The 115,343-nt window shown below is 47.5% G+C and carries 99 protein-coding genes, 5 tRNA genes and 1 riboswitch (1 of these 105 running past the window's edge); of the genes, 13 read left to right on the plus strand and 91 right to left on the minus strand.

The window, feature by feature from the left end:
- Position 1 precedes the first annotated feature (1 nt).
- The 8 genes from NFR28_RS08015 to gap form a co-directional block, all read right to left on the minus strand.
- A tRNA-Gly gene (locus NFR28_RS08015) sits at positions 2–77 on the minus strand.
- Positions 78–145: 68 nt separating this feature from the next.
- Positions 146–1,048: a cation diffusion facilitator family transporter gene (locus NFR28_RS08020; protein ID WP_251179291.1), complete on the minus strand. Its 903-nt coding sequence runs from the start codon at positions 1,046–1,048 to the stop codon at positions 146–148.
- Positions 1,049–1,184: 136 nt separating this feature from the next.
- Positions 1,185–1,273 (minus strand) — tRNA-Leu (locus tag NFR28_RS08025).
- Between the two features lie 82 nt (positions 1,274–1,355).
- A complete protein-coding gene (secG, locus tag NFR28_RS08030; RefSeq protein ID WP_251179292.1) occupies positions 1,356–1,613 on the minus strand; it encodes a preprotein translocase subunit SecG in 258 nt (85 codons plus the stop codon).
- A gap of 77 nt (positions 1,614–1,690) precedes the next feature.
- The gene (gpmI, locus tag NFR28_RS08035; protein ID WP_251179293.1) at positions 1,691–3,250 is read right to left on the minus strand and encodes a 2,3-bisphosphoglycerate-independent phosphoglycerate mutase; all 1,560 of its coding nucleotides are present in this window, start codon (positions 3,248–3,250) and stop codon (positions 1,691–1,693) included.
- Positions 3,250–4,020 carry a triose-phosphate isomerase gene (gene tpiA / locus NFR28_RS08040; protein ID WP_251179294.1) on the minus strand — a complete coding sequence of 257 codons (771 nt, stop codon included), beginning with the start codon at positions 4,018–4,020 and terminating at the stop codon, positions 3,250–3,252. The genes gpmI and tpiA overlap by 1 nt, the downstream gene beginning before the upstream one ends.
- Positions 4,021–4,041: 21 nt before the next feature.
- Positions 4,042–5,229: a phosphoglycerate kinase gene (locus NFR28_RS08045; protein WP_251179295.1), complete on the minus strand. Its 1,188-nt coding sequence runs from the start codon at positions 5,227–5,229 to the stop codon at positions 4,042–4,044.
- A gap of 137 nt (positions 5,230–5,366) precedes the next feature.
- Complete coding sequence (gap, locus tag NFR28_RS08050) at positions 5,367–6,368, minus strand: type I glyceraldehyde-3-phosphate dehydrogenase (RefSeq protein WP_251179296.1); 1,002 nt, start codon at positions 6,366–6,368, stop codon at positions 5,367–5,369.
- 354 nt (positions 6,369–6,722) lie between these two features.
- On the opposite strand from gap, the gene NFR28_RS08055 reads away from it, so the two are divergent.
- A complete protein-coding gene (locus NFR28_RS08055; protein ID WP_251179297.1) occupies positions 6,723–7,274 on the plus strand; it encodes a hypothetical protein in 552 nt (183 codons plus the stop codon).
- Positions 7,275–7,534: 260 nt separating this feature from the next.
- Entirely contained in the window at positions 7,535–9,868 is a 2,334-nt protein-coding gene (locus tag NFR28_RS08060; RefSeq protein ID WP_251179298.1) for a hypothetical protein, read from the plus strand.
- A gap of 83 nt (positions 9,869–9,951) precedes the next feature.
- Here the strand turns inward: NFR28_RS08060 and whiA are convergent, their stop codons facing one another.
- Genes whiA through NFR28_RS08085 form a run of 5 tightly spaced genes read right to left on the minus strand, consistent with a single transcriptional unit; the run spans position 9,952 to position 16,588 of the window.
- Positions 9,952–10,890 carry a DNA-binding protein WhiA gene (whiA, locus tag NFR28_RS08065; RefSeq protein ID WP_251179299.1) on the minus strand — a complete coding sequence of 313 codons (939 nt, stop codon included), beginning with the start codon at positions 10,888–10,890 and terminating at the stop codon, positions 9,952–9,954.
- Entirely contained in the window at positions 10,869–11,996 is a 1,128-nt protein-coding gene (locus tag NFR28_RS08070) for a gluconeogenesis factor YvcK family protein (RefSeq protein ID WP_251179300.1), read from the minus strand. The genes whiA and NFR28_RS08070 overlap by 22 nt, the downstream gene beginning before the upstream one ends.
- Positions 11,997–12,001: 5 nt before the next feature.
- Positions 12,002–13,021: an RNase adapter RapZ gene (gene rapZ / locus NFR28_RS08075; protein WP_251179301.1), complete on the minus strand. Its 1,020-nt coding sequence runs from the start codon at positions 13,019–13,021 to the stop codon at positions 12,002–12,004.
- Positions 13,022–13,024: 3 nt separating this feature from the next.
- Positions 13,025–15,115 (minus strand): excinuclease ABC subunit UvrC, encoded by a 2,091-nt coding sequence (gene uvrC, locus NFR28_RS08080; RefSeq protein WP_251179302.1) that lies wholly within the window; start codon positions 15,113–15,115, stop codon positions 13,025–13,027.
- Between the two features lie 24 nt (positions 15,116–15,139).
- Positions 15,140–16,588, minus strand: a complete 1,449-nt coding sequence (locus tag NFR28_RS08085; protein ID WP_251179303.1) for a DUF2130 domain-containing protein — start codon at positions 16,586–16,588, stop codon at positions 15,140–15,142.
- A gap of 183 nt (positions 16,589–16,771) precedes the next feature.
- Between NFR28_RS08085 and gdhA the strand changes: the two genes are divergently transcribed.
- Positions 16,772–18,103 carry an NADP-specific glutamate dehydrogenase gene (gene gdhA, locus NFR28_RS08090; RefSeq protein ID WP_338025910.1) on the plus strand — a complete coding sequence of 444 codons (1,332 nt, stop codon included), beginning with the start codon at positions 16,772–16,774 and terminating at the stop codon, positions 18,101–18,103.
- Between the two features lie 161 nt (positions 18,104–18,264).
- On the opposite strand, the gene NFR28_RS08095 is transcribed toward gdhA, so the two are convergent.
- The 9 genes from NFR28_RS08095 to NFR28_RS08135 all read right to left on the minus strand — a co-directional run bounded on the left by NFR28_RS08095 (position 18,265) and on the right by NFR28_RS08135 (position 28,930).
- Positions 18,265–20,394: a sodium-translocating pyrophosphatase gene (locus NFR28_RS08095; RefSeq protein ID WP_251179305.1), complete on the minus strand. Its 2,130-nt coding sequence runs from the start codon at positions 20,392–20,394 to the stop codon at positions 18,265–18,267.
- 156 nt (positions 20,395–20,550) lie between these two features.
- Positions 20,551–21,474, minus strand: a complete 924-nt coding sequence (gene ribF / locus NFR28_RS08100; RefSeq protein ID WP_251179306.1) for a riboflavin biosynthesis protein RibF — start codon at positions 21,472–21,474, stop codon at positions 20,551–20,553.
- Positions 21,458–22,501 (minus strand): tRNA pseudouridine(55) synthase TruB, encoded by a 1,044-nt coding sequence (gene truB, locus NFR28_RS08105; protein WP_251179307.1) that lies wholly within the window; start codon positions 22,499–22,501, stop codon positions 21,458–21,460. Before truB ends, ribF begins: the two co-directional genes overlap by 17 nt.
- Positions 22,502–22,503: 2 nt before the next feature.
- On the minus strand, positions 22,504–23,490 hold the full coding sequence (locus tag NFR28_RS08110) for a DHH family phosphoesterase (protein ID WP_251179308.1): 987 nt from the start codon (positions 23,488–23,490) through the stop codon (positions 22,504–22,506).
- A gap of 29 nt (positions 23,491–23,519) precedes the next feature.
- Positions 23,520–23,942, minus strand: coding sequence for a 30S ribosome-binding factor RbfA (rbfA, locus tag NFR28_RS08115; RefSeq protein ID WP_251179309.1), 423 nt, complete (start codon positions 23,940–23,942; stop codon positions 23,520–23,522).
- Between the two features lie 184 nt (positions 23,943–24,126).
- Positions 24,127–26,883, minus strand: a complete 2,757-nt coding sequence (gene infB / locus NFR28_RS08120; protein ID WP_251179310.1) for a translation initiation factor IF-2 — start codon at positions 26,881–26,883, stop codon at positions 24,127–24,129.
- An 11-nt stretch (positions 26,884–26,894) separates the two neighbouring features.
- On the minus strand, positions 26,895–27,188 hold the full coding sequence (rnpM, locus tag NFR28_RS08125; protein ID WP_251179311.1) for an RNase P modulator RnpM: 294 nt from the start codon (positions 27,186–27,188) through the stop codon (positions 26,895–26,897).
- A gap of 14 nt (positions 27,189–27,202) precedes the next feature.
- Positions 27,203–28,414, minus strand: coding sequence for a transcription termination factor NusA (gene nusA / locus NFR28_RS08130; protein WP_251179312.1), 1,212 nt, complete (start codon positions 28,412–28,414; stop codon positions 27,203–27,205).
- 42 nt (positions 28,415–28,456) lie between these two features.
- Complete coding sequence (locus tag NFR28_RS08135) at positions 28,457–28,930, minus strand: ribosome maturation factor RimP (RefSeq protein ID WP_251179313.1); 474 nt, start codon at positions 28,928–28,930, stop codon at positions 28,457–28,459.
- A 352-nt stretch (positions 28,931–29,282) separates the two neighbouring features.
- Here NFR28_RS08135 and NFR28_RS08140 point away from each other — a divergent pair, with 352 nt between their 5' ends.
- Positions 29,283–29,603 carry a rhodanese-like domain-containing protein gene (locus NFR28_RS08140; RefSeq protein WP_251179314.1) on the plus strand — a complete coding sequence of 107 codons (321 nt, stop codon included), beginning with the start codon at positions 29,283–29,285 and terminating at the stop codon, positions 29,601–29,603.
- On the opposite strand, the gene dprA is transcribed toward NFR28_RS08140, so the two are convergent.
- From dprA to NFR28_RS08310, 34 genes are all read right to left on the minus strand, one after another.
- The gene (gene dprA / locus NFR28_RS08145) at positions 29,604–30,602 is read right to left on the minus strand and encodes a DNA-processing protein DprA (RefSeq protein WP_251179315.1); all 999 of its coding nucleotides are present in this window, start codon (positions 30,600–30,602) and stop codon (positions 29,604–29,606) included. It lies immediately after the preceding gene.
- Positions 30,599–32,092, minus strand: a complete 1,494-nt coding sequence (locus NFR28_RS08150) for a YifB family Mg chelatase-like AAA ATPase (RefSeq protein WP_251179316.1) — start codon at positions 32,090–32,092, stop codon at positions 30,599–30,601. The genes dprA and NFR28_RS08150 overlap by 4 nt, the downstream gene beginning before the upstream one ends.
- On the minus strand, positions 32,093–32,500 hold the full coding sequence (locus tag NFR28_RS08155; protein ID WP_251179317.1) for a YraN family protein: 408 nt from the start codon (positions 32,498–32,500) through the stop codon (positions 32,093–32,095).
- Positions 32,501–32,665: 165 nt separating this feature from the next.
- Complete coding sequence (locus NFR28_RS08160) at positions 32,666–33,454, minus strand: ribonuclease HII (RefSeq protein WP_251179318.1); 789 nt, start codon at positions 33,452–33,454, stop codon at positions 32,666–32,668.
- A 117-nt stretch (positions 33,455–33,571) separates the two neighbouring features.
- A complete protein-coding gene (gene rplS, locus NFR28_RS08165; RefSeq protein ID WP_251179319.1) occupies positions 33,572–33,919 on the minus strand; it encodes a 50S ribosomal protein L19 in 348 nt (115 codons plus the stop codon).
- A gap of 129 nt (positions 33,920–34,048) precedes the next feature.
- The gene (locus tag NFR28_RS08170) at positions 34,049–34,381 is read right to left on the minus strand and encodes an AzlD domain-containing protein (RefSeq protein WP_251179320.1); all 333 of its coding nucleotides are present in this window, start codon (positions 34,379–34,381) and stop codon (positions 34,049–34,051) included.
- On the minus strand, positions 34,382–35,068 hold the full coding sequence (locus tag NFR28_RS08175) for an AzlC family ABC transporter permease (protein WP_251179321.1): 687 nt from the start codon (positions 35,066–35,068) through the stop codon (positions 34,382–34,384).
- 50 nt (positions 35,069–35,118) lie between these two features.
- On the minus strand, positions 35,119–36,165 hold the full coding sequence (locus tag NFR28_RS08180; protein ID WP_251179322.1) for a deoxyguanosinetriphosphate triphosphohydrolase: 1,047 nt from the start codon (positions 36,163–36,165) through the stop codon (positions 35,119–35,121).
- Positions 36,166–36,205: 40 nt separating this feature from the next.
- Positions 36,206–37,315, minus strand: a complete 1,110-nt coding sequence (gene mtnA, locus NFR28_RS08185; RefSeq protein WP_251179323.1) for an S-methyl-5-thioribose-1-phosphate isomerase — start codon at positions 37,313–37,315, stop codon at positions 36,206–36,208.
- 3 nt (positions 37,316–37,318) lie between these two features.
- Positions 37,319–39,787 (minus strand): cation:proton antiporter domain-containing protein, encoded by a 2,469-nt coding sequence (locus tag NFR28_RS08190; RefSeq protein ID WP_251179324.1) that lies wholly within the window; start codon positions 39,785–39,787, stop codon positions 37,319–37,321.
- 178 nt (positions 39,788–39,965) lie between these two features.
- A complete protein-coding gene (ppdK, locus tag NFR28_RS08195; RefSeq protein ID WP_251179325.1) occupies positions 39,966–42,683 on the minus strand; it encodes a pyruvate, phosphate dikinase in 2,718 nt (905 codons plus the stop codon).
- A 49-nt stretch (positions 42,684–42,732) separates the two neighbouring features.
- Entirely contained in the window at positions 42,733–43,617 is an 885-nt protein-coding gene (locus tag NFR28_RS08200; protein ID WP_251179326.1) for a pyruvate, water dikinase regulatory protein, read from the minus strand.
- Between the two features lie 61 nt (positions 43,618–43,678).
- Positions 43,679–45,769: a glycine--tRNA ligase subunit beta gene (gene glyS, locus NFR28_RS08205; RefSeq protein ID WP_251179327.1), complete on the minus strand. Its 2,091-nt coding sequence runs from the start codon at positions 45,767–45,769 to the stop codon at positions 43,679–43,681.
- Positions 45,762–46,712 (minus strand): glycine--tRNA ligase subunit alpha, encoded by a 951-nt coding sequence (locus tag NFR28_RS08210; RefSeq protein ID WP_251179328.1) that lies wholly within the window; start codon positions 46,710–46,712, stop codon positions 45,762–45,764. The genes glyS and NFR28_RS08210 overlap by 8 nt, the downstream gene beginning before the upstream one ends.
- Positions 46,713–46,744: 32 nt before the next feature.
- Complete coding sequence (lepB, locus tag NFR28_RS08215) at positions 46,745–47,314, minus strand: signal peptidase I (protein WP_251179329.1); 570 nt, start codon at positions 47,312–47,314, stop codon at positions 46,745–46,747.
- Positions 47,315–47,387: 73 nt separating this feature from the next.
- On the minus strand, positions 47,388–48,128 hold the full coding sequence (trmD, locus tag NFR28_RS08220; RefSeq protein WP_251179330.1) for a tRNA (guanosine(37)-N1)-methyltransferase TrmD: 741 nt from the start codon (positions 48,126–48,128) through the stop codon (positions 47,388–47,390).
- A 55-nt stretch (positions 48,129–48,183) separates the two neighbouring features.
- The gene (locus NFR28_RS08225) at positions 48,184–48,705 is read right to left on the minus strand and encodes a ribosome maturation factor RimM (protein WP_251179331.1); all 522 of its coding nucleotides are present in this window, start codon (positions 48,703–48,705) and stop codon (positions 48,184–48,186) included.
- Positions 48,706–48,957, minus strand: a complete 252-nt coding sequence (locus NFR28_RS08230) for a KH domain-containing protein (protein WP_251179332.1) — start codon at positions 48,955–48,957, stop codon at positions 48,706–48,708. It abuts the gene before it with no gap.
- Positions 48,958–48,962: 5 nt separating this feature from the next.
- Positions 48,963–49,208 (minus strand): 30S ribosomal protein S16, encoded by a 246-nt coding sequence (gene rpsP, locus NFR28_RS08235; RefSeq protein ID WP_251179333.1) that lies wholly within the window; start codon positions 49,206–49,208, stop codon positions 48,963–48,965.
- Positions 49,209–49,410: 202 nt separating this feature from the next.
- Entirely contained in the window at positions 49,411–50,076 is a 666-nt protein-coding gene (locus NFR28_RS08240) for a GNAT family N-acetyltransferase (protein WP_251179334.1), read from the minus strand.
- A 29-nt stretch (positions 50,077–50,105) separates the two neighbouring features.
- A complete protein-coding gene (ffh, locus tag NFR28_RS08245) occupies positions 50,106–51,521 on the minus strand; it encodes a signal recognition particle protein (RefSeq protein WP_251179335.1) in 1,416 nt (471 codons plus the stop codon).
- A gap of 40 nt (positions 51,522–51,561) precedes the next feature.
- A complete protein-coding gene (gene ftsY / locus NFR28_RS08250; RefSeq protein ID WP_251179336.1) occupies positions 51,562–52,953 on the minus strand; it encodes a signal recognition particle-docking protein FtsY in 1,392 nt (463 codons plus the stop codon).
- Between the two features lie 105 nt (positions 52,954–53,058).
- Positions 53,059–56,613: a chromosome segregation protein SMC gene (gene smc / locus NFR28_RS08255; RefSeq protein WP_251179337.1), complete on the minus strand. Its 3,555-nt coding sequence runs from the start codon at positions 56,611–56,613 to the stop codon at positions 53,059–53,061.
- A gap of 11 nt (positions 56,614–56,624) precedes the next feature.
- The gene (rnc, locus tag NFR28_RS08260) at positions 56,625–57,518 is read right to left on the minus strand and encodes a ribonuclease III (RefSeq protein ID WP_251179391.1); all 894 of its coding nucleotides are present in this window, start codon (positions 57,516–57,518) and stop codon (positions 56,625–56,627) included.
- A 121-nt stretch (positions 57,519–57,639) separates the two neighbouring features.
- Entirely contained in the window at positions 57,640–58,647 is a 1,008-nt protein-coding gene (plsX, locus tag NFR28_RS08265; protein WP_251179338.1) for a phosphate acyltransferase PlsX, read from the minus strand.
- A 139-nt stretch (positions 58,648–58,786) separates the two neighbouring features.
- Entirely contained in the window at positions 58,787–58,966 is a 180-nt protein-coding gene (rpmF, locus tag NFR28_RS08270; protein WP_120361460.1) for a 50S ribosomal protein L32, read from the minus strand.
- A gap of 113 nt (positions 58,967–59,079) precedes the next feature.
- The gene (locus NFR28_RS08275; RefSeq protein WP_251179339.1) at positions 59,080–60,357 is read right to left on the minus strand and encodes a chloride channel protein; all 1,278 of its coding nucleotides are present in this window, start codon (positions 60,355–60,357) and stop codon (positions 59,080–59,082) included.
- A 6-nt stretch (positions 60,358–60,363) separates the two neighbouring features.
- Positions 60,364–60,909, minus strand: a complete 546-nt coding sequence (locus NFR28_RS08280) for a YceD family protein (RefSeq protein WP_251179340.1) — start codon at positions 60,907–60,909, stop codon at positions 60,364–60,366.
- 6 nt (positions 60,910–60,915) lie between these two features.
- Positions 60,916–61,389: an ATP synthase subunit B family protein gene (locus NFR28_RS08285; RefSeq protein WP_120361463.1), complete on the minus strand. Its 474-nt coding sequence runs from the start codon at positions 61,387–61,389 to the stop codon at positions 60,916–60,918.
- 102 nt (positions 61,390–61,491) lie between these two features.
- Positions 61,492–61,980: a pantetheine-phosphate adenylyltransferase gene (gene coaD, locus NFR28_RS08290; protein ID WP_251179341.1), complete on the minus strand. Its 489-nt coding sequence runs from the start codon at positions 61,978–61,980 to the stop codon at positions 61,492–61,494.
- 6 nt (positions 61,981–61,986) lie between these two features.
- Positions 61,987–62,586, minus strand: a complete 600-nt coding sequence (rsmD, locus tag NFR28_RS08295) for a 16S rRNA (guanine(966)-N(2))-methyltransferase RsmD (protein ID WP_338025911.1) — start codon at positions 62,584–62,586, stop codon at positions 61,987–61,989.
- Positions 62,586–64,775, minus strand: a complete 2,190-nt coding sequence (gene recG, locus NFR28_RS08300) for an ATP-dependent DNA helicase RecG (RefSeq protein WP_251179342.1) — start codon at positions 64,773–64,775, stop codon at positions 62,586–62,588. The genes rsmD and recG overlap by 1 nt, the downstream gene beginning before the upstream one ends.
- Entirely contained in the window at positions 64,768–66,402 is a 1,635-nt protein-coding gene (locus NFR28_RS08305) for a DAK2 domain-containing protein (protein ID WP_251179343.1), read from the minus strand. The genes recG and NFR28_RS08305 overlap by 8 nt, the downstream gene beginning before the upstream one ends.
- Positions 66,403–66,466: 64 nt before the next feature.
- Entirely contained in the window at positions 66,467–66,814 is a 348-nt protein-coding gene (locus NFR28_RS08310; protein WP_251179344.1) for an Asp23/Gls24 family envelope stress response protein, read from the minus strand.
- Between the two features lie 291 nt (positions 66,815–67,105).
- On the opposite strand from NFR28_RS08310, the gene rpmB reads away from it, so the two are divergent.
- On the plus strand, positions 67,106–67,297 hold the full coding sequence (gene rpmB, locus NFR28_RS08315) for a 50S ribosomal protein L28 (protein ID WP_251179345.1): 192 nt from the start codon (positions 67,106–67,108) through the stop codon (positions 67,295–67,297).
- 100 nt (positions 67,298–67,397) lie between these two features.
- On the opposite strand, the gene NFR28_RS08320 is transcribed toward rpmB, so the two are convergent.
- The 5 genes from NFR28_RS08320 to rpe are packed head-to-tail and all read right to left on the minus strand — an operon-like array spanning position 67,398 to position 71,824.
- On the minus strand, positions 67,398–68,117 hold the full coding sequence (locus tag NFR28_RS08320; protein ID WP_251179346.1) for a zinc ribbon domain-containing protein: 720 nt from the start codon (positions 68,115–68,117) through the stop codon (positions 67,398–67,400).
- A gap of 9 nt (positions 68,118–68,126) precedes the next feature.
- On the minus strand, positions 68,127–69,035 hold the full coding sequence (locus tag NFR28_RS08325) for a Nif3-like dinuclear metal center hexameric protein (RefSeq protein WP_251179347.1): 909 nt from the start codon (positions 69,033–69,035) through the stop codon (positions 68,127–68,129).
- Positions 69,036–69,079: 44 nt separating this feature from the next.
- The gene (locus NFR28_RS08330) at positions 69,080–69,889 is read right to left on the minus strand and encodes a histidinol-phosphatase HisJ family protein (RefSeq protein WP_251179348.1); all 810 of its coding nucleotides are present in this window, start codon (positions 69,887–69,889) and stop codon (positions 69,080–69,082) included.
- A gap of 5 nt (positions 69,890–69,894) precedes the next feature.
- On the minus strand, positions 69,895–71,103 hold the full coding sequence (locus NFR28_RS08335; RefSeq protein WP_251179349.1) for a cysteine desulfurase family protein: 1,209 nt from the start codon (positions 71,101–71,103) through the stop codon (positions 69,895–69,897).
- 28 nt (positions 71,104–71,131) lie between these two features.
- On the minus strand, positions 71,132–71,824 hold the full coding sequence (gene rpe, locus NFR28_RS08340) for a ribulose-phosphate 3-epimerase (RefSeq protein WP_251179350.1): 693 nt from the start codon (positions 71,822–71,824) through the stop codon (positions 71,132–71,134).
- Positions 71,825–71,923: 99 nt separating this feature from the next.
- On the opposite strand from rpe, the gene NFR28_RS08345 reads away from it, so the two are divergent.
- Complete coding sequence (locus NFR28_RS08345) at positions 71,924–72,406, plus strand: methylated-DNA--[protein]-cysteine S-methyltransferase (RefSeq protein WP_251179351.1); 483 nt, start codon at positions 71,924–71,926, stop codon at positions 72,404–72,406.
- 50 nt (positions 72,407–72,456) lie between these two features.
- Positions 72,457–74,472: an NAD(P)H-hydrate epimerase gene (locus NFR28_RS08350; protein ID WP_251179352.1), complete on the plus strand. Its 2,016-nt coding sequence runs from the start codon at positions 72,457–72,459 to the stop codon at positions 74,470–74,472.
- On the opposite strand, the gene NFR28_RS08355 is transcribed toward NFR28_RS08350, so the two are convergent.
- The 19 genes from NFR28_RS08355 to trpS all read right to left on the minus strand — a co-directional run bounded on the left by NFR28_RS08355 (position 74,469) and on the right by trpS (position 93,146).
- A complete protein-coding gene (locus NFR28_RS08355) occupies positions 74,469–74,939 on the minus strand; it encodes a DUF3887 domain-containing protein (RefSeq protein ID WP_251179353.1) in 471 nt (156 codons plus the stop codon). The two genes, NFR28_RS08350 and NFR28_RS08355, sit on opposite strands and share 4 nt — an antisense overlap.
- Positions 74,940–75,423: 484 nt before the next feature.
- Positions 75,424–76,425, minus strand: coding sequence for an NAD(P)H-dependent glycerol-3-phosphate dehydrogenase (locus tag NFR28_RS08360; RefSeq protein WP_251179354.1), 1,002 nt, complete (start codon positions 76,423–76,425; stop codon positions 75,424–75,426).
- Between the two features lie 48 nt (positions 76,426–76,473).
- Positions 76,474–77,151 carry a glycerol-3-phosphate 1-O-acyltransferase PlsY gene (gene plsY / locus NFR28_RS08365; protein ID WP_251179355.1) on the minus strand — a complete coding sequence of 226 codons (678 nt, stop codon included), beginning with the start codon at positions 77,149–77,151 and terminating at the stop codon, positions 76,474–76,476.
- A gap of 1 nt (position 77,152) precedes the next feature.
- Positions 77,153–78,469, minus strand: coding sequence for a ribosome biogenesis GTPase Der (gene der / locus NFR28_RS08370; RefSeq protein ID WP_251179356.1), 1,317 nt, complete (start codon positions 78,467–78,469; stop codon positions 77,153–77,155).
- 45 nt (positions 78,470–78,514) lie between these two features.
- Complete coding sequence (locus NFR28_RS08375; protein ID WP_251179357.1) at positions 78,515–79,903, minus strand: DUF512 domain-containing protein; 1,389 nt, start codon at positions 79,901–79,903, stop codon at positions 78,515–78,517.
- Between the two features lie 12 nt (positions 79,904–79,915).
- A complete protein-coding gene (gene ispH, locus NFR28_RS08380; RefSeq protein WP_251179358.1) occupies positions 79,916–80,773 on the minus strand; it encodes a 4-hydroxy-3-methylbut-2-enyl diphosphate reductase in 858 nt (285 codons plus the stop codon).
- A gap of 6 nt (positions 80,774–80,779) precedes the next feature.
- Positions 80,780–81,640 (minus strand): lysophospholipid acyltransferase family protein, encoded by an 861-nt coding sequence (locus tag NFR28_RS08385; protein ID WP_251179359.1) that lies wholly within the window; start codon positions 81,638–81,640, stop codon positions 80,780–80,782.
- A 25-nt stretch (positions 81,641–81,665) separates the two neighbouring features.
- The gene (gene cmk / locus NFR28_RS08390) at positions 81,666–82,337 is read right to left on the minus strand and encodes a (d)CMP kinase (RefSeq protein WP_251179360.1); all 672 of its coding nucleotides are present in this window, start codon (positions 82,335–82,337) and stop codon (positions 81,666–81,668) included.
- A complete protein-coding gene (gene aroA, locus NFR28_RS08395) occupies positions 82,334–83,659 on the minus strand; it encodes a 3-phosphoshikimate 1-carboxyvinyltransferase (RefSeq protein WP_251179361.1) in 1,326 nt (441 codons plus the stop codon). Before aroA ends, cmk begins: the two co-directional genes overlap by 4 nt.
- Positions 83,649–84,824 (minus strand): prephenate dehydrogenase/arogenate dehydrogenase family protein, encoded by a 1,176-nt coding sequence (locus NFR28_RS08400; protein WP_251179362.1) that lies wholly within the window; start codon positions 84,822–84,824, stop codon positions 83,649–83,651. The genes aroA and NFR28_RS08400 overlap by 11 nt, the downstream gene beginning before the upstream one ends.
- Positions 84,825–84,937: 113 nt before the next feature.
- Positions 84,938–85,750: a pseudouridine synthase gene (locus tag NFR28_RS08405; RefSeq protein WP_338025912.1), complete on the minus strand. Its 813-nt coding sequence runs from the start codon at positions 85,748–85,750 to the stop codon at positions 84,938–84,940.
- Between the two features lie 16 nt (positions 85,751–85,766).
- Positions 85,767–86,588, minus strand: a complete 822-nt coding sequence (scpB, locus tag NFR28_RS08410; RefSeq protein ID WP_251179364.1) for an SMC-Scp complex subunit ScpB — start codon at positions 86,586–86,588, stop codon at positions 85,767–85,769.
- A 3-nt stretch (positions 86,589–86,591) separates the two neighbouring features.
- Positions 86,592–87,383 carry a segregation and condensation protein A gene (locus NFR28_RS08415; protein ID WP_251179365.1) on the minus strand — a complete coding sequence of 264 codons (792 nt, stop codon included), beginning with the start codon at positions 87,381–87,383 and terminating at the stop codon, positions 86,592–86,594.
- Between the two features lie 24 nt (positions 87,384–87,407).
- Positions 87,408–88,088 carry a site-2 protease family protein gene (locus NFR28_RS08420; RefSeq protein WP_251179366.1) on the minus strand — a complete coding sequence of 227 codons (681 nt, stop codon included), beginning with the start codon at positions 88,086–88,088 and terminating at the stop codon, positions 87,408–87,410.
- The gene (gene serC, locus NFR28_RS08425; RefSeq protein ID WP_251179367.1) at positions 88,088–89,173 is read right to left on the minus strand and encodes a 3-phosphoserine/phosphohydroxythreonine transaminase; all 1,086 of its coding nucleotides are present in this window, start codon (positions 89,171–89,173) and stop codon (positions 88,088–88,090) included. The genes NFR28_RS08420 and serC overlap by 1 nt, the downstream gene beginning before the upstream one ends.
- Positions 89,174–89,267: 94 nt before the next feature.
- Positions 89,268–89,744 (minus strand): tRNA (cytidine(34)-2'-O)-methyltransferase, encoded by a 477-nt coding sequence (locus NFR28_RS08430; protein WP_251179368.1) that lies wholly within the window; start codon positions 89,742–89,744, stop codon positions 89,268–89,270.
- 35 nt (positions 89,745–89,779) lie between these two features.
- Positions 89,780–91,843, minus strand: coding sequence for a ribosomal protection-like ABC-F family protein (gene abc-f, locus NFR28_RS08435; RefSeq protein WP_251179369.1), 2,064 nt, complete (start codon positions 91,841–91,843; stop codon positions 89,780–89,782).
- 94 nt (positions 91,844–91,937) lie between these two features.
- Positions 91,938–92,012 (minus strand) — tRNA-Asn (locus tag NFR28_RS08440).
- Positions 92,013–92,099: 87 nt separating this feature from the next.
- Entirely contained in the window at positions 92,100–93,146 is a 1,047-nt protein-coding gene (gene trpS, locus NFR28_RS08445) for a tryptophan--tRNA ligase (RefSeq protein WP_251179370.1), read from the minus strand.
- Between the two features lie 239 nt (positions 93,147–93,385).
- Between trpS and NFR28_RS08450 the strand changes: the two genes are divergently transcribed.
- From NFR28_RS08450 to NFR28_RS08460, 3 genes are all read left to right on the plus strand, one after another.
- Positions 93,386–93,460, plus strand: a tRNA-Val gene (locus NFR28_RS08450).
- 383 nt (positions 93,461–93,843) lie between these two features.
- Positions 93,844–93,918: transfer RNA gene (locus tag NFR28_RS08455), tRNA-Ile, on the plus strand.
- A 39-nt stretch (positions 93,919–93,957) separates the two neighbouring features.
- The gene (locus NFR28_RS08460; protein ID WP_251179371.1) at positions 93,958–94,719 is read left to right on the plus strand and encodes a YczE/YyaS/YitT family protein; all 762 of its coding nucleotides are present in this window, start codon (positions 93,958–93,960) and stop codon (positions 94,717–94,719) included.
- On the opposite strand, the gene rlmKL is transcribed toward NFR28_RS08460, so the two are convergent.
- From rlmKL to NFR28_RS08890, 5 genes are all read right to left on the minus strand, one after another.
- Entirely contained in the window at positions 94,640–96,928 is a 2,289-nt protein-coding gene (gene rlmKL / locus NFR28_RS08465; protein WP_251179372.1) for a bifunctional 23S rRNA (guanine(2069)-N(7))-methyltransferase RlmK/23S rRNA (guanine(2445)-N(2))-methyltransferase RlmL, read from the minus strand. The two genes, NFR28_RS08460 and rlmKL, sit on opposite strands and share 80 nt — an antisense overlap.
- 15 nt (positions 96,929–96,943) lie before the next feature.
- A complete protein-coding gene (gene rpoD / locus NFR28_RS08470) occupies positions 96,944–98,170 on the minus strand; it encodes an RNA polymerase sigma factor RpoD (protein ID WP_251179373.1) in 1,227 nt (408 codons plus the stop codon).
- Between the two features lie 133 nt (positions 98,171–98,303).
- Positions 98,304–100,634: a replication restart helicase PriA gene (gene priA, locus NFR28_RS08475; RefSeq protein WP_251179374.1), complete on the minus strand. Its 2,331-nt coding sequence runs from the start codon at positions 100,632–100,634 to the stop codon at positions 98,304–98,306.
- Positions 100,635–100,640: 6 nt separating this feature from the next.
- On the minus strand, positions 100,641–101,906 hold the full coding sequence (gene metK / locus NFR28_RS08480) for a methionine adenosyltransferase (RefSeq protein ID WP_251179375.1): 1,266 nt from the start codon (positions 101,904–101,906) through the stop codon (positions 100,641–100,643).
- An 8-nt stretch (positions 101,907–101,914) separates the two neighbouring features.
- Positions 101,915–102,009: riboswitch (SAM riboswitch) on the minus strand.
- Positions 102,010–102,204: 195 nt separating this feature from the next.
- Positions 102,205–105,501, minus strand: coding sequence for a hypothetical protein (locus NFR28_RS08890; RefSeq protein ID WP_275556982.1), 3,297 nt, complete (start codon positions 105,499–105,501; stop codon positions 102,205–102,207).
- 228 nt (positions 105,502–105,729) lie between these two features.
- On the opposite strand from NFR28_RS08890, the gene NFR28_RS08490 reads away from it, so the two are divergent.
- From NFR28_RS08490 to NFR28_RS08500, 3 genes are read left to right on the plus strand one after another with little or no spacing between them, the layout of a single operon-like run.
- Positions 105,730–106,509, plus strand: coding sequence for an ABC transporter permease (locus NFR28_RS08490; protein ID WP_251179376.1), 780 nt, complete (start codon positions 105,730–105,732; stop codon positions 106,507–106,509).
- A 9-nt stretch (positions 106,510–106,518) separates the two neighbouring features.
- Positions 106,519–108,324 (plus strand): ABC transporter ATP-binding protein, encoded by a 1,806-nt coding sequence (locus NFR28_RS08495; RefSeq protein ID WP_251179377.1) that lies wholly within the window; start codon positions 106,519–106,521, stop codon positions 108,322–108,324.
- 6 nt (positions 108,325–108,330) lie between these two features.
- On the plus strand, positions 108,331–109,509 hold the full coding sequence (locus tag NFR28_RS08500) for a LicD family protein (protein ID WP_251179378.1): 1,179 nt from the start codon (positions 108,331–108,333) through the stop codon (positions 109,507–109,509).
- Between the two features lie 58 nt (positions 109,510–109,567).
- Here the strand turns inward: NFR28_RS08500 and NFR28_RS08505 are convergent, their stop codons facing one another.
- From NFR28_RS08505 to NFR28_RS08530, 6 genes are all read right to left on the minus strand, one after another.
- Positions 109,568–110,752 carry a glycosyltransferase gene (locus tag NFR28_RS08505; RefSeq protein ID WP_251179379.1) on the minus strand — a complete coding sequence of 395 codons (1,185 nt, stop codon included), beginning with the start codon at positions 110,750–110,752 and terminating at the stop codon, positions 109,568–109,570.
- 4 nt (positions 110,753–110,756) lie between these two features.
- Entirely contained in the window at positions 110,757–111,845 is a 1,089-nt protein-coding gene (locus NFR28_RS08510) for a glycosyltransferase family 2 protein (protein ID WP_251179380.1), read from the minus strand.
- Between the two features lie 18 nt (positions 111,846–111,863).
- Positions 111,864–112,193 carry a DUF2304 domain-containing protein gene (locus NFR28_RS08515; RefSeq protein WP_251179381.1) on the minus strand — a complete coding sequence of 110 codons (330 nt, stop codon included), beginning with the start codon at positions 112,191–112,193 and terminating at the stop codon, positions 111,864–111,866.
- 4 nt (positions 112,194–112,197) lie between these two features.
- Complete coding sequence (locus NFR28_RS08520) at positions 112,198–112,878, minus strand: glycosyltransferase family 2 protein (protein WP_251179382.1); 681 nt, start codon at positions 112,876–112,878, stop codon at positions 112,198–112,200.
- A 79-nt stretch (positions 112,879–112,957) separates the two neighbouring features.
- A complete protein-coding gene (locus NFR28_RS08525) occupies positions 112,958–113,752 on the minus strand; it encodes a sugar phosphate nucleotidyltransferase (RefSeq protein WP_251179383.1) in 795 nt (264 codons plus the stop codon).
- Positions 113,753–113,796: 44 nt separating this feature from the next.
- Positions 113,797–115,343 carry the 3' portion of a phosphotransferase gene (locus NFR28_RS08530; protein WP_251179384.1) on the minus strand. Its footprint extends 70 nt past the window's final position, so only the last 1,547 of its 1,617 coding nucleotides appear in the window; its start codon lies beyond the right edge, outside the window; the stop codon is at positions 113,797–113,799.

Raw genomic sequence — 115,343 nt, forward strand, 5'->3', positions numbered from 1 at the left:
ATGGAGCGGACAACGGGATTCGAACCCGCGACCCTCACCTTGGCAAGGTGATGCTCTACCAGCTGAGCCATGTCCGCGTCGCGAAAAAATATAATAGCGGAACCGACGCAGGCATGCAAGCATTATTTTGACAAGTTTCCAAAATCTACTCCACATGCCCATCATCTGGCTCGATATGAACTACAACATCGCGCACTGAATCAAACGCCTCCTGGAGAGCACATTCCACCTCATCAGCAACTGCATGCGCTTGTAATACCGTCATAGCTGGGTCAACTAATACGTGGAGATCAACATACACCTCGTCCTCGGTTCCACGCGTACGTATCTTGTGCGCATTTGATACTCCCCCCACGCGTTTTACTACCGTTAAAACCTCTTGTTCAGGAATACGGGCATGATCACTCAGCGTTGTAAGCCCTCGCTTAAAGACGTCAATCGCAGTAGCTAAAATAGCAATCATAACTACGAGTGCCATAATGGGATCAGCAACAGGAAACCCAAGCGCAACACACACCAAACCGACTATAACTCCTACTGACACCAACGCGTCTGAGAGCGTATGTGATGCATCAGCAAGCAAAATCTCGCTTTTGAGTAGGCGACCCTGTTTACGTTCATAACGTGTCACACCTATATTGATTCCAAGTGTCGCAATCATAACCACAAACGAAAGCATGGTTACATCAGCAGTATAGTTTTGCGAAATGAGCTTTTGGACTGCAGATACGCCCACTTCAACTGCAGCTGCCAATAACAATACGCCAATAATTAAACTTGCATATGTTTCAAACTTTGCATGACCATACGGATGACCTACGTCAGCCGGTCGCGCAGCAAGCGCAATACCAATAAGCCCTACCACATTTCCAGCTGAATCAAAGACCGAATGAATGCCGTCGGCCTGCATTGAAGCTGAGCCCGAAATGACACCATACGTAAACTTCGCCCCTGCCACTACAAGATTCAGCAGAAGAACAATCCAAAGTACACGTCGTACCGCATGCACACGACTACTTGGTTCAGATCGGACAAGCGTCTGGCTCATGCTATCCACTTCCCTTTGCTGCTGCGCTGAGCAAGCTTGGCTCAAAAGCATACAGTCCCGTATTACCTCTTCTTGTATTCAAGAAGCATGAGAGCGAACTATAAAAAACGTCGCCCGAAGGCGACGTATTAAAATCTGGTGTCGGAGGCGGGATTTGAACCCGCACACCCGAGTTGTGGGCACTAGCACCTCAAGCTAGCGTGTCTGCCGTTCCACCACTCCGACATTTGTATGCCCGTTTGAGCAACGTATGATATATTAGCTGATCTTGCGGGCGTTGTGAAGCACTATTTTTAAAGATATTAGATTAACCTACTGAAATGCTTCCCTGCGGATAGATGATCATGAGCACTAAGAGACACACGATAAACGTAATAGCCAAACCAATAGTGATACGATCAAGATTCTTTTCCACAATTGAGGTGCCGGTCTGCGTTGAGTAGACCGAGCTTGCAATAGCATCAGAGATACCCGTACCTTTGCCAGAATGCAGCAAAATAAAGATAATCAGACCAACGCCTGAGAGCACCAATAAAATCAGTACAATAATCAGAAGCGGATTCAAAGTTAACTCTTTCTCCCGTAGTAGGTAATTGTTTGCAACTTGCCTAGTATAACGAACCTCACCAAACGCGACAACACTTAATCACAAAGAAGCGACGAACCGGTCATAACAGATGGCGCTTCAATACCAACTGCCTCCAAAAGTGTTGGCGCTATATCACACAACGCCCCTATTCGCTGATCCAAACTTTTTGCCGTATTGGCATAATCAACGAGTATAAAAGGTACTAATGCAGTTGTGTGAGCGGTAAAGGGCGAACCATCTTCAGCAATCATCTTGTCAGCATTGCCGTGATCAGCAGTAACAAAAGCAATGCCACCCTTTTTCTGCAGTGCAGCAAGCACTTGCCCAACACCTTCATCAACCGCCTCTACCGCTTTTATTGCAGCAGGAATTACGCCGGTATGGCCAACCATATCAGGGTTTGCAAAGTTTACGATATAGACATCAGCTTCGTCATTTTCAATAGCTGTTACAAGTGATTTCGCTACATCAGGCTCAGACATCTCAGGTTGCAAATCATACGTGGCAACTTTTGGCGAAGCAATCAGCATGCGTTCTTCGCCATCTTTTGCTTCTTCGCGGCCGCCATTTAAAAAGAAGGTAACATGAGCATATTTTTCTGTCTCTGCAATGTGATACTGACGAAGTCCTGTAGAAGCAAGAACATCGGCAAGCACATCTTCTGGAAACTCTTTAGCAAATGCCACCGGTGCTGCAATGTCGGGGTCATACTCGGTCAAGCAAACAAAAAAGACATTTGGAACGATACCGCGGTCAAATCCCTCAAAGTTCTCATCCACAAACGCACGCGTTAACTCGCGCGCGCGATCCGGTCTAAAATTGAAAAAGACCACAGCATCATTTGCCGCAACCCCGCGTGCCTGCAATGATACAGGCACCACAAACTCGTCAGTCACGTCGTGAGCATAGGATTGCTGCATAACTTCAACACCATCAAGATCAACTTGCGGAGTTGCATTCACGATAGCTTCCCAAGCTTTCTCCACGCGATCCCAACGACGATCCCTGTCCATGGCATAATAGCGTCCAGAAATGCTTGCAATCTCAGCCTCAAATCCGTCATCTGAAAGCTCAGAACACTTCTCTTGGAGCTCCGCAACAAAATCTTTTCCGCTTTTAGGGGGTACGTCGCGCCCGTCCATAAAGCAATGCACAAACACGCGTCTTACCCCTGCATCTTTAGCTGCTTGCATAAGAGCATAAAGATGTTCGTTTGACGAATGAACGCCACCATCAGAGAGCAAACCCATAAAGTGCAAGACACGATCTTCGCTTTGCGCTTGCATAAACGCTTGACGAAGAATATCGTTTTGTGCCAATTCGCCTGATCTACACGCATTATTAATACGCGTCAGTTCTTGATATACCACGCGACCTGCACCGATATTAAGATGCCCTACCTCAGAGTTACCCATCTGACCTTCAGGAAGACCTACTGCCTCGCCGGAAGCTTCCAACTTGGTCCACGGCGCATGCGCAAAAAGGGCGTCCAGATTTGGCGTATTTGCCAAAGAAATGGCGTTAGCACAGCTTGGCTCCGCCAAACCAAAGCCATCCATAATAATAAGGCATGCTGGCAGCGTAAGCTGGCTTTTGTCTACTGATACACTCATTAGATACACGCTTCAATCAGCGAAATAAACGAACCAGCCTCAAGGCTTGCTCCACCAATGAGTCCTCCGTCAATGTTGGGCATTTCAAGCAATGATGCAACATTTCCAGGGTTCATTGAGCCACCATACAAAACGCGCATACCTTCAGCTGTTTCTTCGTCATACAAATCAGCGATGGTAGCACGTATTGCAGCGCATACTTCTTCAGCTTGTTCGGGGGTAGCCGTACGACCAGTGCCAATAGCCCAAATTGGCTCATAAGCAACTACGCAGTCTTTTGCTTTAAAGACATCAATGCCCGCAAAAGCAGCGCGAACTTGTGCACAAACATAATCAAGTGTCGTACCTTCATCGCGGATAGTCAGCGATTCACCAACACACACAATAGCGAACATATCTGCATCAGTTAATGCCTTTACCTTGCGATTAACATCTTCATTTGTCTCACCAAACAACTCGCGGCGCTCCGAATGACCAACAATTGAAGCCACACAGCCAGCCTCTTTAATCATCGGCACAGAGACTTCACCTGTATAGGCACCTTTTGGCTCCCAAAACACGTTTTGAGCCGCAACGCTAATACCTGTTTTGTCGAAGTCCAACACCGTCCATACAGGCTTTAAATCAACAAAGGGAGGACAGACAATGACATCAACTGTTTCATCCCAATCACGCTCAAAATGATTTGAGATCTCTTGCGTTAACACCACAGCTTCGCTAATGGTGTTGTTCATTTTCCAGTTACCTGCCATTAAGGGTTTACGTGCCATGATCGTATCCTTTCGCACTTATTAAGCCATCAACACTTCCACGCCAGGAAGTTTTTCACCCTGAACGAGCTCCATTGATGCGCCACCACCAGTTGAAATAAAGGTCATTTGATCAGCCAGATCAAATTGATTTACTGCAGCTACACTGTCGCCACCGCCAATAATGCTATCGGCTTCAGTATTATCTGCAACCGCACAAGCAACCGCCTTTGTACCTGCTTCAAATGCTGGCATTTCAAATACACCCATGGGCCCGTTCCAGAAAATGGTCTGAGCACACGCAAGCGCATCGGCATACAGCTCGGCAGTCTTTGGACCAATATCAAGTCCCATCATATCATCAGGTATTTCATCAACAGAAACCGTTTGCGTATTGGCATCGTTTGAGAAAGCGTCTGCAACAACGACGTCAACAGGCAACAAAAGCTGTACCCCTTTATCTTCAGCTTTCTTCAACATTTCAGCTGCTCGCTCAACCCAATCTTCTTCTTTGAGCGAAGTGCCAACACTTTTACCTTGTGCCAGCAAAAACGTAAAGCACATACCGCCACCGATAATGAGGGTGTCGCAAGTGTCCATCAATGCATCAATAACTTTGATTTTGTCGGAAACTTTTGAACCACCCAGGATAGCTGCGAAAGGACGGCGGGGATTCTCAAGCATACCCGAAAGCGTAGAAACTTCGCGCTCCATAAGTTTTCCTGCATATGCAGGCAAAAGATCGGCTACACCTGCAGTTGAAGCATGGGCACGATGAGCTGTACCAAAAGCATCATTTACGTACACATCACCAAACTTCGCCAACTCTGCGGCAAACTCTGCATCATTTTTCTTCTCACGCTTATCAAAACGCAAATTCTCAAGCAAAACAATATCACCAGGACGTAGTGCTGCAACTTTTGCTTGTGCATCCTCACCGATAGTATCCGTGGCAAACATAACAGGCTTTTGCAGCAACTCAGCTAATCGAAGCGCGGCAGGACGAAGACTAAACTCTTCCTCTATTCCCTCCCCACTTGGACGACCGCGATGCGACATTAATACAATTGATGCACCCTGATCAAGCAAATACTCAAGCGTGGGAAGCGACGCGCGAATACGGGTGTCATCGGTCACTTCACCATCCTTGATCGGAACGTTGTAATCTACGCGAACTAACACACGTTTGTTGTTGGCGTCCAAATCTTCAATGGTTCTCATCTCTGCCATAGCTGGATCCTTTTCTCGTTGAAACAAAAGCTCAAAACACCTCACTGCATGCAACGGACGACCGACATACGTCGATCGTCCGCCGTAAAGGTAATTTTAAGATTTAAAAAGACTCATGGTATTAGTGTACTAGAGCACTAGAGCAGGATCTTAACAAGATCCTTTACGCGGTTTGAATAACCCCACTCGTTGTCATACCAAGATACACATTTTACGAAATTGCCTTCGCCACCCAATACCATAGTGAGCTTTGAGTCAAAGATTGAAGATGCAGGATCGTCAACAATGTCAATAGAAACAATCGGATCTTCAGTGTACTCAAGAACACCAGCCAAAGGACCTTCAGCAGCAGCCTTCATGGCAGCATTAATCTCTTCAATAGTTGCTTCTTTTTCAAGCTCTACCGTGAGGTCAACCATAGATCCATCAGGGGTAGGAACGCGCGTTGCAAAACCATCAAGCTTGCCCTTGAGTTCCGGCAAAACCAAAGACACTGCACGAGCGGCACCGGTTGTGGTGGGAATCATAGACATTGCAGCAGCGCGAGCACGACGAAGGTCTTTGTGCGGAAGGTCAAGAATCTTCTGGTCATTGGTGTAAGCATGAATGGTGTTCATATAACCGCGCTTAATACCAAAATTGTCCAAGAGCACCTTAGCAACAGGAGCTAGGCAGTTTGTGGTGCAAGAAGCATTTGAAATGATGTTGTGCTTCTCTTTGTCGTACTGATCATCGTTTACGCCCATAACGATGGTGATGTCTTCATTTTTGGCTGGAGCTGAAATGATAACCTTCTTTGCGCCAGCATCCAGATGAGCTTTTGCTTTGTTAGCGTCAGTGAAAAAGCCAGTTGACTCAACAACTACATCAACGCCCAACTCACCCCACGGTAAATTTGCTGGCTCGCGCTCAGAAAGCACCTTTACGTGATGACCGTCAGCAATAAAGCCATCCTCTACTACCTCAACGGTGTCAAAAGCGCGACCATGCACAGAGTCATATTTCAACAAATGTGCCATGGTAGGAATGTCACCCAAGTCATTTACTGCTACAACCTCAATATCAGGGTCGTTAACCATTGCACGATATGCAAGACGTCCGATGCGGCCAAAGCCATTGATACCAACTTTTGTTGTCATTGTGGTATCTCCTTTCAAAAGATACGCGAAAAATAACTGTTTGAAATCATACACAAAGATTGCGCATATGGGGGCTTATTCGTCAATTCAGCAGATAAATGGAGTTTGCACAAATAGTTTTGCAGCCAGATACGACTCACACATCTCAAAGGTTTTAAATGTAATGATTTTTCCTCTGATATGTGACACGTTTCCCCACGAAAACGCCCGAAAAGACAATTGTAGCTAGTAAGACTTCACATACCGTTTTATACTTGTAAAGATAACGTTTTTGCAACGTTCTGCTAACGCGAAGGTGTCAGATTTTCAGGGTATCTTACCTTTGCGCGCAGAGATGAGGAAAAGGAGCATGACATGAAGAAGTCCTCTACTGCTTCTACGCTCTTTCGCTCAGGCTTAGCAGTTATCTTGGCATGCGGACTTATGTTGCCAAGTGCTGGCTTTCAAGCTTATGGCGATGAAGAGCAAGCAGCGGATCTATCTTCGCCAGAACCTGAGGTAATCACAGAAAACATACCTCATACTGACAAGATTGATTCACTCTTTGAAGCTCTTGATGGTGCTACTCGTCTTCCGCTTGACGAACAAGCCGCAAGCACCCCTCTTGAAGCTTCACTAGAAGAACCAACCACCCAAGAAATAAAAGAAGCTTCTGATGATGTCTCTCATAGTGAGACATCAGAGATAAATGCAGAAGTTTCACCCCAGGCTGACACACGTGCATCTGATTACACAAAAAGCGGTCTCACGGTATCAGGCGGCACTTTAAATGTCGATTTTAAAGATACCGGAAGCGCTCTTGAGGTTCTGACTTCAACGCCCCTGACTTTGATCCGGACAACCCATCGGATGATTTCGGTTTTGGCGCTACAGCAACCGTTCACGCTGCAGGTCGTACAACAATAACGGCTACTATTGAATCCACTGGCGCGTTCAAAGAAGGCACTTACACCTTTGATGTATACATCTACCCTGACCCTTCAGCAAAACCGGTCATTGACGTAGTTGAGCGTGCTTTCAATCTCTCACGCAACGATGGCACAATTCGCCCCTACGACACACTGCGCTATACCGCTACTTATACCAACACAACGCCTAACTCATCATTCCAAAACCCAGTACTAACCATCTCAGTACCGCGCGATACCTCCTTTGAATCACTTTCTGTGATTACTCCGGAAGGCGAAACGCGTCAATTGGTTGAGGGTGTTGACTACACGCGTGCAAGCGTAATGAGTCGTGTCTTTACTCAGCTTCTCTCGGCTGCAGGTCCCATTCCTGCACTTCAACCAAGCACTGAAAAGATTACCGTAGACACCCTCACGGCTCTTTTTGGCAATCAGTCCTACCAGCTCGTCATGGAAACAACCGTTAATCCTAACGTTGTGACCAAGACCGCTAATGAAGATGATTTCTACAGTCAAGCTGACGCGCATGGCGTATATGGTATCGACCCTGTTCATGACGCAACATATCCCTGGGATACACGCTTCCCAGCCGAAGGCACGCCAGTTGATGAAGCATGGAATTTCGCAGACCCCACCTCTGTTGAACCTGAAGATGAGAAACAACCAACTATTGAAGAGATTATCGGCGGCGGCTTAATTGAACCCGACCCCGTAGATCCTGATGATCCTGACAATCCGGTTGATCCTGGTGAGCCTGGTGATCCAGATAATCCTGGCACCACTCCCCGTCCTGGCGTTGAGGTAGGTACCGTTGTCCCCGGCGGTCCACTTGATACTGCCGAAAAGCCTGATCCAGACAATCCAAATGATCCCGACAAACGCACACCATCCCCTATTACACCAGGTGATCGTATTGTTTCTGTTGGTGATTTAGAGGACCCCAAGACTCCTGATGAGGTTAATCAAGAGATCAAAGATCAAATCAAGAAGAAGCTCGAAGAAGATCCGGATGCAACCGAAGTTGAGATACCTGTTATCATCGAGCGCGAAAACCCCGATCCTGATCCAGATGATCCTTCAACGAATGTAATTCGCGAAGAAGTTATCATTACCATCCCGATTCCTGAGGGCTATGATCCCACTGATCCAGATCCCGATGATCGCAATGACCACGAGCTTATCATCATCCCAGCAGATCCAACGATAAACCCGGATCCTGAAACTGGCGAAGATCCTGACATTGTGCTTGATAAGTCAGCAGAAAACATCACTGAAGGTAAGGACAAGCGTGGCAATCAGTCAATCACCCAAGTTGGTGACACCATTCGCTACACTATTACCATCAGCAACACTAAACCAGGTACTTCTTGGTATGACGTGGTAATTCGCGACCTTATCCCCAAGGGAATGTCCTACATAAAAGGCACAGCGGTTATCACGGATGCAACGGACGATGTTTATAAGGACTTTGATTCAGACTTTGCTGATGGTTGTGCCGATGTTGCTTTCGCCATTGGTGATCTACCTGGTGGCACAAGCGCAACAATTGTGTTTGACTGCAAAGTTACCCCTGAGCTTCTTGGAGCCGAGCGCCCTGTCAATATCGCAAGCGCTAAAGGTACCAACCCAACCGACACAATTAAGCCTGTAGATCCGAACAATCCCGACGGTCCGGTCATTCAAGATCGCGACCCGCTTCCTCCCGGACCAGTTGATCCAAGCGATCCTGATATTTGGCCAGAAGACATTGAGACGCCCAAGACGCCTGAAACGCCTATTGATGACGTTGTTCCAGCCAACCCCAATCATGAACTCTTAGACACCGATAAGGTAGCTGAGAATATTGATCCGCGTGAAGATGGTGAAGTTTATGTAGGCGACATACTGCGCTACACCATTACTTTCACTAATACCGACGAACCGTGGACCGCTTGGTATGACGTGGTTTTGCAAGATAAACTTCCTGCTGGCATTGAACCAATGGCTGGCACTATTAAACTCATCTTGCCTGATGGTACACAAATTGACTGCGCTGATGATGTCTATGACACCGAAACGCGCGAGATTGCTTTGTTTGTTGGCGTAGTCTTTGGCGGCGAAAAAGCTCAACTGGTATTTGATTCAAAGGTTACCGAAGACGCTATTGATTCAGATATTGGCAACATTGCTTACTCATATGGCACCGATCCTTCTGAAACTGATAACACTGTTTTAGGTGGCAAGCCATCAGGAACTCCTGGCTCTCGCTATCCCAATATCTCTGAGCTTGAAGAAGCTGCAAAAAATAATCCAAACCGCATTTCTTCATCAGCGGTTGCCTACCCTGAAGGCTTTGATGGTACTGTTCGTTTCATTACTGATAACAACGAAACAAATAACCCTGGCTCTCAGATTACCGACAACAATCAAACCATCAGCGGCAACAATGCAAACTCAGATGATCAAGACGAAGGCGAGCTTAAAATGCTTACCCGTCTTGCAAAGACTGGCGACATGCCTATTCCATTCATAGGAAGCTTTGCTTTTGTTGCTTTGAGTGCATTGATCTTGTTACTCGTAAGCCGCCGTCGTTTCCAGAAGCGTAACTTCTAAACGCAAATATGCTTGCACGATGAGCATATAGCCAAGGAGCAAAAGAGAAAGCCCACCTCTCAGGTGGGCTTTCTTATGAGATCCTACGAACGCTTAAGTACTTCTTGAGCCATCTGCTCTATTCGCCGAACGCGATGGTAGACCGCAGATTTTGACAAAGGCGGGTTGGCATATTCGCCTAATTCTTTAAGGGTCGCATCAGGATGCGCTACACGAAGCCGAATAAACTCTTGCAGTGCGGGCGGGATTTCATCTCTGCCGTAGTTCTCTAAAACCGTTCTTATGGCATATATTTGATCCATTGAGGCATTTACCGCTTTTGCCTGATTTGCCATTTCAGCGTTCGTCTGACGATTCACTTCGTTTCTAACGCTTTTTATCACTCGAGCGTTTTCCATAGCAAGCGCGCTTTGGTGTGCTCCAGTAAATGCCAAAAACTCAAGAATAGTGCTGCCGCTTTTGAGGTAAACCATGTAAGAACTGCGTCGTTGCATAACGCGCGCCGAAATGCCTTTGCGCTGCATCAACAAAACCAGCGCATCAGCCAAATCTTTGTTTTCAACAGTAACTTCAAAGTGAAAATCGCCACGAGGATCAGAGACAAATCCGCTCCCCAAAAACGCACCACGCAGATATGCGGCAGTACAACAATCCTTCGCAACAATATCCTCTTTGATACCGGCAACCAACTGACGGTTTTCGTCCAATATACCCATATCACAAAGCGCTTCTAAAAGACCTGGTTGATTGGGTATCTCAATCAGATAATTTGGGGTTTTATGCAACACTGATCTACGTACCGTCAAATCAGTTTTGAGTTGATATATCTCATGCAGAAGCTTAATAATGAGGCGCGCAACCGAAGGTAAATCAGTTGCAATTTCTACACGATAGCGCCCCTGACCGCTGAGGTAGAGCGTACCCTCAATGCGAACAAGCGCAGCTAATGTTGCTTTTTGGCAATGCGAGCAAACAGGAACAACACGTGCCAACTCATCTTTTACTTCTGCCGTAAACGACACAATCTCACCACCCCAGAAAATGCCGCGCGTAAAGCCTGAGGGTCATGCCACGTAGGTCGAAGCGGATCAACTAAGTCTCTCACAATGACAACAGGACCGGATTCTTGAATGCTTTTGACATCGTGATAGGTTACACGCACAGGTCGTACGCGACCAGAAAGCTCCAGATCACCCATTGTAGCTACTGAGGTTGCAGCGGGATCATCACCAGTTGCTGCATTGAAGAGTCCATTCGCAAGGTCATCAGGACGCAAAGCCACTTTTGAGTGCACGAGAACATAATCAAGCAGACCAGCCATTCCGTGATCCATCAGTGCATCAACATGCTCTTTTGCTGTCAAACCCCACGTCTCCCCTTGCATATCAGCAAGCGAGCAAACAAACAATGTTGTCCCCTTAGATTCAGCAATAGCCTCAACAACTCCTGGCACCAAGAGATTTGGAATAATGGAGGTAAAAAGTGACCCCGGGCCCAACACAATTAAATCAGCATTTCGAATTGCTTTAAGTGCAGGCTCGTAAGGCACAATGGGATTTTTTGCGCGAAGCTGCACCAAGTCTAGCGCTGTGCGCGAATGACAAGCAACCGCTTGACCTTCCAAATATCGACCATCACGCGTACGTGCAACTAAAGAGACTCGATCAAGTGTTGAGGGGTATACTTTCCCACGCGCATTGAGCAATCGTTCGCAGATTTCAATAGCTTCAGGAAACGATCCAGCAGCATCCTCAAGGGCAGATAGCATTAAGTTGCCAAGTGTATGATTTCGCGCAAACGCAAAACGGTATTTAAAGGCTTTCGTGAGAGGATCTGACGGATCTGCCGCCATAGCTGCAATGCATTTGCGCACATCGCCGGGTGGAGTCACATCTGCTTCTTCACGCAGTATTCCCGTAGAGCCGCCATCGTCTGCCATTGCAACTACAGCGCTTGTCTCAAATCCCATAGAAAGTAGTGTTCTGATTGATACTGGTGCACCCGTTCCGCCACCAATAACCACCGCACGCAATGACTGAACGGGCTCGATAACCGGTTCAGCGCTTTGGAGGGGCATGAACTGCGCCGTAAGTGAGGGATCATGTGAAAAGGGAGGTTGATGAGTCATGGCAATTACCCCTCAGAGGTTCCCAGAGCAACATCAGCATGCAATAATCCCTCGTGTGGCTCAGATGCCTTTGCATCAGCTATCAATCCGCCATCTTTTCCTTCAGCAAGTTTTAAATCTCGGTGCGCAATACTGACGCGATAACCTTTTGATTTGAGATGATCTCCCGTTGCCTCAGCAAGAGCTACGCTTCGATGCTGACCACCTGTGCACCCTACACCAATGGCAAGTTGTTGTTTACCCTCAGCCACATATCCTGGCATTACACAATCTAAAAGCGCATACCAACGCTTGAGAAACTCTTCGGTTTCACTGCGACACAGCACATAATCTCGAACCGCTTCATCTAGTCCTGTCTGCGGGCGAAGCGATGGTACATAAAACGGGTTCGGCAAGAAACGCACATCCATAACCAAATCAGCATCAATGGGCGCTCCATGCTTAAAACCAAAGGAATAGACCGTAATTGAAAGCCCCGTGCGCTCCTCACCCGGCGCGAACAGGGAACGAATCTGAGAGCGAAGCTGAGGAGGAAGCATTGAAGTTGTATCAATGACGTCATGAGCGTTTTCTCTCAGGTCGTACAACAAATTGCGTTCGCGCTCAATTCCTTGTGCAATAGATGCGCCATCCGCGCAGAGAGGATGACGCCTGCGCGATGATTTATAGCGCGAAATAAGCTTCTCTTCGTCTGCATCCAAAAAGAGCAATCGGTAGGCAACTCCTTGAGCCTTCAACTTCATAAGCTCAGTTTTTAGATCGGCGAAAAAATCACGATTGCGCGCATCACACACGACCGCAAGTCGCCTGCTCCCATCAGGAAGTCCCGGGATACCGTCAAGCGCTAACAAATTCCCAATAAGACTTGATGGTAAGTTATCTACGCAAAAATACCCGAGGTCTTCAAAGGTATGCATTGCTTCTGTTCGACCAGCGCCACTCATACCAGTAATAATGACAAGCTCTGGCATCTCCTCAAGCTGAGGATCGTTGTGTTTTGTAGACTCCGCATGCTCAATACTCATGTATTACTCCCCTTGCTTAGAAGGATTGAATTTTTCTTGCTCGTTATTATACTGCTGCAACACACGATACAGTTCTTCTGCAACCTCTTCGGGAACTACTCGTGCAGCTTTTATCTCTTCAAGAGACGCTGCTTTCAAATTGCGAAACGACTTGAAAGCTTTTAGCAGCGCCTTTTTGCGAACAGGGCCAAGCCCGACAACTTCATCAAGAATTGATGCCGTCATCCCTTTTCCACGCAGTTCACGGTGAAAGGTGATGGCAAAACGGTGTGCCTCATCACGTACTTGTTTAACGAGATACAGTGATGCCGATCCGCTTGGTAAGACTACAGGTCCGCTTTCTTGCCAGGGCACAAATAACTCTTCGTCCCGCTTAGCCAAACCCGCAAGAGCAATATCGTCAATACCAAGTTCTTCAAACATCTTAAGCGCAGCACTCAACTGCGGCTTTCCTCCGTCCAAGATAATCAAATCAGGCTTTTTACCAAAGCGCTCATCAGCCATACGCTCGGGACTATATCTGCGTCCTAAGACCTCTTGCATGGACAGAAAATCATTCGCTTCATCAAGCGGCGTCTTAATCTTAAACCGACGATACTGGTTCTTATCAGGCTTTCCATTAGTAAAAACCACCATTGAAGCTACCGTATAGGAGCCGTGGATAGTGGAAATATCAAAGCATTCTATGCGCAGTGGCGGCTCATCTAAAGCAAGAGCGCTTTCAAGTTGCAAGAGCGCTTGATTGATGCGTTTATCGTCATAGTTCGTACGTACTTTATATCGCATGAGGGTATGCTTAGCATTTGTCTGCGCCATATGAACCAGATCAGCTTTTTCGCCTTTTTGCGGCGCAGTAAAATGCACTTTTGCACCATAAGGGCTCGCAAGACGTTCCGTGAGCCACTCTTCCATTGCCTCTTCGTCTTCAGGCAGTGTCTCCACGATCACTTCGTGCGGAATTGAAGTAGTGGTATCGTAATAGCGGAGCAAAAACATATGCAGTAAGTCTTCATCGGGAATATCTTTACCACGATTAAGTACAAACTCATTTGAGTTGATAATGCGACCTTCGCGTACCATAAAGACCTGCACGCCCGTTACAGTCTCTTCACGATACATTCCAATAACATCGGCATTGAGGTTTCGTGTTGATACCGCGTGCTGTTTATCAGTAAGCGAGTTGATAGTGTCTATACGACTCTTTATGCGACCCGCACGCTCGAAATCCAGCTCAGAGGCCGCCTCTTGCATATCAAGCTGCAATTCTTCAACAAACTCACGGTGCTGACCTGACAAGAAACGCTCAATACGTTTGACGCTTTCTGCGTATTCGCTTGGCGTGATGCGCGCACAACACGCCCCCGGCCCCAAACCGACATGCGCGTCAAAACAAGGGCGAAGCGCGTCGTTATCTTGCACAATAGAAGCCTCAACAAAATCGTCGAACGCTTTCGCGTCTGCTTTCAAAGCCGCTCGCGCACGACGCTGCGCTTCTGTTTTTGTAAGCGTTTTATCCTGAGCGAGCAGCTCGTTGGCAAGCTCATCAATCCGTGTTTGACATACCCGATCAAGTTTGCGATTCATACCCCGCCATTCGGCGCATGCACTCGCGCACAAGGGCACCACGCGACGCGCAATATCTACCATCTCGCGCGCTGCACGTGAGTCAGTATATGGACCAAAATAACGTGTTCCTTCGACATGCTTTTCACGCGTGTATTTGATTGCAGGAAAGACATCACCTTTTGTAAGTGCAATAAAAGGATAGGACTTGTCATCCTTGAAGTCAGCATTAAACCAAGGTGAATACTGGTTAATGAGATTCTTCTCAAGCACCAATGACTCGTGCTCGTTTTCAACCACAATGTAGTCAAACGAATCAATCTGATCTACGAGAAGTGGAATTTTTGCACGTTCGTCTTGGTAGTTGACATACTGACGCATGCGCGCACGCAGCTGTTTTGCCTTGCCAACATAAATGACGTTTCCCGCGGCGTCTTTCCACAGATATACACCTGGAAGAGTGGGTACTGACTCAAGCTCCTTTTTGATTCTTTGCAGCTTGGCTTCATGTGTACTGAGTGAGGTATTCATGTTCAAAGTATAACAAACGCTGAATTATTGCTCGTCGTCCTCAATGAGATCTACGTTCAATATATCATCATCAAGAACGTCCTGATCAAAAGTCTGTTCCGAAGCGGTTGTATCTTCCGACTTTTCCGAAAGAGCCCGAACTTGCGCTGCCCTATCAAAAGCCGCTTTCATAGTGGGGTTTTTGCGCGTAAGTTTTTTGACCGTCAAGCCTTCAAGCTTATTATTCGCAATTCGTAAATTGTTGTCCGAACTGGTCAGTTCCTCTTTGATCTTCTCCAGCTTTTTGATAGTTGCATCAATATCTTTAATGGCGTCATCAAACTTTCGATGCGCAATATCGTAATTGCGCCCAAAGCTTGATTTAAAGGTATTGAGCTGATCCTCAAAGGTAGTAACGTCAACATTTTGCTGGCGAACCTCAGCAAGTTGCTTGCGATATTCGCCCGATTTTAACGCGGCATTTCTCAGAAGCGTAATGATAGGAATAAAGAATTGCGGACGAATAACATACATTTTGTCATAACGATATGACACATCAACAATACCTTGATTGTAAAGCTCATTTTCCGGCTCTAACATACTTACCAATATGGCATATTCGCACTGTTTTTTTGTACGATCCGCATCAAGCTTTTTGAAGAAGTCCTCGTTCTTATGACGAGATTGGGATTCCTCTGATTCGTTTTTCATCTCAAACATAATAGAGATGATTTCAGTTCCATCCTCATCTTGTTCGCGAAAAATAAAGTCACCCTTGGTGCCATCTGAAGCATCGTTGTCTTTCTCAAAATAAGCATGAGGAAAGGCAGTTGGTCGGATCTTGTTAAACTCAATCTCACAATGCTGCTCAAGCGACTCTCCTACCATCTTGGTTGAGAGTCGAGCCTTCATATCTCGATACCGCTCTATTTCGCCATCCTTAAACGCAATGATTTCGTCTTTAGCCTTAAGCTCAAGCGCCATCTTCTCTTTCAATGCGCTCTCTTCAGACTTATGCTTGGCTTCCGCTAACTCAACTTGAGCCTTGAGCTGATCACACTCGCGTTCAATAGTGCTACGAGCTTGCTGAACAGCAAGTTGCGTTTTAGCCTCAAAGGCATCTTTTTGAGAAGCTAGTTGCTCACGCAATTGCACAATCAGTGTCTCACGTTCAGCAATTGCCTGGTCTAGACGCTGCTCAAGTTGCACTTTAAGCGTTTGCTCGGTTGCTTTATGGTTTTGCTGCAAAGCGGCAAGCTGTGCACTCAATTCTGCAATCTTGGCATCACGATCTGCAAGCTGTGCTCTTTCTTCTTCCCGTGTTTGCGCCTGCACTAAAGCTACCGCTTGATCACGCTCGGCATCAAGCAAAGCTTTATTTCGCTTGATCTCCTTCTCGAATTCGGCGTCTCGAACCTGCTTAACAATTGCAGCGAACCCGGTTTCATCAACTTGAAATACTTTTCCGCAGTGGGGACATTTAATCTCGTTCACAAGCCTCAGCTCCTCTTTAGTTATTTCAAAACATTATCTCAAACCGTTCGCGAATGTCTTCGCACGCATTGTTAAATCTTCATTTCTACGCGCACTCAAGCAAAAGCATCTTCTTATAATGACCTCATTAGTTATCATGCGTCATAGATACTGATGCATCCCGTCTCTCTCAAGGAGGTTGCTTTGAGTTACGTACAACGAGTCATTGATCAGGTAAAAGAAAAGAATGCTGAGCAGCCGGAATTCATCCAGGCTGTCACCGAGGTTCTCACCTCACTGGAGCCGGTTATCAACGCTCATCCTGAGTATGAAGCAGCCAGCCTCCTTGAGCGCCTTGTTGAGCCTGAGCGAATTATCATGTTCCGCGTTCCGTGGGTTGACGATAACGGCAAGGTGCAAGTCAACCGCGGTTTCCGTGTTCAGTTCAACAGCTGCATTGGACCTTACAAAGGTGGCCTTCGCCTTCATCCCTCAGTTAATTTAGGCATCATCAAATTCTTAGGTTTTGAACAGATCTTCAAAAACAGCCTCACCACTCTGCCTATGGGCGGCGGTAAAGGTGGCTGCGACTTTGACCCGAAAGGTAAGTCAGATGGCGAAGTTATGCGCTTCTGCCAATCTTTCATGACTGAGCTTTATCGCCACATTGGCGCTGACACCGACGTTCCTGCTGGTGACATTGGAACAGGTGCACGTGAAATTGGCTTCATGTTTGGTCAGTACAAGCGCTTGAAAAATGTTTGGGAAGGCGTTTTGACTGGTAAGGGTCTGTCATATGGTGGATCACTTGCTCGTACCGAAGCAACCGGTTATGGCCTAGTTTATTTCGTCCAGGAATATCTCAACTGCCACGATGATTCATTTGAAGGCAAAACCGTTGCCGTTTCTGGTTCTGGTAACGTTGCAATTTATGCAACTGAAAAAGCTCAGCAGTTAGGCGCTAAGGTTGTAACCCTCTCTGACTCAACTGGTTGGATTTACGATCCAGCAGGTATTGATGTTGCTCTCGTCAAGCAGATCAAAGAGGTTGAACGCGGTCGCATCTCTGAGTACGCAAAGCGTCGTGAAGGTGTTGAGTATCATGACGGACGCGGTGTCTGGAGCGTCAAGGTTGATATTGCATTGCCCTGCGCTACTCAAAATGAGCTTCTCATTGATGACGCTAAGCAACTGGTTGCAAACGGAGCCAAGATTGTTGCTGAGGGCGCTAACATGCCTACCACCATGGATGCCACCGATTATCTTATGGAAAACGGTGTGGTCTTTATGCCCGGCAAAGCAGCAAATGCAGGTGGCGTAGCTACATCAGGTCTGGAAATGAGCCAAAACTCCGAGCGCCTTTCTTGGACGTTTGAAGAGGTTGATGAGAAACTTCATGGCATCATGAAAAACATCTACCATGCTGCTGATGACGCCGCTAAGGAATATGGCGTAGAGGGCAATTATGTCATGGGTGCAAATATCGCAGGCTTTAAGAAGCTTGCAGATGCCATGATGGCACAGGGTATTGTCTAAGCAAAACTCTTTGAGCAAGTGCTTTTAGAGATGATTCTTAAAGCTGCTTAAACAATAGGCTTTCATATAAAAGAGGCGCTGACTAAAGTCAGCGCCTCTTCTTTTTTCTCATCGCACAACTTCTCTTGAGAAAAAGACCTTTTAGGAAAGGAAAGACCTTTTTAGAGAAGGGTTTGGATCATGATAAACAGCGGAGAGAAAGTCAAAGCAACAATGGTCATAAGATTAATAAGAATGTTCATTGATGGACCAGAGGTATCTTTGAACGGGTCGCCAACGGTATCACCAACAACCGCTGCCTTATGAGCCTCAGAGCCTTTGCCGCCGAAATAGCCTTGCTCAATATATTTCTTAGCATTGTCCCAAGCACCACCAGCATTAGACATAAAGATTGCCATAAGCATGCCAGTTGCAACAGCACCTGCCAAGAAGCCACCAAGCATTGCCGGATCAACGCAACCAACCAGAATAGGCACAACAACGGCCAAACAACCAGGCAGCATCATTTCGCGCAATGCAGATGATGTAGAGATAGCAACACATTTGTCATACTCGGGCTCTGCCTTGTATTCCATAATGCCTTTGATCTCACGGAATTGGCGACGAACCTCTTCAACCATTGCATGAGCTGCACGAGATACAGCACCCATGGTAAGAGCAGCAAACATAAATGGCATCATAGCACCCAAGAAGATACCAGCTACAATAAGCGGATCAGTGAGCGAAAGCTCGAAATTCGGAATGTAGTGATGCATGGTTGCTTGATATGACACAAACAATGAAATTGCAGACAGGCCAGCAGATGCAATAGCAAAGCCCTTAGCAATAGCAGCGGTGGTGTTACCCACAGCATCTAAAGCGTCAGTACGATCACGAACCTCTTCAGGAAGACCTGCCATCTCAGCAATGCCACCAGCGTTGTCAGCTACCGGGCCATATGCATCAACACCAATGGTGATAGCTGTGTTTGAGAGCATGCCTGTTGCGGCCAAACCAACACCAAACAAACCAACCATAATGCCATTCTCAACACCTGCCAGAGCAGCTGCCGGGAATGCAAGGTTTCCGAAGAAGAATGCACCAATAATTGCTGCAGCTACCAAAACGATAGGAGCAATCGTAGAGAGCATACCCGTACCAATGCCTTCAATAATTACAGTAGCAGCACCCGTTTCGGCTGCTTCGGCAATTTTGTGAACAGGCTTGTGGTGATCCGAGCAGAAGTACTCGGTAATCTTGCCAATAGCAAGACCAGCAATCAAACCGCACAAAACTGAACCAAACAGGAAGATCGGCTGAGCCTCTACGCTTTGAGATTGCCAGATGCAGAACAGCACCAAGATAACCAAAATCTCAATGCCTGCTGCTACATAGGTACCACGATTGAGTGCCTTGTGTAAATCTGCGCCCTCTTTTGTGCGAACGGCAAACAGACCAATAATTGAAGTGATGATGCCACATGCAGCAATTACTACAGGAGCAACAATTGCCCACACAAAGTCTGATGTAGCGAAATAACCACCAAGCGAGCCAAACGTAACCGCCAAGATGGTGGGAGCCAAAATTGAGCCGGTGTAAGACTCAAACAAGTCTGCACCCATACCGGCAACGTCACCGACATTGTCACCAACATTGTCAGCAATGGTTGCAGGGTTGCGCGGGTCATCCTCTGGAATGCCAGCCTCAACCTTACCTACCAGGTCAGCACCAACGTCAGCAGCCTTGGTGTAAATACCGCCACCAACACGAGCAAACAAAGCAACAGCAGATGCACCCGTTGCAAAGCCTTCAACCATACCAATGTTGTGATGCATCAGCTCTGGATCCAAAACGTTAACGCCAAATACCAACAGAATTAACCACAGCGACAAGCCCATCAATGCAAATGATGCAACGCACAGACCCATGGTTAAACCAGATTTGAAGCTTACGTTAAGTGCGCGAGCTACCGACTCTTCGGCAGCATATGCGGTACGTGTGTTTGCGCGAGTTGCAACATGCATACCAACATAGCCGGCGGCAGCAGACATAACGCCACCCGTAATGAAAGCAAGCGCCGTAATGGGCGACAATGCAATGGCCATGACAACGGCAACGATTGCCATAAAGATGATGAGCAGTTTATATTCGCTCATAAGAAACGCTTTTGCACCCTGCTGAATCTTAAGAGAGATACTGTTCATCTTGTCAGGGCCGGGATCTTGTTTTAAGACCCATGAACCTAAGTAGACAGCTGTAATAATGCCAATTAAGGCGCATACAGGTGCCAACCATGCGACTGCAGTAGTCACTGACTCCTCCTTGCTCCGAACAATAAGAATGGGCGAAACCTGCGTCTTGAGACACTTAGGTCAGATCGCCCCACCCCATTTTAGATGATACAAGCCATACCTTAGGTACAAATTCGCAATTTTAAGGTCAGAGGGCTGCGTTTTATCGTGCTCTGGTTACAGATTCTCGCGAACCCACGCAATATTTCCCTGAACAGTAGCAATAAGCTCATCAATATCGTCAAACTTTCGCATCGGTCGCAACCAATGAAGGAATTCTACGCGAATAGTTTGCCCATAAAGGTCACCTTTAAAATCAAGAAGATGGACCTCACAGGTTGCGCGCGATCTTTCAGCAAATGTTGCAGGTACCCCCACATTTACCGCAGCCTTATAGCGTTTCGAATCAACGGTTGCCCATGCAGCATATACGCCATCACCCAATGCGCGCATAATTGATGGAATCTCAAGATTTGCTGTACGAAATCCCATATCAGCGCCTTCACCACGTCCGGGCTGAACCACGCCGCCGACAAAGTAGGTATGCCCCAAAAGACGATTTGCTTCTGCGATGTCGCCTTCAGATAAGAGCTGGCGAATACGCGTTGCCGATATGGGAGCACCATCCTCAGACTTTAACCCCAAAGCGTCAATTGAGACAGCGTGTTTGTGACCCCATTGGCGCAAATCTTCCACGGTACCTTTTGCACGTGCCCCAAACTTGAAGTCATAGCCCACATGCAACGATGCTGGAGTTGTATCACCAAATGTCTTGCGCAAAAACTCCTCAGGAGTGGATGCCGCAAACTCAAGGGTAAAAGGAAGAACAACCACGGCATCTACGCCGGTTTTTGCCAAGGTGGCTATACGATCTTCATTAGTCATGAGCTTTTTGAGCTTATCGGGACGAAAAACCTCATCAGGATCAATATCAAACGTTAAAACCAAAGAACGACCACCAAGAGACTGCGCGCTTTGCTTTGCACAATCAATGAGATACTGGTGTCCCTTATGCACTCCATCAAAGACTCCAAAAGCACATGAAGCACCTGCAAAAAGCGACTGAGAAAAAGTTTCGTCAGCCCTAAATATCTGCGCCACGACTAACCCCCGTCTGGAATACACAACGAGCACTATACGCCTGCTTTTCAAGTGAATAGGCGTAAAGAGCTATGAGCTTGTTTTTATGGAGTACAGCAACGAGTTCGCCATCTGCTGGCGGCTGTTTACTTTCGCACACCCCTGAGGTGCAGGCACAAAATTCATCAGCATGACGACGAGCGTTGTACTCAAAAAGCGCACAAGAAGCACCACCGAGCGTCTGACCGTGACTAATTCGTTCAGCCATCTCATCGTCAGCGTAGATAAAACGTTTATCCAGCAACAATACAGGATCAAGCGCTGCAGCTTTGCCAATTTCACTCAGTGTTTCAAGGCTCACACAGTCGTCAAGGTTGGCATTTCCGACACTTAAGCGCTCAAGCGTGATAACGTGCGCCGGACAAGACAGCGCATTTCCCATATCACGCGCAAGAGAGCGAATGTAGGTTCCTTTTGAAACCTTGAAAGTTACATCCCAAATAAGACACTCTTGCTCAATTGTTTCAGTATCTGAGGTAAGGGTGAGATATTCAGAGGTAATCCCATTAAGCTGGGCACTCAAAATCTCAACTGTACGCGGCTTAAGGTCAATAATAATGCCAGCACGAGCCGCCTCGTAGGACTTCTTCCCCGCCACTTTTACTGCTGAATACGCAGGCGGCAGCTGAGAAGTTTCACCAATCATGCCCGCCAAAAACGAACGAGCGAAACCTTCGTCAGCAAGTTTAGAAGGTATTTCACCAGTACGAATAACGCGACCATCTGCATCATCGGTATCGGTGCCTGCACCAAAAGCAATACGCACACGATACGTTTTCTCGTGTCCAACCAAATATGATTCTAGGCGTGTTGCTGGACCCACACATAAAAGCAAAACGCCCGTTGCAAGCGGATCAAGTGTGCCCACATGACCAACTCTTCGTTCACCAAATATTCGCCTACAAGCATTAACGACGTCATGGCTTGTCATGTTTTGTGGTTTATTGATACCGATAATCAGTGAAAGGCCGCTTGGAGTCCGCTTCATAATTAACAAACCGCCTCAGCCAAGAGCTTTTGCAAAAGTGATATCGCCTCGTCAAGTGAACAATCCAAACTAAAGCCCGCAGCCGCCTTGTGACCGCCACCGCCAAGTTTGCGCGCAATTGAAGCTACATCAGTATCATCTTTTGCGCGCAAACTGCCACGAATACCATCACTTTGCTGACGTAACATGCATGCCACGCGAACTCCCGCAACCGATCTCAAAGTGTTAATAAGTGGCTCTGCGTCTGCCTTTTGTGCACCTGTCTGCTCAAAATCCTCCAAGGTAAGCCAACTTAAAGCGCTCATGCCATTATTCTCAATAAGCATACGATCTATGGTGAGTGCTTCAAGCGCCAATGAAGCGCGTGAGCGATTCTGGAAGATTTCCCGACAGATTGATGCGGGGTTTGCGCCTTCGCGCACCAGCGCCAGCGCAGTAGCAAATGCCTGTTCATTGGCGTTTTGATACTGAAAGCATCCCGTATCAGTAACCAAACCAGTGTAGCAACAGGTAGTGATATCCCCTTTGCGTACAACAGGAAGTGCTTCACACAGTTGCCAGATAAGAACTGTTGTTGATGCAGCCTCGGGATCTACATACACATAATCAGCCATAGTTGAATCAACCGCATGGTGATCTATCGTAAAGCGAACTTGCGCTTGGTCACATAACGCTTGCGCAGCTCCAATGCGTTCACGCACCGGAACATCTACCCCTACAAAGACATCTATTTCACCAACAAAATCGCCCGCATAGACCAGCTCTTGCGCCCCAGGCAAAAAACGAAGGTTTGCTTCAATAGGCTCGTTTTTTGCGAGAACACAAGCCACTTCTTTACCCAACTGGCGCAAAGCACTGGCCAAAGCAAGTTGAGAACCCAAACAATCGCCATCAGGGCTCACGTGGCCACAGATGACAAAGGTGTTGTAGGCTTGAAGCTTAGCGGCAATCTCTTCAAGTGTGGTGTTAGTTTGCGGGGTACAAGTCATAGGCGTTATAACTGCTACTCTTCGTTGGATTATTCTTGTTCTTCAGCGCGCTCGTCGGCAAATTCATCAGCGTCAGCGGGAACATCACTGCTGCTTGGTGCATCAACGCTATTACGTGTTGCATCTTGCTCCAAAGCAAAAGCAATACGCTCTGCTTGGTCAACGCTCTTATCAAGCAAGAAGCGCAATTCGGGAGCAACACGCCACGATAATTCTTTAGCCATAAGCGAACGAATTGCACCTGAAGCCTTCTTAAAAGCCGCAGCTACTTCTTCATAGCGATCAGGCTCGGTGGTATAGAACACATTGCATACGCTGCGGTCATAGCTGACCTCACAACCGGTAATAGTTACCAACTCAAGACGCGGGTCGGAAATTTCAAATAAAAGTATATGAGCAATAACCTCACGTGCGTGCTCATTAACCTTACGATTTGCGGCACTCTGTTTCATAACTGGACTCCTAATCTAAAAGGAACACCTGCGCAAACATGCGCTTAGTCTCATAGTAGTGAGACTAAGCATGAACACAGTCAAAGTGCGGAAATGGTAACCACTTAGTTTCCATTTCCGCATATAACTGCTGCTTAATACATGTTGCTATAAGGCGTCTTTCCGAGAGTTTTGGTAAGTTGTTTTACTCGGTACGCTCAACCTCTTTGATCTGGTAACCCTCAATGGTGTCACCAATCTTGAGGTCTTGGAATTTCTCAATACCAATACCGCACTCATAACCTTGCTTTACCGTCTTAACGTCATCTTTGAAACGACGCAGGCTTGCCATAACGCCTTCAAAGATAACCGTGCCGTCGCGCACAATGCGCACCTTGTCATCACGGGTGATTTCGCCTTCAACTACATAACAACCCGCAATAGTACCAACCTTCGGTACCTTGAAGGTTTCACGAACTTCGGCAATACCCGTGTCAACCTCAACGATATCAGGTGAGAGCAAACCAACACGTGCGGCATTAATGTCTTCGATGGCTTGATAAATCACCCTATAGAGGCGAATATCAACCTTCTCTTTTTCTGCCTGCTGGCGTGATTTACCTGTTGGGCGTACATTAAAGCCAATAATGATGGCATCAGATGCAGCTGCAAGAGTTACGTCGGTTTCAGTAATACCACCAACAGCAGAATGAACGATGTTGATGCGTACTTCAGTTTGATCCATCTTGTCAAAGGCATCACGCAAAGCCTCAATTGAACCTTGAACGTCTGCTTTGACAATAAGATTCAAGTCGGTCTGCTTGCCTTCCTCAATACGGCTAAACAACGCATCCAAGCTCATATGAGACTTCGTCTCCTGCTCAGCCAAACGGGCACGTAAAGCACGCTCTTCTGCCAACTTACGAGCATCACGCTCGTCTTCAAATACACGGAACTCATCACCTGCAGTAGGAACTGAGTTTAAGCCTAAAATCTCAACAGGATCTGAAGGTAGAGCTTCTTGGACGTGCTTGCCGCGCGGATCAATCAACGCACGTACGCGACCATATGAACTACCAGCAACAACCACATCTCCCGTGTTGAGCGTACCGCGATGCACCAATACGGTGGCAACCGGGCCTCTTCCCTTGTCCAGATTTGCCTCAATAACAAAACCTGATGCAAGAGCGTGAGGATTCGCCTTCAACTCAAGCACATCTGCCTGCAGCAAAATAGTCTCAAGCAAGTCATCAATATGAAGTTTCTTTTTGGCAGAAACTTCGACAAACATGTTAGAACCGCCCCATTCTTCAGGGATAACGCCATATTCGGTTAACTCTTGGCGAACGCGATCGGGGTTTGCGCCTGGCTTATCAATCTTGTTAACTGCAACAACAATAGGTACATTTGCTGCTTTCGCATGATTGATAGCCTCAATAGTTTGCGGCATAACACCGTCATCAGCTGCAACCACCAAAACAATGACGTCGGTTACTTGAGCACCACGTGCACGCATGGCAGTAAACGCCTCATGGCCAGGGGTGTCAATGAAGGTAATTTGACGTCCATCAATCTCTACAACCGATGCACCAATATGCTGGGTAATGCCACCTGCCTCAGATTCCACAACACCAGTATGGCGAATAGCGTCCAACAGTGAAGTTTTGCCGTGGTCTACATGGCCCATAACGGTAACTACTGGTGGCCTAGGAAGCAAGTCCTCTTCATTGTCGTGATAAACAACGGCGTACTCCTCTTCAGGAGATACAACACGCACCTTACGATTCATGTCATCAGCAATCAGCACAATCAGCTCATCACTCATTGACTGAGTTAACGTATGCATCTGGCCAAGCATAAACAAACGCTTGATAACATCATTTGGCTGCACGCCTAAAAGCTCAGCAAATTTTGAAACGGTAGCGCCTTGAGGAACTTCAACCACTGACTCATCAAGAACTAATGTCGGGTCAAGACCCTTCTGAATTGCTTCAGCTTCCAAACGTTCTCGCTGCTCAGCTTCACGCTTTTGCTTACGCTTCTTACGACGACCTTCTCCTTCAGAGTTGCTTGCAGCAGCTTCAACCGCCGCACGAGCCTCAGCCAATACCTTATCACGTTGGAGTTTCTCGGCCTGCACCGCCATTTGAGCATAGCGGTCTTCAGGTTCGTCTGTTTGTACCTCAAGCTCAGGCACATATTGCTCAACGTGATTCTTTTTCTGATGTTTCTTGCCCTGCTGGTCACCACGCTTTTGCTTAGACTCTTTAGCGGGCGCATCTTGTTTTTGCTGCTGAATACGAGCTTGTTCGGCATCAATCTGAGCAAGCAATGAATCAAAATTCGCTCGCTTTGCGCCAATGCTCGGAGCTGCCTTTTTTGGAGCTTCAGAAGAAGTAGTAACGGGCTGTTTCTTTGAGCCACGATTGCGCAGTTCCTCTTCAACTGCTTGCTTTTTAGCAATCTCTTTCGCAAGCGCTTCTTGACGAGCACGCGCTTTCGCCTCTTCTTTTTCACGAGCGACACGTTCTTTTTCGCTCTCAATTTGGCTTGCCAGGCTCTCATAGGGCGAAGAAGGCTTCGGAGCGGGCTTCGCTGTTTCAGTTGACTCTTCCTCTTGCTTTTCTTCTTGAGCAGAGGCAGCTTCACGACGCGCACGCTCTGCTTCGCGAGCAGCGCGCTCCTGCTCAACCGCTTCGCGACGCGCACGCTCCTCTTCTGCTTTACGCGCTTGCGCTTCAGCTTGCTCGGCGGCCAACTGAGCAGCTTCTTCGTCCGCGAGCTTGCCTGCGCGTTGCTTGATCTCAGGCTCAAGATTCTTGCGAATCTTGTCAACATACGCATCAGCAAGCATGCTGGCATGACTCTTTGCAGGGATCTTCATCTCATGCAGTTTATCAAGCAACTCCTTGCTCGACATATCAAATTCTTTTGCTAATTCATGTACACGCATGCTGGCCATACACAACACCTCTACTCTCTTACTTCACGCTCAAAAGACGCGACGCAGGCGGCGATTCGCTCATAGTCATCGCTGCCGAGCGTCGTTTTGAGCGCTCGGTCGAGCTTCTTCTTTTTCATAGCAGCACTAAAACACTCTAACGAACACACATAAGCACCTCGACCAGCCGCTTTTCCCGTGCTATCAAAAGCAAGATTACCATCGGGAGTACGCACAATACGCATAAGCGTAGCCTTATCGGTGGTAGTACCACACGAAATACAGGTGCGCTGGCGCTTGGTATGTGTGTTTTTGTTCGTCATCATGTCAACTGCAATAATTATTCCTCGTCCAAGTATGCATGAACGCCGCAATAGCGACTATCAGGACGAGCATGGTTACGACAACGCACGCCATCCTCGCTCACAAACACACATACCTCTTCATCATCTTCTTCAACTTCATCAATCAAGACGTTGTTAGTGGGAACCAAAGTCTCACCCGTAAAGCTTGCGCTCTTAATATCAATATGCCAACCAGTCAGACGAGCCGCCAATCGAGCGTTTTGACCTTCTTTGCCAATAGCAAGCGAAAGCTGGTCGTCAGGCACAACAACAGTTGCGTAGTGGTTATCTTCATCAATAATCACGCGATTAACCTTTGCAGGAGACAATGCATTAGCCACATAGACCGCAGGGTCTTCTGCCCATTGAATTACGTCAACACGCTCGTTGCGAAGTTCTTCAACCACCATTCGGACACGACTTCCCTTAGGTCCTACGCATGCGCCAACCGGATCAAGATTAGCTTCGCGCGAAGAAACAGCAATCTTTGAGCGTGCACCTGGCTCACGAGCGATTGATTTGATTTCAACCATGCCGTCATAAATCTCAGGAACCTCAATCTCAAACAGACGACGAATCAAATCTGGATGCGTGCGAGACACTACGATTGCAGGACGAGCTTGTTCTCCGCGTGCTTTCGGAGCATCAGAATTCGGATCACGCACATCAATAATCAGCACCTTCAAGCGTTGGTTGTGGCGATAGTGCTCACCTGCCGGACGCTCATTACGCTCACCGGGATTGCGCTTTTGATCATAATGCGGCAGTTCAGCTTCAACGCCATCACGAATCTTGATAATCGTAAAGTCAGGAGTGCCTTGCAATACGGTACCAGTAACCAAATCACCAACACGATCAGAAAACTCTTCATAGATAGACTGACGCCCTGCTTCGCGAACAATAGAAGCAATAACGCCTTTTGCGTTTTGCGCAGCAATACGACTGACGTCATTTGGAGTAACATCGCGTTCTTCGAACTCGGTCCACTCACCCGTCTCTTCATCAGGCTCTCCCACCGGAACCAACTCATAAACATAAATACGTCCCGTTTGGCGGTCAATCGTTACACGCGCATCCCATTCAAGATCCAAGATATGCTGATAGCTTTTTGCCAGAGATGCTTCGAGGCGCTCAATAAGATAAAACTCGTCAATTTTGCGCTCATGTGCAAGCGCCTGCAATGCCTCGATCAATTCTGAAGTTGCCACGATTTTGTTCCTTTCTTTATAAACCCAACTAGGAGTTTTTGTTTACGAGCTAAAATCTACGACACCCTTAACGCGGGCACGTTTTATATTGTCAAAGGGGATCTGAACTCGTTCATCCTCCACAGCAAGCACCACTACGTCATCATCGGTGATCTCATCAAGGATGCCTGTCCAATTGCTTCTTCCGTCAATTGGACCAGTAAGTTTTAATACCACTGTCTCACCAAGCGCTTTACGAAAATGCTCTATAGTGCGAAGAGGGCGATCAATTCCTGGCGACGAAACCTCCAAGGTATACGCTCCAGGAAAAGGATCAATCTTATCCATGATTTCGTTGATCCACACTTGCGATGCTGCTAGTTCATCAAAGCTCACGCCATGATCAGTGTCTATATAAACGCGAATTGTTGGAGACTTTTTGCCTCCCACAATCTCTATCGTTACAATTTCGACGCCCTTTTCTTGAGCTGTTGGCTCAAGCGCTTGCAATAACTGCTTCTCTTTTTCGCTGAGCACAGGTGCTCCTTTCGTGACGTTGCGTTCATTCTAACAGTGCATGCATCAATGTCTTGCTCTGCTCTTTTTGCCACCAAACAACAAAAAGCTCCCTACAAACAAAGAAAGCGGGTAAAACCCACTTTCTCAAAATTCGAAAGTATGGCGTACGCAAAATACGTACAGCATTGCAGAACATGTCTTATAAACTTATACCATATAACTCTATTTTTCGCCACCTTCTACGTAAGTGAGCGTGCAAGTTCTCCACAGACGGCATTACCTCTGCTTGTTATCGCCTACACTTATTGCCCAGAAACAAACTTGCAGCATACAAACAACAAAGCAAACAAACTGAGTCAAGGAGATTACCATGAACTTGGAAAGTGCTTCATATAAAAACACAATAGATAGTGGCGTTCAGGAGTACCGTGAGACCCCCCATTCCGTTCTTGTAGATGTACGTACTTCACAGGAATATAACCAGGGGCATATTCCTGGAAGCATCAATATCCCCCTACAAGAAATCACCGAGATATTTCAAAGAATCCCCGATAAGAATACGCCTTTGTTTGTTTATTGCCACAGTGGCATGCGAAGCGCCAAGGCAGCAGACATCCTTACACGAGCTGGTTATCAAGCAGTCAAAAACATTGGTGGCATTATGCTCTATAACGGCAGCCTTGAACTTTGATTATGTCATAGTGTAGCGGCCATCAGGCATTCGATGAGCTCTTCCTGCTTGCTCGGCTTCAACGAGTGTACGCATGAGCAAAGCGTAAGGTGCAGTATCAAGATCCGACAAACTCATCTGTTCAGATATATGCTGATAAAGCTCGTCTAAAGACAAAGGTGCCGCGAGAAGCGCTTGAACTACTTCTTGTTGCACGCGCCGAGCTCCATCAGATTGCATTTTACTTACCTGATCATTGTGTAAGTATTTGTCTTGTTGGGAAACTGGTTTATCAAAAGTTCTATTGCTCTGTGCCTCATCAGGGGAAGCAAACCCTGACAGCACACCAAATGACTGCATGATCATGCTATCAAATGTTTTGTCGTCAATAATAGGTAATGCTCCCTGACTTAAAAGCCAATTTGCACCGTGCGATGATGGCGCCGTTATAGCACCTGGCACGACACAGACATCCCTGTTTGCGCACACCGCATCATCAGCTGTAGACAGCGTTCCGGAAGGCAATCCCGCCTCAACAATAAGCGTAACGCGCGCAAGCGCTGCAATGAGACGATTGCGCTCGCGAAACATATATGGTCGCGGATGCATATCCCACGGTTGTTCAGAGACAAGCGCGCCTCCTTGTGAAACTATTCGCTCAAAAAGCGTATTGTTTTCGGCTGGATATGGCCGATCGCACCCGCCACCCAAAAACGCCACCGTTTTCCCTCCTGCTGCTAGTGCAGCTTTATGAGCCTCAGAATCACACCCTCGCGCGCCACCAGAAATTACGACAATCCCATTCCGAGCTGCCCTATCAGCAAATCGCTTTGCGCAAGCGCGTCCATAGGGGGTAGCCTTTCGTGCCCCAACAATTGCAATTCCTTCTTGGAGTGCATCAAGAGAACCAATCACAAACAGACAGCGTGGGGGGTTTCTTACTCGCTCGAAAGCTTCAGGATAACGTTCGTCTCCTCGAAATATTTCATAACGCTTCCCCGATATCCAATGCTTGCTCACACATCATCACTCTCCTCGCGCAGCCGCAAAGCAAACGCTTCATAAATATGTTCGATACCAACTGTGTTGCTTTCAGCAAGATCAGCAATCGTGCGCGCAAGCGACAACGTACGTATTATTCCTCGTCCCGATAGCCTACTTTGCTGTGCGAGAGCTTCAAAAGCACACTGATCAGCACACGACAGCTGACAAGCTTCAACGAGCGCTTTGCTTTGTCGAGGATTTTCCCCACCCGTACGAGCAAGACGCCAATCGCGAAATTCGCATCCTCGCATAACCTCATCATGAAGCTGAGCTGACGACGTACCGCTCCCTGATTGCATTACTGCATGGGCTTTCATACGCATCACTTCAAGATGCATATCAATACGGTCTAATAAAGGTCCTCCAATCCTTCCTTGGTACCGTTTAATCTGAGGTAGAGTGCATTTGCAAACCGCCTCATCAGAACCGTAGTTTCCGCAAGGACACGGATTGGTTGCTGCCATGAGCATAAATTTCGAAGGAAACGTTATAGAGCCTTCAGCACGAGTCAGCGTTAGCACACCTGATTCAAGGGGCTGACGTATCCCCTGCAATACCGCAGGTGAAAATTCAGCCATCTCATCTAAAAAGAGTACGCCATGATGAGCAAGCGAAATCTCTCCTGGACGCAGCGGAGTGCCACCTCCTACCAAACCCGCAAGACTAATAGAATGATGAGGAGCACGAAACGGTCTGACGCCAGCCAAAATATCAGAAGGATCTAAACCCGCAACGGAATGTATAACAGCCGCTTCAATGCGTTCAGTCTTATTCAAAGGTGGCAAAATAGAGCCAATCCGAGAGGCTAACATGGTTTTTCCTGAACCTGGAGGCCCCATCATCAAGACGCCATGTTGCCCTACCGCAGCTATTACAAGCGCTCGCTTTGTCATCTCGTGTCCAGCAATATCAGCAAAATCACAGCCATACGTTGAACGCTGAAAGGTACATGGTGTCACATATGTTTCAAGCGGCTTCGTAAAGTCATGCAAGCTTATCACTTCAAGACACCTATGCTCTGACATACTTGAAAGCTCATGGGTATAAGCGCTGACAAGTTTCCACTCTTTACGTGCAGCGCACAATGCACATGCTAGCAAGCCAGCAACGGGACGCACCAACCCTTCAAGCGAAAGCTCCCCTACCAACACGACATCACGAAGCGGTTCAAGAGGAATTTGACCAGATGCACCAAGGATGCCAAGTGCTATGGGTAGATCAAACCCCGATCCTGTTTTCCTCAGTGCACTAGGCGCAAGATTTACTACTATTTTTTGAGAGGGCATCGTAAAGCCACATGCTTTTATAGCCGCCTTTACTCGCTCCCGCGACTCCTGAATAGAAGCATCGGGCATACCTACAATCGTAAACCCTGGAATGCCCGATCCAATACTGACCTCTACTTCTACCAAAAGAGCTTTGACACCTTTAATAGTTGCCCCATGGAGACGGCATTTGCCTTGCATTTAGGCACCACCAAAAGCATTGATATGATGGCGAACCAATGCTCGGTCATCAGAGATAACAACGATTGAGACAATATCGAAACGAACTGGCGCATCACTAATGACGCAGTCTTTTAAGTACTCAAGTGCAATACGTTCATAGCGCTCACGTTTTTCTCGGGTGACCGCTTCAGAAGGCATCCCTTTGTCGCAATTGCGGCGCGTTTTCACTTCAATAAACACAACCGCATCGTCATCTCGGGCAATAATGTCAGCTTCGCCAGCATAACAAGTCCAATTGCGCGCAACAATCTCATAGCCGCGTCGTTCCAAAAAACGAGCTGCAGCATCTTCTCCACGCTTGCCAAGCGCTTTATTGCGCTTCCCTTTTAATTGAGGAGCGGGGTGTTCTAATACAGCATCTGTCATAACAATCTCCTTTTCTTTCTGGGAGTTGTCATGATAGTGATCAGATTGGCATTTCTTTACATGCCAGCTTCATTGTTTTAGGCCAATTTAGAGTCTTAATCTTGACTGGTTTACATCCGGAATACACAGCATTTCTTGCGTTTTACCATGCGTTTGCCTTTTGAGCTAAAACAATGACTGTTGCAGAAAGGAGCCACAAAAAGAAACACGATGAAGTGGAGTTAATCCATGCTGTTTAATTGCAGCTATATGTGAAGGAGACGCGTAACCTTTGCAAGATTCCCAATCATATTCAGGATAGCTTTTCGCAAGTTCAACCATAAGCGCATCGCGTTCAACTTTTGCAATAAGTGAAGCAGCAGCAATAGACGCGCACTTGCCGTCGCCTTTAATGATGTTAATTTCACGAGGATCAAGATGCAACGGATTACCGTCTATTAACACTACTTCAGGAAGCACTCCTGAAGCTTCAATAGCTTGTATCGCACGGGTAAAAGCCACACGTAAAGATGCTGACATTCCACATGCGTCTATATCAGCAGGCTCAATAAACTGCACCGTCCATGCAAGCGCTTGTGCCTTAATAGTCTGAGCAATACGTTCCCTATCAGCGGGCTTGACTTGTTTTGAGTCGTTGAGCCCTTCAATGAGTGGCTCTGGTGGCAAAACTACCGCACCCACCGCCAAAGGACCTGCAAGTGGACCGCGTCCAACTTCATCAAGGCCAACACAAATATGCGCACCTTGCTCAGATAGAATTGCTCGCTCGAACTCGTACAGACCTTCTAGCCGCTTACGCTCTACAGCCAACGCATCAAGACGCTTTCTATTCTGGCGAAGTGCAGCTTGCACTCCTTTGCGAGTATCTGATGCAAGAGAGCGCTCGTATACCTCAAAGTCTTGTTCGGTTGCCTGTAATAGCATTTGCTTAATTTCGTTCACTGAAAGATCCATATGAACTCCTCCACCTCACCCCGCCTTTGAACTTGAGCACTTTCATATAAGCAAGCTCAGACACAAAAAGCCCCCTGACGAAAAGTCAAGGGGCTTACAGAAATGCTCGTTGACGGCCTATCGGAAAGCCTTTTCCTTAATTTTAGCAGCCTTGCCAACCTTGTTACGCAGATAGTACAGCTTAGCGCGACGTACATCACCTTGACGTACAACCTCAATCCTTTCAATCTTGGGTGAGTGTACCGGGAAGGTACGCTCTACACCAACTGAAAAGCTGATCTTGCGAACGGTAAACGTCTCGCGATTAGAAGCACCTTGACGACGAATAACGTCGCCCTGGAAGACCTGAATACGCTCGCGATTACCCTCAGTAATACGATAGTGAACCTTAACATTGTCACCAACGTTGAACGCCGGGACGTCCTGCTTCATTTGTTGCTGCTCGATGGCGCGAATGATATCCATGGCCATGTTCCTTCTCTATACTTTAAGCTTACCACTCATGCGAGTTTCCTCGTTTAGACACGATTTGACAGTGTATCGCAATAATTTCCGAGATGCAACATGAATTCGCAAGAGCGTCACAAATCTTTGTTAAATGAGCGTCAATAACGCATAGGCGGCAACTCCTGCAATCGCAGACCAGAGCAAAGATTTTGTCTTGAGAGCCACCAAGCCCACTACGACCGCAGATACAAGCGGAGCAGCTGCTGGCCAAATACCCGCATCAAACATGGCAGGATCAAGTAAGTCATTGGCAACCAACGCAGCAAAGGCCGCAGGCGGAATAAAACCAAGTGCTTTTTCCAAACCTTCAGGTAAGTTGCGCCCCTTAAGAACAAAGAGCGGAACAACACGACATGCCAACATAGTGATAGCGCAGCATATAAAAATGATGAGAAAATTACTCCAGCTCATCAATTCCATTTACCCACGCCCCTTCGCCCAACTAAAAGCAAGAGCAGCGCAAACACCCAAGACAGCACCAATAAGAATAGCTGGTCCTGACCAGCCGATCATCTTACAAGCAAATACGCCAACGATTGCCACCAAAGCAGCCAGTGCGTTCTCGGGCGTCCACTTTTGTGTTACCAGCAGACAAATAAATATGGAAGTCATAGCAAATGCTGCAATGGCAAGCGGCACACCAATAGCGTTGCCCACTAAAACACCAACAACATTTGAAAGCGTCCATGAACTTTGCGAAAACAAGTTCACCATGGTAGCGCGATCAACCGACCATTCGCCAGTAGAAAACTTTTGAACATTTACGCCATAGCTTTCGTCAGTTACTGAGGCGGCGAACAAAAATGACAAGCGCTTTTTAACGCCTTTACAAGCAGGCGCGAAGGCGGCCGAATAAAGCATTTGACGCGTATTTACGAGCGACACTGAGGCAATAATGGAAGCAATCGGGCCTCCTGCAAGCCACATATTCGGAATCATGAACTGTCCTGCGCCCGAGTAAAAAAGTACTGAAAGCAAGAAAGCTTGCAGCGCATTAAGACCAATGGAATCCTCAAGAATGCCACAGGGTATACCTATAGCAACATAACCCAGCATAATAGGAATTGCTGCTTGAAAAGACTGTTTGATGTGATCCCTTGAAAACATAGCGAAGCAATTATACCCACTTTGTCATCAATGACAACTCTCATCATGTGTTAATGAAGAGAAATTGCCTGAGGAATGAAGAGCTGTTGATAGGTTGAGGTGGCAAAACGGTCAGTCATACCAGCAATATAGTCGGTTACCGCGCGCAGATGATCTCCTTGCGCAATAACAATATTCTCATCAGGAACTTGAGTAGGATTATCCACGTAGTAATCAAAGAGATCGCCAATAAGATGGCTTGCTTTCTCTACTTCGTGCATCACCGCCTCTGACTGATAGACATACGCAAACAAAAATGCACGCAATTCCATCATGGCTGCATACACTTCTTCAGTCATCGTGATGTCTTTGGCAGCCGAAGAAGCTGAAACCATATCACCTACCAAGGTTTGAATGCGATCTGAATGACATACGCCAAGCACTCTATGGGTAGACTCAGGTAAATCTGATTCGCGTAAAATACCTGCGCGAATTGCATCATCAATATCATGGTTTACATATGCAATGCGATCTGCAGTAGCAACTATTCTTCCCTCACATGTTGCCGCACGAAGATCCCCAGTATGATTTAAGATACCATCACGTACTTCCAGGGTTAGATTGAGCCCAGCACCCGCGTTTTCAATACGTTCAACTACACGAACACTCTGCTCGTTGTGTCTATAGAGCCTCTTTGCTTCCTCAGTATTCGGATCAATTCCTTTGTGGCGAGCCAGCGCGCGCGAAAGCGCCGCTTCACCGGTGTGACCAAATGGTGTGTGACCCAAATCATGGCCAAGGGAAATAGCCTCTGTGAGGTCTTCATTTAAGCCCAAAGCGCGCGTGATGGTTCGAGCAATTTGAGCAACCTCAAGAGTGTGCGTTAAGCGTGTGCGAAAATGATCCCCTTCCGACGCAAGAAACACTTGCGTTTTGTGGGAAAGGCGACGAAATGATTTTGAATGCAAGATCTTATCGCGATCTCGTTGATAATCAGTTCGTAGCTTATCGGGGTCACTCATACGTTCTCGACCGCGAGACTCAGCTGAGCATGATGCTTCAATAGAAAGACCTTCACGTTCTCGCTCTTCTTGAATTTCACGCGTAATTATCTTCATAGATTCGCTCACTTTTCGACGCATCTTGACTGCGCACACACTACGCTATGCTTAAGGCTTGCGCAATGTCATCAGGCGAAAACACACCTTTTTCCGTAATGATGGCGCTTATAAAGCGCGCAGGCGTCACATCAAATGCTGGATTATAAATATCAACCCCAGGATAGAGCGGATCAAGAACTTCACTCGCATCACGTTTTTCAATAGGAATATCACAACCCGATGCTAAAGAGATATCAAGGGTAGAAGTTGGCGCAGCAACATAAAAGGGCACACCAAAGGTTTGGGCTGCCACAGCAACTCCAAGGGTGCCAATCTTGTTCGCAGTGTCACCGTTAGCTGCAATTCGGTCAGCACCAACAACCACCGCGTCAATCTCACCGGAGGCCATAAGCGACGCTGCCATATTGTCACAGATGAGCGTTACAGGAACGCCAGCTTGAGCAAGTTCCCAGGCAGTAAGGCGTGCACCTTGTCCCACAGGTCTTGTTTCATCAGCATACACGCGCGCAATCGTTCCCTTCTCAGCGGCCGCATAAACAACCCCGAGCGCGGTTCCATAAAACACTGTAGCCAAACTACCTGCATTACAATGAGTCAGTATTGTAATACCCTCATCTTCTTGGGGTAAAAGAGCAGCACCGAAAGACCCTATCGAGCGATTACATTGTTCATCTTCTGCCTCAAGTTGCTTCACCAACTCATAGCACGCTTTTTTGATGCATGTTTCAGACTTGCCCTGTAACTCTTGAAAAGCGTCGAATACCTTCTTTGTACCCCACGAAAGGTTTACTGCGGTTGGACGTGCTTGCGCAATGGCACAAGCCACGCGCTTCGCCTCAGCAAGCACAGCTGCTCTATCAGAAAAGCAACACTCGTTGCAAACCCACAGAGTAAAAGCTGCAGCTCCTGCTACCCCGAGCGCTGGCGCGCCACGTACAGCTAGCGTTGTTATGGCATCTATCACAGCCGCCCAAGAATCCACCGTTTCGCAAACCAAATCATATGGGAGCCGACGCTGGTCAACATAGGTAAGCACCACGCGATTATGCTCGTTTTTTTTCAGCTCAATAGTTCGAGGAATCCGCTCAAGATGCAGTTCAACATCTCCTCGCCAACACTCATCACCACTTTGTTGTACCTGCGTCATCTCTTATACCTGCTTATCTTCTTGTGTCTCTCGTTGGGGTTCTATGGACTCTTCGTCAACAAACTCTGGGATGCTTTCAGCAAAAGCGCCATCCCCTTCAGCGTTTTTGCTCTCCTGATCAACAGCCTGATACATAATAGGGTATGCATTTTTTGGATCACCAATAAGCCAGATGTGATCCCCTGCAAAAAGACGCGTGTTTCGCGACGGCTTCATTTTGATGTAAGCGTCATGAACGTGCGCAACAACCAATGAGCCATACCGATTCTTAAAGTCAATTGCTGCAATAGTTTTGCCCGCATACCACGATCCATCCAGAATCTCAAAACGAAAACATGTAAGATAACTTTTGCCTTCACCCTCATTGAGATATTCATTAAAACTTTGCGAGGCGTTATCGGCTTCTTCGTCACTGAGCGTCTCTTCTTCAACCATTGATTGGATATAACCATCCACCTCATCTTCGGTGCCCAAAAAGGTCAAGACATCTCCTTCACGAATACCTAAATCATCATGAGGATCTGCAATGCGTTTCGTTAAATCTTCTTTTGTCAAACGCGCAAGCGCCTCTCCTGCTATACGCTTACCGTCACGCACAATTGAAATAAGATCAAGGTTGTGAGCTATGCCAAAGAGGTAGTCGACAGGGCGAAGCGTGCCACTTTTGCGCTTAAGCGTACGCGACGCTTCAACCTCAACAACAAAGAGGTGATCTTCAACCCAATATGCATGATCGTTGTCACCCAATGCCGCCATGCGTTCTTCAAGTATGTTCTCACTTAGGTTGCCAAAGAAACTTGATTCTAGTTTCAAAAACATAGAGTGCATCGTACGTGAACGGCCAAGCGCCACAACCGCAACAATAGCTGTAATAATAGCAACAGGTGAAAGCATGGTACGAATGCCTACTGCCGCGTAGGTGACATAAAGAACCGACACAAGCGACACTAAGATGCCAAAGATACTAACTGCAAGCAAAAGCACGTGATTGCGCTTACTGCGCATCCACAGCACGCCAAATTCACCTTTGCGCGACGTATAAAAGAGATTAGAGATAAACAAACTCACTACCAAAACACACACGCTACCCAGCAAAACAGAAATTAATGGATGCGGAATAAAGCGCACCAAAAGCGGACGAAGCATGCGTAGCAGTATTTCAACTGACGCCACAGACGAAAAAGCGATAAGCGCCAATTTGAGAGCCCAAGATCTCAGCATGCTCCCCCACAGACTTGACTCCTCTTCCTCTTCTTGAGTCTTTCGACGTGGACGAAAACGAGCAAGTACACCCATGTTGAGAACATGAGCCACACCGTGATATACCCGATCAGAATTGCGCACCATAAAAGGCGTAGTAAGTGCCGTCACAACCGAAACAGTTACAATGACGGGATACAAGAAACTTGGCGTCACGCCAAGCGTTGATCCAAGAGCGGCAATAATGAATGAAAACTCACCAATTTGACCAAGACTCATGCCGCATTTCATGGCCATACGAAGCGACTGCCCTGAAAAGAGCGCACCAAGAGTGCAGAATATCGAACGTCCAAAAATAGTCAGAAGTGCAATAGCAATTACCGCCGGGGCGTTTTCAACGATAGCCTCCGGTGCTACCAAAGTGCCAACAGAAACAAAGAATACCGCTCCGAATAAATCTTTAATCGGTCTAAAAAGCTCATCAATTCGATGCGCCTGAACGGTACCAGCAAGAATCGAACCGCCCAAAAAAGCTCCCAATGCCGAAGAGAAGCCAATTGCCGTTGCAAGCATTACCATCAACAAACAAAAAGCAATAGAAGCTACCAGCATAATCTCGTCGGTCAACCATTCTGTAATACGTTTAAGCACCGACGGAACCACAAGCACCGCTAGGGCAAACCAAACTACTAAATACAATGCCATTTGACCAATTTGCAGAACGGCATCTGCTCCATCTGAACTTCCTGCTGCAACTGTTGAAAGAATTGCAAGCAAAAATACTGCAGCAATGTCTTCAATCACGAGCACACCAAAAACTAGTTCTGCAAAACCCGCCTTTTTGACTCCCAGGTCAGTGAATGTTTTTACGATAATTGACGATGACGAGATGGCCAGCATACCACCTAAAAATATTGATGTGGTTAACGACCACCCAAAGACAAGCCCAAGACACGTGCCACATATAATCATCAAGGGCATTTCGGTGGCTGCTGTAACCACTGCTGATTTTCCAACCGTGGTGAGCTTTATTACTGAAAACTCAAGACCCAAACCAAACATTAAAAAGATCACACCAATGTCTGACCAAGTTGAAATGGTTGCCGGGTCACCTAAGTCGGGGAAATAAACAAAAGCAGGACCTACGATAAATCCTGCAGCAACATAGCCAATTACTAACGGTAGCTTGAGTTTCTTACAAACGATCGTAGCTGCAGCGGCAACAGCCAACAGAAGCGCAAGATCCGAGATAAGCTGAGGAAGATGCGTCATGTCTTTGCCTCTCAAGTATATGTTTTGTCATTTTCGCCTTCGATTGTAACAGTCCAATCCTCTCGTTATTGACCGCGACGAACATTTTCTTAGCATTTTTTGAACACTTGCACAAAAAAGCGCGCCATCTAAACGATGACGCGCTCTGAGAAATGCTCTACAAGGATAGGAGTAGAACCTACTTTGCGGCAAGTGCTGCTTGACCAGCTGCCAAACGAGCGACAGGAACACGATACGGCGAGCAGCTCACATAATCAACGCCACATTCTTGGAAGATGTGAATTGAATCAGGATCGCCACCATGTTCACCACATACACCGCAAACCAAATCAGGATTGCCTTCATGGCCTAGCTCAACACCCATCTTTACAAGTTTTGCTACGCCGCTATCAACGGTTGCGAAGGGGTTGTAAGGCAACAGACGTGCTGAGAGATACTGAGGAATAAACTCTGCCTCAACGTCGTCACGGCTAAAGCCAAACGTGGTTTGAGTGAGGTCGTTGGTACCAAAGCTAAAGAAGTCAGCATAGTGCGCAATCTCATCTGCGGTAACTGCCGCACGAGGAAGCTCAATCATGGTGCCAACAGGAATATCAAGCTCAACACCTTGCTCAGCTGCCACCTCAGCAATAACCTCAAGCGCAACTTCACGCAAGGTTGCCAATTCGGGCACAACTGAGACAAGCGGAATCATAATCTCAGGCTTCGGATTCAAACCACGCTTCTTGAGCTCTGCTGCTGCGGTAGCAATAGCGCGAACCTGCATGCGCGGCAGAATCGGATAAACGATGCCCAAGCGACAACCACGTAGACCAAGCATTGGGTTGGCTTCTGCCATAGCGTCAATTTGCTCCATAAGCTTGCGCTTCTCAGCGATAACCGTCTTGTCTCCACCAGCTGCCTCAAGACGTGCAATCTCAACATCAAGCGCACGCGGGCTCTCCAGGAACTCATGCAGTGGCGGATCAAGCAAACGAACAATAACAGGCAAACCGTCCATGGCCTCAAACATACCCAAGAAGTCACCAGTTTGCGCTGCAAGCAGATCGCTTACAGCCTTTTCGCGAACAGCCTCATCCTCGTTCAAGATGAAAGTCTGAATGATTTGCTTGCGGTCACCTAAGAACATATGCTCAGTACGGCAAAGACCAATACCCTGGGCGCCAAAGCTTCGTGAAAGCGCAGCATCTTCTGGGTTGTCTGCATTAGCACGTACACCCAAGGTGCGGAACTCATCAGCCCACTCTAAAATAGTATCAAGGTCACCAGTTAGTTCAGGCAAAACTAGATCAACAGCACCCAAAACAACGATACCAGACGTACCATCAATAGAGATCATGTCACCCTCTTTGATGACAATGTCTGTACCAGTTACAGTAGCTTGTTTCTTCTCAGCATCAATCTTGAGAGCTTCAACACCGCATACGCAAGGGGTACCCATACCACGAGCAATAACAGCCGCATGGCTGGTCTTACCACCATGAGAGGTCAAGATACCTTCAGCAGCAATCATACCTGCAAGGTCATCAGGGTTTGTCTCCCAGCGAACCAAAACGCACTTGCGACCAGCTTCAGTAACCGCAACTGCATCAGCCGCCGAAAAGACTACTTCACCAACTGCTGCACCCGGGCTTGCATTCAAGCCGCGTGCGAGCACGTCATATTTTGCATCCTTATCAAATTGAGGATGGAGCAGCTGATCAAGTTGATCAGGGTTAACGCGCATAACTGCCTCTTCTTTGGTGATGAGGCCTTCCTTTTCCATCTCAATTGCAATATGCAAAGCAGCCGCAGCGGTACGCTTACCAACGCGAGTCTGCAACATCCAAAGCTTGCCCTGCTCGATGGTAAATTCAATATCGCACATGTCACGGAAGTGATTCTCAAGCAACAAGAAAACATCTTCCAGCTCTTGACCTGCATCTTCCAAGCCGGCAACTTCTTTAAGCTCAGCAATAGGGCTTGTGTTACGAATACCTGCTACAACGTCTTCGCCTTGTGCATTTACCAAATAATCGCCATAGAATTCTTTTTCGCCATTAGCAGGATTGCGCGTAAAAGCTACACCTGTTGCGGAAGTTTCGCCTTTGTTGCCAAAGACCATTGATTGAACATTAACTGCAGTACCCAAGTCATCTGCAATCTTTTCACGCTGACGATAAATGACTGCACGCTCATTGTTCCATGAACCAAAAACAGCCTCGATAGCAAGTTGAAGCTGAACCATTGGATCTTGCGGGAATTGCACTACTCCATCTACAACCAGGTTAGGATATGCTTCAGCAGAAACATTTTCGGTGAAGATTTCTTTAAACTCCTCAACGAGCTCCTGCAGATCCTCAGCGGTCAAGTCGGTGTCAGAAGCTACACCACGAGCGTTTTTCATAGCAGTAATGGCATTTTCAAAAAGATCGCCATCAAGTCCCATAACGACGTTTGAGAACATCTGAATAAAACGACGATACGAGTCCCAAGCAAAGCGGGGGTTTTCCGTTTGCTTAATCAAGCCATGGATTGACTGATCATTCAAACCAAGATTCAAAACCGTATCCATCATGCCAGGCATTGACATAGGAGCGCCAGAACGTACTGACACCAAAAGCGGATCTTGCGCATCGCCAATTTTCTTGCCCATGCGAGTTTCAAGATCTTCACGATACTCAGCAATGGTATCAAGCGCACCCTCAGGCCAGGTGTTACCTGCATTCGCATACTCCATACACGTTTGGCACGTGATGGTAAATCCTGGAGGTACGGGCAAACCGATGTTAGCCATTTCTGCTAAGTTTGCGCCTTTGCCACCAAGGATAGCTTTCATGGAAGTGTTGCCCTCGGTCACGTTGTTGCCTTCGGCATCCTTACCGAATGCGTACACACGCTTAAGAACCTCTGTCACCTTTTTCTCCTAACCTGAATACCCTTAGGTTTCTCGCCTGCTTGCAGGCTTATTCATCCACATCACTTGAACGCGGATGGATTTTCTCATAGTAACGCAAAATCTCCTGAGCTGTCTCCTCGACCGCACGATTTTCGGTGTGCACCACAATGGCACCAAGCTGGCGCATAAGAGCGCGCGCATCTGTAAGATCTTCCGAAATAAATTGCGGATCAGCATAGCGCCCCGCTACCGCTCCCGCACGCCCCAACCTGCGTTGGCGAATACCAATCAAAACATCGGGAGTAATCATAAGACCAAAGAGCCTACTGCGCTCAACCTCAAACAGCTCAACAGGAGGTTCAGTATCCGGATCAAGCGGGATATTTGCTACTTTGTATCCTTGTTGCGCTAAATAAATAGAGGTAGGTGTCTTCGATGATCGCGAAACGCCTAAAAGTACAATATCAGCCTTTGTGAGATCTTGAGGATTGCGTCCATCATCGTGAGCAATGGTAAATTCAATAGCTTCAATGCGCTTGAAATAATTGCGATCGGCAACATGCATACTGCCAGGTTTGTCAGCAGGCTCAAGACCGGACATCTCAGCAATAGAATGTATGGCGTCAGTCATCAAATCAACCGCTATTACATCTTCACGTGATTCCAAAAACTCATGCACCTGATGCGACAAACTGTTGTCCACCAGCGTGTAAAACACCAAGATACGATCTCCAATGTTATGAGCCTTATGATAGGCAACATGCGTCTCGACAAATTCTTGCACTTCTTTGAGCGAGCGAACTTTTGGCAGCACCTCAATAGCAGGATTGGTAACCCCAAATTGCGCACAAGCTGCTCGGGCAACCGCTTGAGCTGTTAACCCAACTGAATCAGAAATGACATGCACCGTCGGAAGCGGTGTATTGTTCTCTTGGATAACAACATCTTTCATACACGACTCCCCCTTACAAAATGACCCCTGCATCACGAGATACAAGGGTCATTCAACTGAGTTATTTGGACGCTTTCGTCATCTTTGCAAAGTCAGCAACATGAGCAAATACGGCAACGAAACGATTCAAGAGGCGAAGACGATTGTTTCTCAACGCTTCGTCCTTATCCATGATAAGTACATCTTCGAAGAAGGTATCAATGGGTGTGCGAAGTGACGCAAGTGCCTCAAGAGCAGCTGCATAATTATCCTCAGCAAGAGCACGCTCTACAGCAACTGCAGCCTCGTTAGTAGCTTTATCAAGCGCAAGCTCGTCAACATCCATTAAGCTTGCGTCAACCACATCCCCTAACGTTTGGTCTGCAAGATTGTTGGCACGAGCATACGCGGTAGCCAAATCATCAAAGACCTCTGCCGATTGTGTACGAGCAGCTTCCAGCGCACGAGCGCGGGCGATAATAACTGCCGGTTCAACAATTCCCGTTGCAAGAACAGCCTCAACACTGTCAGGTGAGACGCCGCTGTCGCGCAAGATGACCTTCGTGCGCGTTACAAAGAACTCGATAATTTGATCATAAATTGCTTGACGATCAAATTCCACTCCACTGGCTTGATAGGTATCAAGGGAAGCATTCACTGCATCTACCAAAGAAACATGCAAGCCCGCCTCTAGCATAGCGATAATGCCAATTGCACTCCTTCGCAAAGCAAACGGATCAGATGAGCCAGTCGGACCTTGACCAACAACAAAAAGACCGCAAATGGTATCAAGCTTATCTGCGGTGGCCACTATGCGACCAACAAGAGATATCGGTAGATCGTCGCCTGCAAAGCGCGGACGATAATGATCAGCAATTGCTTGCGCCACCTGATCAGTCTCACCAGCAGCTGTTGCATAGTATGAGCCCATGATTCCTTGCACACTCGTAAACTCAACAACAGCATTGGTTACCAAGTCAGCTTTTGCCAAATAAGCAGCACGTGCCACATCAGCGCTGTCAGCTTCATCAAGTCCGGCATCTTTTGCCAAATGTTCTGCTAAGCCCACCACGCGATCTGTTTTCGCGCGCATGGTGCCAAGGCTTTCCTGGAAGACCACTTCATCAAGGCGGTCAACATAGGTATCAAGAGCACGCTTTAAATCTTCTTCGTAGAAAAACTTTGCGTCCGACAAGCGTGCACGCACAACGCGTTCGTTGCCATCAATAATAGTCTCAGCACATTCAGGGTTGCCATTTGAAACTAAAATGAAGTGGTTCGTGAGTTTATGATTGTCATCATAAAGTGGGAAATAGCGCTGATGCATCAACATGGCATCAACGATAATCTCTTCTGGAACCAAAAGGAACTCTTCGTCAAAAGCACCAACCAAAACAGTGGGATACTCGCAGAGATTCGTGACCTCAAGCAAGGTCTTCTCCGGTAACTCAGCATGGGCATTCCACGTCTTTTCGGCGCATGCCACACCTTCACGAATAGCTTCTTCACGAGCTTTTTCGCTTGTGAGAACATACGCAGACTCAAGCACAGCAGGAAGATCGGCGGCAGTGGAAACCGTATGAGGACCAGGGGATAAGAAACGATGTCCGCAAGTCTCATTAGATGCTACGAGGCCTGCAAATTCAACTGGAATTACCTGCTCATCAAGAAGAGCAACCAACCAACGCACCGGACGCGAGAAATACTCATGAGTACGTCCCCATCGACACGACTTCGGCCAAGAGATTGCACTGATAATGCTGCTTAACACCTCCGGCAGCAACTCAGCTACATCGCTTGCGGGCAAAGAGCGCGTAGCAAAAACATATTCAACATCGCCCTCAAAACGACGTTCAAGAGCATCAACACCTACGCCTTTACCACGTGCAAAGCCCTCAGCAGCTTTTGTTGGTTTACCATCTGAATCAAAGGCAATAGCAACAGAAGGTCCGCGGAACACTTCATCAAGAGCCTCAGTAGTATCGGCAACATCGCTTACCATAACGATGAGACGACGCGGCGTCGTCAAAACCGTAATCTCTCCATGCGGGATACGGGCACTCTCAAGAGCTTGCTCGGTAATTTGCGGCAGTGCAAGGGTTGCTTTATGAAGATCAAATGCAGGGATCTCTTCAGTTCCAATCTCAAAGGTCAAGGTATGCAGCTTAGTCATTGTCTGCCCCCTTTCCCTCATCACTTGCAGGCTTCAGCCCAACCACGTGCTCCATATAGCTTGCACAGCATGCTTTTGCCAGCGTGCGAACGCGCAAGATATAGGCCATACGCTCAGTGGCGCTAATAACACCACGCGCATCAAGCAAGTTGAATGCATGGCAGCATTTCAAAACGCTATCATATGCCGGAAGCGGAAGACCTGCCTCAAGGGTACGCATACATTCTGCTTCACGGTCATTGAATTCCTGGAATAAGAAATTCGTATCGGCAATTTCGAAATTGAATTTTGAATACTGGCGTTCGTTTTCTTGATATACATCACCGTAGGTGAATACCACGCCATCCTTACCGCGGCTCCACACGATATCAAACATAGAGTCAACGCCTTGAATGTACATAGTCAAACGCTCGAGACCATAGGCAATCTCAACTGGAACAGGATCACACTCAAAACCGCCCACTTGCTGGAAGTAGGTAAACTGCGTTACTTCCATACCGTCAATCCAGACTTCCCAGCCCAGACCCCAAGCACCAAGTGTTGGACTCTCCCAGTCATCTTCAACAAAGCGCACATCATGAGCATCGACATCAATACCGATAGCACGCAAACTACCCAAATACAGATCTTGGATATTGTCCGGTGAGGGTTTCATCAGCACCTGGAATTGATAGTAAAACTGGGTGCGATTCGGGTTTTCGCCATAGCGACCATCGGTTGGACGACGACATCCCTGCACATACGCGGTTCTCCACGTATCAGGACCAAGCGAACGAAGGGTTGTTGCAGGAGCATTCGTACCAGCTCCAACTTCGTTGTCGTAGGGCTGCAAAATAACACAGCCTGCATCAGCCCAATAACGCTGCAAGTTCATGATAACGTCTTGAAATGTTGGTGCATCCGCAGCTGCTTTCGATACACCCATCTCAATCTCTTGGGTCATACCTCTCCAATCTTAAAACTCAAAACCACACATTAATGTTCAAGTAAACCGAAATTATCCAAGGGCCAGTAAACCAAAACCGCCAATCCCGTCACAGACGAAACCGGCACAGCGCCAAACTTCCGAGAGTCTTGCGAGTTTGTGCGGTTATCCCCCATTACCCATATTTCGCCTTCAGGTACAGTATAGGGATAACTCACACCTCCAGGGATAGTATAGCTTGGCTTACCATCGGTATACGGTTCATCAAGCGGAACTCCGTCAACATAAACCAAGCCATCTTCATCGTTGATGTCAACGGTTTGCCCTCCCGTAGCAATGCAGCGCTTGATAAGAATTCTACCCGGTATTTCAGTGTCATGAAATGTAACAATGTCGCCGTAATCTGGTTCGCGGAAATAATACGTTACCTTTTCTGAAAACACCATGTCGCCTGTCATGATGGTTTCTTCCATAGAACCAGAAGGGATTTCGTAGGCTTGGAACACATAAGTTCTCAGTGCCCATGCCAAAACCAGCACGAATGCCAGCATGCATATCAAACTCAAGAATGTCCGAAGTGGGTTTCTTCTTCTTTGATTAGCGTGTTGACCTGCATCCATTGATATACGAAGTCCTCCCCTACACTTTGCGAATATATCTTGAAAACATGATACCGCGTTTTATGTAGCCACTTTATAGATCGGTCAAACTCTGCAAAAAATCACGATCGTTGGCCGAAAGCTCAACACCGGCAAGTAAATCGGGGCGAAACTGAGCAGTTCGTGCTAAAGATTGCTCATACCTCCATCGATCAATATGCGCATGGTTGCCCGAAAGCAAAACATCAGGAACGTCCATGCCACGGTAGCTTGCAGGTCGAGTATATTGCGGATACTCCAAAAGCCCATTTACAAAGCTTTCGCTTTCTGCGCCATCTACAGCCCCCAAAACGCCATCAAGCTTGCGAACCACAGCATCAATAACCACCATGGATGCTAATTCGCCACTCGTGAGCACATAATCCCCCAGCGACAAAACATAGTCAGCAAGCGAATAAGCGCGCTCATCAATACCTTCGTAGTGCCCACAGATAAAAAGCAAATGTTCATAAGTGGCAAGCTCTTGGACGCATGCTTCATCAAATTGACGTCCGCACGGGCTTAAAAAAATGACAGTTGGCTGAGGCAAAGACGCCGCCATTGACTGCTTTACGATGTCATCATATGCCTCGAAAATTGGCTCGCACTTCATAACAAGCCCGTTTCCACCACCATAGGGATCATCGTCGGTTGTGCGATGCCGATCATGCGTCCAGTCACGCAAATCATGCGCACGAAAATCCAAGATCCCCTTCTCTTGGGCAATGCGCATCATAGAAGTTCCCATGACAGAGTCATACATATGCGGAAACGTTGAAAGCGTTTCAATAATCATCTTGTACCCCTTGGGAATAGACAGAACACAACCGCGAAGCTATGAAAAGCATGAACTAAAACAGATCTAAAAAGCCTCCAGGCAGATCAACATCTATGCGTCGCTCATCAGGGTCTATGGCAACAATAAGCTCTTCTACCCAAGGAATCAAAACGATTGAATCTTGCGGTGTTAACACGTGCAGACGACTTTGCCCAACAAGCGCTTCAAGCTCAACAACCTCTCCAAGAAACGTATCGTGTTGGTCGTATACGACAAAACCCTTCAGCGATTCATCGTTATAGCGAATAAGCTCTTGCTCAATTTCTTCTGAGGGTACAAGACATTTACATCCGCTCAGTTTTTCAGCGAGATCAATACTATCAACGCCCTCAAACATAACAAGGTATGACCCATCGTTGATATCTTGTATGTCTAATACGCGTGCTTGTCGTGGCGCATCAAGTACAGGTGGAACAAAATGCACCGTCATGCCACAAGATAGCAAAAAAGGAAGACCCATGGTGGCTCGCACAATGAGTCCTCCTGCTAAATGCTTCGGCTTTACAAGGTAAGCAACCTGTGCCCACGTGCACATTTAATCGAGCAACTCCACTTCAACATGCATATTTGCACGAGATGCAGCAGCGCGTGCAAGGGTGCGAATTGCTTTAATAACACGCCCTTGACGACCAATAACTTTGCCTGCATCTTCAGGGTTGACTCGCATTTCAATCAGCAATGTGCCGTCAGTTTCATTACCCACAATTTCAAACTCATCAGGGTAATCAACCAGCGGAACCACCACTGATTCCACAAGGCTTACAATATCTTCTACCTGATCAGACATAAAACTTAAGCATCCTTGCGTGCATCACGAAGAAGTGCAGCAACGGTATCAGTAGGCTGAGCACCGTTCTTGATCCACTGGTCAACCTTCTCCATATTAAACTCAACCATAGCCGGATCCTTAAGCGGATTATAACGACCCACTTCCTCAATGAAACGGCCATCGCGCGGGCAGCGAGAATCAGCTACAACAATGCGGTAGTACGGACGCTTCTTGGCACCATGACGGGCGAGACGAATTTTGACTGCCATGAAGAATAACTCCTTTATATCTCACGTTATATATGCATGCATTCATAAGAACACAGCGAAAACAGCAATTGCTTATGATACGGCCACAAGCTCATAAACGCAAGCATTCATATGCGCAAGTGGCATTAAACCGGGTTGTTTTGCGAAAAATTCGCACAAACAACTCATTGTTGGCACCTTTACTCACCACTAAGCAAGACTATTACTTCTTTTTCTTGTGATGAGATTTCTTCTTATCCTTGGACTCTTTGCTCTTCTTTTCCTTTTTCGCCTTCTTGTTCTTCTTTGTTGACTTTGTTTCAAGAGCCTCTTCTGCACTTGCACCATCAACTATTTCATCGCACGTCATCTCTTCAGCAAAAAGCTCCGATGAACCAAGTTCCATGCAGTCGCGATAGTAAATATGCATATCCTCAAAATTGCCGCCGCCACTTACAAAACCGCCCGGAATGGTTCCGATGCGTTTAAAACCAAGTGAATCATAGATATGCAGTGCTGCTTCATTGCTTGCCACAACTGCATTAAATTGCATGCCGCGGAATCCGAGTCGCGTTGCTTGACGCAGGGAGTCTTCAACCAAGGCAGTACCCAAGCCCAAACCACGCGATGCTTTTGCGACCGCATAACTTGCATTAGCAACATGCGCACATCGGCCAATATTGTTTGGATGCACAATGTAGAGTCCAAAGATCGTATCATCAATAGCTGCTACACCGGTATAACTTTGCGCAGCAAAAAATTCACGAGCGCTTTGCTCATCAAGTGGCTCAATCTGAGGAAACGCATCCCCGGCTTCAACCACAACATTCCAGATGCGTATCATCTGATCAAGGTCGGTTTCTTGGTATTCGCGAAACTCAAGTGCCATATTGCCTACTCCTTATAAGATCGTGGAGATTATTGCCCCATCATATCTTGTATCTTTTTTAAATCAGACAAAGACATGCCTGGTGGCATACCGGGTAAACCACGACGGCGCTTGCCTTTCTTGCCCTTTTTTCCTTTTTTAGATGATGTCATATCTTCAACAGCAGGCATCATCTTTTTCATCATCTTTTTTGTCTCATTAAACTTCTTAATAAGCTGATTTACTTCGCTTACCGAAACGCCTGCTCCCTTTGCAATGCGAGCACGCCTTGACCCATTTAAGATATCGGGCTTTTGTCTTTCTGCCTTCGTCATGGAATTAATGATAACTTCCATGGCGTCAAGAGCGCCTTCATCAACCTGTCCTTGCGCCATTGCTTTATCGCCACCAGGAAGTGCGCTAATGAGTTTTGACACGCCACCCATTTTGCGAATCTGCCTGTTCATATCGACAAAGTCATCAAGCGTAAGCTGGGCGCGCATCATCCGCTCAGTTTGCTCTTGCTCAAGCTCTTCTTGTTGGACGCGAACGGCGCTCTCAATCAGACTTACCATATCGCCCATGCCCAAGATGCGCTTAGCCATGCGATCGGGATGGAACTCTTCAAGTGAGTCAGGCTTTTCGCCAGAACTGATAAATTTAATAGGCTTACCCGTAACCTGCTTAATAGAAAGAGCACCGCCGCCGCGCGCGTCACCATCCATCTTTGACATAATGACGCCATCAAAATCAACACGCTCAGCAAAAGCAGAAGCAACATTGACAACATCTTGGCCGGTCATTGCATCAACAACCATCAAGATTTGATCAGGCTTAACGGCACGCTTGATTGCCTGCGCCTCCTCCATCATGTCTTCGTCAACATGGAGACGACCCGCCGTGTCAATGATGACCACATCGCGCAACGAGTCAATTGCATCTTGAATACCCTCTTGGGCAATACGAACGGGATCCTGTCCATCACCGCGGTAGACGCGCACCCCAATTTCGTCGCCTAAAGTCTGCAGCTGCTCTGCTGCAGCAGGACGGTAAACGTCACCTGCTACAAGCAGGGGTGAATGATTCTCCTGCTTAAGACGATAAGCAAGTTTCGCAGCAGCAGTTGTCTTACCAGAGCCTTGCAATCCCACCAGCATAATGACGTTTGGAATGCGACTACTTAATACCAACTTTGAATCAGTGCGACCAAGCAACTCAGTAAGCTCATCAAGCACGATCTTGATGACGTTTTGTGCAGGTGTTAGCGAATCAAGTACCTCAGCAGAAAGGCAACGCTCCTTTGTGTTGGCTATGAAAGTTTTAACCACCTTGAAGTTAACATCCGCCTCAAGAAGCGCCATGCGAATCTCACGCATAGCTTCATTAATGTCAGCTTCAGTTAATTTACCCTTACCGCGCAATCCCGAAAAAATGGACTGCAAGCGATCTGAGAGGTTTTCTAACATACGAGCGTCTCCTTATGTGGTAACAAAATGTGTGGTGAGATTAATGGCGAAAACGATCCCAAAAACGCTTCTTGGGAGCAGGCGTTTCGCCATCAACTGAAAGAGCATCGTCAGACGCTTCCTCCAAAGACTCTTCTGGATCAGCATCTGATTCTAAAAGAGAGGACGTCTTGTCATCGAATCTTTCCACAAAAGACTCAGCTTCAAGTGCTGCTAAAGCAATATCAGCAAGTTCTTCATCGGTGAATTCGTCGGTAGTATCTTGAACAACGTTCTGTTCTAAAGTATCCAAATCAAGCTGCTCAAGATTGCTTTGCGCTTCGTCATAGAGCTCATCTTCTTGTTGCTCTATCTGATTGAGGGTGTCCTCTGAGACAAGCTCATCAAGTGAAGCCACCGCTTGCTTGACAACGTCTTTGGTTTCAATGGCGCCATTGATGACATCCAACCGACGCTCTCCTGCACTCACCGCTGCTTCTTTAGCGTTTTCGCCATTGAGGTCATCTTGTTCTTCAAAACGCTCATCAAAGCCGCCCACCAGTGCATGCGCAAAGTCATGCGCATCAAAATCACGTAGGTCATCAATACCTTCACCTACGCCTATTTTTATGATGGGCAACTCCAGCTCATGACTCACTGCAAGCGCTATGCCACCTTTTGCCGTCCCATCAAGCTTAGTCATAATAAGCGCATCCAAATCAAGCGCCCGATTAAACTCGCGTGCTTGCTGAAGACCGTTTTGACCTGTTGTTGCATCAATGACAAGCACGGTATAGACGGGCAACTGAGAACGCTTGCGAACAACGTTGACTACCTTTTCAAGCTCACGCATAAGATCAGCGGAGGTATGCAAACGACCCGCCGTATCTATCAAAACCAAATCTGCATTGGTGCTCTCAGCGCGCTCAATAGTGTCATAGCACACACTTGCCGGATCAGATCCTCGTTCCCGAGTAACCATCTCTACGCCCGCACGACGCGCCCATACCTCAAGCTGCTCAATAGCGGCTGCACGAAACGTATCTGCCGAACCTAAGATAACGTGACGTCCTTTATCGGTTTGCTCTTTAGCAATCTTACCAACCGTGGTAGTTTTTCCAGTTCCGTTAATACCAACAAAGAGAATAAGCGCCTGATCGCTCTCAAGAAGAGCCTCACCACCCGTCGTGAAAGTATGCGCAATCTCATCATTGAGGAGGTCAAGAACTGCATACGCATCAGGAAGTGCCTGCCTGGTTGCCTTATCACGCAAATTCGACACAATCTCATCTGCCGCTTGCACACCAATATCTGAGAGGATGAGTGTCTCTTCAAGACCATCCCAAAACTCTTCATCAAGATCAGGACCACGGTCTAACAGCACGTTCATTGATTCGCGAAACTTTGTACGCGAACGCGAGAGTCCTTCATTAACTCGATCAAAGAACCCCATCAACGTCTCCTTTCTGGCCGCTTTGTATCAAGTGTAGCCCATATTGGATAACTTGTTAGGCCAGCTTGCTTTCTCCATCGCAGTTTCGCCATATATCAGGTTTGCTTACTCGGCATACTCCAACGCGCGGTCTAACTTCTGGCTGACCACCTTAGTGACGCCATCAGCCTGCATAGAGACACCAAAAAGCACGTCTGCCATCTCCATAGTACGACGCTGATGCGTAATCATAATGAGCTGTGTTGAATCTCTCAGTTCATTGATATAGGACACCAAGCGGCGAAGATTTGTGTCATCAAGCGCAGCTTCAACCTCATCAAGAATATAAAAAGGTGTGGAGCGAACACGATACACCGCAAAGAGCAGCGCAAGTGCGGTGAGCGACTTCTCCCCACCAGACATAAGCATCATCTTTGTAATGCGCTTACCCTTTGGTTGTGCGGTTACCTCTACGCCGGTGTTTTCTAGATCATCAGGGTCTACCAAGGTTAATTCTGCCTGACCGCCCGGAAAAAGAATGCTAAAGATTTCCTGAAAGTTTTCGTTCACCGTTTCATAGGTACGAATAAAGTCCTCTTTCATGCGCGCATCAATAACGCGTACGATCTTAGAGAGCGAACGACGCGCTTGCTCAAGATCGTTGAGCTGAGATACCAAATAGTCATAGCGCTCTTTCAATACGCGATACTCTTCGGCGGCATCAGGATTGATAGTACCCATGTTAGCAATACGTCGGCGAAGCTTAAACGCCTCTTGCTCGCAAGTGCTTCTGTCTTCTAGCTCAGGTAACTCAAGTGCTTTATCAAGCGGGGTTTTACAATCATGCTCAATCACATGAATAGCTGAATCAACCTGCACCTCAAGACGACCCTTATCAACGCGTGCTTGAGAGAGCTGCGCGTTCATCTCGTCAAACGCATCGTGTGCCGCTTTCGCCTTTGAACGCGCTTCTGAAACAGCCTGATGAAGACCGCTTGAGGTATTCTCAGCCGCCAGCGCCTCGTCTTCAAGCGTTTGTGCTTTTTGTTGTACTTGAGCCGTTAGCTTCTCAATAAGCGAAAGAAGCGGATCAATACGACTGAGCGCCACTTGTTTGCGAAGCAGCGTTTGATGCGTATCTTTGTCGCTCTGATTAAGCTGAGCGATGTCGCGCGCACGTGCATCCACCATACGTGCAGTATAGGTATCGCGCTCTGATAAAGTGGCCGCCTTTAGTTTTGCTTCTGCAAGGTTATCCCTAAGCTGAGCTGCTTCTTTGCGCAGTGGAATCAAGGCTTCGTTGAGTTGTTCTTGGTGCTTGATCTCGGTCTCAAGAGCCTCCGATAGCTCTTCTTGTTGAGTTTTCAGCGCTTCTGCGGATGGTCGCGCTTGAGCAAGTGTCTCCTCTGCCTGTTCGCGCTGAGCCTGAAGATCTGAAAACTCGCGACGATACGATGAAAGCTTCTCTTCAAAACTCTGAGCCTCTTTGCGTGCAGCTTCAGCTTCACCACGCTGTTCAGCCAACTGCTGCGAAAGCGCCAATGAAGCTGCCTGGGCTTCGCGCAAAGCGTCTTCGGCAGCCTGCGCTACACGTTGCGCTTCTTCAAGATTCTCTTGCGCCAAAGTGAGCTTCGCCTGAAGCTCCTCAAGGCGACGAGCGCGAGCCAGCAGAGACTCTTCATTAGACGATTCTGCAATGCCTAAGGTAACTTTTCCCTGTGGCCAGATTATCTCACCGCTTAACGCCACATAACGACAAGGTGCAACGCGTGCATCGTGTGCCAAAAAAGCATCGGCTAGCGTATTACAGATGACAACATCACCCAACAAAGCTCGCACTGCCATCTCATCCGATGGTTCATAGGTGACTTCATCAATAAGTGCGCGCCCTAAACCTTGTTTTGCCGCAATGTGCGCTGGAAGTGTTGAGCTAGCCTCTTGAGTTCGCGGCATCAACACCACTTCGCCTTGTTGAGAAGTCTCCTCAAGCAGATGAGCGATATGGGTAATATCAGCGGCATCACCCACTAATAATGCATAGATATCTGCACCAAGCAAATTCTCAACCAGCGCTTCAAGCTCTTGTGGTGCGTGTATTGCATGAGTGATTGGTTCTAAAGTTGCTTGTATCTCTTCATCATCAAGCAACCATCTGCGCGCTTGCGAAACCGATGAACTGCGTTCAAGCTCACGCAAGCCTTTCATCTCTGAAGTAAGCATGCTAACCGTATCGCGTATTTCATCAAGCGCTTTTCGTGCTTGATCGCGTTCGGTAAGCTTTGTTGCAACGGCACTGCGTGCGTTGCGTTCTTCATCAATGAGTCCATTGAGTTTGTCAGTTGCTTTCTGCGAGGAAAGCGAAGCGCTTTGCGCGTCAGCGGTGGCGCGTTCAAGCTGCAGCTCAAGCTCTTTACTATGACCTTCAATAAGTTTCACATGCGCCATACCAGACGCAACGGTCTCTTGGGTTTGAGCCAATTGGGCACGAACACTTTCAAGCGTTACTTCATGTGAGCGATGCGTTTTTTCAAGCTCTTGGAGCTTCTGTTCTAACTCACGGCGTTTACCTGTACAGGTTATTTGCGCTTCGCTCAGTCGTGCTACCGTATCATCAGCAGCACTACGCTCTTGACGCGCTTGTTCAAGCTGAGCTTGCGCTTGCGCTTGATCAGCTAAAGCTTGAGCGCGCGAAGCTTTGTTTGCTTCAAGAGTCAATTGCAAATCAGCTTGAGCGTCAAGGGCACCACGACGTTTTTCATGAAGCAAACGTGTCGCAGAATCAAAGCGCTCAACCATTGAAGCAGCGCGTCGCTGACGACGAGATAACTCACCAGCACTTGCAACGTCTTTTTGAATTTGCTCTTGCAATTTCTCGGCTGCCTCTTCGGCTTTCGCAATCTGCTCACGACGCTCTTCAAGAGAAGACACCAACGCAGCTTCTTTCTCGGAAGCTTCATCCCATGCCGCGCGAAGCAAACGCAAATCATCTACCGCAAGCGCCAAATTCGCTTGTGAAAGCTCACTTGATAAACCTTGATACGCAAGCGCTCGTTTTGCCTTGCGCTCAAGCGGTCCGAGCTGACGTTGCACTTCTCCCGCGACATCCTTTACGCGCGAAAGGTGCACATCCATAGAAGCAAGCTTGCGCTCAGACTTCGCCTTGCGTTGCTTATGTTTCAAAACACCTGCCGCCTCTTCTATGAGAGCGCGACGGTCTTCGGGTTTTGATTGCAAAATAGAATCAAGTGATCCTTGCGAAATGATAGAGTGGGTGCCCGAACCCAGTCCGGAATCGTGCAGAATCTCAAGCACGTCCATACGACGAGCAACTGTACCATTGATGAGATATTCACTCTCACCAGAGCGATACATGCGACGCGTGATAACTACTTCATTATATTCAACTGGCAATGTTGCATCAGTGTTATCTAAAACCAGATCAACCTCGGCCACACCTACGCTTTTGCGCGCAGAAGAACCAGCAAAGATAACATCTTCCATAGCCTGACCGCGAAGATGCTTGGCGTTACGTTCGCCAAGCACCCACAAAACCGCATCAGATATGTTTGATTTACCCGAGCCGTTAGGACCCACAATTGCCGTAATGCCTGGCTCAAGAGCCAATACGCTACGATCAGCAAATGATTTGAATCCCTTTAAGACAAGTGACTTAAGATGCATGCTCTCCTACCCTATTTGTGGTGCCTAGCACGTTCGCGTTCTGATTTTTTGCGCGCCTTCTCTTCGGCTTTAGCAGCTGCTTGCTCGGCTTTTGCCTGCTTTACTTGAGCTGCCTTTTCGGCTTTAGCGGCCGCCTGTTCAGCCTTTGCCTGCTTGGCTTTTTCAGCGCGCTCTGCCTTCGCTTCCTCATCAAGACCAAGACCAAAAAACTCACCTAAGCGAGCAAGTGTAGATTTTGCCGCCTGGCTCTCTGCCTCTTTTTTAGTTCTTCCAGTACCGCGCGCTAGCCCCTGGTTTCCCGCAAATACCTGCGCAACAAATGTTCTATCATGAGGCGGTCCTTGCGTTTCAACGAGCTTATATGTTGGCGTAATGCCATCCTCTTGCAGCTTTTCCTGAAGTGCGCTCTTGGGATTTTCTGGCTCTTTTGCCATATCAAGCGACATACGTGGTATAAGCGTGCGATTCACAAAATTAACCGCCGCATCTAAACCACCATCTAGATACAATGCTGCGGTAACAGCTTCATAGACGTTCTCTAATGCCGAATGAAGACCGCGCTTGCCGGTGCCGGTTTCTGAAGAACCAAACACGATGACATCGGCAAACCCGAGCTTTTCTGCTACGGAAGAGAGACTACTGCCTGATACAAGAGCCACCTTGATGCGCGTCAGACCACCCTCGTCAAGTTCATGAAAACTATCAAAAGCAATAGTGGCCACAATGGCTCCCAAAATACTATCACCTAAAAATTCAAGACGCTCATATGAAAACTTGACTGCCTTACCCTCAGTGGCCGAAGGGTGCGTAATAGCCGACAACAATAAATGCTTGTTGACAAAGGTATATCCTAAGATCTCTTGTGCGCGCTCAAGCTTGTGTTTTTGCTCCTCAGTTAGGAGAATATCCTCAGCTGATAACGCATCATCATGATAGGACAAACCAAAGCCACTCAGCTGCCCTGAGGTGTCGCTGTTTTGGCTCACTCCATTCACCATCCTGCCTGCGTTTTCCCTCTATATCCGTCTAATCGTTCTTATCATTTGGTTTTGCTACTGCTTGCGAAATTATATCAGACACCCCTGCAGAAACCGTGCTTGCACAGGTCAAGACACCGTTGCATACGGCAAGTGCGTTTGAAGAGCCATGCCCCACCAAAAGCGCTCCTTTTACTCCCAACAGAGGTGCTCCACCATAGGTGTCCGGACTAATTTGCTTCATAAGCTTCTTCAAGCTTCCCTTAAGAGCAATCGCTCCAAGCTTAGAGACAAACGAGCCCATCAATACTTTTTTAAGCGTTTTGAACAGCGTCTTAGAGGTGCCTTCAATGGTTTTAAGGCACACATTTCCTGTAAACCCATCAGTAACGACAACATCAAAGTTTGCAGCCAAAATATCGCCACCCTCAGCGTTGCCCGCAAAGTTGTCAAGCTGCTTGGACATAAGCTGGTATGTTTCTTGTGCAAACACCGATCCTTTTTCAGGCTCTTCACCTATGTTCAATAGCGCCGCTTTTGGATGAGGAATACCTATTACCTTTTCCGCATATACGCTTGCCATTTGAGCAAATTGAACAAGATATTCAGGTTTGCAATCAGCATTGGCACCAACATCAGCCATAACAACAGGACGCACAGGAGAAGGGATAACCGTTGCCAAGCACGGTCGCATAACACCTTTTATGCGACCCATCACAAGGGTTCCCGCTGCCAAACAAGCTCCCGTAGAGCCTGCCGAAAAAAAGCCATGTGCTTTTCCCTCTTTCACCAAGCGGCACCCCACAACCAGCGAAGAATCCTTCTTAGAACGAACTGCCGCAGCCGGATGCTCAGCCATCTCAATGACTTCTGTGGTTATCTGCGCATGAGCACGCTCATGTTGTGAACAAAAAGGCTCAACAACATCTGCGTTGCCACAGAGAATAACCTCTAGATCATCACGACGCGAAAGCGCCAAAGCAACGCCTTCTAAAACAACTTCAGGGGCGTTATCTCCGCCCATCGCATCAACTGCGACAATAACCGAATTGGCCATCGTCGACCTCCTTGGTAGTGGTGTGCACTGCATAGACAAAAGTTATGCAAGTTTGCGCTGCAACGCGAAAAAGCCTCCCAACCAATCGCATCTTTGCGAGATATGGGAGGCTCATCATGCGCATACATACGCAAATGGGTTATTCTGTCTCAATAACCTCACGGTTCTTATAGAAACCACAGTTGGGGCACACGCGATGCGGAAGCTTTGCTTCACCACACTGCGGGCACACTGAACGTGCTGGAGCCGCAATTTTATCATTGCTGCTGCGACGGGCATGGGTGCGAGCACGACCCATTTTGCGCTTAGGTACTGCCATGATTATCTAACTCCTTCAAGTATCTCGAGCGATAATACGCTCGCTCGTTTCGCAAAGTAAACACGCGAACTGGTATAGTATCAAAGCTCCTGTGTGCTTTCAAGCATAAACTCTCAACTTTCGGATAAAGTACCGAAACGTTGCGTAACAACCTCTACAAGCTTATCACAGAAGAGGCGTGTTCCAAACGAGCAGGCAGCCACGCCCACCAAATAAGGCAAACACGTCCAACCAAGTGTCTCGCACCCTATAAGGATTGCGGCTAGTGGACACTTGCTTGCGGCGGCAAAAAATGAGACAAGCCCTAAAGCAGCGCAAAAAGCTGTTTCACCATTTCCCAACATAAGCGAACAACTTAACCCTAAGAGCGATCCTATGGTAAACATAGGCATAATCTCGCCACCCTTAAAGCCAAAGCCCAAACAGATCATAGTTAGTATAAGCTTAATAGCGAAATCCTCCGCAACACCTTCGCCCTTAAGCGCGTTTGTCAAAAGTGTTGAACCGGTACCAGTAAACGCAACCCAATCAAAACACATAATGAGCGCAATAAAAATCAAACCACCCGCAAAAACAGCAATATAGGGGTTTCGTACATGAGCCAACAAAAGCCTACGCAAACGCTTTATCCCCTGCGAAAAGATCATACCAACCACGCCGCACGCCAGACCAACAATCAAACAAGAGAACACTACCTCCCCCGAAAAGGGCGGAGTGATTGCCGGCAGAATATGATCACCAATATTGACAGCTTTTGAAATCGCGAAGCCAGTAAAACACCCAATAAGAAGTGCGGGAATACGATGTAAAAGCGTTTTATCAAACCGAGAAAACTCTAAAACAAACAGAGTTGATCCAAGCGGCGCAAAGAATAGCGCGCTAAAACACGATGCCATACCGCATGCTGCCGCAAAACCCGTGCAATCTCGCTGACGATTCTTGTGAAGAGACCCCAGCTTAAACGGCTGAGCGCTCACCTGCCCAAGCGATGCGCCCATTTGAAGCGCTCCTGCCTCTTTACCAACAGACCCGCCACCCAAAATCGTCAATGCAGTACCTAATAGGATTGCGAAAGACAATTTGCCTGAAACAGGACGATTGGTCCGAAGATGCGCCACAACCTCTTCCGTTGTAAGCGTTAAGGGCAGTCCACAAAGACGATACAAAAGAAGTGACGCAATACCTAATGCGGGCAAAAGATACAGCAAAGCTCGATGAGCGAGAAAAAGATCATAAGACTCTTCAACAAGCAAACAAAGCACAATTGAAGCAAGTGAGCCTAAGACGCCCGCAACTCCTGCAAACGCAAAATGTCGCCCCACCTGAACGATATCAAGCGAGGCGACCCAGTTACGAATTCTTATTACTGTTTCTTGCTGACCTGCATTCATCTCATATTAATCAGACAAAGGAAGATCTTTCAAAACCGCAAACGGATTATTCGCAGCAACAGGATGTTCATTTTGCGGCTCACATGAACAAGATTCCTCATTGAGATTTACGCCGCACGTTGGACAAATTCCCGCGCACTCATCTTTACAAAGCGGCACCAGCGGCACTTCAAGCAAAAGAGCAGCTTGGAGATACGTTGCTAAATCTATCGTGTTGTTTGCAGGAAGAACCTCAAATTCTTCCTCTTCCATATCCTCTGGAGCTTCGTCATCTTCGTGAATTAAAAAATAGCCTTCAATTTCACCGGTAACAGGAAAAGAGAACGGCTCAAGACAACGTGCACATGAAGTGGTTGCCTCACCCTCAACAGTACCCGTCAAAAGAAGCGCATCTCCTGTGTTACTTACGTCAACGCTATAGGTAAGCGGTTGAGCAAATGAATAGAGATCCGGACCCGCCTTGAGAATCTCAAGGGGGTATTCACCCTCAAAATGCTCATAGGCAGCTGGACTGAAGAGAGATTGAGGGATGTGCAGCTCAAGCTTTTCCATGAAAACCTAGCGATTCACAGCAACTGAGTTGGCGTTGAGGCGATCACGACAACGACGAACATTATTCAAAAGCGTATCAAGACTTTGTTCAACATGACCAAAGACTTCATCTGCATAGTCTTCAGCCCCAGCACGCGTTTGACGCTCAAGCTCACGAGCATCAGCTAACACCTGATCAGCTTGCTGTTGCGAAATGCGAACGATTTCTTGCTCACTCGCGATTGTCAAGGCTTGACTGCGTGCATCTTCAATCATGCGATTTGCTTCAGCCTCAGCATCATCAAGCAAGCTTTGACGCTCACGAACAATCTGACGCGCCTGCGCGAACTCAGACGGGAACATCTCCTGAATCTCATCCATGATCTCAAACGCGGCGTTGATATCAACTTGGCGCAAGTTACCCTTACCAAATACTGGCTTTGCGTCCTCAAGCAGAATTGAAAGCTCTTCTAAAAGCCCCAATACTCCTGTTTCATCCATGATTGTCCTTCCACCTGTCCTGCTACGTTTATTTTGCGAATATAGGCACACCAAAGCATGCGTTTTATTATTCTAACATGCTTTATAAAACTCCCGTCAACCTTAAAGCAACGCGGTGGCAAATTTTTCTTTGAGCGCCTCATCTACACAAGGCGGAACAAACTGCGAAACATCGCCACCAAGGCTTGCAATCTCACGTACGATAGAAGACGAAAGATACATATAGCTTGGCGGAGACATGATAAACAATGTCTCAAGATCCTGGTTTAACTCATAATTGAGTGCCGTCATTTGAAACTCATATTCAAAGTCCGTTATCGCTCGAAGACCTTTTACGATAACGTTTGCTTCCATACTCTTACAAAAATCAACAAGCAAACCGGTAAAGGGTTCAACGCGAACATTATCTAAATGCGCAAGTGCTTGCTTTGCAAGGTCGGCACGTTCTTCGAGACTAAAGAGCGGATGCTTTTTAGGCGAAGCTGCCACCGCAACAATAACCTCATCAGAAATTGAAGCGGCACGAGTTATGACATCAATATGTCCCGATGTGATTGGGTCAAACGTTCCAGGAGTTATGACACGCTTCATGTAAGCTTACCTTTCTTCGCCATCGTGGCTGTCATCTTTGATGACAATAAGATCTACCATAGTATCGCCAAACCTCTTGCGCTTTAGCAACTCAAAGGGCGAAGACGCCAGCGAATTGTCAACAGATTGGTCATCTTTTGCATCATGCTCATACACACATACCGCATCAGAAGCGAGTTTTTGCCCCTGGTAAAGCTCGCTGAGAAAACCGATGATCTGTTCCGCATCATATGCATAAGGCGGATCAAGGAAAACTATATCAAAGATGCCATACAAGCTTTGAGCATTCGACAATACATCACCTTTTTGCACGCGCGCTTGCCGTGTATCAATTCCAAGTGTTGCAAGATTTTTCTGAATGGTTCGCAACGCTACTGGAGCACGCTCATAAAATTGCACCGAACAAGCACCCCGGCTCAATGCTTCAATTCCGAGCGCACCCGATCCAGCAAAAGCATCCAAGACGCGTGCATCCTCAAATCCTGCGGCGCTCTGTATCATACTCATCAATGACTCACGAACCCGATCTGTTGTTGGTCGCGTTGCGTCACCTTTAGGAGCCGATATAGTCCGTCCCCGGTATTCACCTGCAATAATTCGCACCACTATCCCCCACTTACAACATGCTCGCCAGCAAACATGCGACGCATTTCGCGCATAAGCACCTGATTTTCTGGCAATTCAAAATGCGGATCAAACTTGAGAAGTTCACAAGCGTCCGCATGAGCGGCCTCAATAACAGCGCCATCGCGCACGACATTCACAAGCTTCAATACCGAAGCACCACTTTGGCGATTTCCTAAAATGTCACCTTCACGGCGCAATGACAAATCATATGTTGCCAACTCAAAACCATCATCGGTTTTCTCCATTGCGCGCAAACGTGCAAGCGCAGTATCCGTTCGAGACGCAGAAACTAAATACACCTCAGCAGGCTTTGTACCTCTGCCAACGCGCCCTCGCAATTGATGCAGCTGAGACAAACCAAATCTATCTGCATCTTCAATAATCATAACGGTAGCATTGGGTACATCAACACCAACTTCAATTACCGTTGTGGCCACTAAGATGTTGATCTCATTTTGGCGAAAACGCTCCATGATGTCTTGTTTTTCAGTACTTGACATGCGCCCATGTAAAAGGGCAACCTCAAAGTCAGGGAAAAGCGAGTGTTTAAGATATGCCACTTCTTGTGTGGCTGCACTCACGTTATCAAACGCAAGATCAGTATCATCTTCAATAGAAATTGCGGCATACTCATATGCTTCTTCATCAACCTCGCGTTTGCGCGTCTGTGCCTTTTCGTCGCGTGCTTGGGTGTCTTGCCCAATGAGAGGACACACCACATACACCTGTTCACCTCGTTCAAGTGCTTCACGAGCTGCCTCATAAGCAACACCGCGACTTTCCTTATGGCACACAACCGTACGGCGCTTCGCCGAATCATGCGGACGGTGCTTGATATACGACAACGTAAGATCACCATAAAGCGCAAGCGCAAGCGTTCGCGGAATAGGTGTTGCAGTCAGATAGAGCGCATCAGGTGCTTGACCTTTTGCCAAAAGCGCAGCACGTTGATCTACGCCAAAACGCTGCTGCTCATCAATGACCGCAAGCATAAGGCGAGCAAAATGCACATCATCTTCAAGTACAGCATGCGTACCAAACAAAAGAGTAATATCACCTGATGAGAGTTTTTTTAAGATTGCTTCCCTTTCTTTTGGCGTCGTAGAACCACTCAGAAGCGCCCAGGAAACACCAAGCTGATCGAAAATTTGACCGAGCTTTTCGCTGTGCTGAACAGCCAACACTTCTGTTGGCGCCATAAGCACAGCTTGGCCACCGCTCTCTGCGCAAGCTGCAAGCGCAAAAGCTGCAACCGCAGTTTTGCCCGTACCAACATCGCCGAGCAACATATGGTTCATGGCTTTTGGCTCAGCCATGTGCGCAAGGATTTCATTTTTTGCAGATACTTGCTCATCGGTCAGCTCAAAGGGAAGTTTTTCGGGCAGCAGACGCACAATATCTCCGTCAATATCATGCACACATGGCGCAATCCCCGCACTTCGCTTTGCCCCCTCCGAAAGCATCATAAGCTGGAGAAGCAGCACCTCTTCATAAATGAGACGTCGGCGCGCTTGTGCAACCTCATCCATAGATCGCGGAAAATGAATGCATGCAAGCGCATTTTGCCTGCTCATGAGTTTATAGCGCATACGCAGCTCTAACGGCAACGGATCAAGCATGCCGCATGTGTGCTGGAGTGCAGAATCCACCAAACGCCGCATCCACGCTGGAGAAATCTTTTCACATGCCGGATGCACCGGAATAATCATACCCTCGGCAACTTCATTCCCTTCAAGTTTTTCTATATAGGGATTCGTCATGCGCTTGAAGCCATAATTAAATTCGACTTTTCCTGCAACCGCAATGCGCATGCCACTTTTGATCTGCTCCGCAAGCCAAGGTTGGCGAAAACACGTCACCATAAGCGTGCCAGTATCATCAACAAGCGTTATCTCCACCAGCGCTAGGCGGGGTTTTGGTCGCTTAAGCTTCACCTCATGAACCACGCCTTCAATGGTGCACGTTGCCCCAATGCTTGCGTTTGCCACACTGAGTTTATGCGACAAATCTATATAGCGTCGCGGATAATGCGTTATAAGATCGCGAATCGTTGAAATGCCAAGTCCTGCCAGCGCCTTTGCGCGAGCAGGACTTACTAGACGAACTCGAGAGACAGGCTCGTCAAGCGCAAGGGTTGCACTGAGCCGATCTATGACTATATTACTCAACAGACAAAACCATCGGGTAGAGCGGTTGATCCCCGCGATGAGCATCAATTTCTAGATCATCGTAGAGCTCTTCGATGCGTTCAACTAATGCATCAAGCGTCTCGTCGGTCATATCTTGTCCCGCAAGGAGTGTCAAAGTGTCAGCTTCGCCTGCATCCATTGCGTCAAGCAGATCCATGACTACTGCTTCTATGTCAGAACCCACAATCTCAATAGCATCATTAGCAATACCAATGACGTCGCCCTCTTTAATGGGATTACCGTGAGCGTCTTTGGAGTCTTTGATGGCGGTTGTCACTTCACCAGTAACCACATCAGCATACGACTCAGTCATGCTCTCAACGTTCTCTTCCAGCGTTGCATCTTCATCTACTCCAAAGAGCGCAGCAAAGGCCTCAGGCACCGAGCGCGTTGGAACAACCGCACAGGGCTTTTCAGAAAGCTCTGCTGCGCTCTGAGCTGCCATGATAATATTTTTGTTATTAGGCAAGATGATGACGGTCTCAGCATTAACTTGCTCAGCGGCATCCAAAAGATCCTTCGTTGAAGGATTCATGGTCTGACCACCAGAAACTACAATATCAACCCCCAAGCTCTCAAGAATCTTTGCGTTTCCTTCACCACTTGCTACGGCAACAAAGCCGAGTTTCTTTGCGGGGGCAGCTTGTTCTTCTGCTAGCGAAGAAGTGCGGGCTGCACTTTGCAGTTGCATATTATGAATATGTACTTCAGAAATCTGCGAGTTGTGATCAAGGAAATATTGCAACACTTGGTCAGGACGATTGGTGTGAACATGCACCTTAAAGTTTGGATGAATACCAACCAATAAGTCACAATCTCCCATAGTGGTCAAAAAGTCATGCGCTTCTTCAACTTCAAGCGTATCCGAATGCACCAAAAACTCTGTGCAATAACGATACTGCGAACCTTCCCAGTCATTTATTTGCTCAATCTCAACTTTTGGCGCGGTTGTGCGAGAAAATGCCAGCACGTCACCTAAAGGACCTTCTTTACCAATAAGCGCTGAAATAAATGCATCGAAAAGAATTGCAAGACCAAAACCACCAGCGTCAACAACGCCATTTTCTTTCAATACCGGCAGCAAATCTGGCGTACGTTGCACAGATGCATAGGCCTCGCTCACAATGGCATCAAGTGCCTCATCTAAGTTGAGCTTCTTTTTGCGCGCATTTTTTGCAGCAGTAGCACAATCCTTAAGCACCGTTAAAATCGTGCCTTCAACCGGTTTGCGAACAGCATGGAATGCAACCTCTTGCGCCTTCGCAAAGGCTGACTCAAGCGCTTCGGTGCTCATCGTCTCAAATCCAACACTTCCCTCGCACAAACCGCGCAAGATTTGCGAAGTAATAACACCTGAGTTACCACGTGCACCCATCAAAGCGCCTGTTGTAATGGCTTTGCGAATTTCAGCACCCGTTGCACCAATTGGCAAATTCGCCAAATTATCAACGACCGTCTCAAGGGTGAGCGACATGTTGGTTCCCGTATCTCCGTCGGGCACGGGAAATACGTTGAGTTTGTTGATCTCTTCTTTGCGTTCAGAAAGCGTTTTACTAGCAACGGCAATGGCATTAAGTAAGTCGTTGGTTGTATAAGATTCAGACATAGGTATTTATTCTCCTCGGGAATACATCTACTGCTCGCATACGCAGGTCATAATCGATGGTTGTTTACTTTCGAACTTTAACACCTTGCACATGAACTTCAACACCATCAAGCGGCACGCATGCATACTCGCTCAATGCAAACGTCACTGCATCAATGAGGTTTTGTGAAACAGTATTAATGTTGGTTCCGTATTCAATAATGACATAGAGATCAACATGAACCCCTGCTTCTGTGGCGGTCACAATCACACCACGACGCAAGCGAGACGCCGGCAACAACTTGGCAATCCCGTCAGCTGCAGAAGGTGCAGCCATTCCAACTACGCCATAACACTCCAGCGCAGCATTTCCAACCATATCAGCTAAAACATCATTAGCAACATGAAGGTTGCCAGCTACCGTTTCGTTCATATTCATCCTTTCTCAGCGCAAACACTCGCGCACAGGAACGCAATTCAACTGAAAAAGTATAGCGCAAACAACAGAAACTTTGGTACTATCGTCAGCACGCCGAAAACCATTCCACGGAAACGCTAAATATTTTGGATCTTCGTGATGGAATGAGGCATATTGAGTTCCTTCGGGCGAATATTTCTTGTATTCGCTTATAAAGGTATGCTATAGTTGGAAAGCTGATTTGGCATCGACGGTGTTTTGGCAGGTCACCAACACCGAGATATGACGTATATGGAGTGATGAACAATGTCGAAGGTTTGTGAAGTTTGTGGCAAAGCACCTGCAGCAGGTCGCAGCATCAGCCACTCGCATCGTGTGACGAACCGTTGGTTTAAGCCCAACATCCAAAAAGTCACCATCAAGGACAAGAATGGCAACGTTCGCAAAGCCAACGTTTGCACCAAGTGCATGAAGGCTGGCAAAGTAGAGCGCGCTTAGTCCTTTCTTGTGCGTGTCTTTGCATACACGCTCGAAATTCAAAGAGCCCCGAGGGGCTCTTTTTTTATTGCAAAACTGTATTCATTACAAACGATACGGCTTATGCCAATATCAACATGCGTTGACAATGAGGACAGGTTACCAGGTTGCCCTGGCGCTTTAGATCAACAAGTCTTCCCTGTTCAATAGGTCTGCGGCAAGCACCACACATGCTCTCTTGAATTCGCGCAACAGCTACACCACCTGTTCGCTGTGCAGTTTTTTCATATACCTTATGAACCTCTTCAGGAAGTTCTTCAACCAGCGCATTGCGAAGCGCTTGCTTTTGCGCAAGCGTTTGCTTGATTTTGCCGCCTGCGGCAATAAATCCTTCTGTAGCTTTCGCCTCTTGAGCATTCAAGCTTTCAAGCGCTTGAGCAACTTGCGCTTGAACTGCTTCAATCTTACTCAGTTCATCAAGCGCCGCCGAAATCTCATTCTCAAGAACAGCTCGACGCTTTGCCACACCATTCAATTCTTTGGTGCGAGACTCTACAGAACGATAATCACCTTTCACAGAATCAATTTCATCCTGAATGCGCTTTTGTTTTGCAGCAAGTGCGCTATCTTCATCACTGAGCACCGTGCATTGCGCTTCAGCAGTTGCATGCATCGCAGAAATCTGCTCGCTTTTTTGCTCAATTTGCTTCTTTTTAGCACGCGTATCTAAAATAGTCTTTCGTTGCGGAAGCTCTTCAAGTTGTTTTTGAAGCTGATGAATCTCAATATCGAGCTGCTGTAGTTGCAATAAAACACCAAGTACTCGTGCGTCTACTTGCATAATTGTTCCTTACACGCGAACCGTTTCTGGATAAGTCCAATTATTCCTCTGGTCAATAATAAGTACTTGACCATCACTAAAGCCAAGAGATTCAACGGTAGCAGCCAAAACAGTTGCAAGCGGCAACTCTGAAGAATCATGTCCAATTTCTATAATATCAAGACCAGCTTGAGAAAGAGCAAGTGCATCATGGTATTTCACTTCGCCACAAATTACACAATCTGCTTGCTGGGCACGCGCAACCTGACCCACCTCTCCAAGCGATCCTGTGCATGTTACCACTCGTTCAAGTGTGCGCGAAATATCACCCCAAACACGAGGCGCACGGCCGAATACCGACGTACAGCGAGCAGCAAGTTGACCAAGCGTGAGAGGCGATCCCTCAAATGAACAAACCTGACCATATCCCTTCCCTGCCGTATCGGGAAGAGGCACACAGACACGCTCAAAGCGCAACCCCAGCATCCCTGGAAGCACTCGTTGCGCTTTAGTGCTCACATCAAGGCAGGTATGAAAGGACATAACTGCAACACCACGCGAAATGGCCGCCCAAACACCCGCACCCTCATTTGCCGCAACAGAGGAAGCGGGGGCAAATGTTGCAGGTGGCTGAAGATAAAGCGGGTGATGCGTAACTAACACATTGGCACCGGCATCTGCGGCAGCCTCAATGGCATCAACCGTTGGGTCAAGCGCAACAGCAACACCCTCCACCAATCGCGCAGGATCTCCAACGCTCAAACCTGAGCGATCCCACGCCTCTCCATCGGCAAGGGGAAACTCGGCTATTAAAGCCGCCTCAAGAGCACCCACAGTCATAGTAACCGACGGTTTTGATAGAGAACCTTTTGCAATTTTTGCCAACGTATCTTGCCCTGTTTGCGAAGGTTGAGGGGTATATGCTGATGATGAATCCATACTCATCACTCCTTATGCTTAAGCCTGCAAAGCCACTCTACACTTTACGCGATAGTTATGTGGCGTCTATCCCCATCCGCTGTCGGCACCGTTACTGTTTGGTAACCTGCTTGCAGCAGCAACTGATACGCCTGCTCAATACCACGGGCAACATTGCCAGGTGTATGTGCGTCAGTACCCACTGTGCACTCCACACCAGCACGACAGAAAGCTCGCAACAAATCAGGAGCAGGAAACATTTCAGCGCAGGCATAATGAGCACCTGATGTATTTACTTCAATCATGCGACCAGAAGAAGCACACGCTTCAGCTGCTTGTTCATAAAGCGGCATCAAATCAAATGATGGGTAAATGCCAAACTTTTTCGCTAAATCTGGATGCGCCATTATCTGAAAAGGGGCATCAGAAACAACCGCCTCACACCAGATCTCAAAATAGCGACGCCAAATAGCATCAGGGCCAACCTCATCCCAGCGACCACGTTCAGCAGGATCGTCAAAAGCCCATCCGTCTACGAAATGAACCGAACCCAAAACAACATCAAAGGGAGCGAAATCGGCAGGATCTAAGACGCGGTCTTCAAAGTCTCCCAACCAATCAAGTTCAGTACCACAAAGTATTTCAATATCTGGATGCTTCTTTTGAGCCTGTTTAATCTCAGCCAAATAATGTGGCATGTTCTCAGTACGCATCGACAAATATTGCTCAGGATCCATTGCTTTTGACAAGGGAAAATGTTCTGTTATTGCCAATGTGGTAATTCCAGCCGCCTTTGCGGCGCACACCAACTGCTCAACACTGCCTTCGCCATGATTTGTAAAGTTGGTGTGGGTATGTGTAGTAATGAGTTCCATAAATGCTACTCCCAGGTACATGCCTTTTTAAATGCGTCAACAAAACGATGAACATCATCTTGGGTAGTATATCTACCCATAGAGATACGTAACGCCTCACGCGCCCGATCAGTAGACACGCCCATGGCTTTGAGTACGTGAGAAGGCTCAAGGGAAAGGGACGAACAAGCCGAGCCACCCGATACACCAAAACCAAGCATATCAAGGCGCAAAATGAGCGTCTCGCTCTCAAGACCCTTCACCAACACATGCACAATATTTGGCAAAAAGTCAAAGCTTCCCGGATCCACCTCAACGGTTGCATCCACACCATCAAGTTGAGTTAATTCTGCGTACAGATAATCTCTTAACTGCCTCAAGCGTGCCGCTTCTTGTTCTTGAAGAGATTGCGCGTCAAACACAGCAGTTGCACATCCCACTGCACCTGCAACATTTTGCGTACCAGAACGCATGCCCGATTCTTGACCACCACCGAGCAGGTAGGGCTCAAAAGAAGTACGCGCCTTGAGATAAAGTACGCCAACCCCTTTAGGTCCACCCACTTTATGCGCAGAAAATGATGCAGCATCAACCCCCCACTCGCCTACATCAACAGGCGCTTTGCCAAGCGCTTGCACTGCGTCCGTATGAAAGAGCGCTCCGTGATCATGAGATACTTGAGCAAGTTGAGCAATTGGCTGAATGCTGCCTACTTCACTATTTGCAGCTTGCACTGACACAAGCACAGTATCGACGCAAAGCGCTTCCTCCAAAGCTCGCACCTCAACAAACCCTTGTGCATTAACCTCAAGACGGGATACACGAAATCCGAGCGATTCAAGTTTTTTTGCAGGAGCCAAAATAGCATCATGCTCTATTGCCGAAACGATAATGTGAGGCTTTTCGGGAAGTGCGCCCTTAAGACGCAGCACTTCGCGTGCTCCTTGCGCAAGCCCAATAAGCGCACTATCATCTGCCTCCGTAGCACCAGAAGTAAAGATAATTTCAGTGGGTCTCGCAGCTCCCAGCGCTTTCGCGACTGTTTTTCGCGCAGCTTCAAGTGCAGCAAAAGCGCTACGACCAGGAGTGTGAAGAGAATTTGCGTTAGCATTCACCAAAATAGTATCTCTTCCGCCCACCTGATAAGGCGCCATTGCTGCTGCCACCTCTTCGGTAAGTGGTGCTGTTGCAGCATAGTCTAAATATACATACGTATCATCACAGGTAAAACTCATAATTCCTTCTTAGCGTTTCGGGATGCTTCTACGCATCAAGGGCAGGCTGCGCCTCGTTTGCAATTCGCTCAATCTCTTTAAGCGCACAAGCTGGATCAGGCGCTCCACATACCGCGTTTCCACACACAATCACATCAGCACCTTGAGCGCACACTTTTCCGACGGTCTGGGTATTCATACCACCATCAACTTCAATCAGCGGTGAAGCGTTATGAGCTTTTGCCATAGCTACAACGCTGGCCACGCGATCATCGCTTCCTTCTATGTAGCTTTGACCTGAAAAGCCGGGTTCTACACTCATAACTAAAACCATATCAACCTTATCAATGACAGGTTCAAGCACCTCAAGCGACGTTGAAGGCTTTACACTCACACCCGCTTTTGCGCCAGCAGCATGAATCTGATCAATGATTTCTACCAGCTGATCTTCGTCCGCAACTTCAGCATGCACCGTTACAATATCTGCACCTGCATCTAAATACCAAGGGAGTTGTTTTTGCGGGTTTTCAATCATGAGATGCACATCAAGCGGTACATCGGTCACGCCTTTGAGCTGCTTGATGACAGGCACCCCCATGGTGAGATTGTTGACAAAATGGCCATCCATAACATCCACATGGATAAACCCAGCACCTCCTTTATCAATGCGCTCAATATCACGCGCTAAGTGCATAAAGTCAGCTGAAAGAATTGAAGGTGCAATTTTGACCGGTTCAAACATGGGCGGACTCCTTGAAGATGTGCATAAAACCTGCACGTATAGCTAATACGTATCTGCATTATAATAAACAAACACCTTTCCACGAGATCAAGGAGCGATATGCAGCGCACAAATCGCACGTTTTTTACGTATCAGACACCTCGCGGAATGATCACACTCGAAAGTGATGGCTCAGCCCTTACTCGTGTGGTTTTCGGGCAACAAGTTTTAAACGGTATCAAAAAACCTACCGAACTCACCAATCAAGCCGCCACTGAACTGCAAGAATACTTCGCAGGCAAACGCTTTGCGTTTTCTGTTCCCCTCAATCCTGAAGGTACTCCCTTTCAAAAAGTTGTATGGGAAGCACTTTTAACAATTCCATATGGCGAAACAAGAACATACAAGCAAATTGCCGAACAAATTGGTCATCCTCAATCTTACCGCGCCGTTGGTGGTGCAAATAACAAAAACCCGTTGCCAATCTTTATACCGTGCCATCGCGTTATCGGAACCGATGGTTCGCTTACAGGTTATGCCTCTGGAACAAAAATCAAAGAAGGGCTGCTGCTCCTTGAGCAACACCCCCACAAAAACGAATAGGCAACAGACGTCAAGCTACATACCCTTTAGCGTACGAAGTTGAGATTTTTATGAACGTTTATACTGCAGATATCTTAAGCGGTCTTGAAACCTTTCCTTTTGTAGCCGCGCTTATCACCCTTCCATATATGATTTATCAATATCGTAAGTATGGTTCAATCCCAGCACTTCATACGCTTGTTGTATATTCTTTTGTACTCTATATGCTTATTGCCTATTTCATGGTGATACTGCCACTTCCTGCAGACCATAACGCCTATGTAGCCTATGCTGCCCACCCCCAATTGCAGCCATTTCACACGCTTCAACTTATTTTGGCCGCACAACCGCTCGTTCCAAGCGATCCCTCTACTTGGATTGCATGGCTCAAATCTCCCGACATCTATGAAGCATTCTTCAATGTTTTGCTTCTTGTTCCCTTGGGCGTTTATCTTCGTTATTACTTCCGACGCAACTTCATCCAAACATTTCTGATTGGATTGAGCACGACGCTCTTTTTTGAGCTCTCGCAGCTTACCGGTCTATGGGGTCTCTATGCACATCCCTATCGGCTTTTCGATGTTGACGACTTGATTCTCAACACCTTAGGAGCGATTGTGGGCTACCTTGTTGCCGGACCGCTCCTTCGAATCCTTCCAAATATTCGCCTTATGAATGAACAAGCACGTATTGCTGGTATGCGCGCATCGGCCACCAAACGTTTCATTTCTTTTGCGCTTGATTGTTTGTTCTATCTTCTTTTTGTAGTAGTTCTTGGTGCGGGATACCTTGCAGTCTTTCCCAGCGAGGCTGTGTTTTTAACGCAGCCAGCCACTGACGTCATCGCATACATACAACACATGCCTCTTACGGCGCTCTTCGTGATTTCGCTTATTGGTTTTGCGGTGGTATTCGTTGTGGTTCCAAGCATAAGTAAAGGTCAAACACTCGGTCAAAAGATCTTGCATCTCATTACGGTTCAATCCGACGCCACACCTGCCCACGCAGGTCAATACACCCTGCGTTATCTCACCTTATTTGCACCGTTTTTTGTACTGCTGTTTTTGCTCTGTTCGCCAACGTTTCCCTTTGCCGCCACCTCAGAAGCAAGCCGGCTTGCCGCATTTGTGGAGCAACATTACAAACAGCTCATTATCTGCTGGCTTATTTGTTTTGGAATTTGGGCAATAAGCCTGCTTATTCGTGCCGTCCGTGCGAAAGCGAAAAATATTCCCTTCACCCTCATAAGTGGTCTTGTCTCCAACACGCGCGTCATGACTTGCGCAGGCGTTGAACAGCTTCGCGCACAAGCTGTCATTCTTGATGTAGCGCAGGTGCAAGCTCTTGAAGCAACTATCGCAGCATCTGGCATTTCCCTTGAAACACTCATGCGTCACGCAGGTGAAGCGCTTGCTCAAGATGTGCATCACAACGTTGCCGAAGGTGGTCGTGTCGTTATTTTTGCAGGAATGGGAAACAATGGCGGAGATGGCTGGGTGTGCGGTCTTGAACTAGCGCGCATGGGATATCAGGTAACGCTTATAACGCCTGATCTTGCCGAGCACATAAAAGCCCAACCAGCTTGTGACGTTGCGCTTTCGGTGTTTAGCGATGCCGCCCGCGAATCATTGCCACTCACCATTCTTGTAGATCCGAGCAATCAATTAATTGTCGAAAAGCTCCAAGAGTGTGATGCCGTCGTTGATGCTATGCTGGGTACAGGTTTTTCAGGTACAAAAGTTCGCGAACCACAAAGTACTTGGATTACTCTTTGCAATGCTCGTCGATTTGCCGGCAAGCGCTTTGGTCGACATATGCGTGCTCCAAATTGGTACTCGCCTCTGCGCATGCGTCGCACGCAAGACGCACCCTATGCGGTAGCGGCCGATATCCCATCAGGTCTTTCGGCTCAAACGGGCACCTCTGCCACACCAAGTTTTGCTGCTGATACCACAATTACCATGTTAGTTAACAAGCCTGGCCTTACGCGCAAAAAAACTCAAGCATGGATAGGACGCCTTGAAGTAGATTCGCTCATTGACTTATCTCCGTTCCTTGAAGAGTCGCATGCTCAAAACGAAGACTAAGAACGCAAAAAGTAAAACGCCGCAAGAGAGCCATCATCGAAGAAGCTTATGCGAAACTCTCCTTCGCCATGTTCAAAAGTTGCCTGCGTAATATCAGTGACATAAGAACGACCGTTGCTTGTTCCATTAAGATACTGCGTTGTCCCGCTTCCGGTATAGGCACCAAGCTCGTCTTGAGTGGTAGAGAGGTTTTCGCTGAGCTGCTCAGCTGTAACCGAACCATCGGCATAACGGCTGGCAATAGCTTCATAATCGCGCGCGTTAAAATCATCAATTACTTCTTGGGTCCACGTTTGAATCTTTTCCTGCTCAGCCCAACTAGGAAGTCCCTCTTCCACCGCCTTATCTGACTGCGAACATGTTTGCAAAGAACCACCTACGACAAGCAATATCGCAAATACCACAATGACGATCAAGATAATGCGATGGGTAGCATTATCTGCCCTTTTCCGTTTAGACGTAATCATATAAAGCTCCTCAACTTGGGTTGCGCGATACTGACATACACCATTGATGACACCTAAAGTTATATAGGATGCTCTTAGTATATAAATGAGTTGCCCTCTCAACTTCGACATCGCTTTTGTGTGAAGAAACCGACAAAATAAAAACCCCTTCTTCAGTGGGGGTTTTGAAAAAGGGGTTTAGTTTAAGCAATACGCATGAGAGGAGAAGGGGAAAGATGCGCATGCCAATTGGTTCGTCTGAGGTTTGAGAGGAGAGGGGGATCACACGAGAGAGGACGAACCGCGGGTTGATTTGTTAAGGTGCTTGCAAGCTTATGTATCGCCTGCTTGCACCATGTACAATACGCGAAGAAAAGAGCCCAAACAAGACATTTGGGCTCTTGGTAAAATACCAGTTATTTTGCTGTTAACCGGGTGAAACGTTAGTAGTCTTACGTTGGTTTTTGGTTAACTATTCGACAAATGCATGTTGCGTTTCATGCCATCAGAAACCATAAAACTCAGCTTTAAGTGGGCGATTAAGCAGCTCTGTTGCTGCAATTCGAGGCTTCTCCCCTTCCCAAACCACAGCACGAACCATATCCGTAATAGGTAGCTCAACTCCGTGTGCTTGAGCAAGCGTTTGAAGGGTCTTGCAAGCAAGTGCGCCTTCTGCAACCATATGCGTCTGCGCACTAAACTCCTCAAGCGTGCCACCCTTTGCTACCATTTCCCCAAAACGGCGATTGCGAGAATGCTGAGAGGTACACGTAGCAATGAGATCGCCGGTGCCTGCAAGCCCCATACACGTTATAGCCTGACCACCACACTTCACCACAAGACGACTCATCTCAGCAAGACCACGCGTCATAAGCATTGCAGCAGTATTGTCACCATAACCAATACCGTAAGATACGCCAACAGCAATAGCTATAACGTTTTTGAATGCCGCACACAGTTCCACCCCTAACACATCATCAGAGGTATAGGTGCGGAAGGTATCGGTGGCGAAAAGCTCCTGGAAAAAGGAGGCTGTCTCAAGAGAAGAACTTGCAATCACCGTACCCGAAGGAACATTGCGAATTACTTCTTCTGCATGATTTGGACCTGAAAGCACTGCAAGACGATCAGGATTACCCATCTCTGAAGCAAAAACCTCAACAGGCAAAAGACCACTACCCTCTTCAACGCCTTTCGAGCAAATAATAAGAGGGAACTGATCATCAACTACCTCATTGAGTGCGCGAGCAACGCCTCGCATGAGATTTGAAGGGGTCACGATCACCGCAGCCTGTGCACGTAACAATGCGTCTTTGTAGGACAAGGTAGCAACAATGTTTTCAGAAAGCTTCTCATCGCTTAAATAGCGAGGGTTATAGTGTTCAGCATTAATCGTGCGCACCACTTCGGGCTTTCGCGCCCACAGACCAACATTATGTCCCGCCCGTGCAAGCACCTGCGAAAGAGCAGTACCCCATGAACCAGCACCGATTACGGCAATTTTCATAGCTAACCTTCTTACTTATTTCACTAAAGCTTACCCAGATCGCAGTGCTTAAGCTTCGTTCTGCGAGGTCTTTGTTTTGGATCCGCCTATACGGTTTTCGCAACCATTACGCAAACGGGAGATATTAGAACGATGCGCCCAAATAACCACTAACGCGGCAACCAGACAACATGCCCAACCAAATGGGTAGCCCCAAAAATAATAGAGCGCCAAAAATGGACAGAGTAGTGCCGCCGCAAGCGAACCTGCTGAAACGTAACGCGTCGCAATTACGACAAGCGCAAAGACCATGATCTCAATGAGCGCGCCAACAGGACCAAAGGTCACAAACAAACATCCCACTGCAACAGCAATGCCTTTGCCACCTCGAAAATGCAACCACGGGCTAAAAATATGCCCCAAAATACAGCCAAGAAAAGCAAGGGCTATGCTTGCATGGTAAAACTGCCCTATATCAAAACTAGCAAGAGGAGTAAAAAAACTCTCACATACCGCTCTTGCTATAAGACCAGAAACTAGACCTTTACCAAAATCAAGCACAAAGACAGCTATTCCGCCAACTTTGCCCATTGCGCGCATAGCATTGGTGGTTCCAATGTTTCCTGATCCATGCTGACGAATATCGGTGTGATAAAACACCCGAGAAATAATGACACCCCACGGAATTGAGCCAAGCAGAAAGGCAATCGCAAATAAAGCGATCATACCTACAACAGTTTCAAACATCTTAGTCCTTCTTCTTAAACTTCATTTCTATGGGAGTACCCACCAAATCAAAAGATGCACGCATGCGATTTTCCAAGAATCGTTTGTAATTGTCAGTTACCACGTCGGGTCGGTTTACAAAGAAGGCAAACTTCGGTGGCTGAGTGCCTGTTTGCGTAACGTATTTCATGCGCAAAATAGTTTTGCCTTGCGTAACCGTATGACCTGTTTCGCGCACATCAGCAAGCCAAACATTGAGCTTGTTCGTTGGAATAGTTTGGGTGTAGTTAGCATAGACTGTATCTATTGCTTCCCATACCCTGTCCACTTTCTTGCCTGTCAACGCAGAAATTGCCACCACTGGCGCGTATCCCACAAATGTCAAACGATCCGCAATACGCTCGCGAATTTTGGCTTTCGCTTCTGGTCCTTCCACCAAATCCCACTTATTTAAAACGATTACCATGGCACATCCACGCTCTGCAGCATATCCTGCCACACGCTGATCTTCGTTCGTAAGTCCTAGTTCGGCATCAATTACCAGCAATGCAACGTCTGCTCGGTCAATTGCGCGCATTGCACGGACAAATCCGTAGTATTCAACGTCTTCATCAATTTGGCTTTTGCGACGAAGACCTGCGGTATCAACAATGGTGTAAATCTTGCCATCATGCTCAATGCGTGTATCAATTGCATCGCGTGTCGTGCCAGCAACATTTGAAACAATTGAGCGATCGTTGTTAGTAAGTTTATTCGTAAGAGATGATTTACCCGCATTCGGCCTACCAATAATAGCAACATTGATGCCCGGGTCTTCATCGTCAACATCAGGAACTTCAACTTCGGCAAGCGCCTCAACGATGCCATCAAGTAAGTCTCCTGTGCCATGTCCATGCATTGCAGAAACAGGCCACGGATCACCAAGCCCGAGCTGATAAAACTCCCAAAGCTCATCTTCGCGACCAGGGGTGTCCATTTTGTTGACCACTAAAAATACTGGTTTGTGCGATTTGCGAAGAATGCGAGCAACCTCTTCGTCATCAGCATTAATGCCGGTTTTGCCATCAACAATAAAGACCACTACATCGGCTTCATTTGCACCAGCAAATGCTTGAGAACGAATGGAACCTTGAAATGAGTCATCGTCGCCCATTTCAATACCACCCGTATCAATAAGCTTAAACTCTACGCCGTTCCAATCAGCTTCATGGTAGGATCTATCACGCGTTACACCACGCATCTCATGAACGATTGCCTCATCACCTTGAGCAATGCGATTAACAAAGGTGGACTTTCCCACATTCGGACGTCCGACAACCGCAACAATTGGCATTGCCATAGTTATACCTCACGTTGTTTAATTTGATTACGTGCACAACCTGCGTTAAGACAGGTCTGCAATCAGTTCTGGTAAAAATTCTGTCGGTTGACAGGATACCACGCTTAGCCCACACCCCGCAGCGGTTTTGATTTGTTGTGCACTCATATCATCTAACGTCACACCATTATCATTAAACATTACACGCAAAAGAGCATAGTGTGCGTTTGGCTGGTTGTGATCATGTGCCTTTATTGCCGCCACCACATCACACCCACACAAAAGACCTGTTACGTCCACATTACCGCCAAAAAAGGTGTTATCAACATAGAGCGGATGAAGCCACCCGGCTAAATCAGAATGCTCTATCAATTCCGAGAAAAAGTTCTTGGTAGCTTGTCCGAGCACAAGATATATATGCCGATTGTGTTTTCGGCAAAGCTGCGCAAGCTCACTGATGAGCCCCTGATCTTGAGCTAGATACCAGTCATCAACAAAGCTGCGAATAATACCTACGCCATCTTCAAACATGGCAAAGTCATGATAAAAATGAGCATCAGGAAGATAAGCAAGCAAGTCATCTTGATATGCATTGGAGTAAAACTCATCAGCGGCAAACACCCAAGGGGTGCCACGTTCTCTGCGAGCACGCTCTTGAAAAGGCGTTATAACCTTAAGCACTTCCATTGCGGCCGAGGCATCATTAAAGCTTTCAGCAAAACGTTCTTGGTACTTCGTAAATCCTAGAGGCACAATGCATACATCAATAATACCCGGCTGCTCATAAGCCCACTTGAGTGTTTCGCGAAGCACATCGCCATCATTTTCATGAGGCATAAGCACAATTTGTGCATGAAATTGAATGCCAGCAGCAAGAAGTCGTTTGAGCGCTTCTAAACCATGTTCAGCATGCTTACCAATAATTCGACGGCGAACTTGCGCATCATATGCATGAAGCGATACACGTAAAGGAGAGAGCGCTTGCTCAATAATACGTTGTTCATCTGCTTCTTTAAGATTCGTAAATGTTACAAATGTGCCGCTTAAAAAGCTCAAACGAAAGTCATCGTCCCGCAGGGTAAGCGACGGGCGAAGATGATCAGGCAACTGGCGCATAAAACAAAATGTACAGGCATTTCGGCATTGCAAAATACCATCAAAAATGACGCCATCAAACTCAAAACCCCAATCTTGACCAGGTTCTCGCTCAAGTTCAACGGTTCCGCTTTCGCCATCAAGATCTCTATAGCCCACCTCTATGGCATCTGCATCAGTAAGCCAACGCCAATCTATGAGATCGCGTATTGGAGACCCATCAACACTTACGAGCGCACACCCCGGTTCAAAACCAGCATCATCAGCTGGGCTCAAAGGCTCCACATATCGAATGAGCGCCAATGGCTCTTCGGCTGACTGACAACCACATTTATCCATGTCATAAGTGGGATATATCACAGCTTTACCTGACTACATGCTCTCAAGACGCAAGACGCAAGCGGCAATTTGGTCTTCAGGTGTACTTGCGCCAGCGGTTACGCCAACACGCTCACAGCCTTCAAACCATGTTTCTTGCAGTTCATCGGCAGACTCAATATGATACGAGCGCGTGCATACCGCCTCACAAATCTCAGCAAGGCGTGTTGTATTGGAGGAATTCCTTCCCCCAATAACAACCATAGCATCAACTTGCGCCGCCACATCAGCAGCTGCTTCTTGTCGCTGCGAAGTTGCAGCACAAATGGTGTTTTTTACGATTGGATGAAGTCCTTGAGCGGTGAGCGCCTCCACAATCGCATCAAGCGTTGCACGCTTTTGAGTCGTCTGCACCACCACTCCCACAGGGTCATATAAGCCAGCAGGGATATCTTCAGCAGATCCCACTACATCAACTTTAGCTCCCGCATTAAGCGCCCAAGCTTGTAGTCCTTGCACTTCAGGATGACCCGCCTCGCCCAGCACAATGACGCGTGCTCCATTCTGAGCTAACTCAGCTGCCGCCTTTTGAGCACGTGCTACATGAGGACAAGTTGCATCAACAACCTCATAACCTGCCTTATTAACTTCTGCAAGCACCTCAGGAGTTACGCCATGACTGCGAATAACCACCGCTGCCGATTGCGCCACATTGTCATATTGAGGAATATCCGACACATCATTAACAGGATGCACCCCTTGCTGTGACAAATCGGCCACCACCTGAGGATTATGGATAAGCGAACCGAGAGTAAATGCGGGCTTTTTCTGGTCAACCAGATCATATGCCATATTAAGTGCGCGTTGTACTCCGTAGCATGCGCCCGCACATTTTGCTCGAATTACTTCCATGACACCCTACTTCGCTTCCTTTTCGGCTTTCGCTTTTGTTGCCCCTTCTATACTTGCCACAATCTCTTCGGTTGTATGCATAGGCACCGGGTGCTCACGGAAGATGTCGGTAAAATCTCGACCACCAGGGAATAGAGACATCATGTCAACTGCTTCAGGAGCACAATTAAGCGAAAGTGCAAAACACTCACGCATGGCATACCAGGTACATGCTTCTAAACGGTCGTCCTTGGGAAGAAAATCAAAATCTCCCACCAAAATGGGGTTTCCATACTCAACGGTTATCTTCGGGAAACGAATGCGCTGACCTTTTTGTTTAACAAGCTCAGCATTTCGTACCGTCATTGGCAAAAGAGGCGCATGACCCATCTTGGCAATAAAAGCTGCTCCAGCATGAATCTCAGGAGTTCGATTACTCTTACCACGCCGCGTTCCTTCAGGCAGAATGCCTACCAATTCATCGTTTTTCAGCATGCGTGCTGCGCGCTTAATAGCTATTCTGTCAGCTGAATCTCGCTTTACAGGAAAGGCGCCCACACGCGTGAGAATCTGTCCGAGCAAACCTCCCGCATTGTCAAATAAGCTTTCCCGACCCATAAGGCGGACCCATTGTTTTGGTCGAGCGGCAAGATAAATAAAGACTACATCCAAAAACGAGGTGTGGTTACATACAACAACAACCCCTGTTTTATCTTTGAATCCTCGCAAGCTTTGCCTATTATCTACCCGATAGCGAAACAAAAGCTTACACAAACCTCCCACCAAGACAAACAAAAGATTGCCCGCCCAATGAGGAATTTGTTTATCAGTCGAGGTGCCTCCCAGTGGCCTATCCCACATTTGCTCCTGCGATAAAAACAGTCCCATATCTGGTCCTTTCGCACCTATCTGTTTATGAAGCCTGATGTGCCAAATCGCAAATCTGAGAAATTATTTGCTCAATATAAAGACCCGTTGAGTCCAATTCATGCGCATCAGAAGCTGGCTTAAGCGGGGATGTCGCACGATGGGAATCATAATCATCGCGACGAATAATATCAGCAAGCACCTCGTCGTAATCAATAGAACCTATGCCACGATCAACGTTTTGGCGAACGCGTCTATGAGCGCGTTCTTCAGGTGATGCGGTCAAAAAGACTTTGACAGCTGCTTCAGGAAATACCACCGTTCCAATATCGCGCCCTTCAACAACATAATTACCCGCGCGACCAATTCGTTGTTGCTGAGCCACAAGAGCTTCGCGTACCGCAGGCGCTGCTGAAACAGGGCTCACTGCGCGATCAATTTCGGCAGTACGAATAGCTTCTGTCACATCCTGTCCGTCAATAAGCACGCGACGCGGCAGCGGATCTCCCGCTTCGTGCTCAAAGGCAATCTGTGCTCTCTGCGCAAGCTCACCAAGCGCTTCGTTGTCGTCGAGTGAAATGCCTTGCGCGCAAGCAAGCCATGCAATTGCCCTATACATGGCTCCCGTATCTAAGCACGAAAAGCCTAGAGTTCGAGCTACCGCTTTCGCTACTGTTGATTTACCTGCACCACTTGGACCGTCAATTGCGACAATCATTTCGCTAGCCTCTCTATATCAGATAAAAACTGCGGATAGCTTACCGCTACCGACTCAAAGTTCACTATGTCAACGGGGAGTTTTCCACATAACCCCACAAGTGACCAGGTCATAGCCAATCGATGATCACCATGAGATTCAAACACCAACCCGGGTTTTGATTCACAATTTGGCTGGCCTTCAATAAACAAATCATTACCCTCAACCCACGCATCCACGCCGAGCTTTTCTAGGCCGTTTATTATCTCGGCAAGGCGATCGGTTTCCTTTACGCGCAGCTCGCCAACTTCGCGAAAAATCGTGACGCCGCGCGCATGCGCAGCAACAAGCGATAACACGGGAATCTCATCAACAATAGAAGCAATTTTATCAGCGGGTACTTCACAACCACGCAATACCGGCGTGAAACGAACCTCTATAGAGCCATAAGGTTCCTTGCCAGCAGAACCACTATAGTGAACACAGATATCCGCACCCATGCGTTCAAGCGTGCGCGTAAAACCAATGCGCGCAGTATTAAGGCTAACATTCTCAATGGTTACATGGCTGTCCGGTTTAAGGAGCGCAGCGCATGCTAAAAATGCCGCAGAAGACGGATCTCCGGGTACTACCACATCTGCAGCCTTGAGAAAGGTGGGGCCAGTGACCGAAGCGCTTCTATCGGCTGCGGTGGTAGGCACACCAAATTCGGGCAACATTAGTTCAGTGTGGTTTCGCGAAGGCGCAGGCTCACGCAATGTTGTCGTTCCGTGTGCGTAAACCCCAGCAAGTAACACTGCAGTTTTAAGCTGAGCTGATGCCATAGGTGCGTCATAATCAATTGCATGAAGCTGTGACGTTCCGCATACAACAAGAGGAAGTGTTTCTTGTCCGTCAGGCTCAAAACGAGCACCCATCTTCATAAGAGGCGCAGTAATACGTCTCATGGGTCGGCGTTTGAGTGAATCGTCACCTGTGAGCGTAACGCGAATATTCCAAGGCGCCAAAATCCCCATAAGCAAACGCGATGTCGTACCTGAGTTGGCACAATCAATAACCTCTTGTGGTTCAGATGGACCTTTTTGTCCCCACCCGGTAATACGACCAGCCAAAGAGCCATCTTCTTGCTTGGTTAAATTCACATCAGCGCCAAGAGCTTGAGTGGCTCTAATAGAGGCGCGTACGTCTTCTGAATCAAGGACGCCCTTGAGTTGAGAAGTGCCTTCTGCCATAGCAGCAAAAAGTACCGCGCGATGAGATATCGACTTATCTCCTGGCACCTGTATTGCACCGACAAGCGGTGCATCAAGAGGAGCAATTGTTGTAATTGTTTCATTCGACATGGGTGTGCTCTTTCGCAGTTAACGGACTAAAGGAGACAGAAAAACCAGCGTCGATAAGGCGCATACTCAACTTGCCAACATCGCCTTCATCGGTTAAGACCAAACTCAAAACGGCGCTGTCTTCAGTCACATGATCAATTTCAATAGATTGGATGTTACAACCAACCGAACTTGCCAGCGTTGTCACCTCAGCAACAACACCTGGACGATTTTCCATAGGAATTCGCACTTCTAACAAGCGTTCGGTAGAAGGAATCCACGCTGCCGGAAGTGAACGGCGCACCGTTGCCGCTTCTGCAAGCAGATCAGTCAGCAAAACTCGATCATTTGCTTCAAGTGCTCCTACGAATTCACCAATGATCTGCTGCATCTCTCGCAAACCTTCGGTAAGCGCATCTTTGTTATCAAAAGCAATACCGCACCACAACTCGGGAGAACCTGCCGCTATACGAGTTGAATCTTTAAACCCGCCAGCCATCAAACGCATGAGCGACTGCTGCTCGTCAGCATGATGTGCAGCAAGTTGCACCAACGATGATGCAACAAAATGAGGAACGTGGCTTACCACCGCAACCGCCGCATCGTGATCTTCGCGGGGAAGTGCAATTACGCGCGCACCAAGCGACGTGATAAGCTCATGAAGACGCGGATAATGCTCAGCAGGCATATTTGAATCAGGGCACAAGATCCAATGAGCACCTTTAAACAAATCCGGACGCGCCCCGGCAATGCCGCTTTTTTCAGAACCCGCCATTGGATGGCCGGGAATATAGTTTTCTGGATGAGCTAACACCGACGCTGCAAGTGTTGAAATTTTTGTCTTAGTGGAAGCGGTGTCGGTTAAAATGCCCTCAAAACCCCATTCGGAAAGCGAGCGCAAATACCACTCAACAGCACTTGCAGGGGTTGCCAGCATCACCAAATCACATTCATTCTGAACGAAGTCACGAAAAGCTGGATCTTCGGGCGTAGAAATTGTTGTTGCCCATCCCTTTTCAAGCGCAGTGCTCAGTGTTGCTTCATCGGTATCAACTGCCATCACACGCGCATCAGGAAAAACTGCACGTACTGCCGCCGCAAACGAGGCGCCAATCATTCCAAAACCAATTACCGCAATACCACCAAAATGCATGTCTGGTTGCAGCGTTTCATGTGCCAAACTCATCAAATATTCCTTCTCACACACATATGACCTGCACTGTTGAAAGCTAAGCGCCGAAACAGGCGCACGGCGCCACGCACAGGACAGGTGAAATCTACTTTCGTTCGCAGGGTATTTTAGCACCCACTTACCAGCTTATTGAGCTGGTCAAGTTCACTGTCGGTAAGTTTGCGCCAGCTACCTTGAGGCAATGCACCTAAAGACAGTGGTCCAAATGTATCACGATGAAGCGCAATTACAGGATGTCCAATAGCGCCAAACATACGCTTGACCTGCCGGTTTCTACCTTCGTGAAGAGATATTCGACAAAGTGACATCTCCCCTTTTCTGCCCGCAGGTGTCTTCAATAACCGAAGTTTACCTGGGGAAAAAGGGAGTGTAAGCTGCATAGCGCGACAAGCACAGGAGTGATCTTTTCCAGAAAGAACTTCAACAGAAGCAGGAGCAGTCATACCATCATCAAGCATGATGCCTGCTCTTAGTTTATCCAACTCTGCTTTTGTCGGGGTACCTTCAACTAAAGCTAAATAGGACTTATCTACATGATGAGAAGGATGCAATAAACCATTACCGAGTGCCCCATCGGTTGAAAATAAGAGCAACCCTGTTGTGTCGGTATCAAGACGCCCCAAAGGGTATAAGCCCGGAAATTGTTCACGTGGCACCAGCTCACTTACGGTATGGCGTCCTTGCGGATCCGACATAGTCGTAACATATCCTGCTGGTTTATGAAGCATGATAGTGGTGGGCGCATCTTGATAATGCACCACAATATCATCTACACGCACCTCGTCAGTCAAAGGATCAACACGACTCCCCAACTCGGTAACAACTTCGCCATTTACGCGAACACGCCCCGCAGTCATAAGGTTTTCAGATCCCCGACGACTTGCAACACCCGCACGCGCCAAAAAGCGTTGCAGGCGCATCGGTACAATCCTTTCCTCACTCATCGTCGGTCTCAAACGTCAGTTCGTCAAAATTGATTTTTTCCACCAAGCCAAAACCGCTCGCTACTGCTTGAGCAAGCAACTGTTGAGCAGGATCAGCGGAATCTTGGTCATAATCAATAACTACACCATCAAACGGATCCTTCGGCTCAAGCCCTTCTTGCGCGCGTATCTCCACCTGATCAGCTATGTCGTCAACATTCTCGTCAAGCAGGATTTCTTCAGAAACTACCACTTCTTCGCGTGTAGCAGAAAGGCGTTCGCGAATAAACTCACGCGTTTGATCGTCGGGTGCAAACTGATCAATATCAGGAAGATCAGCTACGCTTCGCAAACCAAACTTTTCCAAAAACACGCGCGTTGTAGCATAAAGCGTGGGGTTGCCAGGAGTATCAGCGCTGCCAGCTTCACGTAACAAGCCTTTTTCTACCAAAGAAGTAATAGCACTATCAGAGTTTACGCCGCGAACACTGGCCACTTGGGTACGCGTAACTGGTTGCAAATATGCCACAATTGCAAGCGTTTCCATGGCAGCTTGCGAGAGCTTGCGCGTATCCCATGATAGGACGTATTTCTCAATAAGCTCGTGATATGCCGGATGGGTAAACAAACGCCAACCGCCTGCAACCTCTCGCAGCTGAATACCACGATTGCCTGATTCAAATTCATCGCGCAACTCAACAAGCGCATGCTCAACTTCCGCCGGCGAAACTTCAAGCATCTGAGCAATCACCAACGCAGAAACCGCATCATCAGTTACAAACAAAAGCGCCTCAATTGCGCCCTTGAGCTGGTTTTCTTGCAATCCTTCAACCACGCGCTACTCCTTACCAACCGAACTGAGCGCATCTTCGCCCGTCAAATCAAGTTCGCCCGAGCCTTCGATATATACAATATCAATATCACCAAAAAGCTCCGATTGCTCAAGGGTAACCATTGAACGTTTGTAGAGCTCTAAAATGGCTAAGAATGTTACCACGACAACCGGCGTAGGCGTATGGTCGTCCACAAGCTCCGAAAAACGCAGCTCCTTTTTGTTCTGAATTCGTCGGTGTATTGCACGAACATGCACTTCAACAGGAATTGGTTTTGCGGCAATATGTTCAGATTCCAAGAGGAAAACATCTCGTCGTGCAAGCGCCAAAGCCGCCAAATAACCAAGCGAATCAAGCGTCGTATTTTTAAGATAGTCAGGCATAAGTCCCAAAAAACACGCATCAGGTCCAAAGGGACGCGCATGCATTCGGCCTTCTGCAACAAATCGAGTATGAAGCGCACCTGCAGCATTTTTGTATTGCTTGTAGGTCAACAACCTATCCACCAAAATGTCGCGAACTTCGCTTGCAGGTAATTCTTCAAACTCTTCTTCTACCGCCTCACGTTTACGCGGCAACAAGCTTTCAGCTTTAATCTCAAGCAGCGTAGACGCCACAAGCAAAAAGTCTGATGCAACATCAAGATCGAGGTTTTCCATGCGTGATACTTCGGCCAAATACTGATCAGCAATTTGCGTGATTGAAATGGCGCCAATATCTACCTTTTGCCTGCTTACAAGCGAAAGGAGCAGATCAAAAGGACCTTCAAAACTCTCTATGCGAACCTTGTAGGACATACCACTGACCACCCTATGCTGAAGCTATCGCGCAAACGAGAATAAAAAGTCGAACAGATTTCCCGCTGTCCAATCCAGATAGACCCCAATAGGATTAACGTGCAAGACATAGGGCACCAAAATAACTGCAATCATAAATATGGGGAAAGCGTAACGCTGAACTTGATAATACTTTGGCAAATACTTCACAGGCAGGAAGAAAGCAAAGATTGACGAGCCATCCAAAGGTGGAATGGGCAGCAAATTAAAGAACATCAAATATAAATTAATCAGCGTAAACATTGGCAAATACATTGTATAGAGGTAATAGATGACCTCATTTTGCACAATGAGATTAATGGGAAGTACCTGCGCAAGAATCGTAAAGATAACTGCACCAATAATTGCCAAAACCAAGTTTGCGAAAGGCCCTGCTAAGCCCACAATGAGATCACCCTTACGAGGATCTTTGAAATATGCAGGATTATAAGGAACTGGTTTTGCATAACCAAACACAGGCATATGCATCATCATAAGCATCAGCGGCATAATAACCGTACCAAACGGATCAATATGCTTGAGCGGGTTGAGCGAGAGCCGCCCTGCGCGTTTGGCTGTAGGGTCTCCCAGCTTGTATGCCGCAAAGCCATGCATAACCTCATGGCATACGATAGCTGGGATAAAACTTAAAAGCGAACAGATTAAATACGGGATATCAGTTGTCATTATTTTGCGTGAGCCTTTTCAAATTCGTCCATAAATTCTACGAGCGCTTCAACACCTGCAAACGGCATAGCATTATAGATGCTTGCACGCATTCCTCCAACACTGCGATGCCCCTTTAAACTCTCAAGACCATGCGTTTTTGCCTCTGCAACAAAGAGCGCATCAAGTTCATCGGAACCAGTTACGAACGGAACATTCATAAGCGAGCGATCTTCTTTGCGCGCCGTTCCCTTAAAGAGTTGAGATTGGTCCAAATAGTCATAAAGAAGCGCTGCTTTTTGTTCGTTGCGCGCCGCCATAGCTGCCAGGCCACCCTGCTCTTTGAGCCATTTAAAGACCAGACCGCAAATGTAAATACCATAAGCAGGCGGAGTATTCGACAAGCTCTTTGCTGCCACTTGAGTGGTATATCGCATGATGGAAGGAGTAAAAGGAAGCACCTCTTCGCGCACCAAATCATCGCGCACGATAACAATTGTCACACCCGCCGGACCGATGTTTTTCTGTGCACCACCATAAATCAGGCCAAAATCAGAGACATTCATAGGTTCTGACAAGAACATAGAGCTCACGTCAGTTACCAGTGGAATATTTCCGGTATCAGGTAACTTGGGGTAGCGCGTGCCATAAATAGTTTCGTTTTGACAGATGTAAACATAATCAGCATCAGGCGAGAACGTCAGATCATCAACATTGGGGACATACGAGAAGTTCTCATCCTCTGAGCTTGCAATACAGCGTGCGTCTCCATAGAGCTTTGCTTCTTTAAAAGCCTTTTTAGACCAGGAACCAGACACAATATAGTCAGCAACCTTATTCTGCATCAGGTTCATGGGAATAGCGGCAAACTGTTGCGTGGCGCCACCTTGCAAAAAGAGCACTTGATAGTTATCGGGAATCTGCATGAGTTCACGCAGATCAGCCTCAGCAGTTTCAATAATGCTGGCGAATGGCTTAGAGCGATGACTCATCTCCATAACCGACATGCCCGTTCCTTGGTAATCGAGCATCTCAGAAGCTGCTTGCTTAAGCACCTCTTCGGGCAAAACAGCTGGACCAGCTGAAAAATTATAGACGCGAGCCATACGTGACCTCCTTTAAGCCTGCTGCAAATTGCATCGTTTCAGTATAGGGCTTTCCCCGCCCGCTCAGCCAATCAAGCTATCCGAACGGCTTACCCTACACCAGATGAGGATAATTGTTCTGACGAAGCGCTTCAAAAACACCTATGGCTACCGCATTACTCAGATTGAGGCTTCGTATGCCTTCACACATTGGTATACGCACGCACGATTCGGAATGCGCATCAATAATTGCCTGATCAAGCCCTCGGCTTTCGCGCCCAAAAATCAAAAAATCATCTGATCCGTATGTAACGTCTGCAAAGTGAAGCTGCGCTTGCCCCGTAAACAGACAAAGCCTACCATCCCCAAGCGCGCCACTTGCGTGAGTGGCAAAAAACTCGTCAGCACACGCCCAGCGCACAATCTCAACATCGTCCCAATAATCGCAACCAGCACGCTTGAGATTGCGCTCAGTTGCACGAAATCCCATTGGCTCAACAAGATGCAATTTTGCACCAACGCACGCACATGTCCGAGCAATATTGCCCGTGTTTTGAGGGATCTCAGGTTCTATGAGCACCACGTTTAGCATTGTTTCTCCTTGCGATAAGCTTAAAGCCTCACAACTTAGAGCTCAGCGGCTTGACGGGCCATCTCCGCCTCAAGCTCTTCGGTGAGCATAAACCATTCTTCTTCAGCTTCAGCAAGACGCTTTTTTAACTTGGCATGTTCTGCAATGGCATCGGTTGAAGCATCTTCGTTTATATAGAATTCTGGGTCGGCCATAAGCTCTAAAAGCTCAGCCATGCGTGCATTATCGCGCTCCATCTGAGCATCCAACTCAGCAATGCGTTTGCGTTGATGCTTCAAGGCTGCATATGCGCGATTCCGCGCTTCGGCCTCCTTGCGCTTTTGCTCTTTGGTTTTAGGCGCACTCCCCTTTGCAGCTGTCAATTCTACCTTACCAGGAGTTGGCTTTTCGCCACGCGGGTGCTTGTTTACTGTTACAACCGTGGAACGCCGAGCGGTATCTTGAGCACCGCTTCCCATAACCTCATCAACAAGCGAGCGATCCTGCGGACCTTCACCCTCAAGCTGCCCACTTTTGAACAGGTAATAGTCGTAGTCGCCATCATAGTTGGTAACTTTACCAGGCTGTATTTCGACAATCCGATTTGCTACACCACGAATAAGATGGCGGTCATGCGTGATAAACAAAATGGTGCCCTCAAACGCTTTAAGAGCTTGTTCGAGGATGTCAGCACTTGCGATATCAAGGTGGTTGGTAGGTTCGTCAAGAAGCAAAAGCGGCGCTGGCGCAACAAGCATTTTTGCCAACGCAAGACGAGATTTTTCACCACCTGATAAAACGCTTACCTTCTTATCGACCGCGTCTCCGGTAAACAAAAATGCGCCTAACAAGGATCGAACCTGCGAGATTGACCAGCCTGGAGCAACTTTGTCCAATTCCTCGAAAACGGTATTTCCTGGATGCAGTTCTTCAAGCTGATGCTGCGCGTAATAGGTTTTTGAAACATGTACACCAAAATCAATGCTGCCCGCATCTGGCGTCTCAACGCCTGCAACCATTTTAAGCAACGTCGATTTACCTGCACCGTTTGGACCAACAAGTGCAATTTTATCGCCGCGATACATGGTGAAATCAAGACCATCGTAAACCGCTTTTTCACCATAGCGCTTTACAAGCCCTCGCGCGCGAACCACCTCATCCCCCGTACGCGGAGGCTGTTTGAAATTGAAGTGCACCGTCTTTTTTTCCTCGGGAATGACAATGCGATTCTCCATGATGCGCTCAAGTTTCTTTACGCGCTCTTGAGCCTGCTTTGCTTTTGTTGCTTTATAGCGGAACTTCTCTACAAACGCCTCAAGATGAGCAATCTCTTCATCTTGCTTTGCCTTCTCTTGGCGAAGCCGCTCAAGGCGCTCTTCGCGACCTTTTAGATACGCAGAGTAATTACCCTTATAAAGATTGATGGTTCCGTTATCCACCTCAGCTACACGATCAACCATGTTGTCCATAAAAGCGCGGTCATGGCTGACCACAACAACAGTTCCCTCATAACTGCGCAAAAAGCCCTCAAGCCACTTTACGCTTTCAAGGTCAAGATGGTTGGTTGGCTCGTCAAGAAGGAGTACTTCAGGGTTTCTAATAAGCAGCTTTGCAAGCGCAATACGCATCTGCCAACCACCTGAAAATTCGGTTGTCAGTCGACGAAGGTCGTCCTCTTTAAAGCCCAAGCCAAACATAACCGAACGAACTTTTGCCTCAATGGTATAGCCGCCGAGATGCTCATAAGCATCACGTGCGCGACCTACTGCCGCCAACTGCTGCTCAGTCGGGTTTTCGCCCAATGCTTCTTCGAGAGCATAGAGACGCTGCTCAGCTTCAAGAACTTCAACTTGAGAAGACATTACTTCCTCAAAGATAGGTCGCTGCTGCATCTCAATAGCTTCTTGCTCCAAATACCCTACGCGAGCACCCTTCGCAAACAGAATGCGGCCCTCGTCAGCATCCTCTTGACCCGAAATAATGTTGAGCAACGTTGTTTTGCCTGCGCCATTTGGTCCAACTAACGCCAAACGATCATATTCTTCAAGGCGAAAGGTCACATCAGAAAAAAGCAGCCTACCGCCAAAACTCTTTGAAATATGCTCAAGTTGCAAAATCATAAAAGCTGTTCTCCGAAATTACCTGTTCACGCTTATAAAAGGTGTGTTTAGAAACTAAAAGGAGCCCGCTTTCGCGAGCCCCTTCAACTGATAATGGCTCCCCGGGTAGGATTCGAACCTACAACCCTTCGGTTAACAGCCGAATGCTCTGCCGTTGAGCTACCGAGGAATAACGCTGCGCTTCATCGCGCAAGTGGTTATTATACCGAAGTCGCGAGTTTGTGCAAGTACTTTTTTTCCGCAACTTCCAAACGGCTTAATACACCATGTGCATTGCCTCACGAACTTCATCAAGTGTAGCATTTGCAATCTGGTTTGCACGCTTGTTTCCATCATGGAGCACGTCTTTGATGTAGTCCATATCTTGTTCAAGCTCACGACGACGTTCGCGAATGGGCGCAAGATACTCGTTTACACTTTCTGTCACATAGCGCTTCAGTGCACCAGCACCATTATTTCCAATTTCTGCCGCAATATCCACCTCATCGCGACCGGTGCATAATGCTGCTGTGGTTAGCAAGGCTGAAACGCCTGGACGATTTTCCTTATCAAATGTGATAAAGCGCTCAGAGTCAGTCTGAGATTTCTTGATGAGCTTCGCCGTTTCTTCCGCTGTCAAAGAGAGCGAGATAGCGTTTCCGTAGCTCTTCGACATCTTGCGACCATCAAGTCCAGGTATCTCAACTGCATCGGTTAACAGTCCAGATGGCTCAGGGAAAACATGGCCATAGCGTTCGTTGAAACGGCGCGCAATTTGTCGCGTCTGCTCAATGTGCGGGAGCTGATCTTTTCCAACCGGGACAATATTGCCTTTGCAAAAAAGAATGTCACAAGCTTGATGCACAGGGTACGTAAGCAACAAACCCGTTAATGCATGCCCTGATGCTTCTTGCTCTGATTTAACAGTCGGGTTGCGCAACAACTCTGATTCGGTCACAAGCGACAAAAACGGCAGCATTAGCTGATTGAGTGCTGGTATTGCAGAGTGCGTGAAAACGATGGTTTTTTCAGGATCAATTCCGCAAGCCAAATAGTCAATGACCATATTGTAAACATTGTCTTGAATATGATCGGTGGTATCTCGGTCAGTAATGACTTGGTAATCAGCAATAATAACGCGTGTTTTTATGCCCATGTTTTGCAATGCAACACGCTCGCGAATCGTCCCAAAATAATGCCCCATATGCAAACGACCTGTCGGCCTATCGCCAGTAAGCATCGTGTATTTTTCTGGATAAAGTGCCAAATCGGCACGAATTTCGTCACTTCGTTTTTTACTTGCTTCAAAGCTATCGTTACTCATGAAACCCTCTTTGAGATCGTGATCGTTACAAAACGCAAATGAAAGTGTACGTTATTTGGGGCTTTTTGTCAGACCTTATCTTTGCCTGCCCTAATCACGACTATTTATCTTCCGCGCTTAACGTTCGTTGTAACCTTCGATGCTGAGATTCATTTGAAACACTTGTTGCAACATTTTCCTTGCATAAACGATAAGGTATCGCTAATATAGAGATTCGTTGCATACGCAACAACAACCATGGTCGCTTGGCTCAGCGGGAGAGCATCGCCTTCACACGGCGGGGGTCACAGGTTCAAATCCTGTAGCGACCACCATGAATTTGCAGGTCAGTGGACAATTCCTACTGGCCTTTTCTTTTTCTTATGCATATTATTGCTCTTATTCCGAAAGTCCTAGTAATATCCAGATCGCCTTTTGCAGTGACATTGATGATCACCTTTTGCCGTGGCATTGAATGATTTTTACACGGGCAAGCATTGGGCGTACACCAAAATCGCAAACCAGAATCACTAACCTGAGCCACCAATCACAATCGCAAACAGGAGCAAACAGCACTCACAAAACACTGAAGATTCGCGATTTGCGCGTTCGTTTTGTGCCGCTGCTCTAAGAAATGCAAAATCGTTGCAATCCTGTGCTAAACTGATCGACGACATTTAGTATTTTGCATTTAGCTTTTACTTTCTGATCACATTTTGGGCCCATAGCTCAATGGCGGAGCAGGGGACTCATAATCCCTTGGTTGCAGGTTCGAATCCTGCTGGGCCCACCACATTTCACACACAGACATACACATGAGAGATTCGAGCATATGAAAAGTTTATTTGCGCGCTGCTGCCTTTTAGCGCTTGGCATAGTCGTTATGGCTCTTGGCATTGACTTTATTGTTGCAGCTGACCTTGGCAACTCCCCTATTTCGTCATTTGGATATGTACTCACCAAAGCCTTTCCAGGTATTTCATTTGGTGTATTTATGTTTGTCTGGAATATGCTCCTGCTGCTTGGCCAGGTCATTATTCTGCGCAAACAATTCCATCCTGTGGCGCTTTTGCAAATACCTATATCGGTACTCTTTAGCTTAGCTATAGACGCTTTTGGTATACCCTTCAGCTTTGTTGAGCCTATTAATTACCCACACGCGCTACTCTTGCTCGCTATTGGCATTGCCATTTTGGCGCTTGGCGTAGCGTTCACTGTTGTAGCAAATGTTGCAATGAATTCGGGTGAAGCCCTGGTGAGCGCTATAACCACAAAAACAGGTTGGAACTTCGGTCACACCAAAGTTGGTTTTGATTTAGGCTGCGTAATATTGGCAGTAGCTTCGTCACTTTTGCTCACAGGCGGAATCATCGGTGTACGTGAAGGGACTCTTGCAGCCGCCGCATGTACAGGATTTATCGTCAACATATACGTGCGGGGTATGGGAGGTGCGCGCCCCGCACTTCATGAAGCCGATCTAAAAAATGTTGTCCAAGCATTTGAGCAAACTTCAACTACCCAAGCCGCGTCACAAGATACGCCTTGTGAATTTTCTGATTTCGCTCAAAATCGTGCGGAATCGTTTGAGGCGTAATATCTTCAATCTTAACGCCATAGCGCGCAAGTTGATCCACATCGGGTTTAAAGTTGCGAAGGTTGCACGAGAATATCGCCTGACCATCTTTTGTTAAGAGACGCGAAACTCCAATCAAAAGTTCAACATGGTCTCTTTGTACATCCCATGTTTTGTTCCCCATTGCTTTTGAATTAGAAAAGGTTGGCGGATCCACAAAGATAAGATCAAATCGTCTTGGCTGTCTTCGTGTTTGCGTAATCCAACTCATGACATCTGCGCGTTCATAGGTGTACTGCGGTCCGTCAAAGCCATTTTGCTCCATATTGCGACGCGCCCAATCCAGGTAAGTCTGTGACAAATCAACAGTACATACCTCCGTAGCGCCTCCTGCAGCAGCATAGACCGACGCGCTTCCGGTATAGGCGAACAAATTGCAGACGCGTTTGCCATCTGAAAGCTTCTCAATCATCTGACGCGTGATGCGATGATCTAAAAACAACCCTGTATCCAAATAGCCCGACAAGTCCACCTCAAACAGATGACCGTTCTCGATTACGTGTGTAACATAGTTTCTCCGAGAACGATCTGCGTATTGCGCTCCACCCTTATCGCGCATACGCGTCTTAGAAAAGACGTGATCAGGACGAACGCCAAGGACAAGAGGTACAATAGCCAAGACGTCTTCAAAACGACGTCGCGCAAGATTTGCATCCACACTACGTGGTGGTGCGTATTCCGCAATATGGACGTAGTCGTTTCCACGCGCTTGATCCTCACCAGTATAAACATCAATTGCAACTGCATAATCTGGCAAGTCGGCGTCGTAAAGGCGATAGTTTCCAATGCCCTCTCGTTTTGCCCACTTTTTCCGTTCTTTGAACACCTTGCGAAGGCGGGCTGCAAATTGCTCAGAAGCTGCCTCATGCACTTCAAGCTCGTGCTCTGATCCACCTTGGTTATCAGGGATCCTAATTACAATACCTGCCTGCGGAGGCGCATCAAAGACACATGCCGTCTGTGCAATACGTCCACTGCCGAACAGTATTTGATTGCTTGGGGACTCTCCGTAGCGACCAGCAACACTGTCATCTCCCACAAGCACTGCCAAAAATGCATCTTCGCAATAGCTTCCAGCAGCACTAGCAGCACTCATAAACGCGGCCAACTCTGCCTGTCGCTGAGCTTCAGCGCGAGCGGTGTCAACCTCAGAAAGAACCGAAGCAACCACACATGACTTGCTTTCAGAGCACGCGCGTTTTACCAAATCAGGCAACTGATCAACGTCGGCAAACTCAAAGCTTACAACCGGGCGAAGTCCTGCACGTTTTGCGTTTTGGCGCGCTTGTGAAAGTGCTGGCGATGAGGTGGTAGCGCCCATAAAACGCGCGTTCCAGCCACCTTTCTCTCCCCCTTTTTGCGAAGCGTTTGAAGCATCATCCAAAAGCGCGGCAAGCCCTCGTTCAAACCGCGCATCAGCCTCATCAAGTAGCGCGTCCCAAGCTCCTTCATCAAAAGCAACCCAGCCAAAAAAGCCCCACTTGTCCCGCGTTAATCCACACGCCAAATCAGCCGCACACGAAGCAGCTTCAATAACTATCGCACCTTCGCCACATACCGGATCCACCACTGACCACGTGCGATCATGTGAAGCATGAGCTACCCCGACACCAGCAAGCGCTAATGCGCCAGCTGCCAATGCACACGAAATTGAGCTATCGCGCTCATCTTTCGGGTCTAGATATCCGCGCTGATAGAGTGATTTACCTGTCAAATCAAGCGAGATTGTTGCCTTTTCATCACGAATGCGCACATCAATAACTAAATCTGGGTCAGTCGTGTCAATTTCTGGACGCACGCCTCGTTCCTGCAAGAGTTGATCACAAATCGCGTCTTTGACCTTGAGTTCCACAAAATGCGTGTTACGAAGCTCTGCATTGGTGCCATGGGCGCGCACTGCAATACGCGCATCAGGGCGCACAATATCACTCCATGCAACTTCGCGCACAGCGGCATACAACGCATGCGCATCAGCCGCGCTTACGCGAGCTACTACACACAAAACACGCGATGCTAATCGCGACCACAAGCATACGCGCAAAACATCAGCAGCTTCTCCATAAAAGGCAACGCCCCCGCCGAGGGGACGTGTGCGCTTGATACCCAGTTCTTTTAGCTCGGCTGCTAACAGTTTTTCAAATCCGCTTAAGCAGCTCGCAAAAAATTCCATGTATATCTTTTATCCTTAATCCTCAAGGTAGTCCTTGAGCTTCGATGACCGAGACGGATGGCGCAGCTTAGCCAGCGTCTTACTCTCAATTTGGCGAATACGCTCACGCGTTACCCCAAACTCTCGACCTACTTCTTCGAGTGTGCGCGGATGTCCATCTTCAAGGCCAAAACGCAAACTGATTACTTTGCGCTCGCGCTCTGCCAGACCATCCAGCACTTTTTGAAGTTGCTCTTGCAGCATTGAGAAGCTTGCCGCATCGGGAGGAACTACCGCTGCGTCGTCCTCAATGAAGTCTCCCAGCTGAGAATCTTCTTCTTCACCAATAGGTGTCTCCAGCGAAACGGGCTCTTGCGAGATCTTTTGAATCTCGCGAACACGCTCGGCAGAAAGACCCATTTCTTCACCAATTTCTTCTGGGGTTGGTTCGCGACCAAGCTCTTGTAACAACTGTCGCTGAATGCGAACGAGCTTATTGATGGTTTCAACCATATGCACAGGGATGCGAATCGTGCGTGCTTGATCAGCAATTGCGCGTGTAATAGCCTGGCGAATCCACCAAGTTGCATACGTAGAGAATTTGAATCCCTTCGTGTAGTCAAACTTTTCAACAGCACGAATCAGACCCAAGTTGCCTTCCTGAATGAGGTCCAAGAAGAGCATGCCGCGTCCTACATAACGCTTTGCAATGGATACTACCAAACGCAGATTTGCCTCAATGAGCTGCTGTTTTGCATCTAGGCCAACCTGCTCAATACGACCAAGACGACGTTTTTCTCGGCGATCAAGCTCAATGCCTTCATCCTCTGCGCGCTCCAACTCTTCCGTTGCAGCTACGCCCGCCTCAATCTTCATGGCAAGGTCAATCTCTTCAGATGCCGTCAACAGCGGCACCTTGCCGATCTCCTTGAGATACATACGAACCGGATCACCGGTCAACAATGTCACACCCGCATCAGCATTGCGCTTACGCGCGCCACTGCGCTTTGTTTTTGCGCCAACTTTGGGCAGCTGCACATCTACGGTTGCCTTAAGTTCTTCTTCAGGGATACCCTCAAGCAGATCTTCCTCATCATCACCGTCAGATAAGCTGCCTTCAAGTTTGTCATCAAGAGTGTCAGTGGCACTTACGTCCACATCGGCCTCTAGAACCTCTTCATCATCAAGCGTGTCTTCCGCTACAATTACTTCTTCAACGTCATTATTTACTTCTGCAGATTGTTTTTTGGAAGCTTGAGCCACGTGATCTTCCTTTCTGGCACGCTTTAGACATCACTTCAAAAGAATGTCGTCACATGCTCTGGGCATAAAGATACAGCAGATTATTCTAGCACAAAAATTCACTCGTGCACCAAAAATATATCGCACATTACAGCTACAACAAATCTTCTGGATCAATATCAACTGCCACATTTACCGACTCATGCGTTTTGCGCGCCCGGAAGAAGGGCAACAAAACCTCAGACAGATCCGCCTGAGGTGCGCCTTTCACCAATATGTGGTAGCGATACGTATTGCGAAGCTTCGACAAAACACAAGGAACCGCAGGCAAAACGCTTATACGCATCTCAGGTACATCTAACGCCACCTGCGCTAGTTCAGCCTGCAACTCATGAGCATATTCACAAACAGTGCGCTCAGAATTACCCCATAGCAACACGTTAGCCATACGCACAAACGGTGGATAGCCCACCATCTGACGCTTTGCCATCTCGTTTGCCATAAAGGCATCGCGGTTATAGGTTGCCGCCGCACGGATAGCAATTGAATCCGCTTCGTAAGTCTGCACAAACACGCGTCCGTCCAATTCAGCACGTCCCGCACGCCCTGCTACCTGCTCAATCAAATCGAAGGTTCTTTCGTTGGCACGATAGTCCGGTAAATGTAATTGCGTATCCGCGTTAATGACGCCCACCACCGTTACATCTTCGAAATCAAGGCCTTTCGCAATCATTTGCGTACCCAGCAGTACTGCAGCTTGAGCAGCGCCAAATTCTTCCAGAAGACGCTGGTGTGATCCCTTTTTTGAGGTAGTATCAGCATCCATGCGGATTATGGGCACGCCGGTCCCAACACCATCAAGAGTGTCTAATAATGCACGCAACTCCGCCTCAACGCGCTGCGTGCCGGCACCAAACTTCTTCAAATACGGACTGCCGCATTCAGGACAGCGCGCAGGAACCTGCGTCTTAAAACCGCAATGGTGACACGCTAAATAATTGCCCTGCTCGTGGTAGGTAAGCGATGTTGAGCACGAAGGACAGGTTGGAACAAACCCACAGTCGCGACAGAGCAAAAACTTTGCGAAGCCTCGCTGATTCAACAACAGTACAGCCTTATTGCCCCGCGCAAGTTCTTCTGCCAAAGCACGCGTAAGTGCTCCTGAAAACATTGAGCGAGAGCCACTTGAAAACTCAGCAGCCATATCAACGACATGAATTTTCGGAAGTGGTTTTTTGTTGGCGCGCTCAGGCAAAGAAACCTGATGCCAATCATCGCGGGTCTGACAGGCATACAAAGACTCAAGAGCCGGCGTAGCACTTCCTAAAACAACGGTAGCACCACGCCGCTTCGCCATCCAAATGGCAACATCCCGCGCATGATAACGCGGTGCGCTGTCTTGTTTGTAGGAGCCTTCATGCTCCTCATCAATCACAATAAGTCCCAAATTGGTCAGTGGCGTAAAGAGTGCAGAACGCGCACCCACCACAACACGAGCTTGCTTACTTCGAATGAAGTCCCACTGATCATAGCGTTCCCCGGCACTCATGCGCGAATGCATTACCGCCACCGTATCGCCAAAACGACCACGAAAGCGCCCAACAGTTTGAGGGGTAAGCGAGATTTCTGGAACAAGCACCAGCGCGGTTTTTCCTTGCTTGAGTACATGTTCAATAGCCTGCAAATACACCTCGGTTTTGCCCGAACCTGTTACGCCGTCAACAACAACCACTTCGCCCGCTGCTCTATCTGATGCCTCATTAATTACACACAGAGCGTGATCTTGGCCATCAGTAAGGTGGGGCTTGTGCGTAGGCTCGAATTTCTCTGATGACGCGCTTGACGTACCTGCAACGTCAACACCACGCATACGGCGCCTATGCTCAATCACAATGGCACCTTTTTTCTCAAGTGTGCTCAGCGTGGAAGAAATCCCTCCAAACTCGGTGGCAAGCTCAGCAGCACGCACGTCTCCACCACTTGCAAGCGCCTCTAAAACCATGAGTTGCTTTACAGCGTTTTTGCGAGGCTCATAATCAGAAAAAGCAGGACCAGGCACCACCCATCGATCATCCACTTCACCAACAATTGGCTCTTCAAGACGCCAACCACCTGCGCGCTCTTTCACCATACGCGGCACACCACCGGGTGGGGTAAAAAGGCGAACGCATGAGGCAAGCGGCGCTATGTAGTGATCAGCAAGCCACTTAGCACACGCTGCACCCTCAGCATCAAAATAGGGTTTCGAGAGCACTGCCAGCAATGGTTTTATCTTCGCGGGATTACAAGCTTGTTCGACTAGATCGTCAAAGATATCCATGACAAATCCAACCGCTTGCCTATGCCCAAACGACGCTAAAACAGCACAACCAACTTGAACGCCTATACCTTCGCCCTCAACTAAAAACTGATCAGGGATAGCATAGGTATAGGCGCATTCAAGCGATTGCGTTGGGATATCCAGAATAACCGAAGCGTACTTCATTCAATCTTACGCTAAGCCACACGCAGCACGGAGCTGATCAACTCTATCGGTGTTCTCCCAAGTGAACTCGGGTAACTCGCGACCAAAGTGACCATATGCTGCAGTCTTTTGATAAATCGGACGACGAAGATCAAGCGCATCAATAATAGCACCCGGTCGAAGATCAAAGACTTCTTTGACCGCTTGCTCAATGTCTTGTTCAGGGACGGTATTGGTGCCGAAAGTCTCAACAAGAACACTAACAGGACGCGCAACGCCAATAGCATAGGCTATCTGAACTTCACAGCGGCTTGCTAAACCAGCAGCCACAACGTTTTTCGCCACCCAACGAGCTGCATATGCTGCTGATCTATCAACCTTGGTGCAATCTTTACCCGAAAAAGCACCACCACCATGACGTCCCATGCCGCCATAGGTATCAACAATAATTTTGCGACCCGTAAGACCTGAGTCTCCCATCGGTCCACCAACAACAAAACGACCAGTTGGATTGATGTAGATATCTTCATCATGAGGCATAGCTAAACCTTCAAGCGCTAATACAGGCGCAATAACATTTTTGATGATCTCGCTACGCAACACTTCATGCTCTACGTCGTCGGCATGCTGACTAGACACTACAATCTTTTCAACGCCAACAGGTTTACCATCCTCGTAGCGCACAGAAACTTGCGTTTTACCATCGGGACGCAAGTAGGGCATTTCGCCATTTTTGCGAACTTCAGTCAAACGCTCAGCCATGCGATGCGCCAAATAGATAGGCATTGGCATCAAGGTAGACGTTTCATCACAGGCATATCCGAACATCATGCCTTGATCTCCAGCGCCCGTTCTTTCATAGGGGTCATCTACCCCTTTGCCATGTTGAGCCTCAAACGACTCATCAACGCCTTGCGCAATATCAGGTGACTGATCATGGATGGTATTAATAACACCGCAGGTCTCACAGTCAAACCCATATTTAGCACGGTCGTATCCGATCTCACGAATTACGTTACGCACAATAGCAGGGACATCAACATATGCTTGGGTGCGGATTTCGCCCGTCACCATCACCATGCCTGTAGTAGCCATCGTTTCGCAAGCACAACGCACTTGCGTTGGGTCGGCTGGATAGCCATTAGGAGCAATATAATTTTGCGAAGCAAGCTCAATTTCTTTGGCTAGAATAGCGTCCAAGATTGCATCCGAAATTTGATCACATATTTTGTCCGGATGACCCTCAGTAACCGATTCTGAAGTAAACAGATAGTTAGAATGCAGGTTTGACACGATTTCCTCCTTCATCGCTGTCGGCTGGACCACCTTGACGCCATAGCGCCAGGTTGGTGCCGGGATCACAAAGCCAACTCTTTCCCCCGGCTCTTGATAAATGAATATCAATTTGTACCAGAATACTTACAAGTCCATGATGGTAACAATCGCGCTTCGTTGACGCAAGATTAAAGCGCGGAATGTTGCGTAAAACCCGTAGATGTTACCAAAAGATTACCAATATGATCACTAATGAGGTTACCACAGGTGTCGTTGAACCTTCTTTGACCAGCATCGTTTTGCTAAGACAAAACAGCTAGACCCATCGGCCCGAACCATCCAGGTAATACCAACTACCACCTGTTCTCACCCAACCAGTTTGCATAGCGCCGGACGAGTTCGAGTAATACCACCAGCCGCCGACTTGATACCATCCAGTCTTCATTGCTCCTGATCCGGGCGTCAAGTAATACCAAACTCCACCCACTTTTGCCCAGTTGGTTGCCATAGCACCACTTGAAGTGAGGTAATACCATACGCCTCCGGTCTTGAGCCAACCGGTAGCCATGGCACCATTAGCGCGCAAGTAATACCACGCACCTCCAACCTTGTGCCAACCAGTTGCCATAGCGCCGTTAGCTTTGAGGTAATACCAGATCCCTCCCACCTTTAGCCAACCAGTTGCCATAGCACCAGATGACTTCAAGTAATACCACGTACCTCCTACTTTCAGCCACCCAGTTTGCATAACGCCTGTTTTAGGCATCAGGTAATACCAAACGCCACCTATTTTTTGCCAACCAGTAGTCATAGCACCTGAGGTGGAAAAATAGTACCAAGCATTATTGATTTTATGCCAACCAGTTACCGCCTTACCGGATACGTAGTACTTCTTTACAAGCCCAGTCGTGACCCAACCATTTTTAGCTGTTGGTTTTATAGTCGAAGGTTTAGATGGCGAAGGAGAGCCAGTGTTTCCGCCTGGTTTTGAGGTGGTGTTACCAGGTTTGGAACTACCACCTGTGCTACCGCCCGGCTTAGTGGTACCACCCGGCTTGGAGCTATCGCCTGGTTTGGTGGTGGTGTCACCCTCATTACCACCTGGCTTGGTGGTGGTGCCGCCCGAGGTATCCCCACTGGATCCGCCAGTATTCCCGCCCGTCGAGCCTCCACCTTGCGGAGCCGCTAACAATTCATGCTGTTTGAGCACCGCTGCATTCTTTACCCCATCAACTAAAGCAACAACAAACTGACCTGCATGTGACACCGCTGAAACTGCAGAGCTCGATGAAGCAGAAGTGCACACATCAAACCCAACCTGACTCCATGCAGTAATTGCAGAAGGGTCACAAGCATACACGCGCGCAACTCCCATAGCGTTGTTGTCTTCGATGAGGCTTACATACAAACGACCTTGTGCCGCCGTCAGATTTGCCGCCCATTGTGTGCGAGGAAGAGCAGAGACCGACATTGAATCCATAAAGGCTTCGCCCTTAAAACGAAGAATCTGAGGATCAAGCGTGCCATCAATAAAACGATACAGATACGTTATATCCCCAATCCTCGCCGAGGATTGTATGCGCGCTGTTCCCGCTTGCTGGCGTCGCAACTTCCAAGCTCCTGAATTCAGCGAAAAAACCGAAGTTGAAGGACTTGCTGCTGAAAAATCCGAGAAGGTCACAGCGGCTTTGCCACCTAAGTCAAACAAGTGAAGACCCGCTATTACCGAACTATTGCCAAAGGAAGATTTCTCTAAGTTAAGCGCATTGCCCACTTGTACAAGATCTGACCCAGACAACTTAAAAACGGTAAGGCGGCGCGATGCATCCTCATGAAGCGCAACGTAAAGCTCACCCGAAATGCTTGCACAAGCCACATCAGCAATTCCCGCCGAATGTGACGTCACAAGCGTCCACGATGACCCGTCATATCTTCTGATTTGCACCTTGTCAAAGCCAGAAGAAAGCGAGACAAAGTAGAGTGTTTGCCCTACAACTACCAGCTGCCCTCGCGCCTCACGAGAAGCAATTACACCAAGATCAACAAACGAACCTGCACCAGCCGCAGTTGCGGTGTTAATCCGATACAAGTGATAGGTGCGCATGTTTTCCTCCGTCAACAGATACGGAGTGCTACCCGCAACTACCAACTGCGAATTAGTCAGATTAGAACCAATGGAGGCGTTCTCACCGCCAAGTGTTGAAAGCCAATAATCTTGTTGGCTGTAATCAGCAAACGAAAGCTTAAACGTAGAAGAGGCGCTTCCTTCACTTGCAACATCAATTCTGATCCCCGAGTTTGTTCCATCAGAATAAACAAGCGCGCCATCGGTAATTGTTGCTGAAAGATCAGTTGACCCAAGCGACGACGCAACACCAGCAGGTCTGTTTGCCGCATTCGTCAGATAGGCATAATAGGGGTTGCCTGCCGCGTCGGTTAAACCAGTTTCACCTGGCCGAAAGAGATAGATGTAGTCTTGCGTGAATCCGTCACCAGCGGTGTTCCCCATATCACGGCGAAGGGGATTAACACGATACACAATCAAACCCGTGCCACCAATAAAACGATCTAGGTCAGCAGATCCTACACCCTTTTTTCGATACTCAATGACGAAATATTCAGTGTCATTACGAGGCGATTTCACCATAATAGCCTGCTCGTGTTCGGAACCGGCAAGTCCAAGCGTATAAGTTCCTGCAGCTGTAACCTCTTTGAGCGTCGTCCAGCCTATATCTTGCCGTGTTTGCGCAAGCGGCCACGAACGCGATGCGCCCTTTGCCATGACATCCCAAATACCAACCGGCTCACCCGATCCTGACAAGCGATACAAATCTGGTGCGCCGTAAGAATGAAGATACTCATGCGCTGCGACACTTGCCGGATCGGGCTCTCCCCCCGAATTCATGCGTGTGGTATCCACAATGTTATAAGAGCCAATGTATTTGTTCCCAAGCAAAAGGTTATACGAAGACCCATCAGCTTTATGAGACGTAAAGATTCCTTCGCTAACCTGCGGAATAATAACCACGTTATCGAGGTAGTCTTTGCGAATAAGACTCGCGCTTGAAGCATCATAGTCGGGGAATTGTTGGGCAAATTGCGCCGCAACTTCGCTTAAGAGTCGCTGATCATTATTTACATACTCAGTTGCTGCACCAGGAAGGGTTATATAATCAACACCGCCATCCTCACGCGTTTGGGGAAACGTGGAATACACTTCGTGCTGACCTTGAGAAATTGTCTTTATATAGGCGCGAAAACTTACCCAAGTAGCACCAGACGCAACTGAATTGTATTTCTCAATCAAGCGCTCCCATTGCGTTGTTGCGCTTGAACCAGCAGCGCTATAGGGTACATTGTAGCCGGTCTGACCATCGCCACTCGTATCTCCAGCAAAACGAACTACCAGCACCAAATTGCCATGCGTAATCCCTGCAGGGACAACATCATGCACAACAGGCGCAACCGCGTTATCTTCTGGATTCAAAGACTCTGAAACGAAACTATCTTCTGACACCTGAGTGGCAAAAGCCAGTCCAGGAGCAGGAAACGTTGAGGCAAAGGCTACCACTAAAGCAATGCACACAATAAACAAAGCGCGCACTGACTTCATAAAAGCTCTCGAAAGCGTCTTGTTTTCCATAGCTAAAACCACTGTTTCTCCCCCACGGTTGTTTTAGGAATCGAAAAAGGCATTGTATCATGGCCCATGAGCACCTTCACTCCAACCGTCTGCATCGTCTCTCCATCAAATAGCGCCCGCCGCCACACCTTCTCTTCAGTGCGCTATACTATGACCCACACTAATCCAATATCAATCAGCCAATAAATGAGGTTCGTTTTGTCTGAAAATACCGTAACTAGCTGGAAAAAAGATCGCTTCATCCTAACAGCACTGGTTTCAAAAGACTTCAAACTCAAATACCGTCGAAGTATGCTCGGCGTACTTTGGTCGGTACTTAATCCTTTACTCATGATGGTAGTTCTCTCTGCTGTTTTCAGCTTCGTTTTTCGCTTTGAGATTGAGAACTTCCCGCTTTATCTCATTTTGGGAAATACTCTTTTTGCACTTATGGCAGACTCAACATCTTCTGCCATGCATTCCATCATTGACTCGGCATCGCTCATCAAAAAGATCCGCATAAACAAGATGGTCTTTCCTGTTGAAAAAGTTATTTTCCAATTGGTGAATTTCATTTTCTCGCTTATTGCTATTGCGGCCGTTATGCTCTTTTTCCGTGTGGCACCCACGGCAAATATTCTCTTTTTGCCACTGTTGCTATTCTATGTTGTTCTTTTCAGCCTCGGCATTGGGCTCCTTCTCAGTGCGCTTGCAGTATTTTTCCGCGACGTATGCCATCTCTGGGGCGTTGTCATCACCGCCTGGACGTATGCCACGCCTCTGTTTTATCCGGTCACCATTCTTGATAGCTGGATGCTCAATATCATGCAATTCAACCCCATGTATTACTACGTCACGTATTTCCGAGAAATAATGCTGTGGGGTCAAACGCCTGGCCTAGGTGAAAACCTGATGTGCTTCGCGTTTGCAGCTGTGATGTTTGCCATTGGATATCTAGTTTTCCGTAAAACTGAAAAGAAATTCATTCTCTACGTTTAGGACGAATATATGCCTGAAGTTGTAAATACCTCTTTTCTTGAATCAACGCTTGATGTTGCCGCAGATGAACAGCGCGAAACCGTTATTGGAATCAATAATGTTTCCATGGTGTTTAATATGGCAAGCCAGCAGCTCAATTCGCTCAAAGAGTACGCTATTGCCCTTGCGCGCCACGAGCTACGCTTTAAAGAGTTTCGCGCCTTAGACAATATTTCCTTCGATATCAAACGCGGAGATGTCTTTGGTATTTTAGGAACTAATGGTTCAGGCAAATCAACGCTTCTCAAGATTATTGCAGGCGTTTTGGAGCCCACTGAAGGCTCTTGTACCATTAACGGCACAATTGCTCCTCTCATTGAGCTTGGCGCTGGTTTTGACATGGAGCTTACCGCACGCGAAAACATCTATCTCAATGGTGCATTGCTTGGGTATACCCATGACTATCTCGATGAGCACTTTGACGAAATTGTTGACTTCGCCGAAGTAGAGCAATTCCTTGACATGCCCATGAAAAATTATTCATCGGGCATGGTCGCTCGTGTTGCTTTTGCCGTTGCCACCGTTGTCGTGCCTGATATTTTGATTGTTGACGAAGTGCTTTCAGTTGGCGACTTCATGTTCCAGCAAAAATGTGAACGTAAAATTGAATCGCTCATCAAAGACCACCAAGTTACCGTTTTGATTGTTTCGCATAGCAACGCTCAAATTGCACGCTTGTGCAACAAGGCGGTCTGGATTGAAAAAGGGCACATGCGCACCATCGGTGATGTTGAAAGCGTTTGTTCTCTTTATCGTATCTTGGGTGGTCACGAAGGCAGTCCGGAGTCAGAGGCACTTGTTTATGACGCCCTTAAGCTTCCCAGCGTTGAAGCAGGCGAAGATATCACGCAAACTATCGTGGGTGAAGATCGTTTTGGGAGCGCAGTAAAACTGCGTGAAGCATCTTCAATTCCCACCCAAATGCCAACTATTGTGGTGGCGCCCGGCACCAATGATGCCCTTTGCATGCTTGCAAACCACGTCTCAGCAACAATGAAGGCGCCCCTTTATTTGGTACGACCCGATGCCATCCCCGACATAACCGCACATGCACTCAAGCAAGAGGCACCTCAACGCGTTATTGTCATTGGGAACGAAAACGAAATCTCCCCCGTTATTGAGTCGGAGCTTGCTGAATTGCTCAACGACGCACAATTTGTTCGCATCAGCGGAGACACACCGCATGATGTAGCGCTGAATGCCTACGAGCAACTTGACGGCTGGGGTTCTTGTGCAGTTGTCACGTGGGCAGGTTGTAGTGCAGACACTATCTCTTGTATGCCAGTTACTCTACGCAAACAAGCTGCACTTTTCTATGTCCCACGAGGTGGCGGCCTTGACGAACAACTCAAAACCGTGCTTGAAGCGGGCGCCTTTGACGAAATTATCGTGCTTGGCGGCGAGCCAACCCTTCCCACTACCGATCTTGAGGCGCTTCCTATTGCGCGCAAAAAACGATTCTGTGCACCCAACCCTTCAGAGGCAAATCGCGTCATTAACGAATGGGTTGACGACGAGCTTGATACCGCCGCCGCGCAACTTATCATGGTTTCAGCGGCAGATCCGGCAGATGCTTTTGCAGTGGGACAATATGTCCTTTCAGATCATAGTCGCGTATTGTTTGAAAATGCCGGCGATCTTGACTCTATAGCAAACGCTATTCGCATGATTGATAATCGCAAAGGTGCAGACCTTACGCTTACCTTTATAGGAAGCCATGTCTTGTTCGATGAGACCGATAAAACATTACTAGCCAAAGTGATGAAAGCGCGGTAATTACCCATGAGTGCACTCAGACAACTCTACAGAAAACTCTTTGCTACACGACGTGCGGTCAGAGACTTGCAAGAACAAGTTGATCGCTTGCAGGAATACCAGCAGCGCGAGCTAGAAGCACTTCATCGTCGTATCAGCGAAAGCACCGATACACTTACTGCGCGCATCCATCAAGCCGACAACGGCATCAACGGGAACCTTAATACCAAAGTTGACCAGGTTGTTATGCCGCTTTTGCGCACCATTGAAGGCACCCTTGATGCTCACGATGTGCGCTCAGAAATCTTTGGCTGGAACACCTATCGCAAAGAAGACGAAACGCTCAATGAAGCTAAGCGTCGCTTTTTCCGTGAACTGCCTCCAGCTCACGGCAATGCGCGCCTCATTCAGCTTGTTACCGCACAACTGCTCAGAGACTTCGACCAATTCTGCCAAGAAAACGAAATCGTTTATTGGCTAGAGTTTGGCACATTGCTTGGCGCGGTTCGTCATGGCGGCTTTATTCCATGGGATGACGATGTTGATCTAGGTATGGTGCGCTCTGAGGTTGCACGACTCGAAGAAGCTGTTATCAAAGATTCGCGCTATATCATTACGCACGTCTTTGATAAATATGCCAAGTGTGAGCAAATTCGTTTCCGCTATACAGATGAAACCATTCCGTGCTTTTTGGACATTTTCGTCTTTGATACCGCACAAAAACCAACGCGCGAACTCGTAGACGAACTGCGCGAAATTCGCCACCAGCTTACTGACGAGCTTGATAGTGACGAGCGCTTTGCCTTCTGGTCGCAAACGCCATACCTTGACAGCCGCAATTCTGCGTCTCATACGCTCAAAGCGCGCTACGAAAAAGCTATTGCTGATACACAAGCTTGCGGTTTGTGTGCTAACCAAGAACAGGCGACTGCGCTAATTTGGGGTGTTGAGAATTTTGACTTTCTCACCATGGTCAAGGGCAATTATGCCTACGACGATGTATTCCCGCTTGTCCGCATCCCCTTTGAGGGACACCTCTGCTATGCGCCTCATAACGCCGAAAAGCTCCTAGCGCAATCATACGGAGACTATCTTGCTGTGCCACACGACATTCGCACGCACTACAAGCACATTGATCAGACGCTTGTGGATGACGAAGAGACGCAAGAAATATTGCGCACGTCATTAAGGGATCCACAAGCCTAGCATCATCTCAATTGCAAGAGCTAAATGCTTTTTGATTGTGCGCCTCTACGGCTTATGTCTATGAATTAAGTATTTTGAGCGCAGCTACGCGATCAGCTTCGTATGCCTCAAGGAGCGCTTCGCGCTCAAGGCGCTCTTGTTTATGAGCTTCTGACTCAGGAAGAGCCTTCTGGCATGCTTGCTTAATGGCTCGGAATGGTCGCATAAGAACGTCATGACCAAACTTTCGTACGCAGAATTTCCATCCATAGCGATGACGAAAATAGAGCCATAACACCTTTTTTGCTTCAGCCTTACTTAAAGGCGCAGGGTTCATAATACGCGTAAACATACCACGCGTACCACCCTCAAGATCATCGGTATCAAGGTCATCCCAATAAGGCAACACTAAGGCACGCATATCCGTTATGGTTTGGTTGCATGCATGCTCTTCACTTGAAAGTGCATCAACTCCAGCGAATTCACCAAACCACTCAAGTAAACGTCTTCCCTCCAGCGAAAGCCAACCTTGCTCATCCCAGATAGAGAAAATCTTCTCAGCAATGTTGACATGGTTATTCGCTTTTGCCGCCTTACTTGACAGACGCTGATCCATGAGCGAATCCTTGCGCGATGTGCGATACAAATATAGCTTGTCGTCAATCACTTCACATCGTGTAGCTTGAGGATATGCTTCAAAATAAAACACCTGGTCTTCACCAAAGCGAACATCTTCACGAAATTGCAAATGGCAGCGTTGCAGAAAATCTCGCGATACAGCAGAGCGCCACACATAAGGACGTACATCTTCGCGAAACATAAGGTCAAAATCTTGACCAACATAAGAAGCTGGAGCGGGAGAAAGACAACCTACCAACCAATCGTTACCGCCCCAAGCCGGATAGCAAGAAGCGCCAAAAGTCACTATGTCAGCGTCGGTTTCCTCAAAAACCTCCAATACACGCTCACAGGCATGCGGCTCAAGGAGGTCATCAGAATCTACGAACATAAGATAAGGAGATTGCGCCCGAGCAATACCAGCATTACGCGCCGACGAGAGACCGCCATTAGGCTTGTCCACGACCACGATCCGCCTATCAAGCTTCTGGGCTGCTTCCAATAATGAAAGCGATCCGTCAGTTGAGCCATCATTTACGCAGATGATTTCAATATCTTCAAGGGTTTGCGCGCGTACAGTTGCCAAGCATTGAGCCACGAAGTCCTCAACGTTATAAACCGGAACAATAACTGAAATACGCGCCATACTATTAGCTCCGTGAAGCCATCTTCTGCTTAACTGCAAGCGCAAGCAACCCTACACCACCAATATCCAGATAGTGCTTTACTTTTTGCACTGCCGAATATTCGTCTTTGCAGGTACGCTGCGCGAAAAAAAGATCAGGTGAAAGCATAATAGTTTTAAGGTCTGGCACTTTCCACCAGTCAAAGATCTCAAGATCAATGGTACCCTGATCGGTATGCGCTCTAAACTCCTCAGAGAATCGCTGCAAAAACTCACGACCAAGCTCAGGAGAAAGACGCTCAAAGTTCCACATATAGGTATCGTATTTCATCTTGGTCAATACGTTTTGCAATGCTGCTTGCTTCTCGGGTCGCTCACGCAAATAGCGATCCATCTCAGCATACTCATCACACACACAATAAACCTTGCCAGGTGAATTCACCGAAGATGCTTCATTATCCTGACGATAGTGCAAATAAGCCTCGTCAAGATACACCACACGCTCGGCAGAAACCCACACTTTGAAATTAAAAGCCGCGTCTTGATATGAAGCACCTGGTGTTTCTAAGAAAACAATGTCGTTATCCTCCAAGAAATCACGTCTATACAACGCAGACCAAATGGAAGGTTTTGAGTAGAAAATCTCACGATTAACCTGCGGATTCTCTAAGTGATTACACAGCGTTTCAGGTACGAGAGCACAGTATTCATTGCGCGGCGTAGGCGTTGACCAATAAAAATAGAACCCCGCCTTTACCACCTGAGCATCAAATTCATGTGCCACTTCATACATGCGCGCTAAACCGTCTGGCTCTAGATAGTCGTCAGATTCAAGAATGTTGACATAGGTGCCACGCGCTTCTCTCAAGCCTTGGTTCATTGATGCGCCATACCCTGAATTAGGCTTGTCAATCACACGAAAACGCTTGTCTGCATCCATGAAACGCTGGATGATATCGCGCGAGGAATCCGTTGAACCATCATTAATGCAAATCACTTCAAAATCAGTAAAAGTCTGATTGCGAAGTGACTCTAAGCATTCTTCCAAATAGCGTTCGACATTATAAATTGGAACAAGCACCGAAATTTCCGGCGTCTGCGTCGCAGTATCCACGCACCCACTCCCCTTACGTTAGCGTTTTTCGCGCAAAGCAATCTCTTGGGTAAGCGCAACAACCTTCTGACGCAAACGTGCAACGTCAGCTGAAAGCGTAAACGCCTTTATGAACAAAATTGCAATCACGAAGAGAAAGACAAAATTTGAAGGCGAATCAAAACCAAGCCAATCTGAAACAACAAAGGCAATTTGCGGGATAAGCGCGATAAGAACAAAACTGCCCGCAAACAAAAGCCAAAAGACCGAGTCACTTGCTTGCATTTCAGATTTACGAATTTTTCGAATTACCATGGCAAACACAATAACGGCGCCAACGACCAAGAAAATGCGCAATGCAATATTCATGCTATCACCTGAACCACTGAACAAAGAGAATGGACATACACGTGCGCATCATATATGAGATAGATTTCGAAAAACTTAAATAACTCTCACCGGCGCTTCGTTCGCGCATGTCGGCTTGCACCTCAACAACATTTGCACCACGGCGAATCAGATAAGCCACCGTATCGGGTTCAGGCCCAAAATCAGACTCACTGATAAAGCGCTTGATCATATTACGATCATACAAACGCATACCTGAAGTAGGATCGTTAATGCGCTTACCAGTTGTCAGCTTAATCATGCCTGAAATTAATGCAGAACCAGTCATGCGTGCACTGGCTTGTTTCTTCTCAGTAACAAACCGAGATCCAATCACAATGTCAGCATGCTGATCAATTGCTGCGTCAACCATTTTCTGAATAAACTCAGGGCGATGTTGTCCATCAGCATCAAATTGCACGGCAAAGTCATAACCATTCTCCCAGGCGTATTTCATGCCCGCCTGAAAACCACCCGTCAAACCAACGTTGACCGGGAGATTTAAGACATTGTATCCGTGCTCTTGGCAAACGGCCAACGTGTTGTCTTTAGAGCCATCGTTTACGATGACATAGTCAATCTGAGGAGCTAACGCTTTGAGCTCCTCGACCGTATCAACGATGCTCTCTTCTTCGTTGTATGCAGGTATAATAGCTAAAGTTTTCATAACTCGTCATTATACTCACATTTTGCAACGTCGTAGGCAAAAACTTCACTTCGCGAAAGCTTCACGCGCTCAATGGAACTTATTGCCTTGCATATGAGCTATCAAGAGCAACTAATTCTTCAAAGGTATCAATCTCATCAACGTCGTTAAAGGTAATAGGACGAAGGTGTATCTGATAGTTATCGCGCGCTAATACACAAGGAACATCATCCCAAAAACGCTGCTGATACTCTTTCTGTTCAAATGCTTTCACCAAGTCAAGTGCAAGTTGTGCGCCATCTTGCTTATCCCAATACGAAATACCATACATGTGAAAACAATTCGTACCTCCCTTGTGGAGGTCATAGATAACACCTTGATCATCAACATCAAAACACCAATCAGGTGTTTGCTCTACTGGCACACCCACATAGTTTGTCTCAAACTGATACGCGGGTAAGATTGCTGGGTTTTTGATAAACAAATCAGACTCGAATACATAGGCATTTTGAAAATGATCCCGAGCCACTACTGCGCTAGAAATATTGTTTGTCGTGTCAAAAAGTGGGTTAGTAAGAATTTCAATCTGAGGATACTTTTCTTTAAGCTGTTCAAATTGATCGCCCTTATATCCCACAACAATATAGATCTCTTCCACACCCGCATGCACAAGCGCATCTAATATGGTGTCTATAATACGAACGCCGTTAACACAAATGAGCGGTTTAGGAGTAGTTTTTGTTGCCGGCATCAAACGACTTCCAAAGCCCGAAGCAAGCAAAACTGCTCGCTTTACTTTGTAAGGAGCCAGAAGCTCTTTTTCTTCTGCCGTGAGTACACCCGCATCGTATTTCAAAACCAAATCGTCAAACTGCTGACGAGAAAGCGTACCCATGAAGACTCCTTTGTCGTTTTGCACATAGCTTTTTGCGCTGATAGCTATTCTTGGTAATAAACAAATGCCGCTTTGCTAAACGTCTGAGCAGCATCAAACCAGATACGCGCCCATTCGTCCATGGGGTTTCCAAGACTGGCTTTATATTGAGACCAAACAAACCAAAAATAACCGACTAAACCAACCGCTCCAAGCACATGGCGCACTTCTTCGGGCGATGGTATGCGTCCGTAATACAAAGGAAGCATCTTTATGGTTTGTTCTACATCGTAACCAGAACCTTGTGCTATAAAACTTCCTAAGTCATTTGCATAATCACACATGCCAGCATACTCCCAGTCAATAAGCTGCATGTCGTCATCGGTAACTAAAATATTTGGACCGTAGAAATCATTGTGACAAAAGACCGGTTCTGTTCTGTCTTGCTCCATGAGTTTATCAAGACACAAGATATCGTGGCGAAGCGCGTCAAATTCTTGAGGCCAGGTCCACCCTTGCTCATTAAGTACTTTTTCCATTTCGTCTGCAAGCGCCAGATAATCAAACGTTACTGGCAGACTCACGCCACTTGTATGAAGCTTTCGAACAAGCGAAAGTGCTTTTTCTACCTGTTCGGGATTTTCATAATCAAAAGGCACGCAACCATCTACAAAGGTAGAGATCTTCCATCCCACCTGAGGATCCGCAAAGAGATAGGTTGAATCAAGACCAAGCTCTTTTGCAAGCTCTAAGGCTCGTGCTTCATTTGCGCGATCGATTATCTCGTTAGTGCCTGCCCCAGGATGGCGATACACATACATGTTTTCGCCAACCTCAAACAGAACAGACAAGTTTGAGAGTCCCGTCTCAAAAGGATACACTCCCGAGATATCGTCGCGTTTGCACTGAAGCGTGTTGCAGATGTTATCCAAAATGGTTGAGTCAACGTTCTCAAAAAAGTCAGTATCAAAGCAACGAAGGTCGTTTAAATAATTAAATTCGTAGATAACGCCCGGCTCATAGATTTTTACCTGCAGCTTAAATTCATCAAGATGCGCAGCCAATAACTCATCCCATAAAAAATGAGCGCAAGCGGGATCTGCATAAGCATCCGCTAAGATTTCAGTCAATCGTGTTGAGTAAGCCTCATTTAAAAAGATTGGTCCTTGCAACCGCAAATTGCTTTCAACCACACCAACCTCTTCCAGCACTCCATCAATCACCAAAATGCGCTCTCCACCAGGTTCAGGTGAGCGCACGGCCGAGCAATATGGAGCAGACACCTTTGAGGCAAAGATATTCTCGGTATAGTACTGATCAGCTGAGCAAATATAACTATTAGCCAACTTATCAGCAACCGCGTACAATGACGCAAAATTATTCATATCGGCATATGCAGGATTAAAGATCACTTCAACACCATCAATGTCTTTAAGATAGTCAAAATCCTCAGACATATAACCAACTACAACGTATATCTGCGAAATACCTGCTTCTTTCAGCTGGCGAATCATGCGATCAATAAGAATCTCGCCACGCACCTCAAACATAGGCTTAGGCTTCTCAAAAGAAAGTGGAGCAAAACGCGAAGCTTCGCCTGCGGCTAGAATAA

The organism is Adlercreutzia agrestimuris, assembly GCF_943193125.1.
GTDB classification, from domain to species: Bacteria; Actinomycetota; Coriobacteriia; order Coriobacteriales; family Eggerthellaceae; genus Xiamenia; species Xiamenia agrestimuris.

Excerpts from the sequence above, each read along its gene's own strand:
- rlmKL (WP_251179372.1), bottom strand. The coding sequence starts at position 96,928 with ATGGAATTTTTTGCGAGCTGCTTAAGCGGATTTGAAAAACTGTTAGCA.
- ffh (WP_251179335.1), bottom strand. The coding sequence starts at position 51,521 with ATGTTAGAAAACCTCTCAGATCGCTTGCAGTCCATTTTTTCGGGATTG.
- NFR28_RS08020 (WP_251179291.1), bottom strand. The coding sequence starts at position 1,048 with ATGAGCCAGACGCTTGTCCGATCTGAACCAAGTAGTCGTGTGCATGCG.
- NFR28_RS08520 (WP_251179382.1), bottom strand. The coding sequence starts at position 112,878 with ATGAAAACTTTAGCTATTATACCTGCATACAACGAAGAAGAGAGCATC.
- NFR28_RS08190 (WP_251179324.1), bottom strand. The coding sequence starts at position 39,787 with ATGACGCATCTTCCTCAGCTTATCTCGGATCTTGCGCTTCTGTTGGCT.
- NFR28_RS08525 (WP_251179383.1), bottom strand. The coding sequence starts at position 113,752 with ATGGGTACGCTTTCTCGTCAGCAGTTTGACGATTTGGTTTTGAAATAC.
- NFR28_RS08335 (WP_251179349.1), bottom strand. The coding sequence starts at position 71,103 with ATGAGTTTTACCTGTGATGATACGTATGTATATTTAGACTATGCTGCA.
- NFR28_RS08890 (WP_275556982.1), bottom strand. The coding sequence starts at position 105,501 with ATGAAGTCAGTGCGCGCTTTGTTTATTGTGTGCATTGCTTTAGTGGTA.
- mtnA (WP_251179323.1), bottom strand. The coding sequence starts at position 37,315 with ATGACGCAGGTACAACAAAGTGGTGATGAGTGTTGGCGAGGAGATGTT.
- ftsY (WP_251179336.1), bottom strand. The coding sequence starts at position 52,953 with ATGGGGTTCTTTGATCGAGTTAATGAAGGACTCTCGCGTTCGCGTACA.
- rpmF (WP_120361460.1), bottom strand. The coding sequence starts at position 58,966 with ATGGCAGTACCTAAGCGCAAAATGGGTCGTGCTCGCACCCATGCCCGT.
- rpsP (WP_251179333.1), bottom strand. The coding sequence starts at position 49,208 with ATGGCAGTCAAAATTCGTCTCGCCCGTCATGGTGCCAAGAAGCGTCCG.
- NFR28_RS08495 (WP_251179377.1), top strand. The coding sequence starts at position 106,519 with ATGCCTGAAGTTGTAAATACCTCTTTTCTTGAATCAACGCTTGATGTT.
- NFR28_RS08345 (WP_251179351.1), top strand. The coding sequence starts at position 71,924 with ATGCAGCGCACAAATCGCACGTTTTTTACGTATCAGACACCTCGCGGA.
- NFR28_RS08110 (WP_251179308.1), bottom strand. The coding sequence starts at position 23,490 with ATGACTTGTACCCCGCAAACTAACACCACACTTGAAGAGATTGCCGCT.
- NFR28_RS08400 (WP_251179362.1), bottom strand. The coding sequence starts at position 84,824 with ATGAGTTTGGCACATGAAACGCTGCAACCAGACATGCATTTTGGTGGT.
- NFR28_RS08500 (WP_251179378.1), top strand. The coding sequence starts at position 108,331 with ATGAGTGCACTCAGACAACTCTACAGAAAACTCTTTGCTACACGACGT.
- NFR28_RS08280 (WP_251179340.1), bottom strand. The coding sequence starts at position 60,909 with ATGGAAAAGCTTGAGCTGCACATCCCTCAATCTCTCTTCAGTCCAGCT.
- NFR28_RS08415 (WP_251179365.1), bottom strand. The coding sequence starts at position 87,383 with ATGTCCTACAAGGTTCGCATAGAGAGTTTTGAAGGTCCTTTTGATCTG.
- gpmI (WP_251179293.1), bottom strand. The coding sequence starts at position 3,250 with ATGAGTGTATCAGTAGACAAAAGCCAGCTTACGCTGCCAGCATGCCTT.
- rpmB (WP_251179345.1), top strand. The coding sequence starts at position 67,106 with ATGTCGAAGGTTTGTGAAGTTTGTGGCAAAGCACCTGCAGCAGGTCGC.
- NFR28_RS08405 (WP_338025912.1), bottom strand. The coding sequence starts at position 85,750 with ATGCGCCTGCAACGCTTTTTGGCGCGTGCGGGTGTTGCAAGTCGTCGG.
- rbfA (WP_251179309.1), bottom strand. The coding sequence starts at position 23,942 with ATGAAACAGAGTGCCGCAAATCGTAAGGTTAATGAGCACGCACGTGAG.
- NFR28_RS08150 (WP_251179316.1), bottom strand. The coding sequence starts at position 32,092 with ATGCAAGGCAAATGCCGTCTCCATGGGGCAACTATTAAAGGTGTCAAA.
- plsY (WP_251179355.1), bottom strand. The coding sequence starts at position 77,151 with ATGTTTGAAACTGTTGTAGGTATGATCGCTTTATTTGCGATTGCCTTT.
- glyS (WP_251179327.1), bottom strand. The coding sequence starts at position 45,769 with ATGACTAAGCTGCATACCTTGACCTTTGAGATTGGAACTGAAGAGATC.
- NFR28_RS08175 (WP_251179321.1), bottom strand. The coding sequence starts at position 35,068 with ATGTTTTCAAGGGATCACATCAAACAGTCTTTTCAAGCAGCAATTCCT.
- NFR28_RS08045 (WP_251179295.1), bottom strand. The coding sequence starts at position 5,229 with ATGGCAGAGATGAGAACCATTGAAGATTTGGACGCCAACAACAAACGT.
- NFR28_RS08360 (WP_251179354.1), bottom strand. The coding sequence starts at position 76,425 with ATGAAAATTGCCGTAATCGGTGCTGGTTCATGGGGTACTGCTCTTTCG.
- trmD (WP_251179330.1), bottom strand. The coding sequence starts at position 48,128 with ATGATTATTGAAACGCTTTCAACGTTTCCGCATATGTATGACTCTGTC.
- NFR28_RS08515 (WP_251179381.1), bottom strand. The coding sequence starts at position 112,193 with ATGAATATTGCATTGCGCATTTTCTTGGTCGTTGGCGCCGTTATTGTG.
- NFR28_RS08180 (WP_251179322.1), bottom strand. The coding sequence starts at position 36,165 with ATGAAGATAATTACGCGTGAAATTCAAGAAGAGCGAGAACGTGAAGGT.
- NFR28_RS08155 (WP_251179317.1), bottom strand. The coding sequence starts at position 32,500 with ATGACAGATGCTGTATTAGAACACCCCGCTCCTCAATTAAAAGGGAAG.
- NFR28_RS08420 (WP_251179366.1), bottom strand. The coding sequence starts at position 88,088 with ATGACAACTGATATCCCGTATTTAATCTGTTCGCTTTTAAGTTTTATC.
- rpe (WP_251179350.1), bottom strand. The coding sequence starts at position 71,824 with ATGTTTGAACCGGTCAAAATTGCACCTTCAATTCTTTCAGCTGACTTT.
- priA (WP_251179374.1), bottom strand. The coding sequence starts at position 100,634 with ATGAAGTACGCTTCGGTTATTCTGGATATCCCAACGCAATCGCTTGAA.
- abc-f (WP_251179369.1), bottom strand. The coding sequence starts at position 91,843 with ATGATTTTGCAACTTGAGCATATTTCAAAGAGTTTTGGCGGTAGGCTG.
- plsX (WP_251179338.1), bottom strand. The coding sequence starts at position 58,647 with ATGGCCAATTCGGTTATTGTCGCAGTTGATGCGATGGGCGGAGATAAC.
- NFR28_RS08320 (WP_251179346.1), bottom strand. The coding sequence starts at position 68,117 with ATGCAAGTAGACGCACGAGTACTTGGTGTTTTATTGCAACTACAGCAG.
- NFR28_RS08285 (WP_120361463.1), bottom strand. The coding sequence starts at position 61,389 with ATGGATGAAACAGGAGTATTGGGGCTTTTAGAAGAGCTTTCAATTCTG.
- coaD (WP_251179341.1), bottom strand. The coding sequence starts at position 61,980 with ATGAAGCGTGTCATAACTCCTGGAACGTTTGACCCAATCACATCGGGA.
- tpiA (WP_251179294.1), bottom strand. The coding sequence starts at position 4,020 with ATGGCACGTAAACCCTTAATGGCAGGTAACTGGAAAATGAACAACACC.
- NFR28_RS08350 (WP_251179352.1), top strand. The coding sequence starts at position 72,457 with ATGAACGTTTATACTGCAGATATCTTAAGCGGTCTTGAAACCTTTCCT.
- NFR28_RS08505 (WP_251179379.1), bottom strand. The coding sequence starts at position 110,752 with ATGGCGCGTATTTCAGTTATTGTTCCGGTTTATAACGTTGAGGACTTC.
- NFR28_RS08170 (WP_251179320.1), bottom strand. The coding sequence starts at position 34,381 with ATGGAATTGATGAGCTGGAGTAATTTTCTCATCATTTTTATATGCTGC.
- NFR28_RS08160 (WP_251179318.1), bottom strand. The coding sequence starts at position 33,454 with ATGGATCTTTCAGTGAACGAAATTAAGCAAATGCTATTACAGGCAACC.
- gap (WP_251179296.1), bottom strand. The coding sequence starts at position 6,368 with ATGACAACAAAAGTTGGTATCAATGGCTTTGGCCGCATCGGACGTCTT.
- NFR28_RS08330 (WP_251179348.1), bottom strand. The coding sequence starts at position 69,889 with ATGGAACTCATTACTACACATACCCACACCAACTTTACAAATCATGGC.
- NFR28_RS08055 (WP_251179297.1), top strand. The coding sequence starts at position 6,723 with ATGAAGAAGTCCTCTACTGCTTCTACGCTCTTTCGCTCAGGCTTAGCA.
- NFR28_RS08140 (WP_251179314.1), top strand. The coding sequence starts at position 29,283 with ATGAACTTGGAAAGTGCTTCATATAAAAACACAATAGATAGTGGCGTT.
- NFR28_RS08385 (WP_251179359.1), bottom strand. The coding sequence starts at position 81,640 with ATGGGACTGTTTTTATCGCAGGAGCAAATGTGGGATAGGCCACTGGGA.
- ispH (WP_251179358.1), bottom strand. The coding sequence starts at position 80,773 with ATGGAAGTAATTCGAGCAAAATGTGCGGGCGCATGCTACGGAGTACAA.
- NFR28_RS08240 (WP_251179334.1), bottom strand. The coding sequence starts at position 50,076 with ATGGCACTTGAGTTTCGCGAATACCAAGAAACCGACCTTGATCAGATG.
- NFR28_RS08225 (WP_251179331.1), bottom strand. The coding sequence starts at position 48,705 with ATGTGCACGTGGGCACAGGTTGCTTACCTTGTAAAGCCGAAGCATTTA.
- NFR28_RS08355 (WP_251179353.1), bottom strand. The coding sequence starts at position 74,939 with ATGATTACGTCTAAACGGAAAAGGGCAGATAATGCTACCCATCGCATT.
- truB (WP_251179307.1), bottom strand. The coding sequence starts at position 22,501 with ATGAAGCGGACTCCAAGCGGCCTTTCACTGATTATCGGTATCAATAAA.
- serC (WP_251179367.1), bottom strand. The coding sequence starts at position 89,173 with ATGGCTCGCGTCTATAATTTTTCAGCTGGTCCAGCTGTTTTGCCCGAA.
- NFR28_RS08275 (WP_251179339.1), bottom strand. The coding sequence starts at position 60,357 with ATGAATGCAGGTCAGCAAGAAACAGTAATAAGAATTCGTAACTGGGTC.
- rnpM (WP_251179311.1), bottom strand. The coding sequence starts at position 27,188 with ATGATGACGAACAAAAACACACATACCAAGCGCCAGCGCACCTGTATT.
- NFR28_RS08230 (WP_251179332.1), bottom strand. The coding sequence starts at position 48,957 with ATGTCTGATCAGGTAGAAGATATTGTAAGCCTTGTGGAATCAGTGGTG.
- cmk (WP_251179360.1), bottom strand. The coding sequence starts at position 82,337 with ATGATTGTCGCAATTGACGGTCCAAGTGGTGCAGGTAAATCAACAGTA.
- aroA (WP_251179361.1), bottom strand. The coding sequence starts at position 83,659 with ATGTCGAATGAAACAATTACAACAATTGCTCCTCTTGATGCACCGCTT.
- NFR28_RS08305 (WP_251179343.1), bottom strand. The coding sequence starts at position 66,402 with ATGTCTGAATCTTATACAACCAACGACTTACTTAATGCCATTGCCGTT.
- rplS (WP_251179319.1), bottom strand. The coding sequence starts at position 33,919 with ATGGATATCATTCGCGCCATCGAGCAGCAACAAATGAAGCAGGACGTC.
- NFR28_RS08070 (WP_251179300.1), bottom strand. The coding sequence starts at position 11,996 with ATGACTCATCAACCTCCCTTTTCACATGATCCCTCACTTACGGCGCAG.
- NFR28_RS08200 (WP_251179326.1), bottom strand. The coding sequence starts at position 43,617 with ATGAAAGATGTTGTTATCCAAGAGAACAATACACCGCTTCCGACGGTG.
- NFR28_RS08325 (WP_251179347.1), bottom strand. The coding sequence starts at position 69,035 with ATGGATTCATCATCAGCATATACCCCTCAACCTTCGCAAACAGGGCAA.
- lepB (WP_251179329.1), bottom strand. The coding sequence starts at position 47,314 with ATGGATGCAGGTCAACACGCTAATCAAAGAAGAAGAAACCCACTTCGG.
- der (WP_251179356.1), bottom strand. The coding sequence starts at position 78,469 with ATGGCAATGCCAATTGTTGCGGTTGTCGGACGTCCGAATGTGGGAAAG.
- NFR28_RS08430 (WP_251179368.1), bottom strand. The coding sequence starts at position 89,744 with ATGCTAAACGTGGTGCTCATAGAACCTGAGATCCCTCAAAACACGGGC.
- uvrC (WP_251179302.1), bottom strand. The coding sequence starts at position 15,115 with ATGAATACCTCACTCAGTACACATGAAGCCAAGCTGCAAAGAATCAAA.
- rapZ (WP_251179301.1), bottom strand. The coding sequence starts at position 13,021 with ATGAGTATTGAGCATGCGGAGTCTACAAAACACAACGATCCTCAGCTT.
- infB (WP_251179310.1), bottom strand. The coding sequence starts at position 26,883 with ATGGCCAGCATGCGTGTACATGAATTAGCAAAAGAATTTGATATGTCG.
- NFR28_RS08310 (WP_251179344.1), bottom strand. The coding sequence starts at position 66,814 with ATGAACGAAACGGTAGCTGGCAACCTTCATGTTGCTAATGATGTTTTA.
- NFR28_RS08460 (WP_251179371.1), top strand. The coding sequence starts at position 93,958 with ATGAAAAGTTTATTTGCGCGCTGCTGCCTTTTAGCGCTTGGCATAGTC.
- NFR28_RS08210 (WP_251179328.1), bottom strand. The coding sequence starts at position 46,712 with ATGACCCAAGAGATTGAGATGGGTGTATCGAAAGCAGCTGCGGATGCA.
- trpS (WP_251179370.1), bottom strand. The coding sequence starts at position 93,146 with ATGAGTAACGATAGCTTTGAAGCAAGTAAAAAACGAAGTGACGAAATT.
- smc (WP_251179337.1), bottom strand. The coding sequence starts at position 56,613 with ATGCATCTTAAGTCACTTGTCTTAAAGGGATTCAAATCATTTGCTGAT.